This window comes from Paenibacillus sp. FSL L8-0502, assembly GCF_038593055.1.
Taxonomy (GTDB): domain Bacteria; phylum Bacillota; class Bacilli; order Paenibacillales; family Paenibacillaceae; genus Paenibacillus; species Paenibacillus polymyxa_D.
On record NZ_CP151958.1, the window covers coordinates 2294115 to 2409457 of the forward strand.

Here is a 115343-nt window from a genome sequence, read left to right on the forward strand (position 1 = left end):
GAAGAATTATGTATGACAGACCGAGGAGAAGTTCCAGAGGGCAGCTTAACCTTTTCTATTCAATAATTACAGGTAATGAAAAATTCACAATAATAAAAGAACTAAAACTTAGATTCTACGCATCAAGCGTATCATTGGAGAGATTTCATTGACAGATAAACAACTGCCTATTATGCAAGTGATCCCCGAGCTTAAACATACACTGCAATCTCATTCGGCGGCGGTACTGATTGCACAGCCGGGAGCGGGGAAAACGACGGTAACACCGCTGGAGCTACTGCATGAGCCGTGGCTGGTAGGGCAAAAGATAATTATGCTGGAGCCGAGGCGTTTGGCAGCACGTGCAGCAGCAGCACAAATGGCAAAAACGCTGGGAGAGCCCACCGGAAAGACGGTGGGCTACCGGGTTCGCATGGATACAAAAGTAGGGCCAAACACGCGGATTGAGGTGGTTACGGAAGGCGTACTCACCCGGATGTTGCAACATGATCAGGCGTTGGAGGGAGTCGGGCTGATTATTTTTGATGAGTTTCATGAACGCAGCCTGCATGCAGACTTGGGATTGGCACTTGCTCTACAAAGCCAGGCGTTGCTGCGACCGGATTTGAAGATATTGATCATGTCTGCCACCCTGGAGGCAGAGCCTGTATGCAGACTATTAGGGGATGCGCCATTGCTGGAATGTCCAGGCACTGTATTTCCGGTAGAAACCTTTCATATGTCCAAACCTTCGTCAACTTCATTAGAGTCCTTTACGGCTGAGACGGTAGAAAAGGCACTTCATACTCATGAAGGTGATCTGCTGGTGTTTTTACCAGGGGCTAGAGAAATTCACAGAACGGAACGAGAATTGGCTTCAAAGCATTTACCAGCACATGTCAAGGTCATTCCGCTGTATGGGAGCATGAAGCTGGAGCAGCAGGATGAGGCAATACGCCCGTCGGCTTCGGGCAGTCGAAAAGTGGTATTGGCCACCTCGATTGCCGAGTCTAGCTTGACCATAGCGGGGATCACGGTGGTGATCGATAGCGGACTGTCGCGGGAGTCGGTATTTTCCGCGCGGACCGGTATGAGCCGTTTGACCACCGTTAAGGTGTCCAAGGCCTCAGCCGACCAGCGGCGCGGACGGGCGGGGCGTCTCCAGCCGGGCGTATGCTACCGGCTGTGGAGCGCGCAGGAGCATGCAGCGCTCCCCGATGCCAGCCGCCCGGAAATCGCGGCAGCGGATCTGGCCCCGCTCGCGCTGGAGCTGGCGGCCTGGGGCGTGCGCGAGCCCGCCGAGCTGGCCTGGCTGGATGCCCCACTTGAGGCCGCGTACGGCCAGGCCACAGGTCTGCTGCACCAGCTCGGCTGTCTGGATGCAGCAGCCGATGGCACTACAGGCGGCATTACCGCGCATGGGCGCGAGGTGTCCGCCCTGGGCACGCACCCGCGCCTCGGGCACATGCTGTTGCGTGCTGCGGCACTCGGCCTGGCACCAACCGCCAGCCGTCTGGCTGCGCTGCTGCAAGAGCGGGACCCGTTCCGCGCCCATGGCGGAACGGATTTGCGCCCGCGGCTGGATGCCCTGCGCGAGGCGACCCATGCCCGCAGCACGCACAGCCTGCTGCGAACGGCAGACGATACGGTGATTCGCCGTATCGTGCAAGAGAGCCGGCAGTTGCTAGCCTCGCTGCCGACAGCAGCCGCAGCGCAGGACGAGCCTGACGGCTCCTCGGCCTGCGGGCTGCTGCTGGCCTTTGCGTATCCGGACCGGATTGCGCAGGGCCGGGGGGATGGCCGCTTTTTGCTTAGCGGCGGCCGAGGGACGCGACTCCGACAAGTGGAGTGGATGTCGCGTTCATCCTATCTCGTCGCCGCCGAAGTGGACGACGAGGGAGCAGATGGTGCCATTCAGTTGGCGGCACCGGTTGAACTGCAAGAGCTGACCCAGCATTGCAGCGATTTGTTGCTGGAACAAGCCAGCGTATACTGGGATAGCTCCGCCTCAGCAGTGAGAGCCCGCAAGGTACTGCGACTGGGCTCACTCGTCTTAAAGGAAACGTCCTATGAGCGACCTCCGGCAGAGGAAGTTGCTGCCGCCTTGATGCAGGGTGTCCGTGAACGCGGTCTGAAGCTGTTGTCATGGAATCGGCAAACCCTCCAGTTGCAGGCTCGTTTGATTTTTATGCACTTCTCAGCGCCTGAAGACTGGCCGGACTGCACGGAATTGGCATTGCTGGATTCACTGGAATCGTGGCTGTTGCCTTTTGCTCTAGGAGCCAAAAACGTATCCGATCTGCAACGGCTGGACAGTGCTGCATTGCTGCTTGGCAGGCTGGACTGGGAACAGCGGCAGCAGCTTGATCAGGAAGCGCCGACGCATATCCGTGTACCCAGCGGTTCCCGCATTCCTGTCGATTATTCGAATCCTGAGGCACCAGCGCTGGCCGTACGACTACAAGAATTGTTTGGTATGAGGGATACGCCTCGTATTGGACGCGGACGTGTGCCCATTGTATTGCATTTACTGTCACCTGCCCAGCGACCTGTCCAAGTGACATCCGACTTGTCTAGCTTCTGGAGGGAGGCTTATTTTGAAGTCAAAAAGGACCTGAAAGGCAGATATCCCAAGCATTATTGGCCGGATGATCCACTGGAAGCTGTGGCGACCAACAGAGCAAAGCCAAAGCGTTAAATAGAAGCTGTTTTATGCTAATCGACTTTTTGAATTTTTGTAAAATCGTTTAAACGTCATAATAGCGGGGTAATGAAAAACGAACCACTCAACACTAAAATATTGGGAGGCAACTATCATGGCTAATAACTTAAACGATTATAATGAAAAGAAGATTGTTGGTGTTTTTGATACAGAGCAGGAAGCATCTCGTGCGATAGGACAATTGCAGAGCAAAGGAATCCCAAGCAGTGAAATTTCTGTGATCACCCGTGACCGTGACGAGTTGAGGACGATTAGTGAAGAGACAGGCACCAAAGCACCGGAGGGTGTAGCGACCGGTGCGGCTACCGGCGGCGTTGTAGGCGGCGTTGCTGGGTTGCTGGCGGGCATCGGGGCCTTGGCTATTCCAGGTATCGGACCAATCCTCGCTGCTGGACCTATCGCGGCTACCCTTACCGGAGCAGCTGTCGGAGCGGGAGCAGGTGGCTTGGTCGGTGGACTGGTCGGGCTGGGTATTCCGGAAGATGATGCACGTCAATACGAGACTTACGTCGATCAGGGCAAGATTTTAGTGCTGGTGGACTCCGCTGACCATAACAGGGATGTTTATGATATTTTCCGCACCAACCGTTCGCTGAATGCGGATCGTTACAGAACGTATGATGATACGTTGGCAGACACGCCGCGTACAGATGCATACACAGATACGAGAAGGAACCTGTAAAAACCTAACGGCTAGTTGAGAACGTGATCTAACAGGCTTTCCTATCTCCTTTGTATATGGGTTGTTTCTACAGCAGCAGTCTCCCCGAGAGGGAGGACTGCTGTTTTTACATATTTGTGGATCATAGAATAAATCTGAGATAAATGATGCTAAGCTTGCCGTTGGCACGTTTAACCTTCTATATATTTTTACAGAATTGTCGTTATAATAGATTGAGGATTTTGAAAAAATCCTGGATTTATAAATTGCTAGATGTAACAGGAGAGTGGCATGAGTCAAAAAGAGAGAATTTCCGAAGTCGCTTTGCTGAGAGGGCTGGCTTTTGCGGCCGTTGTTCTTCAGCATTCCGTCGCACACTATGCGGTTGCGCAGGGGGCGCGCGTCCAGGACGGGGTATTGATGACACTTTTACTGCTGTGTTCCAAATTTGCAGTTCCTGTGTTTGTATTTATCACTGGAATGGTGCTATTTTACAATTATGATGGAGCCTTAAAGTACGGAACGTTTTTACGTAAAAGATTCCTGGACATCATCGTTCCTTATATCATATGGTCTCTTTTATACGAATTGGGAAATCAGCTTGCTCAAAGTGGAGGATATATTCACCCGCTGGATTTTTTCCAGAAGCTGTTGAACGGGAAAAGTAGCTATCATCTGTGGTACATCGTAATGATTATTCAATGTTATGTGTTATTTCCTGTGTTTCGTTATGCTGTCCGTCGTTTGTCTGCGCTACTGCCATCAACATGGCGACCCGCTGCATTGGCTGTATTCGGCGTGCTATATATTTTGCTCATGTTCGCCGTTGGACCCGTATACCAAGCGATGGATAAGCTCCAGCTTCCGGTCATTACCTCTTGGTTTACCCTGTACGCTGACCGGAATGTGATCTACTTTTTCTTTTATTTTGTGCTGGGAGCGGCAGCCGGGATGAACGTCAAGCGTTGGAATGCATGGGTAACCAAAGCACAAATGATATACTGGCCGTTGTTTATCGTAATTACTGGCTACTTGCTGTATGAGATGATCGGTCAGTTCCAGACACCGCAAGGTACAGTTCTTTCCTTTAACTATTTGTCTCTGCTGCGTCCGGTCATGGCTGTATATTGCGTCGCGTCTATTTTTGTAGCTTATCGGGTAGCGACGTGGATTGCTCATAAGGGGGGACGTGCGGCGAGTATGCTGACGGCCATCGGAACGTTGTCCTATGGAGCGTATCTCATGCATGCCTTTATGCTGCGTGTGACCTATTATTTTGACGAGACGTTGTTTGCAGACTGGAGCCACGTTCTTCGTATGCTGGCTTCATTCGTTCTCTGTATGATCTTTTCCGTTGCCGGAACATGGCTGCTGGCACGTTTGCCTCTGGGCAAATGGATCGTGGGGCTTCGGGTTCGTCCTCGCCCGACTGGGAGTCCGCCAGCCGTACAAAAGCAAGCTTGATTTGATAATCCAATCACATATGTTCACAAGAGTATCCCAAAGCCAAGAAATAAGGCCAAGGGATACTTTTTTAACTGATATTATATTATTTCAACATATGAAAAGTTCATAATAGTAAACCATAAACTCATTTCTCAGCACTTCGCACACTACTCTATATCGCCTCATTCTATATCTCTCGCCATCTTAAAACAGGTCACAAGGGATGGAGAGTTCTCATAAGCTCTCATATCATCAAAGGAAATAGTCTATGGACGCAGAGTGGTTTATAATGGAAGGTAAGGTGTATGAATAAGGTGTGGAGGAGGCTGTGAAATGGCGTTTATGATATCCCAGCGGGCTTTTATCAAAATTTATCTGATCACAATGGTGGAGAGGCATCGCGGTTATGGATATCAGATGCTCGAATCGATGAAGGATGAGTTTAGTGGGTTTGGATATGTTCCGCCTCAGAGCGAAGTTTACCGGGCGCTGCATGAGCTGGTACAGGAAGGCGTTTTTTACCGTACCAAGCGATTGAAAGGAACAGACCCGCGCGTGGATTTTCAGGAGATTGTACTCTATCACTTTACAGATGATGGGGAGGAGAAAGCACGATTGTACAAGAAGCAGGTCAAAGCTGATTTGGACCGTTGCTTAGGTATGCTGCACAAAGCGGAACAAGACAACTATTCCTAACCACGAAAGGATGAGAATGATGGGTAGAAAGCTGAAATGGGGAATTTTAGGCACTGCGGAGATCGCCCAAATCGCTGTAATTCCTGCGATTCAGCAATCCGAACGCGGAGAAGTGCTTGGGATTGCTAGTCGTAATGCGGATAAAGCCGCTGAGGCCGCCCGGGAGTTCGATATTCCAAAAAGTTATGGAAGCTATGATGAACTGTTGGCTGATCCCGAAATCGGAGCGGTGTACATTCCGTTGCCAAACCATCTGCATGAGGAGTGGACCATTCGGGCGGCGGAGGCTGGGAAGCACGTTTTGTGTGAAAAACCATCTTCTCTTAGCTCGGCCGGTACAAGCCGCATGATTGAAGCATGTCAACGTGCAGGAGTGATCTTTGCAGAGGCTTTTATGTATCGCTATCATCCCAAACATCGAAGAATTAAGGAAATTATCAATAGTGGGGAAATTGGTGACATTCGCGGCATCCATTGCACGTTTACGTTTAACAATACCGATCAGGCAGATAATGTGCGCTTTAATAAAAACATGGGCGGCGGCTCGCTATATGATGTGGGTGTCTATCCGATATCAGCCGCTCGTATGTATTTGGATCGGGAGCCGGAGGCAGTGACGGTACATGCCTTATTTTCCCCGGAGCATGACAACGTCGATATGATGGCTTCCGGCTTGCTGGAATTTCCGGGTGGAATCAATCTTACTTTCGATTGTGGCATGTGGGCAGCCAATCGTTCCAACATGGAGATTCTCGGTAGCAAGGGTACGATTGCGATGCCCAAAATGTTCGGCTGGGAAAGAACGTCTGTGGTACCGCAAATTTTCGTCCACGTCGGTTCGGTTACGCGTGAGGAACGTCTGAAAGGTTTTAATTCCTTTGAACTACAAGCGGATGCTTTTGCTAAAGCGGTGCTTGACGGTGTCCCGTTGCCGTATGAGCCAGAAGATGCGGTGAGCAATATGAAAGTGATCGATGCTTGTATTGAGTCAGCTCGCAGTCGGAAACGGATAGAAATTGGATAAGCGGTGTACCGTATTCCTAGAAGATCTAAAAAAGCAGCCTTGTCAAAAGGACAAGCTGCTTTTTTAGATGACAAATACATAGGTATTTTCAATGAGTCTTTGGACATTCGAGCATCACATATTTTCATCATAATCTGTGACATCACGCTTGGCGGCAGTTGCAGGCGAATTCGATGTACCGTATTTTTCCACGGCGTCCCATGCGCCCGCATCGTCAAATCGTCCTGCATTCCGTTGGCGAACCTCACCTGCACCCTTGGGCGGCGGAGTCATGACCTGTTCCTCTATCGGACGGTCATTCGATAATTCTCGAGTTGGCGTGTGCTCGACGGTATAGGCTGTATATGGAATGGCTTGTAACCGTTCAAAAGGAATTTCTTCCCCGCTCTCCACACAAATTCCATACGTCCCATCCTTTATCCGCTGAAGGGCTGCATTGACTTGCTCCAGCTCGTTTTGCAGCGAATCATTAATCGCCAGATCACGGGACCGTTCAAAGGTTTCTGTCCCTATATCAGCAGGGTGATTGTCATAGGACGAGAGCTCACCTGTGGAATCTGTCAGTGTTTCTCCCAATTGAGCGTTTGCATGACCATTTTGTTCAAAATGCTTTTCTAAATCCTTTTTCTGCTCCAACAACATATGTTTCAGCTCTGCAAGCTGCGAATCGTTCAAATGATTCATGATCATCTCTCCCCTTCGTGGTCTGTATAAGTGACACGTATGCTCTTTTATACCCGTTCATAGGGCCAGGCAATCAGCAGAGACTTTTATTCCCAGCCTAGAATGTGATATAAAAAGAATAGTGTGTTAAGGAGGGAATAACCGATGGATGAACATATGAAGCGTCGTCTGGAAAAGCAAAAGCAGTTGTTTAAGCAACTGGGCATTCAGCTGGACGCGCTCTCCATTCATGAGAAACAGTTTAAGAATAAAATGCGCGGCTATGATCCGGACGAGGTGGATGCCTTTCTGGATGAAGTGATCAAGGATTACGAACGCTTTTATGCGAATATAGCCGACCTGATGGATAAGTGGCAGGAGCAGCAGGCAACCATACGTGATTTGAAAAATGCACCCAAGCCTGCCGCCGACCTTAATGGACTTGACCGTCGTCAACTGGAGGATATCGTTAAGCAGTTGGAATATAGTGTACGCCAATTAAAAGTGCGAGTACGTCCTGAAAATGACTATTTTCCGGAGTAAGGTGCAGTAAGCACTGTGTTGGTGCCTCTATTGTGGTATGATGGAAACATGCATTTTACCAAACATTTAATGAGGCACACACATAAAGGTGGTTAACATGAGTACCCATTTTTCCGTTAGTATCCATTGTCTGCTTCTTCTGGCTGAAGGGGCACCGGAGCGAATGACATCGTCACTTATTGCTTCCAGCATCAATACAAACCCGGTAGTTGTGAGAAGGATTATGAGCCGACTCAAGCAAGCGGGTTTGGTGGATTCGTCGCCTGGAGCACGCGGCTTTCGTCTAAGCATGTCCAGTTCAAACATCAATCTGAAAATGATCTATGAGGCGACCAAGGATGAAGGTCCGTTGTTCGCCATCCATACCGATAGCAATCATAATTGTGAGGTAGGCAGGAACATAGACGCATTGTTGGATGGTTTATATACCGTGGCAGAGCAGAAAATACAGGCGTTTTTCGAGACCGTTACGCTGCGAGATCTGGAGCAGGCACTTCAGCAGCGCGTGGGGCAACAAAGTTCATCTGTGTAAAGACGCTGGTAAGGAGAAATTGATATGAAAATCATCGTACTTTCAGACACTCATATGCCGCATAGAAGCAAAACGTTGCCTAGTCGGCTTGTACAGGAGTTAAAAGGCAGTGACCTTATTCTCCATGCCGGAGACTGGACGGATTGGTTCGTATATGAACGTCTAGCTGAGTTTGCGCCTGTGCAAGGCATTGCCGGAAACAATGATGGAATGGACATCGTGGAGCGTTTAGGCTATCAGCGAATCGTTGAAGCCCAAGGCAAGCGGATCGGTATGGTTCACGGTCACGGCTGGCGAGGAACGACAGAAAATATCGCATTGAATACGTTTAAGGGAGAAACGCTGGATTGTCTGATTTATGGACATTCGCATATTCCGGTGGTCAAAACGATTGACGGTCAGCTTGTCCTTAATCCGGGGTCTCCGACGGACAAACGTGGCGAAGACGAATATTCATTTATCGTGCTGACGATTGAAGCTGATCAGATGGAAGCACAGCTTGTTCTTTATCCAGATAAACATTGATTTAAAACCAACAACTGTTGATTAAAGGGGAAGCTATGGCTATTTTTGAATTAGAACCAATGAAGCATCATGTGTTGATCTGCAATGGAGGCACATGTATGCGACATGAGGGTGAAGAAGTTACACAGGCAATTCGGGATGAAATTCGTAAACAAAATGCAGAAGCATATATTCACACGACCAGAACTCGCTGTAATGGGCGTTGTCATGATGCTGCGGTTGTGATCGTATATCCTCAAGGGGACTGGTATGGTCAAATGACCCCCGACTCGGGGACTCAACTGGTGCAGAAGCTCGTAACGGGAGAGAAGCTGGAACCTCATCTTTTTCATGAGTGTACAGGTCAATCCAGTTCGGAATAATTCAATCAACCATCTATAAGTACATGAGTAGAGAAAATCTTTGCAGAGATTTTCTCTTTTTTGCGTTTAATCCCCGATGTGAAAGGTAAAAGTATACTGTGGACACCAATCCGATAGGGAGGGAAGTAAAATGGCCCCATTTGAAGATAACCTGTACGATCAGAATCAGCAGAAAGGACAGACGGGGAAAGGAACAACGGAGTCTAAACATCAGAAACAGTCGATCAATCGAGATCATGCAGAGCAGTATCCGACAGAGCAGGAAAGCTTGTTCGACCGTTTTGAGATCGAGCAGACGGTAGACGCCATTCCTGTAGAGGATTTGAAGATGGAAAGACAGGAGGAGAGAGACAAGGATGCAACCAAGCACACCTCTTCCAGTGAGAAAAAATATAATAGTGGCGTATAATTATCAACTAACTGGTAATATTTAAAAAGAAAACTCTTGACTTTAAGATATATGTAATGTATATTAAGTTACGAAAAGTAATTAATTTTTCTCAGGAGGTAACAAAATGGCTAAAGACTTCTTCACAGCTCTGAAAGACAGACGCTCCTATTATGGTATTAGCAAAGAACAGGTCATTTCTGACCAACGGATTCAAGAGATTGTAGAGGAAGCTGTTAAGTACACACCTACCTCGTTCAACTCCCAAACTTCACGTGCTGTAGTGTTGCTCGGAGAGCATCATGATAAACTGTGGAATATTACAGAAGATATTTTACGTGAGGTTGTAGGCAATGAGGAGCAATTCAAGTCTACTGCCGAGAAAATGAACGGTTTCCGCAGCGGATACGGAACAGTCTTGTTCTTTGAAGACAATAACGTGGTGGCTGGTCTGCAACAACAATTTGAAGCCTATGCGGACAATTTCCCAATCTGGTCCAACCAATCTAATGGTATGTTGCAATTGGTAGTATGGACGGCTCTGGAGCAAGAAGGACTGGGGGCATCCCTTCAGCATTACAACCCATTGATTGATGAAAAAGTGAAAAACGAATGGAACATTCCTGAGCATTGGAAACTGATTGCTGAAATGCCATTTGGTAAACCGACATTCCAACCAGGTGAAAAAGAATTCCAGCCTGTTGAAGAACGCGTAAAAACATTTAAATAATTATAATTTTCACGATAAAATGACGATTCAGGCTCGACCTGGTAAAGCACTGTGGGTATCCACAGTGCTTTTTGTCATTCCATTTTTAAGGCATATAAGCTTTGATATGTACGGACACAGGGGTTAATTCATCCGTTAGTGGGTGATATTATGTTTAAAATTGGATGAGAAGTTTACATAGGTGTTATTGCGATTTTATGCAGATGTCTAGGATAACGCGCATTCAAAGGAGGAAAAGTTATGAACTATGATTGCATTATTGTTGGTGGGGGAATTGCCGGATTGCAAGCAGCGATTCAATTGGGGAGATACAGCAGTCATCGAGTTCTAGTGATAGATTCGGGCTATGGTCGATCTACGCTATGCCACCAGTATCATAATATTTTGGGCTTTCCTGACGGAATTTCTGGTGAAGAGCTGCGACGGCTTGGACGTAATGAAGCTACAAAACTAGGTACTGAGTTTATTGTAGGGAAGGTGGTAAAAGCCGCCAAAAGGGATGAGCTTTTTGACATTCAAGTGGAGGAAGGCTCCGTGTATTCGTCAAAGACGCTGCTGTTGGCGACAGGGCTAACGGACCGTTTTCCAAAACTGGATGGGTTACAAGCCTGCTTGGGCAACGGTGTATATGTGTGCCCGGATTGTGACGGTTATGAGGTTCAGGATCGCAGTACGGTCGTCATGGGGGCAGGCAAAGCAGGAGCTTCCATGGCTCTGATTTTATCAGCGCGCACCGATCAACTTGTATATGTCAATCATGAGCGTTCAGAGGTGCCGGACGAGCTGAGCGAAAAGCTGCGGGAAAAAGGGATTGGCTATAAGGAAGCCGCTATTTCTGAGATTATAACCGGAGAACCGGGCTGTTTTGAAGGAGTGCGGCTGGCCGATGGACAAGTAGTTCGAGCAGAGCGGGGCTTTTTAGCTTTTGGCAGCAATCATGTTCATTCAGAGCTGGCAGAGCAACTGGGTGTACATCTGCTGCATAATAAGCACATTGAAACTCATCCTCGCAGCAAAATGACAAATGTGGAAAATGTATGGGTAGCCGGGGACTTAGGGGCTCATGCCGAACAAGCGACTGTAGCGATGGGAGAAGGAGCTATGTCAGCGATTTGGATACACAAGGTATTAACGGGTATGAAAACAAAAGTACCGCAGCTCTGAGAGCTGCGGTTTAGAACGATGGGCGTGTACTCGTTGGGAGATGAAGTTCGAAGCGTTTTAATTGATCGCTCATGCCGTACTTACGTAAAATTTCTGTCTGTTTGTTGCCGATAAGATCAAAATGCGGATAGGGCTGACGTTGATGAATATATTGGGGGTCCAATCCGTTATGGTTGCACCATAAGCGCAGCTTGTCCAAATTAGAACATCCCACCTTGGTGACGGTTGTAATGCCTGGAAAGCGATCATCCACCCAGTAATGTGTCAGAAAAGCAATTTCACCACGACTGACCTCTCTTTTCCAGGCCATAAGCTCCTGCCGGGTAATGCCAAATGCCATCGTTCTCTTCCCTCCTTGGCTCAGACTGAAATCATGAGCTGCTGCGTGGTTGTTCCATTATTTTCGTACTGTAGTCTGTATTATGATCCACATGGGGTAACACAATAACAGGAGAACATGTGTGACGATCTCCTGTTAGAAGTTAAAGCCATCTCTCGGCCCAGCTCTCCACACCATTCAATGCATCACCTAGCTCTTTACCCTTGCGTGTCAGCGAATACTCGGTACGCACAGGCCGCTCTGTGATGACATTGCGAAGGATCAGGCCGGAAAGCTCTAGTTCCTTGATGCGTTCGTTCAGCATGCGTTTGCTAAGATCGGGTATGGAGACGTGAATTTCACTAAATCGTTTGGGATGTTCCATCAAAGTATGAATGATGAGAGCGGTCCATTTTTTGCTGATGATCTGAAAGGACTGTTCCACCTTACCGCACAAAAGCTTAGGCTGCCTGTCGTCGCTCATCTGAATCCCCTCAATTTCATTGTTGTTTTAAACAGTATACTAAAAGTAACTCTGTATACCAATAGTAACTATAACGCTTTGTGTCAACTGTGACAAATTTAACATTTTTTTCTCTTTCCTTTCGTCAATCATACCACAGAAAACGTTATCATTACAGGATATATCGAATGTTCACGATTTCGCTAAAATTTGATTGACTTGCCCCTTATTTTGGGTGTATTATGGGTTACGTTAATTCCTCAGGTAACTTTTAATAACCTCATCTTTATAATGGGAAGAAGGAATAATTCATGGATTCAATGACATTTGTCTTATTTGGAGCGACAGGGGATTTGGCTAAACGTAAAATTTACCCTGCCTTGTATAATTTGTTTGTAGAAGGTAAAATTCCGGCTTCCTTTTCTGTAATTGGGATGGGGCGTCGTGAAGTGGCAGACGAGCAATTTCAAAGTAATGTAGAGCAATCCATTAAGGATTTTTCCAGACACGTGAATGAAGACCGTGCACAGATGGATCAGTTCTTAAGTGCTTTCCGTTACAGCGCATTGAACGTCAACCACCCGGAAGATTATAAAAAGCTGCTACAGCTTGCTGAGCAACGTGAAAATGACTTGGGAATTCCGGGGAACCGCATGTTTTACTTATCGGTGGCACCGGAATTTTTTGATGTGATTGCCCTCAATATTCGGGAGAGTGGTTTAGCTGAAACAAAGGGTTGGAAACGGCTCATTATCGAAAAACCATTTGGTCACGATCTGGAATCCGCACGTGAGTTGAATGATCGTCTGAGCAGAACCTTTGCTGAGGATGAGATTTATCGTATTGACCATTACTTAGGCAAGCCCATGGTTCAAAACCTTGAAGCCTTAAAATTCGCTAATCCGTTGCTTCAAGGAATATGGAACAATCAGTACATCGCCAATGTGCAAATTACCGCTTCTGAGACTGTAGGAGTAGAGGAGCGAGCAGGATACTATGATCACTCCGGCGCTATTCGTGATATGGTACAAAATCACATGCTGCAGGTATTGATGATGGCGGCTATGAACAAGCCGGGACATGTCACGGCTGACCAGGTGCGTGACGAAAAAAGCAAGGTTATGGACGCGCTTCGTGCACTTGATCCTTCTGATATTGCTTCCAGCGTGGTTAGAGGCCAATATACCAACGGTGAGATCAACGGAAAAGCAGTTCCTTCCTATAAAGAAGAGCCGAATATCGGACCTGATTCGCAAAATGATACTTTCATTTCAGCTCGCCTATGGATTGACAACGAACAATGGTCGGGTGTGCCGTTCTATATTCGTACCGGCAAACGCATGAAAGAAAAATCTACTCGTATCGTCGTGGAATTCAAAAAGGACAGCACAGATCCTTATGCCGCTCAAGGGCAACCGACTGACCCGAACCTGCTGATCATCCATGTTAACCCGGATGAAAAGGTAACGCTGCGTCTGAACAGCAGAGATCCGCTGAACAATGGTCAACTGGAGACGGTTCTGATGAATTATCATTCCGAGGCCAAGGATGTACCAGAAGCCTATGAACGCCTCATCTTTGATGCACTGCGCGGAGATTCCACCTTTTTTGCTCATTGGAACGAAGTTGAGCTTTCATGGGTGTGGGTTCAACCTGTACTGGAAGCTTTTGCTCGTGGTGAGGTTCCACTACACACGTATGCAGCAGGCTCTTACGGTCCAGAAGCTTCAGATCAAATGTTAGAGGAGCAAGGCTTTACATGGTGGCTGGATGAAAAAACCGAAAGCTCTGAGAAAGCAGTCGTTCGTTCTTAACAGTAACAAGAAAGTATATACAAAATATGTTTGCTACGGCAGGAGGCCTTTACTATGCAAGTAGGATTAATTGGTTTGGGAAAAATGGGTTTGAATCTCGGGAAAAATTTGATTGATCATAAGCATGAACTTGTCGCTTACGACGTTAATGCAGCCGCAATCCAAGAAATGAAGGATTATGGAGCTAAAGGTGCTTCTACATTGGAAGAGCTTGTACAGGCAACTCAATCCCCTAGAGTATTATGGATCATGGTTCCTCACCAAATTGTTGATTCTGTGCTGGATCAGCTTCAACCGATGTTGTCCAAAGGGGACATCATTATTGAAGGTGGTAATTCTCATTACAAAGAGTCTATTGCTCGTCATGCCCGTCTAAAAGAACATGGAATCAGCTTCATGGATGCTGGAACTTCAGGCGGGATGGAAGGCGCACGCAATGGCGCTTGTTATATGATCGGTGGCGATCCGGAAGCTTGGGCGGTTGTTGAGACTGTTTTCCGCGACACAGCAGTGGAAAATGGATATTTGTACGCAGGTAAATCCGGAAGCGGACATTTTCTGAAAATGGTTCATAACGGTGTGGAATACGGCATGATGGCTTCCATCGGTGAAGGATTTGAAGTGCTGGAAAAAAGCAACTTTGACTTTGATTATGAACAAGTAGCGCGTGTGTGGAACAACGGTTCTGTTATCCGCTCTTGGTTGATGGGCTTAACTGAACGTGCATTCTCCAAAGATGCAAACCTGGACGAAATCCGTGGGGTTATGCACTCTTCTGGTGAAGGAAAATGGACGGTTGAAGAAGCGTTGGACATTCAGGCTGCTACACCAGTTATTGCCTTGTCCCTGCTGATGCGCTACCGGTCTCTTGATGCGGACACGTTCAACGGGAAAGTGGTTGCTGCACTGCGTAATGAATTTGGCGGTCACGCGGTAGAAAAGAAGTAATAACAATATAAGTTAGTATCTATCCCCGTAGCTTCACAACTGCGGGGATATTGCTATATGTTTTGGCGTTTATTGGATTTTTGCATAACCTGCATATGCATATTTTTCCTTGTATATCCGCACAATAGGTGAAAAAGGCGGAAGGATGAATAGCAAATGTGCAAAAGGTTTTCGTTATCGGCTGATGTAGATGAGGTGAGGGATCACTTTGGTATACAACGGGTGATGTATTATTACAAAACACGCTATAACATGAGTCCTACTCAGCATGTTCCAATTGTGCTGCATCAGGATGGAGAGCGGGTACTTGATGAATTTCGTTGGGGATTTATTCCCTACTGGGGCAAGGATTGTGTCAATGCAGACTTAAATACGGTTCGGGTAAATCCGAGTTATCGCAAGATGGCGGAAACCCGACGCTGTATCATTCCATGCAATGGATTTTATTATTGGCGAAAAGTAGGCAAACGCATGTGTGCTGTAAGGGTGGTACTGCCGGAACAGAAGATGTTTGCGGTCGCGGGGCTATATGAAGTATGGCATGATAGTCGTAAGGAGCCTTTACGCACCTGTACGATGATGACAGTTCATGCTAATACGGATATACGTGAATTCGATACCCGCATGCCAGCTATTTTGGAAGCTGATCATATAGATTCATGGCTGGATCCGTCTGTCCAGAACATAGATGAGCTGCTGCCTCTATTGCGCACGTATGAGCAAGGCGACATGAACATCTATCCAGTGACCCCGCTGGTGGCCAATGATGAACATGATAACCGTGAATGTATTCAGGAAATGGATTTGCAGTGGTCCTGGATTAAACCTTAAACGTATGGAGATTTTCATCCATTATTGATCATAAGCTTCCCGCCACCTGCATAGGTATGTATTGGGGAACAAGCGTCATGATCCGGGGAGAGGGGAAACGGCCGAAGGAGTATCTCATATGGGATGGAGGCGATTGGAATGAGTAACGATACACTCATCCAGCTGCTGGTGCTCATGGTGACGATCATCGGTCTGGTCCAAAACCGGTAAGTGGCAGGTTCCAGAAGGCGGGAGAATTGCCGTAGGCAATCTTCCGTTTTTTTCTGTGTTAAAAAGCTCGCAGATTAAGGAAGCTTACGGTACAATAGATGCTAGGCTACAGGTGACAAGACACCTGAATATACGTCTACATACGATATATTTTTAAGGGAGAGCGAATCATGAGTGACTTAACTTCATTACCACCAGCCAAAAAAAGAAAATTGCTGTTCAGTGCAGGGCTTAGCTGGCTGTTTGATGCTATGGATGTAGGGCTGCTTTCATTTATAGTCGCAGCGTTGGCAAAGGAGTGGCATCTGGGATCTGAGCAAATTGGACTGCTGACTGCAATGAATTCGATAGGAATGGTGTTCGGAGCCGCTTTGGCGGGGATTTTGGCTGATCGTTACGGCAGACGCGCCATATTAGTGTGGACATTGTTGATCTTTTCTATTGCCAGCGGCTTATCAGCTTTGGCGACAGGCCTCGGAATGCTGCTGGTGCTGCGTTTTATTGCTGGTGCAGGCTTGGGCGGGGAATTGCCGGTTGCTTCGACGCTGGTGTCAGAATCAGTGCCTGTGAAAGAACGAGGGAGAGCGGTTGTGCTGCTGGAAAGCTTCTGGGCGGCAGGCTGGATCCTTTCGGCTCTTATTGCTTATTTTGTTATTCCAAAGTATGGTTGGCAAATGGCATTTATTCTCGGCGCAGTACCTGCGCTGTACGCTCTTTATCTGCGTAGAGCTATTGATGATTCACCGCGTTACAAGCTGCAAAGCGTTAAACTTCCGCTGCGTGCACGATTGGCTTCGATTTGGTCGGGACCTAATCGCAAGTCTACGCTGATGCTGTGGATTTTATGGTTCACAGTTGTATTTTCATACTACGGCATGTTCCTGTGGCTGCCTAGCATTATGTTTATGAAAGGCTTCGAACTGGTTAAAAGCTTTGAGTATGTGCTGATCATGACGCTTGCCCAACTCCCAGGTTACTTTACCGCCGCCTATCTAATTGAAAAGCTGGGCCGCAAATTCGTACTGATCATCTACTTGCTGCTCACAGCCGTGTCTGCCATTTGGTTTGGCACCTCGGAAACGGCGGGAATGCTGCTAGCTGCTGGTATCTGCTTGTCCTTTTTTAATCTCGGTGCATGGGGAGCCATGTACGCCTATACACCAGAATTGTACCCGACATCCGTCCGTTCAACCGGTGTGGGTATGGCGGCTGCGTTTGGTCGTATTGGAGGCGTTATCGGGCCTTTTGCAGTCGGTATACTCGTAGGACAGGGCGTAGCGTTACCATCTATCTTTGTGATTTTCTTCGTAGCTATCTTGATCGGAGCAGCGGCTGTATGGTTGCTGGGTACGGAAACCAAAAATCAAGAGATTGACTAACCTTTACATTCACCTGTGTGAAGATTCATAATATAAGAGAGAGGAGTGACCTGAAATGGAGCATACCTTTCTGCTCAAGGCAGACTGGAACGGGGGGCGCAACAGTGACGGTCGTATTGAGGCTGGACAGTTGCGGACAGCAATTTCGATCCCGGCCGAGATGGGAGGCCCTGGTGTGGGCACCAATCCAGATGAAATGCTGCTCGGTGCCGCCGCTACCTGCTATTTGATTACTTTGGCGGCGATGATGGAGCGCGCGAGTCTCCCGGTGGCGTCACTGGCGCTGAAATCCGAAGGGATTGTCGATGTAACGAACAATATTTTTACATATCGCCGAATTGTGCATCGTCCGCAGGTTCAATTGGCCGCCGATGCGACAGAATCGCAGATCGAACAAGCATTGCGACTGGCAGAGCAGGCAGAAACCTCATGCATGATCTCGCGTGCTGTAGCGGGAAATGTGACGTTGTCCACAGAGCCCGTGGTGGAGCGCGCCTCTTAATATCTGTAACAGGAGCAATCATTCTAATTGCCCATCATTTTTTTAATCCAAGGAGGACACAACCATGACAGCGCAACAAAAATTGCTCGTATTCGCAGGCTCTTACGCCGAATTGGAAGGTAACGGAGTTTATTCGTATACTTTTAATGAACAGACAGGAGCACTTACACTACAGGATGAGTTCTCCGGCTTGAAAAATCCTACATTCCTGAATGTGGACGTCAAAAATCGGAAGCTGTATTCCATTGGGGAGACGACTTCTGCTGCAGGAGCAAAAGTAGGCGAAGCTTCTGCTTTCGAAATTGATCCAGTTAAAGGAACATTTACATTGCTGAATCGTGCGGAAAACGTGGGTGCAACAACTTGCCACATTCAGCGTGATCCATCTGATCGTTACCTTATTGTAGTCAGCTACCACGGAGGTATGGTGGGACTGGTGTCTCTGACTGAGGACGGACGTATTGGTGAGTTGCTGGATGTTAAACAGCACGAGGGCAAAGGAGCGCACCCTGAACGTCAGGATCGTCCACATCCACATTCCAGTTTCTTTAGTCCAGATGGTCGCTTCCTGTTCGTACAAGATCTCGGTCTGGATCTGATCCGTGTTTATACCATTGATGACAGCAAAGGACAACTGGTGCTCCATGGTGAAACGAAAACCCATGCAGGTGCAGGTCCACGTCATTTGACGTTCCACCCAAATGGTAAATTTGCTTTTGTCATTAACGAAGTGGATTCTTCCATTACTTCTTTTGCATATGATGCAGAGGCTGGTAAGCTCACTGAGCTTGAGAGCGTACCGACATTGCCGTCTGACTTTACAGGTGAAAACACAACTGCTGAAGTTGCAATTTCGGAGGATGGAGCTTATCTGTACGGTTCCAACCGTGGGCATGACAGCATTGTGGTATACGCTGTAGACGGAGCAACTGGCAAGCTGAGCTTGGTGGAGCATGTATCTGCCGAAGGAGAGCATCCACGCCATTTTGCGTTGACTCCAAATGGTAACCATATGCTCGTGGCCAACCGCGACACCAATAACATCGTTACGTTCAAAGTGGACAAGGCAAGTGGACGCTTGACCTACACCGGGCAACAAGTAACCGTGTCCAAGCCAGTATGCGTACAGCCTTTTTACTTTTCTGTATAAAAATTAGGAAAACATTAGGGGGAACTAAGTAACGGTATGCGACTTGTGACCACTACGAGAACGGATCATTCTTCCGATCGCTGTTGCCCCCAGATTTCTTGTTTGTATGTTCAAGGGTAGAAATCCAGGGGCAAAGGCGAACGCTCCGCTGCTTTAATGCTTTGACAGCCATTGAATATGTATATGTTGATGGCACTAATAGATTAACCAAGCATAGAAAAATTGTTAGTGAAAACGGCTCGTAGGATAACCTACAGCCGTTTTTATTTTAGGGCTTAGTCATTTCTAAAGAAGTCACTAACTACGAAAATAAACTAAAATTTTAAGGTTACAAATAAGATACGAATAATATCGGTAGGAAAAGGGTACATATGTTATAAGCGGGACAAGAAGCCCTCAAGCACTCCGATAATGTAAATCTAGGACAAGCATTGTGAGTTCCATATAAGAGGTAGAGGCTTTAAATAAAAGTATTATATTTGACCTACCATCTGTTCGCGTAGTGGGCCACACAAATCGACAGCGTTGGATTGCATGTATTTCTACAGGAGGAGGAATTCTCATGAAAATTATCATTACACAAAAGGAAGCCGTCGACAAAGGAATATGGACAGAGATCATGGGGATGTTTGCTGTAACCAAAGAGGACGAAGTATGGCAAAATGAGGAGTTTATTCTCACCGAAGAACAGGCACGTCAGGTCGGGTTATTAAGATAGCAAAGATAAATAGGACATGTTATCAAGTTTTAAGACCAAGTCTTAAAAAATCGTAACTTCTTTTTTATGTATCTGATACACTTTTTAACCGTGCAACGTTTATGATAAGTACACAAGGGTAATGAAGCTTACAGACACCGTGTACATACCCAAACGGCAAGGAGAGATCAGACATGATGAAACTAGCTTCGAAATGGACCGTATTGGCTTTAATGATGATGCTGATTACGACGGCAGGAGCAACAGCGCAAGGCTACACGCCTGTCGCAGCTGCTGAAAATCAGGAGACCGTATATATAAACCAAATGGAGATTCGTGACGGACAAATTTATTTGTCGGCAGACCCGATTGAATGGTATGAAGGCGCGGCGGCAGACAAAGCATTTGTGGAGCATGAAGGAAATACAGGATTGGATGGAGCGCCGGATGGCTACTACATCGTAAACAATTCCGTGCAAAATGACGTGTATCAGGTTGCACCAGATGCTTCGGTAGAGGTGCAGATTTATGATCACACGGGTAACATAGAAGATACAGACGTACAATGGAACGAATCGATTCCGCTGACACAGTTTGAGAAGGATTTTGCAAAAAAGGACGTTCTGGACCTCAGTCAATTTCCATACCATGTTACGCTTCGTGACGGTAAAGTTGTAAAAATCGTGCAGCAATTCATTCCTTAAAATAGAAGTAATCGTAATCTCATATCACAAACACGTGCTTCACTTGATTACAGATCAGGGTAGCACGTGTTTTTATATTTTATAACAAAAAAGAGGATATCCAGCCCATATAGGGCGCGGATATCCTCTTCCCTTCATAATATATGATTAGAACGATTTTGCTGTGTTTACTGCACGTTGTACAGCAGAAGCAACGATTTCTTGTGCTTGATCTGGAGCTTGGTTATGTCCTTCCAGTACAACCTTCACGATGTCTTTCACGCCGAAGAAGGTTAAAATGTTACTCATGAAGTTCAAGGACATTTCAGCTGCAGCAGCTGGTCCTTCGGAATAAACGCCGCCTCTTGCATTCAACAGGGCTACTTTAGTTTCAGTTACAAGACCCACAGGACCCTCAGCAGTGTATTTGAATGTTTTACCAGCTTGGTTCAGGTAGTCAATGTACGTATGCAGTACAGCTGGAATCGTCATGTTCCAGAGCGGGAAAGCAAATACGACTTTGTCTGCTGCCAGGAATTGATCCAGGTAGCCATTAGCGATGTTTGCCAGGCGAGCTTCTTCTGCGTTCAGCTCCATGCCTCTAGCGGATTTGAACGTGCCGTTGATCATGTTAGCGTTCAAATAAGGAAGCTCGACGGAGAACAGGTCCAGCTCAGTGATTTCATCAGATGGGTGGGAAGATTTGTAGCTTTCCACGAATGCGTTATACAATTTAACTGTTGCAGATTCTTCAGCTGTACGATCATTAGCTTTGACAAATAATACTTTAGACATAATTTATTTCCCCCTAAGTAAGTTGAATAAGTAAGTTAAGTTAGTAAGTTACCATGTAATATTACAATATAAAGATAATATCTGTCAACGCTTTTATATTAAATTTACTTTGAAAAGCTACTTTATTTTTTACACTGTAAAATTCAAGTGTTTCTTTTGCAAAATATCAGTTTTGCGGTAAAATTTAAATGTAAAGTCTAATGAAGAGAATAGTTTAAGTAGGCGAAGAAGGAAATGAACATGGTGCCAGCAAGATTTGGCACCATAGTTGAATGAAAAAAGGTGAGTAGCTTGAAGATAGGTTTTTTTGATTCAGGATTGGGTGGAATTACAGTATTGTCCGAGGCACTAAGACGTTTGCCAAACGAAAATTTTGTATACATGGCGGATACCCTTCATGTGCCTTACGGGACGAAAACTCCCCAAGAGGTGCTTGGTTATGTCAAGGCTTCAGTGCAAACGATTCTAAAAGAAGATGTTAAGGCACTGGTGATTGCCTGCAATACGGCTACAAGTATCGCGGTTGCGGAGCTAAGGAAGGAATATCCTATTCCGATTATTGGTATGGAGCCAGCTGTGAAGCCAGCGGTCGAGATGAACCGGGCTAATGGTAAAAGAGTTCTGGTGTTAGCCACACCATTGACGTTGAAACAATCTTGTTATGCAGCACTCGTATCCAGAGTTGACGATCATGGGAGCGTGGACTCACTACCTCTGCCGGAGCTAGTACATTATTGCGAACAGTTGAATTTTGACCGGGCAGAAATGTCCGCATATTTTAACCGTGAGTTGTCTTCGTTCAATCTCGACATATATGGTACGGTGGTATTGGGATGTACTCATTATCCTTTTTATAAGGAAATTCTAAGGGAACTACTGCCTTCTCATATTCAGTTAATTGACGGGAGCCAGGGAACAGTTAGACGGTTGAAACAGGTGTTGTCTGAGCATAATTTGCTGGAACCTTCCCCAAAATCCAGTCCATCGCAGGCGGGACACATTACATTTCTATGTTCTAGTCAGGATGAGGCCTATGTGCGTAAGATGGAGCGGGCGCTTGAAATCTATACGGAGCATGAAAAGATTTATTTTTAAAAGAAGAGCGGCTGGCGAACGTGTGGGATTATCTTAATGAAATTATCCAAAAAATCGCCAGCCGCATTGTGGATCAGACGCACGGAGGGAGGCGTGAAATGGACGTTCAACTAATCCTGAATGAGCTTTATGCAGCAGGCGTGCTTGAAGGCCATATGCAAAATCTCAAACCGCTGACCGGCGGTACTTCGAGCGAAGTGGTTGTTGTCATGGATGGTACCAGGCCTCGATATGTGATTAAGCAAAATGATCATGTGATTGTAAAAGCCGAGGCGGAGTTTTTACATACCTATGTACAGATTGAGAAACTATCGCGTTTGGTTTATGTAGATCCGTTGCACCGTTATTTGGTATACACGTTCAGGTCAGGGCTCACACAGTATCATGGACGAAACAAAAGCAATTTGTTGCTTCATCTGTCGACGGAGGTGATCTCGCACTATAAGCCTTTTGGTGAGGAACGTCATTATGGTTATCCAGACCACCCGTTTGTGGAATGGAAAGATTTTCTGCTGCACAGAACGAAGGAATCTGGAAAGATCATACAAGACATTTTACCCCGTGAGGATCATCGTTTCGTTCATACCCTTGTGGCTGGATCGCCGCAACGGAATATTAAATATTTGCTTCATGGCGACTGTGGAGTACATAATTTTGTGTTTAACGAAAATGGCACATTGACGGGTATTATTGATCCTGATCCCGTGGTGGGAGAACCCCTATATGATCTGATATACGCCTTTTGTTCTTCACCGGATAGGCTGACCATCGATACCATTTTGCCTTCCTTAGAGAAGCTTGAGCCGGAGATGACAGGGGAATACGAGCTAAACAGGGAAGTGTTACTGGGACTATATTTTCGTATAGCCACCTGCATTCGTCATCATCCGGAAGATCTCGATCAATATACAGAAGCGTGGGCCTATTGGCTGAACAGGATTCGCTGTAAGGAAGAGGGATAAAAGCATACAAGGAAGGATCATATTTTCTTTTCGGTACATCAAAAAACTTGATTTTTAACCCAATGCAGATAGATGCAAGCACAGAAATAATACTCCACTCCAGGTAATCAGGTGTGTTCCCATCTGTGATAGAAACCATCCGCCTAAGGTGGTGCCAATCGTGACACCTAAATTTGCAAAGGAGACAAACAAGCTATTAGCAAATTCAGGTGCTTCTGAGGCCTCCGAAGTTAACCAAGTTTGACTTACAATCAGGCCGCCGGTAAAAAAAGCCCCCCATATAATTATTATTATAATCATGGGAATGTAGTAAGCTCTTTTGGGAAAAACTTTGCAAGAGAACGTTTCCATTATTCAGCGTCGGAGCTGACAAAATCCATCCTAGCCGGTGAAGCACTTCCAGCAACCGCGTAGGAACATGCAAAGATTAGGATACCCCATGTTTTACACTGCTGTCCCGAATTTCTAACTGATGCGATATGGACCAGTGGACAGCCGCCAATTCCTCTCCTTTAATAAGCTTAATGAGATTGCGGGCGGCGACCATGCCCAGTTCGGATGCTGAATATCGGACAGTTGACAATTTAGGCCGGATTATTGTAGCCATATCAATGTCGTCAAATCCCAAGAAAGAGACCTGTTCAGGTATTTTCACCCCATTCTCGGTCAGAAAGTTCATAGCGCCTATGGCAATTCGGTCCGTCGCGCAGAACACCGCACTGGGCAATGGGCCTGAATGATAAAGTTTTCTCATAGAGGTTACGCCGTCTTCAACTGAAAAGCCGCTTTCCAACACACGTTCAGGACGTACTGGCAGGTGAGCGGCCTTCAATGCCTGTTCATAGCCCAAAAAACGCTGACTGCCCACTGAAATATCTCCCGCAGCTCCCCGCAGCATCGCGATATCCTGATGTCCCTGCTGAATTAGATAAGTTACCGCTTCAAAAGCAGCCGTTATGTTGTCAACATGTACGGAAGGAATGGATTTGTCTCGAAAATCCCGTCCGACAAGGATGCAGGGAATTCCCGCCGCTTCAATGAGCGCGTATAGCGCATCCCGGATTCCGTCTACCGATATGATAATTCCGCTCGCCTGCATTTCACGGAACATATTGTAATAGTGTATTTCAGAGTCCGCGTCCCCCCCTGACAAGGCGATTATGACATCGAAGCCGTATAGATGCGCTACTTGATTGATGCCTTCAACCATGTTATCAAAGACATTGTTTTTAATCTCGGGCAGAAGTACTCCAATCAGAGATGTATTATTCTTTACCAGTGTCCGCGCTATGGCATTTGGACGGAATTGAGTGGCTTCAAGGACATCTAGAACTCGTTTGCGTATTTCACTGTTCACCGTCTGGCTGTTATTGATCACTCTGGAAACCGTTGAAATGGAGACGTTGGCCATTCGAGCCACATCTTTTATAGTCATTTTCATTGTACACACCGACTTTCAAGCAAGTATTTATTTAGAAAAAGGTTCTCAAAGTCAATTGAATTTATTATATCAGTTTATTGAGTTTAACAAAGATTCCAGAGCAAAGAAAGCGCTTGACCTTGGTTTATAGGGGGAGTATAATCAACTCCGGAAAACGTTTTCTAGTATTTTCTGGAGATAAATGATTGTTTTTACCAAATAACTAGCTGAATTCAAGGTATTTCGGCTTGTTTTTTTGATTATCAAGAAAACGTTTTCCTTATGGCTTGGGATTGTAGAGAATAACAAGGGAAAAGGAGCATGAGCATGAGAAGTTCGAGCGATATTGTTGTAATGGGAAATGAGGCTTCAAAGCAAACCGATTCAAATATTACGCTGAAAGAAAAGATGGGTTATGGATTCGGTGATTTTGCCAGCCAGTTGCTGTTTGCCGCCGCAATGACTTTTCTGTCCTACTTTTACACAGATGTAATCGGGATCAGCGCCGGGGTCATTGGTACTTTAATGCTAGTTGCGCGTGTACTGGATGCGTTTATTGATGTCGCGATTGGGGCTTTGATCGATAAAACGAAGAGCAGACACGGGAAAGCCCGTCCTTGGTTACTGTGGATGTCCGGGCCATTTGCGTTGTCTGGAATTCTCTTGTTCACGGTTCCAAGTGGAAATATGACGATCACTATTCTATACATTTACGTTACCTATCTGCTGATGAACATTATCTATTCCAGCATTAATGTCCCTTATGGTGTGCTTAATTCCATGATAACGCAGGATTCTTACCAGCGCTCTCTTCTTAATATTTTTCGTATGTCTCTGGCGAATATTGGTGCCTTGTTAATTAATTATTTCACCCTTCCGTTAGTGAAGTCGTTCGGCGGCGGTCAAAAGGGGTGGATTTTCACCTTTATTCTGTTTGGTTTGCTCGGAACCTTCTTATTTCTCGTTACCTTCTTCAGTACCAAAGAAAGGGTTACTCCATCTGTTGTACAGAAGCCAATTCCGTTTGGACGTGCTTTTGGAGCGCTGATGCGTAATAAGTATTGGAAATTGATTCTTGGGTTTGCTGTGGTCTATTTCATAAATAACTCACTGGGCACAGGTATGAATATTTACTACGCACGTTATGTGTTAAAAGACGCCAATCTGATTGGGGTGCTCGGCATATCCTTACTCCTTCCTTCCCTGCTTGGTTATCTGTTATTGCCACCCGTCGTCAAGCGGATCGGGAAACGAAATTCATCCATTATCGGAAGTATCCTCCTGATTGTGGGATCGCTTGTTATTGCCGTCAGTCCCGCAAGTCTTATGGCGGTCTGCCTGGGACTCGTTATTAAAGCGCTTGGACATGCCGCTATTCTCGGAACCTTCTTTGCCATGTTGTCAGATACCATTGAGTATGGCGAATGGAAGACAGGGATGCGCACCGAAGGACTGGTGTACAGTGCGGGTAGTTTCGGCACAAAAGCGGGAGGCGGTTTCGGAGCGGCACTCATCGGTTGGGGACTGGCATTGGGAGGATATGCTGGTGGACAAGCTACAATCAGTGCCACAGCGCTAGCGTCTATTCATTTCATGTTTATCTACGTTCCAATTATCTTGGCTGCCCTGCAAATTGTATTGCTGGCATTTTACAACCTAGATAAATTATTTCCCGGTATTGTCAAAGAGCTTGAATTCTTAAAAAACGCTAAATAAGGAGAGGAAAGCAAATGGAGAAGAAATGGTGGAAAGAAGCCGTATTCAAACCATTATCCACTAAAATTTTTCCTGAATTCTTTGCTTCCTTTTCAGTTTCTATTCTTTGAATCTCATATTTATCAGAACTACAAGGTAGGTCAACTAAGTTTATGAAGCTCATTGTCTGAGAAGCCCATACTTTAGGCTTAGGAAACGTTAGCTGAATTAAAGAGCGGTAGTCTAGAATTTAACTATGAAAACCAAGATGTTTTTTTCTTGACCAGTTTTAAAAAAAGGACTATAACATCAATCTTGATGATGTTATAGTCTTTTTTTGATAAGAAATTATTATTTTAACGAGGTCTACCTGAACGAAAACCACAAGAAGGATGTTCTGCAATGGACAATCGAATCATGTTGAATACCACGCTTATCAAGCTGAGAACTTTTAATGTCATCATTTTGCCCGGACGAGAACGGAATGAACAGGACAAAAGGCCAGTCTATTTTACAGATCCAGACGGACATAAGTATGAATTCCACACAGGACAATTGCGGGACCGCCTGGAATATTATAAAATGAAAAAGCATATGACTTTTTTTGAATGAGTAATTGTTATCGATATAAATGATATAAGTAATAAGTAAGTAATGATTGGGTTCGCATTTAGGAGGAATACGAAAGGATGTCACTGTCTCAGGAAAACGCTTCCAAGCAAGCGCAAGTCGTTAAAACGATGACGGTTTTTGCAATCACTTGGCCGATCTTTATAGAGATGTTGTTTCACATTTTGATGGGTAGCGTGGATACGTTCATGCTAAGCCATGTTTCTGATGAGGTTGTATCGGCTGTGGGTGTGTCCAGACAGTTGATTGAATTTACGATTATACTTTTCAATCTGCTTGGTCTTGGTGTAGGTGTGATCATTGCTCAGCTATTGGGGGCGCAAAAGCATGTGGATGCAAGCCGTGTTACGGCTTCGGCACTAACCTTTAATCTGGTGTTTGGTCTGGCATTGAGCTTGATGTTTATTGTCAGTCGGGATTTTTTGCTATCCTTTTACCATATTACTCCGACGATTAAGGAAAATGCAGAGATTTATATGATGCTGGCAGGGGGTTCGCTGTTTCTGGAAGCGCTCATGCTAACCGCGGGTCCGGTTATTCGATCGCATGGTTTTACTAAAGATACGATGATCGTGGGCATTGGTATGAATATTTTACATATTACAGGAAATGCATTGCTCATTTATGGCTGGTTTGGTCTGCCGCAGATGGGAGTGGCGGGAGCAGCGATTTCAACGGTTATTAGCCGTGTTGTAGCATGTGTCTGGATTTTTCTACTGCTGTACAAGCGTGTAAGTGCGCCGATTCGCATCCGGTATTATGTACAGCTACAATGGAGTAAGCTGGTAGCCATTCTGAAGATTGGTATTCCTGCCGGGCTGGAATGGTTGTCTTATCAGCTTAGCCAAATGATGGTGACCCGGTTTGTCAGCTTTATGGGTACAACGGCAATCGCAACCCATTTTTATTCGAATACAATTGTGTACTTTTTTATGGTATTTGGAATGGCTGTAGGGGAGGGGACGGAAATTATTGTTGCCCGCCTGATTGGAGCAGGAGACAAGGAAAAGGCCTATCATCAACTTTTACGGAGCCTGAAATGGTCTTTGATCATTACGATTGCTGTAATCGTGGTAGTATCCTTTTTCCGATATGAAGTGATGGCGATCTTTACAGATGAGCCGGCGATCATTCAATTAGGGGCAGCGATTTTGCTTTTCTGTATATTGCTGGAGCCGGGCCGAGTGTTTAATCATGTTGTCATTAACTCCTTGCGAGCAGCGGGAGATGTTCAGTTCCCGTTAATGATGGCCATAATTTCAATGTGGGGGATTAAAATCCCGTTAGCATATGTGCTGGGCATTCATATGGGATATGGAGTGCTGGGTGTGTGGATTGCACATGCCTGCGATGAGTGGGTACGAGGCATTTTCCACTATTTACGCTGGAAGGGCCGGAAATGGCAGCACAAATCGCTGTTATCCAAGGCTGAACTTCAGGCGGAATCCGTCTAAGGCTGATAGAGAACCTACAACAGACATTCTCCAAGCGAATTGGGGGATGTCTGTTTTTTTACAAAAATAAGCAAAATGGGGATGTTCAAAGTTTTCAAAAATTGCTAGAATATAGTAACCTCGAATGTAGTAGAGGTTTTCAAAGTTTCATAGTTTCAAAGACGGGTGGTTTCCGATTGAATCCATGAAGGAGGGAATAGGATGGAACGTAAAGTGCATATCATTCCTTACCAAGTGATCAAGCAGGAGCAACAAGTGAATGAAATACCGCGAGGTGTAGAGCTGATTCAGGCTCCTGCGGTATGGAACCAGACTCGAGGCCAAGGCGTGAAGGTGGCGGTGCTGGACACGGGCTGTGATTCGGACCATCCTGATTTGAAGGCGCGCATTATTGGCGGACGGAATTTCACGGATGATGATCAAGGTGATCCGGAAATTTTCAAGGATTATAACGGTCATGGCACGCATGTGGCAGGAACCATTGCGGCAGCAGAAAATGCGGATGGTGTCGTGGGTGTTGCTCCAGAGGCAGACCTGCTCATCATCAAAGTGCTAAACAAGCAGGGCTCCGGTCAATATGACTGGATTATTCAAGGCATCTATTATGCGATTGAGCAAAAGGCAGATATCATATCGATGTCACTTGGCGGTCCTGAAGATGTGCCAGAGCTGCATGAAGCAGTAAAAAAGGCTGTAGCTAGCCAAATCTTGGTCATCTGTGCAGCTGGAAATGAGGGAGACGGTGACGACAGAACGGACGAGCTCGGCTACCCCGGCTGCTATAATGAAGTGATTAGCGTAGGCGCTATCAATTTTGACAGGCACGCCTCAGAATTCAGTAATTCTAATAATGAGGTGGATTTGGTTGCACCCGGAGAAGATATTTTGTCCACCGTTCCGGGCGGCAAATATGCGACTTTTAGCGGAACTTCGATGGCTACTCCGCACGTAGCAGGTGCATTGGCGTTGATTAAGCAGCTGGTAAGTGCGAGCTTTGAGCGTGATCTCACCGAACCGGAATTATATGCACAACTCATCAAACGCACGATTCCACTTGGCAATTCTCCTAAGCTGGAAGGCAACGGTCTATTGTACTTGACGGCAGTAGAGGAGCTCTCGCGTATTTTCGACGCACAGCGTGTAGCAGGAATACTAACTGCAGGATCATTGAAGGTTAAATAAACCGTAACTTCGGATATATAGCGGCTCTCCTGTAAGGAGAGTCGTTTTTTTGGATTTTAAATCTTAGGAAAAACTCCATTTACATTGCATTCAAATGTCGGGTAACATATATCTCAAAGATAGGCATGAGTCAGAAGTGGAGGATTAATATGAACGATATCATGGCGCAAGCTGGCGAGCTTAGACGAACAGGGCAAGCAGAGGAAGCACGAAAGCTTCTTTTGAAGGCATTAGAACAGCAGCAAAATGATGCAGAATTGTGGTATCAGACCGCTTGGACACATGATTCATTGGGCTTAGAGAGGGAAGCAGTACCCTATTATGAAAAAAGCCTGGGTATGGCATTATCCGCAGAATCAAGGAAAGGAGCCATCCTGGGATTAAGCAGTACATATCGTTTATTGGGGGATTATGCCAAGGCGAAAGCATGGTTGGACACAGGAATGGACGAATTTCCGGATTACAGACCGTTTCGGGTATTTTACGCGATGGTATTATATAATCTGGGGGAATTCGGGAAAGCCATGCAGGAGCTGCTAATGGAGGTGGCTGAGACGACCTCGGATTTATCTACACAGGAGTACTCACGTGCCATTCAATATTATGCAGATAAACTGGATCAGATCGAGACATAGGTGGACCGGAGTGAGAGCATAAGCAGTAACGTATATATACGCTCGTACATAAAAAGATCACAGTCAGAGAGCAGTAATTCTCTTTCCTGACTGTGATCTTTTGCTGTTTATTGTTTGGCTATAGGGTCTGTAAATTGATGAGTTAAATAGCTGCGATTACTGCGCACCTTCAGTAACGGCGATTTCCTTCTCCAGGTTTTCTCTGGACAGGTTGGCCTTCAAGTAATCCGGGGTATCGGGCAGGACCAGGTGCAGATTGGATTTTTGACAAATGCGGATGGTGCACTTTTCGACGATAAAATCAAAGACATGCCCACCCCCAGTGCGTTCATCGTTAATAAAATGCAGATGAAATCCGGCTACCCCAATACCTTGAGCATAGGCAGGTGTCCAAAAACCTGTAATCACCCCAGAAGCGTCGTTAAAAGAGAACGTAGGCTGAGATTTGGTCGCTTCGATAAAAGGTTTGTAAGGCTTCACCTGGTGAGGGACGGTACGTGTCTTTACTTCACGAAAAGTGCCATCCATACGGAAGGCATAGAACAGATTACGGCTTGGAAACAACTTTAACAGCAGAGCTTCCAGCTCTTCACGATGCATGGGGCGGTCAATAGTATATGTGAAATCTTCATGGAAAAAGGTGACGGTGGAAAAAGGTGTGGTTTCTTCCGGTTTTACGCGATGGGCCGTACCGTCTGGAAGCAAGTGATAGAATTCACCATCGAACGCGATCATCTCGCCATTCAGTTGATCAAAGGTACCAATCCCAAAATCCCCGTGCTTTTGCAACTCCTCAAAGGCAACAACTCCGTCATAAAGACCATCTAATAGAGCGAGCATAGTGGACGTTTGGTAAATATCATGGTCAGTTTCTTGCTTGGTTTCCAGTCCTGCAACGGTCATGGTAATACACTTCCTTTTGTAATTGTATGCATTTATTTTCTTTCTTTTTCAATAATAAACGTAAATTTTCAGTAAATAACGAGAATAACTCAAAAAAATCATAGAAAATAACGTTTTGCTCCATAATTGTCACGAAAACGTCACGAGTAAGTCTTGGTAAAGGTTAGTTTAATTGATTTGGCAGCAGTTTACGTCCCAACTGGATATTATCTTGATAATTAATCGGGATATCAACAACCACAGGACCATCCGTATGAAGTGCCTGCTGCAATACACTTTCCAGTTCTTCAGGAGAGTGCACGCGTAATCCGGTGGCCCCGAAGCTTTCAGCATATTTCACTACATCAACATCTCCAAATTTTACACCGGAAGTTCTGCCATATTTAATCTGTTGTTGAAATGCGACCATGTCATAGGTACCATCTCTCCATACGATATGCACTAGCGGAGAGTTAAGACGTACAGCGGTTTCGAGCTCCATGGATGAAAACAGAAATCCTCCGTCTCCAGAAATAGAAACGACTTTTTGACCGGGGTTGACGAGTGTGGCAGCAATCCCCCAAGGCAGTGCTACGCCCAACGTCTGCATTCCGTTGCTGAATAGAAGGCGCCGCGGTTCATACGAACGGAAATATCGTGCCATCCAAATGTAGTGTGAACCAACATCACAGGTGACAGTGACATTATCGTCGATCAGGCTGCGCAGTGTACGAATAAATTGTAATGGATGAATCAGATAATCGTGACTGTGTACAGGAACAGCTTCTTGCTCGTTTAGATCATGACGAAGACGATTTAATTGGTCGCAGGAGGCTTTAGGTAGCTTTAAGGTAGGCAATTCTTCTGCAAGGCCACTCACAATCAGGGCTATATTCCCGATAAGCTCATGATCAGGTTGATAATCATGATCAATATCTGCTTGATGATCATCCAGATGAATAAGGGTTCGGTTCGCAGGAATATTCCAGTTTTTTGGATCATATTCAATAGGATCATAGCCAATCGTCAGTACCAGATCTGCCGCTCCAAGAAGCATGTCACCCGGCTGATTATGGAACAGACCGACTCTCCCAAAATAGTGGCTTTCCAGCTCCCGGGAAATGGCTCCAGCGGCCTGAAAGGTTTCAACCACAGGCAAATCCGTGTTTCGAATCAGTGCACGGATGGCTGCTGTAGCTTCGGGTGTGCTGGCTTTCATACCGAGAAGGAGTACGGGCAGCTTGGCTTTTTTGATTTGGCCTGCAACTTGTTTGATGAGCTCGGCGGGTGCGGTTCCAAGCTGGGGAAGGGAAACCTTCTCAATGGCGGTTACTTCGGATGACGAAGTCAACACGTCCTGCGGCAGACTGACAAATGTGGCTCCAGGCTGGGCTGAGGTCGCAATCCGAAATGCATTAGTAATTGCTTCCGGTACACTATCAGGATGTTCTACTTCTACACTGTACTTGGTGATGGGTTCGAAAAGTCCGGCGTTATCCATAGATTGATGCGTGCGTTTCAGGCGTTCTGATCTTGGGACTGCACCAGCAATGGCGACGACAGGATCACTCTCTGCATTAGCGGTGACAAGTCCTGTCGCCAAGTTAGACGCGCCTGGACCGGAAGTAACAATGCATACGCCCGGTTTACCTGTTAAACGACCGACCGCTGCTGCCATAAAGGCGGCATTTTGTTCATGACGGCATATGATCAATTCTGGACCCCGATCTTGAAGAACATCAAAAACAGAATCGATCTTGGCACCTGGAATGCCAAAAATATGCGTAACCCCTTGCTTGATCAAACAATCGACAACAAGGTCGGCTCCTTTTGTATCGGATTTGGTTTTAGTTTTAGTTTGAACAGCTTGAACTTTAGTACTCAATGCTACCACCTCTTCTTTTCATCTTTGAAATAAACCAATGAAATACTTTCAATGTAAAACAATGGATGTATATTACAATTATAATGCAATAACTGGTATTTTCAAGAAAGAAATTTTCTGAAAAAAAGAGAAAAACACATAAAACGTTTTCAAAGTTTGATTTATCGGGGAAAATTAAAAATTGTAGAATTTTCTTTTGGTATCAGCTATCGGGAAAATATAGAACAGATCTGCTCCAAATGGCAGTAGGCCATTTTTTTTATTCGCTCACATGATAAAAATCACTTTCGTCTACAAAGGATAGCGGTTACAATGTAATTGTTGTTAACGTAAACATTAAATTTAAAGTGAAGTAATCCGGCTTGAAATGATGTGCAGGTATCGTATTACAGCTATATCATCTTGCCTAATCACGAGATCTGCTATGTGGTGGAGAATGCTATTATTGAAAACGAGTACAGTACAAGCATTTTTGTTAACGTTAACAATTTGTTGAGAAACACGATTATAGAAGGGATGAGAAAGTAATGACTAAAGCGTTTTTAGACGAAAACTTTTTGTTGAGCAATCCAACGGCTGAAATCTTGTATCATCAGTACGCCAAGGATATGCCGATTATTGACTATCATTGTCATTTAAGTCCACAAGAAATTTATGAAAATAAAGCGTTCAAGAATATTACGGAAGCTTGGTTGTACGGAGACCATTACAAGTGGAGACTTATGCGGGCCAATGGGGTTGAGGAACGCCTGATTACGGGGGATGGCGAAGATTATGACAAGTTTATGGCTTGGGCCAAAACCGTACCTACACTAATCGGCAATCCGCTGTACCATTGGACGCATTTGGAGCTTCAACGCTTTTTTGGTGTCTTTGAGCTGCTGAATGAACAGAACGCACCAGTGATCTGGGAAAAGGTAAACCAAAAGCTGCAGGGAAAAGGCTTTGGCGCACGTGATCTGATTGTGAACTCGAAGGTAACTGTGGTGTGCACCACGGATGATCCGACAGACCATCTCGAATACCACAAACAAATCAGCAAGCTGACCGATTTCCCAGTCGCAGTGTTGCCAAGCTTTCGTCCCGACAAGGCTTTGGAGATAAATCGCGAAACTTTCCGGCCTTGGGTGGCTCGGTTGGGTGAAGTCAGCGGACTGGATGTTTCTGGCCTGGAAGGATTTTTGAATGCGCTGGCGAGCCGGGTGCGCCATTTCCATGCTGCCGGAGGCCGAGTATCTGATCATGCGCTGGATACTGTAGTCTATGAAGAAACGACACGGGAGGAAGCTGCAGCCATATTCAATAAGGCGCTGGAGGAAGGCCATGTGACTCCTTTAGAGGAGGCGAAATATAAATCGTACGTTCTGGTTTTCCTTGGCAAACAGTATGCAGAACATGGCTGGGCTATGCAATACCATATCCACGCACTGCGTAATAACAACACTACTATGTTCCGTCAATTGGGACCGGATACAGGCTACGATGCCGTAAATGATGGCTCTATCGCTCGTCCATTGGCGGCATTGCTGGACGCACAGGAGCTGGGAGGAGGATTACCTAGAACCATTTTGTATTCGCTTAATTCGGTTGATTATCCAGTACTGGCAAGTCTCGCGGGTTGTTTCCAATCCGGTGGAAATGTGGGGAAAATCCAGTTTGGCACGGCATGGTGGTATAACGACCATATCGAAGGTATGCAGGAGCAGATGAAGTTGCTGGCTAACTACGGGGTGCTGTCCCGCTTTATTGGTATGCTGACGGATTCCCGCAGCTTCCTCTCCTACACACGCCATGAATATTTCCGCCGTATACTCTGTGACTTAATTGGAACGTGGGTTCAGGAGGGTAAGGCGCCTGAGGATCTGGAGCTGCTCGGAGCCATGGTACAAAACATTTGCTACAACAACGCCGAGCAATATTTTAATTTCCCAACGGTTGTTCATAGTAAGTGAAACTACGCCCTAAGGCGAGGACTCACTAACTTCATAAGAAAGGGCTCTTACCGGGAGCTTGTTTCAAAACTCCCGGTAAGAGCAATTAAAAATAAAATAGTTATCAACTGAGGATTTTGCAAAATCCAGAACTAATTTTGTGAAATTAATTACAAACAAAGAGGAGTGTGTAGGTATGGGAGTGCCTATCGTGCAGGAGAACGTCCAAACTGACAACAAGACAGGCGAGCATATTAGCCTGAAAGAAAAGATTTCGTATGGTATGGGTGACTTTGGAAACGGATTCATGTTTGATTTGGGGCAGTTGTATTTGCTGAAATTTTTTACAGATGTAGCAGGGGTTTCTGCAGGAGCCGCCGCAGGCATTTTCTTGGTCAGCAAGCTATTTGCCGCCGTCTGTGATCCCATTGTCGGGTCCTTTGTTGATTATCGCAAACATATCGGTACACGTGGAAAATTTAGACCTTTTCTTATTGTTGGAAGCGTTATCCTTGCAATTCTTACGGTTCTAACCTTTATATCGCCGAATATTTCACCCACAGGAAAACTCATTTACGCCTATGCGTCCTATATGATCTGGGGGATCGGCTACTCTATTGTAAACATTCCATACGGCTCGCTAGGTGCCGCTATTACACAGGATACTCATCAGCGTGCTTCATTGTCATCTTTCCGTCAGGCGGGATCGCTGGGCGCATTATTCGTCACCAGTGTCGTTGTCATGCCGCTTATTTTACTATTTCCTAACCACCATGTTGGCTATCCGGTTGTGATGGGGATTATGTCACTCATTGGTGTGATCGCTTTCATCATATGTTACCGAGGAACGAAAGAACGTATTATTAGCCAGTCCGGGCCAAAAGAGAAGCTATCTATAGGCGTTATTGTGCATACTTTTACGAATAACAAGCCTTTGCTGGTGCTCGTTTTGATGACGATTTTCACTATATCCGCGTACAATATTAAGTCCGCTCTGCTGATCTATTTTGCCGAATATAACTTGGGGCATGTAGAGTTAATGGCTTATATGAATTTTATTATTATCGGTTCGTCGCTACTGGGTGTATTGTTCCTGCCCAAGCTGGTACGGCGTTTCGGTAAACGAAAAACAGCCATACTGGGGATGCTGGTTAGTGTCATTGCCGACTCCATTAACTTTTTTATGCCTTCAAATGTATACATTTTCACAATCCTGGCCAGTATTTCGTTCATTGGTATTAGTATTCCTAACGGGGTGACCTGGGCATTCGTGTCCGATATTATTGATTATGGCGAATGGTCATCCGGGGAGCGTAAGGAAGGGATTACTTACTCGTTATTTAACTTTTCACGTAAGTTGGCTCAATCCTTGTCTGGCTTTCTATCGGGTATTGGACTAGCGCTCATCGGGTATGTTCCGAATGTGGTTCAGTCCTCTGGAACCCTGCTTGGGATCAAAGCATTACTTTGTCTCTATCCGGCTGTTGCCCTGGCTTTGGCCATGCTGGTCATCGGTAAAATGTACAAGCTGACGGACAGCAGACATGCAGAAATGGTTCAAGAATTACAGCGTCGACATGCGGACAACCGCGTATAATTTGTGAAAGTCTTCTTTTCCGGGCGGCTCCTGTGGTATGGTGGGTATATAATTTTTTTAGAGCCTCACTAAGGAAAGGATACGTATATGGCAGCTACCATTAAAGACATTGCCAAATTGGCTAATGTTTCCCATACAACCGTCTCCCGGGCGCTCAATAACAGCCCGCTGATTAAAGAAGATACGAAACGCAAAATTATGGAGTTGGCAGAGCAACTCAATTACATTCCAAATTTTAATGCCAAAAGCCTAGTTCTCCAGCGCTCGCATACGATTGGCTTGTTTTTCACCAGTATTTCAGAAGGCACAAGCTCCAGTTTTTTTGCCGATACCATCCGCGGTGTTAATCATGTCATTGGGGTAGATTACAATCTGTTTGTGCGAGGAATTGACGATTACGCTGATTTTTCGGCCATACACCGCAAGCGTTTTGATGGTATCATTCTGATGAGCCAGAGCGAGGCGGACAACCCTTTTATTTATCATGTGCTCGGTCAAGGCATTCCGCTTGTTGTTCTGAATCGGCAGGTGTCCGGGGCGGGGATTGTAAACGTGATTTCTAATGATAAAGAAGGGTCCTATGAAGCGGTCTCCTTTCTCGTTGAAAGTGGGCATGAACGCATTGCGATCATCGAAGGGGTAGAAGGCTTCAAGTCTACCCAGCAACGCCGCGAGGGTTTTATGAATGCGTTGATTGATAGTGGTAAGCCCATTCGACATGAATATATCGTGCAAGGTCATTATGATACTGAAAGTGGTAGCCAGGCAATGAAGCAATTGCTTTCCTTGCAGGAGCCGCCGACAGCGGTATTTTGCTCTAACGATGATATGGCTATTGGGGCAATGAATGCGGTATTCGAAAACGGCTTGAAGGTACCAGAGGATATCTCTGTCATTGGTTTTGACGATATCGGGTTCTCAATGTATACGACTCCACCGTTAACAACAGTCAAAAGACCGATTGAACAGATTAGCGAGCGCGGAGCCGCCTGCATTCTGGAACGAATTCAGTCACCGTCCAATGAGGGCGAGCTTATATTTATGGAGACCGCGCTCATGAAGCGGAAATCAACGGCAGGCAGACCACACTAAGTTTCGTTTGATTAACAGGCAGGCCAAAGGGGCAGAAACCATGCGAGACTTATGGTTTCTGCCCCTTTTAGGCTGAAATGCGTTCTGCTTCGTCTATATTTAACGAAAGAGATTGGTTTTAGCCAGTTCTACAATCTCGTCACCACGTCCGTTTAGCATCGCTTTCATCATCCACAGTGTAAATCCTTCTGCTTGTTTAAGATTAATTTTGGGTGGCATGGATAGCTCCTGGCGGTTCACCACCACGTCTACCACAACAGGGCCATCATGAGCCAATGCTTGCTGAATGGCATCTTCCAGCATGGTCGGATCTTCAACCCGGATGCCCTTGAGTCCCATGGCTTGCGCTACAGCACCAAAATCAGGATTCACCAGTTCAGTACCGTTTTCCAGAAATCCGGCCGCTTTCATTTCCAGCTCGACAAAACCGAGAGCGCCATTATTGAAAACAATGACTTTGATAGGCAGATGATGCTGCTTCAGGGTGAGCAGGTCGCCCATCAGCATCGTGAGTCCGCCATCGCCTGAGAGGGCAATCACTTGTCGGTCAGGCTCAGTGGCCTGTGCTCCAATCGCTTGTGGTAACGCATTTGCCATCGTACCATGGTTGAACGATCCGAGAAGCCGGCGCTGACCGTTCATCTGCAAATAACGCGCCGCCCATACAGTGGGAGTACCGACATCACAGGTGAAAATAGCATTTTCCTGCGCGGCGTCACTGATGACCTTGGCGAGATATTGCGGATGGATCGGCGTATGACCTGGTTTACCGACAGCAAGGTCATCCAACTCCTGGCGTACCTTGGTATAGTGGGAGACGGTTTTCTCTAGATGCTTGGAATCATGCTCTGATGTTAAATGCGGTAGCAGCATTTCCAACGTGGCTTTTACATCCCCACATAAACCATACGTTAACGGAGTACGTCTGCCAAGATGGGCTGGCTCTATATCTACCTGTAGGACAATCGCATCTTCAGGGTAAAATTGTCTGTAAGGGAAGTCTGTTCCGAGCATAAGTAGGACGTCACAATCCATCATCGCATGGTACCCGGAAGAATACCCGATCAGTCCCGTTAATCCAGCATAATAAGGGTTGTCATACTCCAGATATTCCTTGCCTCGCAGAGCGGATACCATGGGGGATTTTAACTTGTCACATAGCTGCATGAGCAATTCATGAGATTGTGAACAGCCGGCGCCGCATAGTAGCGTAATTCGTTTGCCTTGATTCAAATATTCGGCCAGTCGGGAAATTTCGGAAGCTGACGGATGCACTACAGGTGTAGTGGGATGGTAGACATGTTCAGGGACGGGTACCTTTTCCGCCCCCAATGCTGCTACATCACCGGGAAGAACAATGACGGAGACACCTGAACGTGAAACTGCCTGTTGAATGGCCATGGTCACCGTTCTGGGAATTTGACGCGGTGTCGTAATAACTTCACAGAAGTGACTGCATTCTCCGAAAAGATGTTCAGGATGCGTCGCTTGAAAATATTCACTTCCGATTTCGTCGCTTGGAATGTGAGCGGCAATAGCCAGTACAGGCACACGATTGCGGTGACAATCATATAAACCATTAATCAGATGCAAATTTCCGGGACCACTGCTTCCGGCACATACAGCAATGCTGCCACTAAGGTCAGCATCCGCTCCGGCTGCAAAGGCAGCCACTTCTTCGTGCCTTACATGAATCCATTCGATTTGACCATTGCTGCGAATGGAATCCACCATATTATTTAGAGAATCTCCAACAATGCCATAAATCCGCTTGACCCCTGCATTGACCAAAACTTGTACAATAGTATCTGCAATTGTCTTCATAGATGTTCCTCCTGCCTAGTAAGTAGTGTTATCCTGCCCGTGCTTTCTTGCGTCTATTCTCCTGAAAAGTATATAAGGACAAGGTCTCGGATAGGGTGATAGTTAGCCTTAACCGTCTTGGCTCAGCAGCGAAACAACAGAAAGAGGTCCATATACTTGCCGGTTGTTATGCAAAACTCTTATGTTAACGTGTTCATATTATTGTCATTATTATTTTTATAAAGTAAAAATGTTGAGAAAACTATTTTGTTAACGTGTGCATTATGCTAAAATAACGTTGAAATCATTATGGTAATAGTGGGAGGATACTCCGGATGAAAAAAGTAGATGCATTAGATCAATTAAACAGAAAAAGCTTTATCGTTACAGACCCGCATCCTGTGAGGGTGATGCAATTCGGGGAAGGGAACTTTCTGCGTGCTTTTGTAGACTGGCAATTTGACAAAATGAATAAGCTGGCAGAATGGAATACGGGAGTTGTGATTGTACAACCGCAGCCAGGAGGCCTCGTGGAGAAGCTTAACGAGCAGGATGACCTGTATACGGTTATTCTTGAAGGGATTAAGGATGGGAAGGCCATGAAGGAGCATACCGTTGTGGAGTGCGTCTCTCGTGGGATTAATCCGTACGGCTCGGACTTTTTGGAGTATGAAGCACTATCCCAAAAGCCGGAGCTGCGTTTTGTTGTGTCGAATACGACGGAAGCGGGGATCGCTTATGCCCCAGACGATCAGCTAGAAGATCGTCCGCAAAAGAGCTTCCCGGGCAAACTGGCTGCCTTTCTGTATAAGCGCTTTCAATTTTTTGGGGGCGATCAGAGCAAGGGATTGGTCATCATTCCATGCGAGCTCATCGACCGTAATGGAGACGCTCTCAAGGAAATCGTACTGAAATATGCGGACCAATGGAAGCTTGGAGCTGAGTTTATTGCATGGATAGAGGAAGCAAATACGTTCTGCAACAGTTTGGTGGATCGAATTGTACCTGGTTATCCCAAAGACCGAATTCATGAAATCCAAGCGGAATTGGGTTACAAGGACGATTTGGTTGTTGTGGGCGAACAGTATCATTTATGGGTTATTGAAGGGCCACAGTGGCTTAAAGAGGAATTACCTGCTCATTTGGCCGGATTGAATGTCCTGATTGTCGACGATATGGCGCCATATCGTACACGGAAAGTGCGTATTTTGAATGGAGCACATACGGCGCTTACACCTGTAGCTTATTTATATGACCTGGACACAGTGGGGCAGGCGGTTGAGCATGATATTATGAGCAGTTTTATCCAGTCGCTGATTCGAGAAGAAATTATTCCGACGCTGGACTCACCAGAAGCGGAATTGAATGTATATGCCGACGATGTTATTGAGCGGTTCCGTAATCCATATGTAAGTCATTATGTTATGAGTATTGCGTTGAATTCGGTGTCAAAGTTCAAGACACGGAACTTGCCATCCTTGCTCCAGTATGTAGAACAACGTAAGGAGCTGCCTGCCAAAATCGTGTTTTCACTGGCGTCCTTACTCGTATTTTACCGGGGTGATAGAAATGGCGAGTCGATTGCGTTGGCAGACGAAGCTGAAGTGTTGAGCACGTTTGGTGAACTGTGGAGTAAATATGACGGTACTCTCGCCGGGGCGAAGCAATTGACTGAGCGGGTACTCGGCAAGCAAACATGGTGGGGTCAAGATTTGAACCAGATCGAAGGGCTGGCTGAACAAACGGCACAGCACGTGTTTGAAATTACAAGCAGAGGAATGAAGGAGACGCTCGATTCTCTAACCGGGAACAGCGTGCCCAGAGCATAAGCAAGGAGGAGACCGGAATGCTGGAATTCATTCAAATTCATAATCAAGATAACGTGGCTGTCGCCTTGCGTGATTACAAGCAGGGAGAAACACTGGCATGGGGAGCACAAGAAGAACAACGGGTGGAGCTAGCCGAGGATGTAGCACGTGGGCATAAAATCGCCTTGCAGGATGTACCTGTAGGTGGGCATGTTCTGAAATACGGATATCCCATCGGTCATGCCATTCAGCCCATTCAGGCAGGTCAGCATGTGCATACGCATAATACGAAGACGAACCTGACAGGCGTAGAAGAGTACACTTATAAGCCTAAGCCAGCTCCTCATTTATATGAACAGGAGAGTCGTACGTTTCAAGGTTTTCGGCGAAAGGACGGTCGTGTGGGGATTCGCAATGAGTTGTGGATTGTGCCGACGGTCGGCTGTGTGAACGGGATCGCTGAACTTATTTTAAACCGTTTCAAGCAGGAAGTGGGAGATATTTCACCTTTTGAAAATGCACTTGTGCTCAAGCATAACTATGGTTGTTCTCAGTTGGGTGACGATCATGCACATACGCGCACGATTTTGATCGATGCCGTGAAACATGCGAACGCAGGTGGCGTACTTGTACTGGGTTTGGGCTGTGAAAACAATGAAATGAAAGAATTTAAGGAAGCCATCGGGGAATATGATTCGGAGCGGGTAAAGTTTTTGCTTTCCCAAGATGTGTCGGATGAAGTAGAGGAAGGGGTAAGGTTGCTTCATGAAATTTTTGCGGCCGTGCAAGAAGATCGGCGGGAACCTGTACCATTGTCTGAGCTGAACATCGGCTTGAAATGCGGTGGATCTGATGGCTTATCGGGTATTACTGCCAACCCACTACTCGGACGATTGTCGGATTATATGGCAGCGCAAGGTGGAACAACGGTATTGACAGAAGTACCTGAAATGTTCGGCGCGGAAACGATTTTAATGGAGCGCGCTGCCGATGAGCAAGTATTTGGTAAGATCGTACATCTGATTAACGATTTCAAACAATATTTTCTGGATTACAAGCAGCCAGTATACGAAAATCCGTCACCGGGCAATAAAGCAGGGGGCATTACGACGCTGGAGGATAAATCACTGGGCTGTACGCAAAAATCCGGGTCTTCCACGGTCACTGATGTCATTCAGTACGGGGAACGTCTCAAGACCAAGGGACTCAACCTGCTCAGCGCGCCGGGCAACGATCTAGTGGCATCTTCAGCTCTCGCCGCAGCGGGCTGCCAACTCGTCATTTTCACAACTGGACGCGGTACGCCGTTTGGCTCCTTTGTTCCGACGATGAAGGTATCAACCAACTCGCCGTTATATAAGGCTAAACCTCATTGGATCGACTATAACGCCGGTTCATTGGTGGAGGATGTCAGTATGGAAGATGCGCTCCGCAACTTTGTCGATTACATCGTCGATGTAGCCAGCGGAACATGGGTGAACAATGAGAAAAACAATTTCAGGGAGCTCGCTATTTTTAAAAACGGTGTTACGTTGTAAAAGGCTGTAGTCTAAGGGAGGCGGAATTACTCCGCTTCCTTTTTTGTGTTTGTATGCTTCTAAATAGGCATGTTAGACTTACTGCAAAACATGCAATATCGATATTTAAATAAGGGGGAAGTACCGTGCAAAATGAAATTGTTGCTTATCGGGAAGAAAATCATGATCAACTCGTTGATATTTGGCAGCGGGCTGTACGCCGGACGCACACATTTTTGGCGGAAGAGGACATTCAATTTTATCATCATATCGTACGCAATGGTGTTTTAAGAGAACTTGAAGTTTGGATGGAATGGAATACAAGTCAAGAACCAACAGGTTTTATCGGGCTGGACGGATTAAAAATAGAGATGCTGTTTGTGGACCCTGAACACCATGGGCAGGGCATAGGCAGCCGACTCATCCAGCATGCTGAAAAAATAAAAGGGAAACACCTCAAAGTGGACGTGAATGAGCAGAACGAGAAAGCGTATGCTTTCTACAGACATTACGGCTTTGTACAAACGGCGCGTTCTGCACTGGATGGATCAGGTAGGGCATTTCCTTTGCTTCACATGGAATTGAACAAGTGAACGATCTACTTTCGTTGGTATTTTAAAAATGGAATATATTATCATAATGCACTTGTCATATGTTTGAATTCATGGTATAACTTAATTACGTAATAAATACGTAATTAAGTTATTTTTAGTTAGGGTTTAGAGCTTGCTTTTGTTTGGTGAATATAAAAAGTCAGACAAGGAGGCGGGAATAGTGGATGATCTTGTTCACTCCGACATCACAGATCTAGACACACTTGTCAACATGATTAAGCTGTCTTTTTCATTTGCGGACGGTGCCAATATGATTGCTTTATGCGACCGGCTGTATAGCCATGTCAACCAAAAGTATCAGGAATTGCAGCTCTACAAAGCGCGCAAGAAACCTATACAACCCATACATACCAAACGGCCGCTAGTCTACTACTACGGCTACAGTCATCTCATGAAAGGCATGGCTTTCCAAAAACAGGGCAAGTATGAGGCCGCTCGCGATTGCATCGAAAAATATGCAGAATTGGGCTGGTTTAATGGTCTTGATCAATATGGGGAAGCAGAGGTGGAATATTACCGCTATGCTGCCAGAGCTAATTTGTATGCCCTTGATATTTTGTCAGGCCATGCCGAAGTGTTGCAGGAATATATCCAATTTCTTCGTAACAATCCGGAAGAGCTGTTACCGGGGCTTCTTTCCATCGTTGAGGGAGCGTCGAGATACGACTATTCTTTAGAGGCTGTGCTGGAATCATTTGCCGAACAAATTGAAGGTTTTAAATATTTTGAAGAGCCTGTGAATGTATCTTATTATTTTCGCTTCTGCTATCAACTGGCTCTTTACTATATCAAGCAACAACAGTTTACGGTTGCGTTGGGCTATATCCTGCAATCTCTCATGCTGTCCGATACCCTGGGTATGGAACATGAACATGAGTTTAGGAAATGTACCGCTGTATTTGAAATTTTCAGATCCCAAGCTACAGCAACACAGCAAGACCAATATATAACTATTTTAAAAGGAGTGTTAAAGGATGAAAAAATTGATTTCACGCCCTCTGTCGCTCAGTCTGTTTAGTTTGCTAGTGTTTGTTACAAGTCATGATCTCATCACGGTGTTTTATCATGGAGCCAATCATTAAGAAGGCAGAAGTACAGTAGAAAATTAGTTGTTTTAACAGGTAGGTAGTTGATTGGAAAATATGATGTGGAAGTACACCCAATAGCAAGTAAGCTCATTAAGGTCAGGGCTTACTTGCTATTTGGCGTATGATGAAGACCGATCATACCGTATATATAACGCGGTACATGTCCCAACAATATTTAAGCTGTCGTAGGTTTATGTAGTAAACCCTGTTCTGATGGATGCAATGAAATCCTTGTCTGTTGGTAAACCGGGAATGGTTCTTCCGTACTGTATGATCTGCTTTTTAACGCTGCATCCAGTGCCCGTAGCAAGGAACCTATAAATTGCTCTGGAGAAAAGAAAATGCTTTTTCCGACCATATGAATGTGAAGCTCGTTATGGTCACGGTTGCTTACGGACAGCAATATACCTTGACCTTGAAAACCCGTACCGATGGCGCGTATTTTGTTTATACCCGAGAGTAACATTTCCGTCTTCACCGCACGCCCCTGTTCCTCCACAAATACAGAAATCAGGCGTTTGTCTGTAACGATAACAATTTGGTTACCCCGAAATGTATGACTCAGGTGTAGAAAATCTTTATATACACCAATAGTCTGCTCATGCGGAGAAACAATCCCCATCCGTACAAACTCCTCCAGCTCAGTGACATCGGGTTCCTGATGATTTTTAATTCGTTTTTTGATACTGAACTGAATAGTCAGGATACCCAAGATAGCAATGAGAAAAGCACTAAGTCGGACGTTAAATATAAAGAACATCAGGACAATAAGGCCGCCTACTAACCACTGTCCCCAAGTTAGATAGCGCAGCTTTTGTTGTACCGTACGGCGATAATAACCGTAGCCCTTTCCCGGTTGATACTCTTTAGTAAACTTCGTCATACCACGCATCATGGTTAACCCATAGATTGATAAGACTGTCATCCCGAGTGACAGGAGCGTCATAAGCCATTCCTGAGCTGCAATGCCAACTAAAGTACACAGACCAAACATGATGAGCCCCGCCCAGCAAGCAAACTTTTTAATTCGAACCTGTTTCTGAATCGAACGAACCAATTCTTCCATTCTTAATCCTCCTGATCTAGGTATATAGGTAATGATTGGAATCACATATAGTCTTATCGTACCATCTGATAGTCTTTTTCGTAAATTAATAGATATGAAAATCCAAAGTATGGAAGAAAATTCTCGCCTATAGTCAGATCCCCACCTGAACTTTAGATACCAAAATCAAAAAATCCAGTACTACTCATACGAAGCAGAAGCCTTTAAAATAATAAATGTAAGTGCTTACATTACAAAGAAAGGAGGTCTTCGTATGAGTACAGGAGGGAAGAATCCGCAGCCACAGCCGCCGGTTCGATCGGGAAGAGGAGCATCACTAGCGCGCAAATGGGTTCAACAAAGACATTTGCAGACTATGGCGCTGCTTGGGGTGGTATGGATGATTATTTTCCATTACATTCCGATGTACGGTATTTTAATTGCGTTCAAACATTTTGACATCATTGGAACCATATCAAGCGCACCTTGGGCGGGATTAGAGCATTTTCGGGCCTTTTTGGAGGATGATAACTTTTGGTACATTGTCAAAAACACACTGGGTATTAGCCTGCTCAAGCTGGCGATCGGGTTTCCGTTACCTATTGTATTTGCTCTGTTTCTGAATGAGATTCGGTCTACACGGTTCAAAAAATCTATACAGACCATTTCGTACCTTCCGCACTTTTTATCTTGGGTCATTCTTGGCGGGATCTTAACGACGTGGCTGGCAGATACCGGGATGATCAATCAACTGTTGCTAGCCTGGGGGTGGATTGACCAGCCGATCAGTTATTTGGCAGAGCCGAGCTATTTTTGGGCTATCGTCGTTAGCTCGGATATCTGGAAAGAGCTTGGATGGTCAGCTATTATCTATTTGGCAGCCATGGCGGGGGTATCTACGGACATGTACGAAGCGGCCACCATTGACGGGGCCGGACGGTTTCAGAAAATGTGGTACGTCACACTTCCCGCTATCAAGGGGACCATATCCATTTTGTTTATTTTGGCGGTCAGCGGCATATTGAACTCCAACTTCGATCAAATTCTCGTCCTGCGTAACTCGCTGAATGAAAGTGCAAGTAATGTAGTTGATATTTATGTATATCAGGTGGGCATTCAGCAGGGCCGTTTCTCGTATTCTACCGCGGTGGGTTTGCTGAAATCGGTTCTTGCTCTCATTTTGCTGCTAATTGCCAATTCGGTGACCAAACGGGTGAATAATACATCCCTATTTTGAAGGAGGACGGGTGCATGCAGCTATTGCAACGTAGAACAGCAGGCGAAGCGATATTCGATTTCATGAACAACGTCTTCATGCTGATTATTTGTTTTGTGACATTGTATCCCGTGTGGTATGTGCTGGTGAACTCCTTTAACGAAGGAGCAGACGCTATGCGGGGTGGCATTTACTGGTGGCCGAGAGTCTTCAGTCTGGGCAGCTATCAGGCCGTATTTGCTAACAACGGTATTATGACTGCGATGGGAGTGACTATTGCCAAGACGCTTATCGGCACGATTGTTCATGTGTTTTTTACCGCTATGATTGCATATGCATATTCCCGTAAGGAGCTGATCGGGCGCAAACTGTATATGCTGATTGGTACCATTACCCTGTTTTTCGGTGGGGGATTGATTCCAACGTATTTGCTGATTCGTGATCTCGGACTGCTGGACAGCTTTTGGGTGTACATCATTCCTGCGATGTTCAGCTTTTTTGATCTTATTATTTTTATGGCTTTTTTCCGAGAACTGCCGGATGCACTGGAAGAGGCGGCGAAAATAGACGGTGCGAATGATTTCGGTATCTTCTGCCGAATCGTGCTCCCTGTATCCATGCCGGTAGTAGCGACGATTGCGTTGTTTCATGGGGTATACCAGTGGAACGATTATTTTACCGGAATGATCTATATTAATAATACGGATCTTCAGCCGATTCAGACGTATTTGTACCGGGTTGTTGCCCAATCCAGCTCTAATCAAATGATGGCTGCTGCACCGGGGGGCGTTGCCCAGTCCGTCACTTCGCAATCGATCAAGCTGGCGACGATGGTCGTGACGACACTGCCCATTGTACTGGTATATCCTTTTCTGCAGAAGTATTTTGTCAAGGGTCTGATGATCGGATCGATCAAGGGTTAGCACATCATCCAAGGGGGAGATTTATGATGAACATTCGCAAATGGCAGAAAGGGCTGTTGGCCGTCGTGCTGCTGATAGGACCGCTCGCGGGGTGTACGTCCGGTGGAAGTGGCGCTGTCACGGAATTGAAGGACGAGAAAACTAAGGCTTCGGCAGATACGCCAGGCTGGAAGGCGGATACAGAGCCGATTACGTTTGACTGGTATTTGAATTTTTCCTGGTTCCCGAACAAGTGGGGAACGGATATGACCTCGAAGTATGTGACGCAAAAGACTGGGGTCAGCGTTAATTTTATCGTACCCGCAGGGAATGAAAATGAAAAACTGAATACCATGCTCGCCTCGGGCAAACTGCCTGATTTTGTCACGCTCAGTTGGGGGGAAGATGCGATCAAAAAAATGATCGAGGGCAAGATGGTGCTCCCACTTAACAAGTTGGCTGAGAAATATGATCCATATCTGATTAAAGTGGCAGACCCAGCTAAAATGTCATGGTATCGTCAAACGGACGGGAATGTATATGGGTATCCTAACGCGTCCTCTTCACCACAGGATTACCAAAAATACGGCCAAAATTTTGTCTCCAATCAAACGTTTATGGTTCGGAAGGATATGTACGAGGCGATTGGCAAGCCGGATATGAGAACACCAGAGGGATTCCTGAAAGCGCTTCAAAAAGCAAAGGAGAAATTCCCGGAGATAAACGGTCAACCGCTGATCCCGATAGGGTTCCACGAATTTACGGATAACGGAAATTATTCTTTTGAAGACTATTTACTTAATTTTTTAGCCGTTCCACATGAGAAGGACGGAAAGCTGTACGACCGTCGATCGGACGAAGAGTACATTCGCTGGCTCAAAACATTCCGTCAAGCCAATGAGCAGGGTCTGATCGCCAAGGACGTATTTATCGACAAACGTCCGCAAATGGAGGAGAAGGTGGCACAGGGACGGTATTTTGCCATGCTATATCAGCGCTCTGATTTTGCTACACAACAGGTGACGTTGCATGCGAAAGATCCCAACTCCGTCTACATTGCGGTGGATGGACCTTCCAACAGTAAGCTGGACCCGCCGACGCTGGCCGGGCCGGGCATTTCCGGGTGGACGGTGACGCTTATTTCGAAGGATGTCAAAGACAAGGAGCGGGCTATTGAATTTCTGACTTATCTGATTAGCGAGGAAGGGAATCGTGATCTGTATCTAGGGGAGCAGGGAAAGCTGTGGGACACAGTTAACGGTAAGCCAGCCTTCAAGCCGGAGGTACTGGAGCTGCTGAACAAGGATCGGTCTGCATTTGACAAAAAGTATGGCGCCTCCTTCACTTTCTGGATGCTGATGGATACAAATATGAATTTGCAGTGGGCGCCGCCCAGTGTCGAGCCGTATAAGCAGCCTGAAGATTGGACGAAAGGCAAGACCCACAGCTTCTCTCAATATGAGAATATCAAACCGACCGGAACCTCGGCAGAAGGCATTGCGTCAGGCCAGATAGACAAAATTTGGGGCAAGGCATTACCGAAACTGTTGCTGGCTTCCTCGGATGAGGAGTTCGATCGGCTGTTTGCCCGCTTTTTGGAAGACCGCAGAAAAGCAGGCTATGACAAGGTATTGGCTTATCAGCAAAAAGCCTATGAGGAAAACCTTAAGAAAATTGAACAGTTCACCAAATGATTTAATTCAATAACTTAATCTATTGAACCCCTAAGGATGTGATTACATGCCAGGCCGTGCACGTTCACAGATGAAGAGCCTGCTGCGCCGCACGATATGGCAGTGGATGACGGGAACGACCGATCGGCTTGGCGGTTGTTCCCTTCAAGTTAAGCTCATTGTCGCGTATATCGGCGTCATTTTAATCCCGGTGGTATTGTTCTCGCTATATACCTTTCACCAACTGTACGAGAATACAATGAAAGACATTACCGTACAAAATCAGTATGTGTTGGATACAGAGCTGGCCCATATTCATAGCAATATGGAAATTATGGAGCGAACCGCACAGCTTGCGATCTCAGATCGCAACGTGCTTCATTATCTAACCGAGGAACGTGAAATAAGCAGCGATGAGCTAGTCCAATTCAACTTGAATGTGTTTCCAAATTTACAGCACTTGCTGTACAGTAATCCCAATGTAGAGAACATTCGACTGTATACCAATAATCCCCAGACGCATGAAATATGGCCGATGATTTTCAAAGAATCACGATTGCCTAAGGCTTCCTGGCTGAAAGCGGCTCAACTCCGACAAGGGAAAATATGGTGGGATATGTACAAGGGGCCGAAAAGCTTACTTGGGGGACAATCCCGCCAGGAAAGTGAGACAGTGCAGTATATGGCACTGCTACGTGAAATTCAGTCTACTGGAGGAAGACACGCGGGGTTGGTAGAAACAAATATGAGGCTGGAGCTATTTTCACCTAGGGTATTTGGAATCCCGCAACGTAATCGCGCATGGCAAATGTTCATTCTGGACGGCGACGATTACAGCTCAAGGAACGCTGACAAACCAATGTATTCTACCGAAATAGCTACAGCTTCCTCTCTATCAGATTCAATTTCGATCCCTCTGTCCCATGTGCACCATCTGTTACAGTCCCGCGTTCAGGGACAGGGTGGTGTTTTTGACTTTACCTATGGGAATAAGCCTTATCTTGGTTTGTACCGTTATATAGAAGGGTTGGACGCCTACCTGCTAAATGTGGTGGCGCTGGACGGTCCGCTAGGTGATCTCCGTCAGAAACGCAATGCCATGCTGCTCATTATTAGTATGCTGATTTTGTTTATGTCCGTCATTTCCTATACCTTGCATGCCTTCATTCTCAAGCAGCTACATACCCTGCGTGAATCCATGAAAAAAGTAGAGCAGGAGGGTGACTTTCAGCTTAAGATTCCAGTATATGGACGGGGAGAAGTGGCTGAGCTGGCTTTATATTTTCGCAGTCTGCTGAGTCGAATTAACGGGCTCATTGCCGAGGCAGTACACAAGCAGGCCACTGCTCAAGAAGCTGAACTGCTAGCGCTCAAGCATCAGATTGATTCCCACTTTCTCTATAATACATTGGAAAATTTAAAAATGATGGCGGAGATAGAACGGCAGTATCCGCTGTCGGATGCCCTTACCTCCCTTGGCTCGATGATGCGTTATAATCTCCAATGGTCCGGGTCGTGTGTTGCGTTGCGGGATGAAATCCGACATATCCAGCATTACGTGGCCATCATGAACATTCGCCACGATAACCAAATTGGATTGGAAATTCATCTATCGTCGGCGTTTATGGAACTGGAGATGCTGAAAATGTCGCTGCAGCCTGTAGTCGAAAATGCTATCAAGCACGGGTGGAGTACATTGCAAAGCCCATTCAGCATCACGATTGAGGCCTGCTCTAAGCAGGATATCATAGAATTGCGTATACAGGATAACGGAGTGGGGATATCTGAAGAAAGAAGAAACGCCATCATGGCTGGTCTAGCGCGAACGAATATGGATTTCCACGAGCCCGGGATGAATGGGGGAATCGGTTTGTATAATGTGCATCGCCGTTTAAGTATGCAGTATGGCGAAGAGTATGGCATAAGACTGGACAGCATCCACGGACAATCGACGACAGTGACCCTGATTTTGCCTAGACGTTACATGATGAGGGGGACGGACCATGACGACCAAGCTGTTGATTGCGGATGACGAGAAAAATATTCGAATGGGACTTCAAGCTATGATCGAACGGGAATTTTCCGGTCTCTATGAATGTGTACTGGTCAAGGACGGAAGGGAAGCCTGGCAGCATGTGAAGCAGTTTTTGCCCGAGTTGGTGATAACGGATATCCGTATGCCTATTATGGATGGCATTATGCTGATGCAGCATATTCGTGAGCTGGAGCCGGAACGCAGGCCTTCGGTGATCATTCTCAGTGGATATGACGAGTTCCAGTATGCGCGCGAAGCGATTCGCTGTGGGGCACGGGAGTATTTACTCAAGCCGATTGTAAGGGAGGAACTGTTCGGTGCACTGGCAGTTTTGAATGAGGAATTGAAGCAGAGGAACCCCCTCACATACGATAGTGTTGTCGGCGTAGAGAAAGATAGACTAGCTGGCGCGAGTGCCAACGTCGATAGAAGTGGTAGTATGACACGTGCTATCCAATATATCCACGCTCATTACAGCGAGGATTTGAATATGGCAGTAGTATCCAACTCAGTATCCTTGAATTATACGTATTTTAGTCAGGCGTTCAAAGCCTATACAGGCCTCAGCTTTGTTCAATATGTAAAAAGGCTGCGCATTACAGAAGCCAAAAAGCTGCTGGAGTGTCAAGGGGGCAGGATCTATGAAATTGCGGCTAACGTGGGCTTTGACAATGCAAAGCACTTTAACAAAGTGTTTCGTGAGCTGGAGGGGATGAGCCCGCAGCAGTTTCGAGTGCAGAATCAAAGGGGTAATTAGATATAAAGAGGGGGAAAACTCCACTGCCTTTTTACCCTTATCCTGATATAATAAACGTATGCATAACCATGACCTTCAATCAGAGAGTTTGTACACAATCACACGAATCGCCGAACGGAAGGGGAGAGCATATGGTTATTTATGAAACGGACCAAGCTTATATCATGACGACGCAGCATGACCATGCCCATATTTCAGGTGAGTTGGCTTTACAATGGGAAGAGAGTGCCTTCAAGAATAGACGTCATAAGCAGGATTTTGTATATGCAGCAAGGGAGCATGATCGGGGTTGGATACAGTTAGACGCTGCTCCTTTCTGGAATGATCATATGTCAGCACCTTATACATTTATTGATTTTCCACTCAGTCCACGTTTTGTTTTCTATCGTCTTGGGATTGATGAAGTCGAACAAGGAAACACGTATGCTGCGTTGCTGTGTAGCTTGATGTACAAGGAGCTAGTCGGGCGGACCGAGCATCAAAATGCTCAGGACAAGCAGATTACGCATGCTTATCAGGAAGCGGAGGAACAGCGTCGTCTGAGGCTCAAACAGGAGCTGGCATGTGGCGTAACCTTCGACCATCAAGTGCGGACGGATGTACGGAGAATGTTGTTTTGCGACGAATTGAGTCTGTTTTTGTGCAGTCGAGAGCCGGGTACGCCTACAGTAGAATATGAATGGTTTGCTGAAGGTTTGAGCTTCCCGGCTGTTCGTCATGAAAGCGGGCGAGTTTGGGCCGAGTGGCTATCGGATCAGACTGTAGGTCTCTCCTTTTTTCCTTTCAAGGGCAAGGTAGGGATTACTCATACCTTTAAAAAGGTGGACAAGGAGAAAATTCGTACCTTCGGTCTCCTAGAGGCTTACCGTTCTTCCGAATGGACGCATCGAACCTTTACCGTTGAACATATCATGGAAGTAGAAGAACATAAGGAGAATGCCTGACCGTCTACGGATACAGCCTCGAACAATAATTTGTTTGTAGACGCAGAGAAAAGCCTCCCTGAACCATGATTCAGAGAGGCTCGCTTTTTTCTAGCTTTAACATTTTACGATTTTGCAGAGGTTTTCGCACGATTGACAATAGTCTGTACCTTATTCAATACCTTATCGCGTGCCCCTTTATTTTTCATCAGATACGTCACACCCATTCCCAATGCTGCTACCACCCATTTCTTATTCTTCATAAAGTACGCCTCCTTATGATCATGTTGTCATACCCAAATGCTTAAAAGCATCCAAAATGTGAAAAGATGAACGGGATTTTACGATTTAGTGATTCCTTGCACTCGTTCCGCATAACTATGATTTACCCTTCTCCATCACATCTTACCCGTTCTTTCGCCAATGAAACGATTACGACTGTCTTTTCATGTTTAATGGATATTATCAAATATCCCGCCACAATGGCTTCAGACGCACATGACAGGGAGGTCTTTGTTATGAGAAAGAAGGAAGTGGTTGCCATGCTGCTCGCCGGCGGACAAGGCAAAAGACTCAAAGGACTTACCCGTACACTAGCCAAACCGGCAGTATTTTTTGGGGGAACTTACCGCATTATTGATTTCCCTCTCAGCAATTGCACTCATTCTGGTATAGACACCGTAGGCGTATTGACCCAATACGAGCCGTTGGTGCTTCATTCCTATATCGGCGTAGGCAGCGACTGGGATTTGGATCGTCTGGATGGAGGAGTGTTCGTTTTACCTCCGCACGAGAAAGAAGATGGAAACAACTGGTACAGGGGCACGGCGGATGCAATTTATCGAAACCTGCATTTCTTGGATCAGTATGACCCGGAGCATGTACTCATTCTGTCAGGGGATCACATTTATAAAATGGACTACAGTCGAATGCTCCACTATCACAAGGAGAAGGAAGCAGACTGCACCATTTCTGTTATCAATGTCACGATTCAGGAAGCTAAACGATTTGGAATCCTGAACGCTGACGATGATCTGAAAATATATGACTTTGAGGAGAAGCCTGAACAGCCGAAAAGTACATTGGCCTCCATGGGTATTTATTTGTTCAAATGGGAGGTGTTGCGTCGCTATTTACTGGAAAGCGCAAGCGATTCTGAATCCTCACATGATTTTGGCAAGGATATCATTCCATTGTTGCTTCAGCATGGCCGGTCGCTGTATGCGTACCCGTTTGCTGGGTACTGGAAGGATGTAGGTACCATTCAGAGCTTGTGGGAGTCCAACATGGATCTTCTGGTTCAGGATCCGCCTTTGGATCTGAACGATCCTTTCTGGCGCATCTATACTCGCAGCCCCAATCAACCGGCCCAGTATATAACCCAACGGGCGATCCTCAAAAACAGCATTGTAAATGAAGGTTGCATGGTGGATGGAGAAGTAAGGCATTCTGTACTATTTTATGGGGTCGAAGTAGGTGAAGGGAGCGTCATTACCGATTCTGTCATCATGCCGAACGTAAAAATTGGGCGCAATGTACGTATTCACCGGGCTATCGTGAATGAGAACATCGTTATTGAAGACAACGCGTTTATTGGACCTGAAGATAGTTCTGATGAGATTATTTTGTTCGATCAGGAAAGCCAGCTTCATGCACGAATTTAACCTGGATAAGGACGGTGTCTGCTATGAGTCGACTCATTGGAGTTATCAACCTGGATCACGAACTGGATCAGTTGAAGGAGTTGACCTATTTCCGGTGCGGGGCCGCAGTCCCCTTTGCTAGTCGATATCGGCTCATTGATTTTACCTTATCCAATATGATGCATGCAGGGGTGCATGATATTGCACTGTTTATCCGCCGCAAATACCGCTCGCTGCTGGATCATCTGGGCGAAGGTCGGCCTTGGGATTTAGACCGCAGACGGGGCGGGTTGTTTATTTTGCCACCGGACTGGAATGATCCGACGGATGCATCGCGTGGAGATTTGCAGCATGTGCACAACAATCTGGACTTTTTCCATCGCTCATCGGGGCAAACCATTATTCACGCAGGAACTCAGCATGTCAATAAGGTGGATATCGAGGATGTATACCGTTATCATCAGGAGAAAAATGCAGATGTTACCCTTGTATATAAACCCATAGACCAGCTAGAATCTGAGCATGATCCTTGTGCACGACTGGAGATTGATGAGAACGGACGAGTGACGGGTATTCATCAGGAGCAGGATCATCATAACATTTATCTGGAGATGTTTGTGATGGACAAAGACTTGTATCTGGATCAGGTGAAGCATTGCATTGCCCATCAGGATAATCATTTCTTTCGTGATGCCATCCAGAAAAACCCAAGTGGACTGCGTATTTATGCGTATCGTTATGAAGGTTATCATGCGGTTATTAATTCTATTGAGAGCTACTATAAAAATAGCATGAAGCTGTTGGATCAGCAGCAGTATCAAGCCCTGTTTCAGAATCAGCCGGTGCACACCAAAATCAAGTATGAAGCCCCGACCCGCTATACGCACAGCGCCGAGGTGGATCATTCACTTGTTGCCAATGGCTGCACCATTGGAGGCAAGGTCGAGAATAGTATTCTTTTCCGTGGAGTGCGGGTGGAGGAGGGTGCGCGGGTAAGCAACTCGATTATTATGCAAAAATGTGTCATCCGTAAAGGGGCAGTTGTGGAGAATGTGGTTTTAGATAAAGATGTACAGCTTTCACCAGATCGAACTCTGATTGGAGACATTAGAGTTCCCTATGTCATTGCCAAGAATAGCGTAATTTAAAGGATATACTTAGCCATTAAAACGGAAATAACAGGAGGTACAACTTTGTTCAGCAATAAAGAAGCATTTAAGCAGGCTTTTCGAGAGCAACTGGTCGGAAGGCTGGGCAAACCGATGCAGGAGGCTCAGTCGGAAGACGTATATAAGGTTTTGGGTGGCATGATTCGTGAACAAGTCGGCAAGAATTGGGCAGAAACGAACCAAGCCTATAAAGAAGGACAAGAGAAGCAGATTTATTATTTTTCCCTGGAATTTTTGATAGGTCGTCTACTGGGCAGTAATCTGCTGAATTTGGGCGTCCTGGATATGGTTCGGCAGGCATTGGGTGAACTGGGCTGGGATCTGGAGGAAATTGAAGAACAGGAGGCGGACGCGGGGCTAGGCAATGGGGGTCTCGGCCGTCTGGCGGCTTGCTTCATGGACTCGCTGGCATCCCTTGGCTATGCAGGACATGGGTGCGGCATCCGGTATAAATATGGTCTGTTTGAACAGCGTATTGTGGACGGCAATCAGGTTGAACTGCCGGATTACTGGCTACAGAAAGGGAATGTCTGGGAGGAACGTCGTCCTGATAAAAAGGTCGAGGTTCATTTTTGGGGAAGAGTGGAAACCCATGAACAGGAGGGACATCTTGTATTCGAGACAAAGGATGCTGAAACGGTCTGGGCTGTCCCTTACGATATTCCGCTGGTAGGCTATGGTCATACACAGGTGAATACGCTGCGGATTTGGAGTGCGGAATCAGCGCTTGATCCCGTTCGAGGACCGATTCGAGGCGAAGGCGGTTATTACCGCTTTCTCGACTACAATCGATCGGTGGAATCTATCTCCGCATTTCTATATCCGGACGACTCCAATTATGAGGGAAAGCTGCTTCGCTTGAAGCAGCAGTATTTCCTGTGCTCGGCCGGATTACAAAGTATTTTGCGTACGTTTGAGAAGCTTCGTTTACCTTATAGCCATTTGCCCGATAAAATAGCACTGCACATTAACGATACACATCCGACCCTAGTTATTCCGGAACTGATGCGTATTCTGATGGACGTGAAGGGCTTGGGCTGGGACGAAGCATGGGATATTACGACGCGAACCGTTTCATATACGAATCATACGATATTAAGTGAGGCGTTGGAACAATGGCCTGTTAATATGGTACGGGAGCTGCTTCCTCGTATTTCTTTAATCATTGAAGAAATTAACAAACGTTATTGCGCTATGCTACTGGAGCGTTACCCAGGCCAGGACATCAAAATTGGTGAAATGGCGATTATTCACGGTGAACAAATCCGTATGGCCCACTTGGCAATCGTCGGTAGCTACAGCGTTAATGGGGTGGCTGCGCTGCATACGCAAATATTAAAGGAACGAGAGATGAAGTCGTTTCACGAGCTGTACCCTGACCGTTTTAACAATAAAACAAACGGGATTGCCCATCGCCGCTGGCTGATGCACGCCAACCCGGAGCTGGCAAGCTTGTACGATGAGACGATCGGCACACGCTGGAGGACCCGTCCAAGGGAGCTCATCGACCTGCTTCGTTACAGTGGGGACGAGACGTTCAAAGAACGGATACAGGCGATTAAGCGAAATAATAAAGTCAGGCTTGCTGAGTATGTTTTTGCAAAACAGGGCGTGCGATTGGATACGTTCTCCATTTTTGATGTACAGGTCAAACGGTTGCATGGTTATAAGCGACAGCTGCTCAATATTTTGCATGTGATGCATCTATACAGCCAGCTTAAAAGTAATCCGGGCCTGGATGTGACGCCACGCACATTTATTTTTGGAGCCAAAGCCGCCCCCGGTTATTTTCTCGCCAAACAGACGATCAAGCTCATTAATAACGTGGCGGACACGATCAATCGAGATGTGGAAGTCAAGGACAAGCTGAAAGTCGTTTTCCTTGAAAATTATTCGGTCTCACTGGCGGAGCTGATTATTCCTGCGGCGGATGTCAGTGAGCAGATTTCCACGGCAGGCAAAGAAGCTTCAGGCACAGGCAATATGAAATTTATGATGAACGGTGCGCTCACAATAGGTACATTGGACGGAGCCAATGTTGAAATGCATGAAATGGTAGGCGATGCCAACATGTTTATTTTTGGATTGAAGGTGGATCAGATCGAGGCATATTACCGGTACGGCCAGTATTCGGCGCGCAAAACAGCCAACAGTGACGAAAGACTGCGTGAAGTGCTGGATCAACTCGTGAACGATGCTCCTTTTACGCGGCATGAACGGGAATTTGAGGCCATTTATCAATCCCTGATTGATCATAATGATGAATACTTTGTGCTCAAGGACTTCGCAGCCTATGTGGATACGCAGGTTCATATTGAACAGGTGTATCGGAATCCCTCGGAGTGGGCTCGGCGTGCTATTGTCAATATGGCACACTCCGGTAAATTTTCTAGTGATTGTACGATTCAGCAATACGCGGCTGAGATTTGGGACATTGTACCTCTCCAGAACGATGTCTACAAGCGAATTCTGTCCTAAAACGGCGAAACAGGCGGAATAGCATTGCTTTTCGAACGCTGAGGGTTATAATGACAGTATAGACATAAGTAAGGATGGGAGCTGTAAATACTCATTCCTGAACTTGAATTGTACTGTTGAAGGAGTCCTCCTATTGATAAAGCTCAATCCGAAAAGGCTCAAACCTCATAAATCGAAGAAGAACTATAATATGTTTCAAAATATAGGGCGTGCGATTCGGCTGAATTTCATCAAGCTGTTGCGCGCCCCTGGAGGAGTTAAAAAGATCTCCTTGGGCTTCGCCATTGGCTTTGCGCTGGAGATGATTGTGATTTCCACGGCTTCTCTGGTATACCTTGTTTTTTATCCGATTGTTCGTCTGTCTGGCGGCTCGCTGCCTGCGGCCATTGTGGGTAACGTTGTAGGTAAGCTGACCTTTTTGCCAATTGTACTAATGCCATTCGCCAAGCAAGTGGGGGCTTGGATTTATCCATCTCATTATCCGGTACATGTCAGGGGCGGACGACTTCACGAGCATTCTTTTATGGAGCTGTTTCACGGCAACTGGTCTGTATTCAGAGACTTGTTGCACGGAGGCTTGCACATCCTGATCGGCATGTCGATTTTCGGTGTGGTGCTGGGCATTATCTCGTATTTTGTCATTCAGATTCTGTATAATCGTTCGCTGCACAAACGGTTGGAGAAGCGGAAGTTGCGTCATGGCGCAGCATTTTCGGCGGCCAGACTGCTGAAGAATGGATAACTATGTATAAGAAAGAAGCTCTTCGAGCCTATTTATTAGGTCTGAAGGGCTTCTTTGAGTTGGGGCAAGAAAAAGCCTATGATCTCTATAAGACCCATACGCTTTTGGCATATTTTGTAACAGGATTGGCTTCATTCGCTCGAATCGTTTACAATACGTGTGCATACAACCATGGACGACAGGTTAATGTACATACAAGGAGTGATGAAGTTGCGGAAGATATGGCAAATCTACTTAACAGACTGGAGAAATGTATTCAAAGTATCGACCGGGACTTTATTAGTCATTGGCATCATTCTTTTGCCTTCCGTCTATGCATGGGTGAATTTGAAAGCGATGTGGGATCCGTATGCGAATACATCTGGGATTAAAATTGCAGTAACCAGCCAAGATCAGGGTGCAGAAGTGAATGGTAAAAAGATTAATATCGGCGATGAGGTTTTGCATAACCTTCAAAATAACAAGAAGCTGGGTTGGACTTTTGTCAATGAAGCGGAAGCACGGAAAGGTGTGTTGGATGGTGATTATTATGCCAGCCTGCTGATCCCGAAAGACTTTTCAGAGAAAATTACGAGTGTGCTGACGGAAAATCCGCAAAAGCCGGAAATTGATTACGCCGTAAATGAAAAAATTAATGCAGTAGCTCCGAAAATTACATCTTCGGGGGCAACCTCTCTGACGAACCAGATTAGCCAAAACTTTATTGAAACTGCTAGCCAGGCGGTATTGACGAAGTTGAAGGAAGCTGGAGTAAAGTTGGAGGAGGAACTCCCGACAATTCGTAACATTGAAAACCGGGTGTTGGAGCTAAATAATCGACTACCGGATATCGATAGGTTGGGCAAACAGGCCTTGGAGCTGGAGCAAAATTTGCCGAAAATTAAGGCGCAGGGACAAAAGATTATTGCATTGAAGGAGAAAATTCCTGAAATTAACCACGCCGGTGACCTGGTGCTCAAAATTGACAAAAACATGCCTGAGCTGGACAAGGTAGCCGCTGTTATTTTAGATATCCAAAAAAGACTACCTGATATTCAAAAGGCTGGTGATCGAATTGTTGAACTGGATCAAAATTTTAGCAAGGTAGAAAGCGCACTGACCACCGCCCTGGAGGATACGCAAACGGCTCTTAAAGTTATTAATGCTGCCCAGAAGGCACTGCCAGAAGTACAGCAGATAGCGGACACAGGCAAGGACTTTACAACCGGTTTACTTGAATTTCTGGACCAAAATGAGGGTGCGCTTGATTCGATAGGTACACTAGTTAAAGAAGATTTACAACTGGTACAACAAATTGCGAATGAGGTTTCTCAGATTACAGACATCATTCGTGGTGTGGATTTTGATCCTAAAGCAGCACAAGCTGCGGTGAATCGTGTCAGCGGTAGGCTGACAACTGCCGTGGGGGTGCTGGATCATATTTCTCAATTGCTGAACCGTGTGAACGGATACTTGCCAAGTCAACCTCTGGATCCACTTATTTCCCGTGTGAGCGGGGTGGAGGATCGTTTCCGCCGTCTGAATAGCACAGTAACTAGTATCGGGAATGCCATCCAGCGCGGTGAAAAGCCTGCGCAAAATCTGCTGGATGACACTGATCGCCTTGCTGGAGAAATCAGTAGCGGAATTGACAACATTTTGGGCAATTATGATACGGAGTATGCACCCGCCATTCAAAAGGCGCTAGATCAGATCAAATCCGTAGCCCGCAATTCTGCCAATGTGCTGACTACAGCTCAAGAGCAGCTACCGAATATTGAAAAGCTATTAAATGACGCACAGGCTGCAGCAGAATTCGGCCAGCAAGAGCTAACACGTCTCCAGCAGGATCTGCCACAATACCGTCAGAAACTGCATGAAGCGGCGACAACGATTCAGGGACGTATGGGCGAGTTTACGAATGCTGTGAACAAAGCAGCAGACTTCGTAAATAACGATTTGCCGACGGTTAAAAGTAAAATTCATCAGGCGGCAGATTTTGTGCGTAATGATTTGCCCAAAGCGGAACAACAGTTTGTCAAAATGGCTGACTTAATTGAAAATAAATTTCCTGAAGCGGAAAAAGCGGTGCACCAAGTAGCCAATTTTGTAAGGAGCGATCTTCCAGCTGCCGAGGATTCCATACGTCAGGCTGCAGATACCATTCGCAAGCTTAAGGGCGAAAATGCACTCGGACGCGCTATTGCATTGCTCAAGGGGGATGTGAAAAAGGAAAGTGAGTTTCTCGGCAGTCCGGTATCGTTGAAGCAGGAACGGATATATCCAATCCCTAACTATGGTTCTGCGATGTCACCTTTTTACACTACATTGTCGATTTGGGTAGGTGCGATGCTACTGGTATCAATGTTCAGGGTAGATGTGGATGACCCGGAAGGACAATTTAAAAGCTACCAAGTGTATTTCGGACGGCTGATGACATTCTCCACAATTGGTATTTTTCAGGCGCTGAGCGTATCTCTCGGTGACTTGTTCCTGCTCGGGGCGTATGTGGATGCCAAAGTAGCCTTTGTACTGTCCTCTATGCTGATCAGTCTGGTGTTTACGGCGATGACCTATACACTAGTTTCTGTGTTCGGCAATATCGGCAAGGGACTGGCGGTCATCCTGCTGGTGCTTCAATTCTCCAGTTCAGGAGGGACGTTCCCGATTGCGACGAGTACACCATTCTTTCAGGCGCTGAATCCATTTGTACCATTTACCTATGCGGTTAGTCTGTTACGAGAGACAGTAGGAGGGATGTTGGCTTCAACGGTGATACGGGATGTGGTGATGCTGTTTGTATTTATCGGTGTTTGCTTCCTGTTTGGATTGGTGTTGAAGAAGCCGCTCAGCAAGCATACGAAAAAAATGGCTGAGCGAGCGAAAGAAACGAAATTAATTCCTTGATTGTTAAATAGAGAGTGAGTTACGGTGGATAAACGCGCTCCGCGAAGGATTTGATCTTACGATCGCTGTTGCCACGGGATTCTTTGGATTAGATAGACATGAAAAGGTAAGAATCCCGTGGCAAAGGCGAACGCGCCGCTTCTCCAGATTCAAATCCTCCGCTCTGCTGGCATCCGCCGTAAAGTCACCTTCTTTTAATATTCGGCGGGTAGTACGGGGAGGTGGCCTCCGCATGTTATGCTTCGGCATGGTGCGGAGGCCTTTTTGCATGCGCTCTCCAAACTTTAAATTGCATTTGGGGGTGTTTCAATGCGGTTTGTTCTGGTGAATAAACGGAGTATGGTCTTTTTTGGCATGTAATTTTGCGGAATTTTAAAATCCTTAAGCAAAGGCGGGAGGTAGTATGGAGTATTCATACTTAGGAAAGTCAGGCTTAAAGGTTAGTCGGTTATGTCTGGGGACGATGAATTTCGGACCAGAAACCGAAGAAAAGGATGCGTTTAAAATTATGGATGCCGCACTGGATGCGGGCATTAACTTTTTTGATACGGCTAATGTATATGGCCATGACCGTAAAGGTTGGACAGAGGAAATTATCGGACGTTGGTTCCAGCAGGGCGGCGGAAGACGCGAGAAGGTCGTGTTGGCAACGAAGGTATACGGAGATATGAAAAATGAACATGACGGACCCAATGCAGGATCAGGCTTGTCTGCTTACAAAATTCGCCGCCATTTGGATGCGTCTCTGAAACGTCTGCAGACCGACCATGTAGAGCTATACCAAATGCATCACATTGACCGAAACGTGTCATGGGATGAGCTGTGGGGCGTATTCGAGTCCGTGGTGGATCGGGGACAAGTTGGTTATATCGGTTCCAGTAATTTTGCGGGCTGGCATATTGCGGTGGCGCAGGCCGAAGCGAAGGCACGGCGTTTTTTGGGGCTTGTATCCGAGCAGCATTTGTACAACTTGAACGAACGTTCCGCCGAGCTTGAAGTATTACCGGCAGCTCAGGAGCTGGGGCTGGGTGTGATCCCATGGAGCCCGTTGGCGGGCGGACTGCTGGGACGGAATGCGTTAGCTGGTACAGGTTCCCGCAGCGCACGCGCCAAGGAAAAGGTGGAGCAGAATCGTATGAAGCTGGAGCAATTTGCAGCATTGTCCCGCGAGCTGGGTGAAAAGGAAGACGTGATTGCACTGGCTTGGGTACTTTCCCATCCGGCTGTAACGGCTCCAATTATCGGACCACGGACCTTAGAACAGTTAGAGGATGCTCTACGGGTACCTGAGGTCAAATTGAGCGAGGAAGTGCTTGCCAAGCTGAATGAGATTTTCCCGGGTCCGGGAAAACCTGCGCCAGAAGCCTACGCTTGGTAATAATACTTTGTACTCGTCATAAAGCATCATTCTTTGTTAGAAATCATCGGCAAAAAGCAGCAGATCGGGAATAGTCTCCTTGATCTGCTGTTTTTATACTAGTGTCCTATCCTAAATCGTGGTTGGCAAAACGGTTATAGTCAAGGGTTCATATTAAAGCTAATCGGAAAAGCTAACAACTATTCGCTAATCTTTCGTACTATTCGTACATACTCCCGGGGGAGAAAGGGAATGCTTATTAGAACAGGTTCAGCAAAATTGGCTGATCGGAATTTGTAACTTTCATTTGCTGATAACTTTTGGTTGCTCTTAACTGCTTTTTCATGAATATTATATTCAAGTCTCCAACCCCATACAAGCAACAGGATAAAGAGACTGGTGCAGATCATCACTTTGCGCATCAACATGTGAACCACTCCTTTGTATGAATATTCTCCATTTATACTAGGTGCTATACGCAAAAGGATTTACCTTTACAATCTCCCCGGTAAACTATATAATTAAAGCTAATTGTATATTGGTTTACCCGGAGGAGCCTGCCAACAGCGGGCTCTTTTTGTGTTTTTTTCGTAAATTGGAAACAGGAGGCAGAGAAAATGATGGCGGAGATGAACAATGAGAGCATTATGGTGTGTGCCCATTATGGTCCGCACGGACAGCGGTTAATTCAAAGAGGCAGCGAGTTGTCCCGGTTACTCGGGGCTCCTTTATATGTGCTTACAGTGGATGCAACCACAGATCATGAATACAACCAAAACAAGGAACAATACCTCTCGGGATGGGAAGAGCAGACTAAAGATGCTGGAGGAGCGTTTCTGATTCGTAAATGCAATGGGAAAAAGACAGCTGAGGTGATTGTGGAGACAGCCCAGGAAAAAAAGGTTACTCAAATCATCATCGGCCAGTCCAGTCAAACGCTATGGCAAGAGATTACCCGTGGTAATTTTGTCAACGATTTGATTGAACAACTGGGTCCTATTGATCTTCATATTGTGGCTGTACAGCGTTATCCCGAGCTTTTAGAGCACTCACATGAGAAGGGATTTTCCGCTTATTTGGTGAAGCAGGATGGAAGTTATGTACTGAGTGAAGAGCCTGGTGGAGAAGATACGATCAAAGGGATATTTTTTCGTGAGCTGGATACTGATTTCAACAGCGGTCTATTCAAAATCGTTAGAAATGGCGAAGCCCAGTATTTGAGAATTCTACAAAGTGAATGGGTAAAGCCGCATTCCTAGAAGTTCATATACAAAAAAATAAGTTTATATAGGGGGAGTGCTCGACTGTGTTGCATGCTGCAATTTTGATTCCATTTCTGCTGGCTGTTCTAATCCCGTTGACCAAGGGCATTTCGCGCTTTCATACAGGTTGGACAGTCTTGCCCGTACCCACAGCTCTTTTCCTGTATTTCCTGACAAGGATATCGAACATTCAGGCTGGAAATGATACGATGTCAACTATATCTTGGATGCCTTCGCTTGGGATTGATATTACGTTGCATCTGGATGGACTCAGCCTGCTGTTTGCTCTGTTGATTACGGGGATGGGTGCGCTGGTGATCTTGTATTCCATTTATTATCTTAATAAGCGGACGGAAGCGATTCGCCATTTCTACATCTATTTGCTCATGTTTATGGGAGCAATGCTTGGTGTCGTTTTGTCCGACAATTTGATGGTTCTATATGGATTCTGGGAGTTAACCAGTATTACTTCATTCCTGCTGATCGCCTTTTGGCACCGACGGGAAAGATCCCGTTATGGAGCGCTGAAGTCGATGCTAATCACTGTCTTTGGCGGGCTGGCGATGTTCGCGGGGTTCAATCTGCTCTACGTAATGAGTGGAACGTACAGCATTCGGGAGATTATAGCCCAAGTCGGCTTATTGACCGAGTCCCCGTTGTTTATTCCGGCGATGCTGCTGATTCTGCTGGGGGCATTCACTAAGTCCGCACAATTTCCTTTTCACATCTGGCTGCCCGATGCCATGGAGGCACCGACACCTGTCAGTGCTTATCTGCATTCAGCTACAATGGTTAAGGCGGGGTTATACCTTGTGGCGCGTCTTAGCCCCGTATTCGCTGGTCAGTCCGAATGGTTCTGGTTGGTCTCACTTTCCGGTCTGGTTACGCTTTTTTATGGATCGTTTAAAGCGATTAAACAAACAGATCTTAAAGCTCTGCTTGCCTATTCCACCATTAGTCAGCTCGGTCTGATTATGTGTTTGCTCGGGCTGGGATCGGCTTCTGCCTTTTTTTCTGGTACAGAGGAGTCGTTATTCTATACGACGGCTACTGCGGCGGCCATCTTTCATCTGATCAACCATGCCGTCTTTAAAGGCTCTCTATTTATGGTGGTTGGTATTGTCGACCACGAGGTGAACACTCGGGATCTGCGCAAGCTCGGCGGTTTAATGTCCTTAATGCCAGTCACCTTTTCTGTGGCGTTGATGGGGGCTTTCTCCATGGCAGGGTTACCACCATTCAGCGGTTTTCTGAGTAAAGAAATGTTCTTTACCGCTGTGTTGAATATTCGGGAGTTGGATGTTCTGAATACACAGTCGTGGATGATTCTAATTCCGGTGATTGCATGGATTGCCAGTGTATTCACTTTTGTTTACAGTATGATTCTGGTCTTTAATACTTTTACTGGTAATATCCAGCCGGAGAAGCTCGATAAAATACCGCATGAAGCACCGCTGGGTCTGTTGATTTCCCCAGTCCTGCTGGTTTCACTCGCTGTGGTATTCGGCTTATTTCCTGATCTCTTGTCTTATTCTCTGATTGAGCCGGCTATGGGCTCGATCTATAACGAGCTATTGTCGCCAGTGGAAACCTTCGGTGTCTCCATACATTTCTGGCATGGTTGGACACCTGAGATATTCATGACACTGGGTGTTATCGCTGCCGGGACACTTCTCTATAGAAGATACACCCGACTGCGGATTCTGGATCGGGAATGGAACGGTAGCAATTTTCTTAATCTCTTGTATGATGGATCTCTTCAAGTGCTGGAGCGTGGATCGAACCGCTTCACAAATCTCTATATGACGGGATCAAACAGACACTATTTGCTTTATATATTTGGCTTTTTCGTCATTGCCTTGGGAAGTGTGATGCTTGGGACGCAAGGGATATCGCTGGGTATGGGCCACTATGCTCCGTTGGCCTTTTATGAGGCTGTCATTGTTGTTGTAATGCTTCTAGCAGCGTTTGCCGTACCCTTTGCCAAGTCGCGGGTCAACGCGATTTTGTTCACCGGTGCAGTCGGGTACATGGTGACCCTGCTGTTTGTTATCTTCCGCGCACCGGATCTTGCGTTAACACAAATGATCGTGGAGACAGTATCCGTCATTCTGTTCCTTCTGTGCTTTAAGTATCTTCCAAAGTTAAAGAAGGAGAAGGAGCGTCTGAGCTTTAGATTGCCGAATTTGATTATCGCTGTAGGTGTAGGAATTACGATGACCCTCATTGCGCTGGCAGCCATGGGCAGTAGTCCATTCGCTCCCATTTCGGAGTTTTTCCTTAAAGAAAGCTATTCCTTGGCCGGAGGGAAAAACGTAGTCAATGTCATTCTCGTTGACTTCCGGGGATTCGATACTTTATTCGAAATTATGGTTCTCGCTATTGCATCCCTCGGCATTTATGCCTTGATTAACTTGAAAATGGAGCCTGGTATTTCACCCGCCAACAAAAATAAGAAGGGGGGGGGAATTGCCTTTCCGCTCCGGAGTAATGATGTAATCCTGCGAACCCTGTCCAAGGTTATCATAATCGTGATTCTCACCTTCTCAATGTATTTGTTCTTTGCCGGACACAATAATCCGGGAGGTGGCTTCATCGGAGCGCTGATGACTTCAGCTGCGCTTATTTTGATGGCGATCTCCTTCGGAATGGACACGGTTCGTAAAGTCCTTCCGGTGAATTACCGCATGATCACGGCGGTGGGGCTGCTCATTGCAATTCTGACTGCGACTGGCTCGTTTGTTTTCGGGGCCCCTTTTCTCAGCCATGCCTTTGGCCATTTCGATCTGCCTATTATGGGTGATACCGAGCTGGCTACAGCAGTCCTCTTTGATCTGGGGGTATACCTGGCTGTAGTAGGTGTGACCATGAGTATTATTTTTAACATAGGGGGGGATGAGTGAAATGGAACTGATTATGGCTGTAGCAGTCGGTATTTTATTTACAATTGGAGTGTACCTGATTCTATCTAAGAGTCTTCTGCGTATTGTTTTGGGTACTTCCTTGCTAACACATGGCGTCCATCTGCTGCTACTGACGATGGCCGGACTAAAGACGGGAGCTGCTCCAGTATTAGGAGGTAAAGCGGAAACTTATGTGGACCCTTTACCGCAGGCGTTAATTCTGACCTCTATCGTTATCAGTTTTGGAGTCACTGCCTTTTTCTTCGTGCTTGCTTACCGCTCATACCAGACGTTGGGCACCGATGAAATCGACAGTGTTAAGGGGGAAGAACAATGACCAATCTCTTGGCACTACCGATTTTAATTCCCTTGTGTACCGCCGTTATATTGATTTTTCTGAAGGAGAAGATTCTGCTTCAGCGGCTCATTAGTACAGTTAGCGCCATTTTGAATATTATAATTGCTCTTGTGCTGATTTACCGCATTCATAGCGGGGGTATACAAACTTTGCAAATGGGGGGATGGGTGCCGCCGTATGGCATTGTGTTCGTGGGGGACATGTTTGCGGCTCTGCTTGTGCTGACCGCTTCAGTGGTAAGCTTGGGTATTCTCCTCTACTCCTTCCGCAGTATAGGGGCAGAACGGGAGCGTTTTTATTACTATACCTTTTTTCACTTCCTGCTTGTAGGTGTCTATGGATCATTTCTTACAGGAGATATGTTCAATTTGTTCGTTTTCTTCGAGGTTATGCTGATTTCCTCCTATGCCTTGATTTCACTGGGGGGAACGAAGCTCCAGCTTCGGGAAACGTCCAAATATTTGCTTATTAACATTGTGTCTTCCACACTCTTTGTGGCGGCAGTTGCTTATCTATATGCGGCTGTAGGTACCCTGAATATGGCTCATTTGTCTCAGCGGGTTGCTGAAGCGGGGCAGGGCGGGGTACTCAATGTGATCGCTGTTCTGTTCCTGATTGTGTTCGCATTGAAGGCGGGGTTATTCCTCTTTTTCTGGCTGCCGGGTTCTTACAGTTCGCCGCCGTCTGCTATAAGAGCCTTGTTCGGTGCGTTACTGACAAAAGTGGGACTGTATGCAATCATTCGGACTTTTACTCTTATTTTTGTGAATGATCCCGGACTCACGCATACGTGGATCGCCTGGATGGCGGCGGCTACGATGATTCTGGGAGGACTGGGAGCGGTAGCTTATAATGATATTCCCCGTATTTTTAATTACAACGTCATTATCAGTGTAGGTTTTGTGGCCTTCGGTCTGGCTGCAGCGACACCAGATGCATTGAATGGGGCGGTTTTCTATTTGCTGCACGATATGCTGGCGAAAGGATTAATGTTTATTCTTGGGGGCATCATTATCACTGCAGCGGGAACGGACCAATTAAAAGATATGGGGGGCCTCATCAAATGCTATCCCTTAATCGGCTGGATGTTCTTTACACTGGCCCTTGCACTTGTAGGTATTCCACCGCTCAGCGGGTTTGCCGGTAAAGTGTTGATCACTCGGGGCGGACTGGATGCCGGAATGCTGACATTATCCTTGATTGGGCTAGGCTCGAGTTTCCTTGTGCTGTATTCGCTGATCAAAGTATTCAGGCTTGCATTTTGGGGGAATGAACCCGAAGGCGACTTGCCGAGGATAGGGCTAAAAAGTGTGAATGCTGTGGCGGCCGGTTTGCTCGTCCTGGTTATATTGATGGGCATCGGGGCGGATTGGGTCTATTCCTATGTTGCACAAGCCGGGGATGTGCTGGCTCATCCCGCGCTATACATCGAAGCTGTAATAAAGGAGTAGATGAAGATGGTCTTTCAAATATTATTAAATCTGATGATTGCGTTGCTCTGGATGCTACTTAACAACGACTGGTCAGGGTCGCGGTTCACCATGGGCATTCTGCTAGGGATAGCCATATTGCTTGTTTTGCGTAAATTCCGTCCAGAACCTTTCTACCTGAAGCGTATATGGGCCATCCTAAAGCTGCTACTTCTGTTTATGCGGGAACTGATCGTTTCCAGCTTTGCGGTTATCCATCATATTCTCCGCCCGAAGCTGGCGATCCGCCCAGGCATTTTTGCCTATGAGACCGCCCTAAAGTCAGATTGGGAGATCACTATTTTATCGTGCCTCATTTGTCTGACACCAGGAACGCTCACTCTAGAAGTATCTGGAGAAGGTCAAATGCTGTATATTCATGCCATGGACATACAGGACGCGACACTGCTTTCTGAGCAAATTAGAGGGACATTTGAAAAAGCGATCATGGAGGTGACACAGTGATAGTTTCGGCACTTTTGACTGCATCACTGGCTATTCTCTCCTTAGCCATATTAGGTTGCTTGTACCGTTTGATTAAAGGACCGACACGTCCGGATAGGGTAGCAGCGCTGGACACGATAGGTATAAATCTGCTAGCTATGATTGCTGTGATCTGCATGCAGCTGAGGACACAGGATTTTATTGAGATTGTTCTTGTTATAGGAATACTGACGTTCATAGGAACAACGGCATTGGCGAGATATATAGAAAGAGACGCCGTCATAGATACTGGGGGTGATGAACTTGATCGGTGAGTTGCTTATTGCGATCCTTGTTTTACTCGGTGCTCTGTTCTGTGGATTGAGCGCGTTTGGATTGATGCGGCTGCCAGATGTTTATTTACGTTCTCACGCCGCAACCAAAAGTGCAACGCTTGGCGTGCTTTGCGTATTAACAGGAGCCTTTCTTTATTTTTTGTTTTATGTAGACGTGGTCAGTATCAAATTACTGCTTGCCATTGTATTTGTCTTTATCACTTCTCCCGTAGCCGGACATCTAAATGGAAGAGCTGCCTACCGTTCGGGAGTCCCTTTATGGGAAAACAGTGTTCAGGATGATCTGGCGTCGGTATTGGAACAAAATACATCTTTAAAACAACCAAAATGAAAGCAACCCATAGTGCAGGATTTGCGTCATGTCCGTCTGGATTGATAATAAATGTGGAGGGATCATGTGCACAATATTATTTCAGTCCAGCTGTATTACAAAGCGGAACGGATCGTAACTCCGTTAAAACAGGAAACAGTCATTCATCGTCGAGTTTTACACTTGTATACAACTAAAATTGTATCAGCGTACCGGGAGTTTTCTCTCAATGAGGTATATGATATATCGTTTAAAAGTATCGGGCAGGGTCATGGTGTTCTTTATTTGCATACGAAACAAGGTGTATTTCCTTATACTGTAGAATCAGATCCTAAAGACTTTATAATCGAATTCAAAAAAATTGTAGAAAAGTAAGATCGTTCGATTCAAGAAATTTAAAAAGACCGCATCTTTTTTGCGGTCTTTTTCTAATGCCTGAAGTTACATAAAGCTTTTAGCATGTGTTACATAACGCGCAGAATCATGCCGAGGATGACGATGAACATACCCATCCATGATAAAGGAGACGGCATGGGGATATCAAAAAAATAATTCTCCCATTAATGCATAAAGAACTTCCAGAGATTGTGTTGCTTCTACGGTCCCAGCTTTTGCATATTTCCACGAACCTGATCTGTAGCAAAGCTCCACTCAACCACGTTCCTGGTTGTTTCTTCATGACTTTCCAAAGAGGCTTAAGCTTTTGTTGGGTCATCACAATGACTACTAGAATAGGAACCATAAACAGATATCGCAACGAAGCAACCTTAGATTATTCATTTCAAGAGTTACTTCACAGTTGACAAGGCAAAAGGGATGCTGTATATTACTGAAAGTTGATTTTAATAGTAATTATTACGATTTAAAAAAGTGAAAATGAAAAGCCAATATTCAAGGGAGCGTACCAGCGATGAATAAGAAAGTAATACCGGTAACAGTGTTGAGCGGATATTTGGGCGCAGGAAAAACAACGATTTTGAATCATGTATTAAACAATCGGGACGGGATGAAAGTGGCAGTCATCGTCAATGACATGAGTGAAGTGAATCTAGATGCCGAGCTGGTTAAAAAAGAGGGGGGCTTGTCCAGAACAGAAGAAAAACTGGTCGAGTTGTCTAATGGTTGTATTTGCTGCACATTGCGTGAAGATTTATTGCTGGAGGTCAAGAAGCTGACGGAACAAGGCGAGTTTGATTATATTTTAATCGAATCTACAGGCATCAGTGAACCTGTGCCAATCGCTCAAACCTTTACGTACGCCGATGAAGGAACTGGCATTGATTTGGCATCGCTGGCAAAACTGGATTGCATGGTGACCGTAGTCGATGCGAACCGTTTCTGGCATGATTTTGAATCAGGAGAAACGTTACTGGATCGCAGGCAGGCTACTGGTGAAGACGACACGCGTGATATCTCGGACTTGCTCATAGACCAGATTGAAACCTGTGATGTATTGATTCTGAATAAGTGCGATCTGGTTCAGTCTGCTGAGCTGGATAAGCTGGAGGGTGTGCTGCGGAGATTACAGCCTGAAGCCCGAATCATTCGTACTTCCAAGGGAAAGGTCGCTCCTTCGGACATTTTGAATACAGGGCTGTTCAATTTTGACAAGGCTAGTCAATCCGCTGGATGGATTCGGGAGCTGGAGCTTGAAAGCCATACACCGGAAACGGACGAATATGGGATAAATTCCTTTGTATATCGTCGTAGAAGACCATTTCATCCTGCAAGATTGGCTGAATTTATGAACTATTGGCCGGAGGAGATCGTTCGCGCCAAAGGTTTGGCCTGGATTGCAACCCCGCAGGATTGGGCAGCGAGTATTAGTCAGGCAGGACCCTCTATTCAATTTGGCCCTGCGGGAAGCTGGCTTGCTGCATTATCCGAAGAAGAACGGCAGGAGATCGTTGCAGCTGACCCTGAGGCTCTGGACCAATGGGATGAACAATGGGGCGATCGCATGAACGAAATCGTCATGATCGGTATCGGAATGAATCGACCGGACTTGGAAGAAGAGCTAGATGAATGTCTGCTGAACGATAATGAAATGGATATGGACTGGTCCAGTTTTGAAAATCCGCTTCCTTGGCCGACATGATGAAGCTAGTTGATCCATTCATTAATAAAGTCCATACATTTTTTAGCTGCTGGAGAAACATTTTTTAAGGAAGCGGTAGCGATACCGATAGTACGGGAATGCCTCTCATCCAATGGACGAATAGAGATGTCGTAAGGAATGTGAGACAGGATCATTTCAGGAAGAATACTCACGCCTAGTCCATTCTGCACCATAGCCATAATCGCATGGTCATCTTCTAATTCATATTTGATTTTAGGTGACATATTATGCTGTGAAAAAATATTCCTTACATCGGTGTCACAGCCTGCAACAGGCATAATAAAAGGCTCATCTCTGAGCTGTTCTACTCGAATGGAGGCTTGCTTTCCCAAAATATGATCGGAAGGAAGTAGACAAAGCATGCTTTCTTCTTTTAAGGGCAACGCCTCTAATGTATCTAGCGTGGGGAGGTTCACAAAGCCGAAATCAGCCTCCCCACTGATTATCCAGCTCTCAATTTCATGGTAGTTCCCATCGAGCAGTTTTATTTCAATAAGAGGAAACTGCTCATTGAATTTTTTTAGAATACGGGGCAGCCAATGAATAGAGACGCTTGAAAATGTGCCGATCTTTACGGTTCCGATTTCCAATCCTTTAATTAGAGCTACCTCTTGGTAGAGCTTTTCGTCCATTTGTACGATCTCTCTAAATTGCTTCATCAATCTTTCTCCGTTATTGGTCAATCTGATGCCTGAACGACCTCGGATCAGAAGAGTCAACCCTAATTCATGTTCCAATCCAGAGATCGCATGGCTGATTGCCGATTGTGTAAGATTTAAAACTTCCCCGGCCTTTGTGAAACTTCCCATTTCAACTACGCAAAGAAAAATCTTATATTTAAACAAATTCGTGTTCACTCCTATTTTTAATGAAATATATTCATGTATCATATCAGATATATTCATTTTTTTTATTTAATATTTATGATTATAATCAAATGAAAGAAAGGTTATATATTTTTGTTTTAGGAGGAACATATGAACTCAATTGCTAAAACTCCTCGGCCACCCTATTATGCGGCTATCTTTACTTCTGAACGTACGGAAGGAGATGGCGGATACGGAGTGATGGGAGACAAAATGGTGGAACTGGCTGCCGAGCAGCCTGGTTTTCTAGGTGTGGAAAGTGTTCGTGATCACAATGGAGTAGGCATCACAGTTTCCTATTGGGAGTCTCTAGACGCTATAAAAAATTGGAAACATAACGAGCTGCACAAGGTAGCGCAGGAAAAAGGGAAATCCGAGTGGTATAAAACATTTGGTTTAAGAGTGAGCAAGGTAGAACGAGATTATTTTTTTACAGTGTAAATAGGTTCAATATCTTTCTATTCATATTCAGTTCATAAACGTGGGTTATCCTCGCTATAGAAACCGTATAGGGAGGATATGAATGTGGATTATACAGACAAAAAAGAGACCTTGGCCATTGAAGCAAGGGGACTCGTTAAAACTTTTGGTGATAAGCATGCGGTTGACGGTGTCGATTTGAATGTCCATGCTGGCACGATCTACGGTGTGCTCGGCCCTAATGGAGCAGGTAAGACGACTACCATCCGAATGCTGTCAACGTTATTGCGACCTGATGGTGGATCAGCGCGTATCTTCGGGCACGATGTAGTAAAGGAGCCGCAGGTTGTGCGTCAATTGATCGGGGTAACAGGCCAATACGCATCGGTCGATGAGTCGCTTAGCGCTACTGAGAACTTGATCATCTTCTCTAGACTGCTTGGACTGGGACGTGCCGAGGCGCGTCATAAGGCAGCGGAGCTGTTGGAGGAATTTGGCTTGGCCGAAGCAGCCAAGCGACCGTTAAAAAATTTTTCGGGAGGCATGCGCCGCCGACTGGACTTGGCCGCCAGTCTCATCGCTAAGCCGCCGCTGATCTTCCTGGATGAGCCGACTACCGGACTAGACCCGCGCACGCGTGTCAAGATGTGGGACACGATCCGGCGTCTGGTCAAGACCGGTTCCACCGTACTGCTCACTACCCAGTACCTCGACGAGGCGGATCAACTTGCTGACCGAATCGCGGTGATCGATCATGGCCGGGTAGTCGCTGAGGGTACGGTGGATGAACTGAAAGCGGCAGTGGGGGCGTCGACTCTGCAACTCAAAGTGCAAAATCAACAGGACATTGAGAGAGCTGTTCAGATCGTTGAACAGGTGCTTTCAGTCAAGTCCAGCGTGTCAGTGGAAGTTGGAAAGATTATTTCTCCGATGGCCAATGCAGATCGGGTAACGGACCTGCTGATTGCCCTCCGTACTGGAGAGATTCGTCTAGCAGAAATGAGTGTGCAAAAGCCGACGCTTGACGAGGTGTTTTTGTCCATCACTGGTCATGGGGCACAAGTAAACGAGCAGCAGACGTCCCAAGGAGCGCATGCTGGGGAGGGGGCGAGAGCATGAAGAGCACTACGGTTATGACAGGTTTTGATCGCACTTTGAAGAAGTCTGTGAGTTTCAGACAGGCGTTCTTCAATTCCATGACGATGGCCTACCGGGGCATTCTGAAGATCCGGCATACTCCCGAGCAATTGTTTGATGTCACGCTCCAGCCGATCATTTTCACACTTATGTTTACCTATATCTTTGGTGGCGCCATCTCAGGAGACGTGCAGCATTATTTGCCGGTTATTATTCCAGGCATCCTCGTGCAGACTGTGATCTCGACCTCCGTCGTTACCGGCGTCCAACTACGTGAGGATATGGACAAAGGAGTGTTCGACAGGTTCAAGTCACTCCCAATCGCACGTATTGCGCCTTTGGCTGGAGCTCTGCTGGCTGACAGTATCCGGTATACTATTGCGACTGTACTTACCTTCGCCATGGGGTATATTTTGGGGTATCGGCCAGAGGGAGGGCTGCTGAGTGTTGCTATCGCCGCGCTTTTGGTCATCGTGTGTTCCTGGGCAGTCAGCTGGATTTTCGCCTTCTTTGGCGTGATTGCCCGCACTGCTTCCAGTGTACAGGGCATCTCCATGATTGTTCTGTTTCCGCTCACTTTTGTTTCCAACGCATTTGTGCCTGTGGACACAATGCCTGGTTGGCTACAGTGGTTTGTGAACGTTAACCCGATTTCACATCTTGTGAACGCAGTCAGGGAGCTTGCAAATACGGGAACGATTGGCGGGGAACTGGCGATCTCCCTGCTTGGCGCTACAGTCATTGTGGCGATCTTCGCGCCGCTTACGGTGCGTGCATATATGCGTAAAGCATAAGATGGCAGTCTTCTTGACGAGGATGAGAGATTTAAGGCAGAACTAGTTAGGGGGGGGATTGAAATGGCGCGTGTATTGGTCGTTGATGATGATCCGCATATTCGCGAAATGGTCGGACACTTTTTGAGGATGGAAGGTCTGGATGTAGTCGAGGCGGTGGATGGATTGGACGCGATGCGCATTTTTGAGCAAATCAAGGTCGATTTACTTGTTCTTGATATCATGATGCCGGGAATGGATGGTTGGGAGTTGTGCCGTAAGCTGAGAGAGCAAACCGACCTGCCGCTGCTTATGCTTACAGCTAAAAGCGAGACGTCACAGATCGTGAAAGGTTTCGCGCTCGGAACGGACGACTATCTTGTCAAGCCATTCGACCCCATGGTGCTTGTTGCACGCGTGAAGGCTTTATTAAAACGCTATCGTATCATGGTTTCCAAATCAGTGACTGTCGGAGATCTTGTCCTGCGGAGTGATACATTTGAATGCCGGGCTGGGCAAGAGGAGTTTACCCTGCCGCGCAAGGAATTTGAGCTGCTCTTCAAGCTGGCCAGCTATCCTGGCAAAACCTTTACCCGCGACCAGTTGATCGAACAGATCTGGGGTTATGATTATGAGGGAGACGAAAGAACGGTTGATGTCCATATCAAACGCCTTCGGGAACGGTTTCTGGAGGCAAGCCACTCCTTCCGGATCAGTACGATCCGAGGATTGGGTTATCGGCTGGAGGTAAGGCAATGAAACGAGAACCGGGATTCCTCCATATCCTTGCGAGACTCATGCTGGTGTTATTGGTGCTGTATCTCAGCTGGACTGCCGCGTTCTTTATTATGGAGGCGATCTATTCGCACATGTCATGGGCTCCCCATGGTTTGTTCGTCTTTCTTATGAATACGACGCTAGGCTTTTTCTTCTTCGGTATTATCAGTATGACGGTAAGGCGCTTCTTCCAGCCTAGAGAACAGCACGCTTTTACCGAAATGATCGATGCTTTAAAACGTATTTCGCAAGGAGACTTTCACATTAATCTGGATTGGGATCTCGGCGGGAGGAACGGAAAACATCGGAGGCCGCATCCTTATGTACAGTTGGTGGACAGTATCAATGATATGGCTGCAAATCTGAAGGCTATGGAAAAGCTGCGGGAGGAGTTTATTTCAAACGTATCCCATGAAATCGGCTCACCGCTGACCTCGATAATCGGATTCGCCAAGGCGCTCAAGGACGAGAATCTGGATCGTGAGCAGCGAGACCGGTATTTGACGATCATCGAGACGGAGTGTATTCGTCTATCCAAGCTAAGCGATAATCTCATGAAGCTGGCGATTCTGGATTCGGAGCGGCATCCGTTTCGTCCGTCCCTTTATCGGCTGGACAAGCAGCTGATTTCGCTTATTCTCGCCTGCGAACCGCAATGGGAGGCTAAAAAAATCGAGATGACTGTTGAGGTGGATATCGTTGAGATTAACGCGGACGAGGATCTGATGGGCCAGGTTTGGGTAAATCTCCTTCACAATGCCATTAAATTTACACCACAGGGTGGAAGCATATCTGTTTCTCTTTCAAGTAACGGTGAACAGGCGGTTATCCGCATTGCGGACACGGGACAGGGCATCAACGAACAGAATCAGCAACGCATTTTTGAACGGTTTTATAAAGCAGACCAGTCACGGGCCCGAACTGCAGGAGGCAGCGGCTTGGGACTGTCCATTGCTTATAAAATAACAGAGATGCATACCGGCTCTATCTCTGTATCCAGCAAGGTGGGAGAAGGAACGGTATTTACGGTTATGCTGCCGCTGCGCCGGCAAGGAATGAAAGGCAGCAACAACTGTGAAATGTACACCGGCACAGTAATATAAAAAGGAGCGTCTTCAAAGCCATAAGCGGCTGAAGGACGCTCCTTTTTAACTCCCATGCTTATACTCTTATGTTATATACGTATAAGCTCAGGATTTAGATGAATTTACCGGCTGCATTTCCTGGATAGCTTCCTTCAAGTTGTGTGAGCATAGCTCATACAACTGTTTCCTTTGCTGTTCGCTGGAATTCGTAGCCAGTTTTTGCAGCTCGGTTGTACATTGCTGCAGCAGCGTCAGCACAGCTTGATTCGAATCCTGTGCCTTGGACATCTGTACATTATCACTGTATTGGTCAATATATAGCTCCCCTTGCGTGTCCACCTGCGCGAAAAACACATCTTTGACCGTCAGGCTCTTTTCCTTTAGCTTGGCATCCAGCCATTGTTGAGTAATCCCCATATATGCCATTTGTTGCTCCATAAGTTGTCCATCCATAATGACTGCTGTGGGTTCCTTCTCCGGTAGCTGAAACATATTCAAATCTTTAAGCGTTACAGGCTGCTTGTCTTTGGTTAACAGCACATTGACTTCGCCACTGGTTTCCATGAGAGCAAATTCTACATCAGATACTTTGAATACATTCTTGCTTCGTAGCTGCTCCATGAGTTCATCCAGGGTGAGCCGTTCCTTTCTCAGATTATCCTCTAAAATTTTGCCGTCTTTGATCAGGATTGTTGTCCTTCCATCTGTTATATCTCTGATTTTCTTGCTTTTAATTTGCAAATATTCAATGCCAAGTGTTGTCAGTACCCATACTGACAAGGCTATGAGGCCTAGATACCAGGTGGATTCACGCTCCATAGGAATGGTAGCAGCCAGGTTACCTATCGTGATTCCTGTTATATATTCGAACAAGGAAAGCTGGGATACCTGACGTTTTCCAAGAATTTTGGTGATTAAAAATAATATAGCGACAGCCATTAATGTGCGTATAGCAACCTCGGCCCAATCCTGCATTTACTCAACCCCATTTCATTTCGCCACAAGGGCGCTACTATTCCAAGGATATCCGCGTCAAGGCACATTTAAACTCCAATTCCCCTAAATTTAAATAACTGAGCTACCAATAAACCGATTAAATACGATATAAGATTAAAATTTTCTATCGTTGAATTAGCAATGTCTATTACACAAGCGATTGACGGAAAAGGGTCGGCAGGATACATTATAAATATAATCCTTATTTAATTCATCGGAATTATAAACATTAAGCTCACGGAGGTATGTATATGTCGTCCAAACCTAAAGTTGTATTGTGGAGCAAAACCGGCTGTCATTTTTGTGGAGAGATCAAATCGTACCTGGAATCCCAAAATCAGCCGTATGAAAATATCCAAGTGGACGGAAATGATGCGCTGCGTGACGTGCTGGAAACCAAATATGGTGTTCGTTATGTTCCTGTCGTCGAAGTAGGCGGGGATAACAAATATGAAGCCCTGCTCAACCCGGATCTGGAAGAGTTGGGTAAAGTGCTGGAAAGTTACAATCAAGTGGTATAACAATCATGTTCAAGAGAGGTGGAAGAGTTATGGCTAAGAATAAACAAATTAAATTTGGTGCGATTATTCACGGCGTTGGGGGAAGCATGACGACTTGGCGTCACCCTGAAGTACCTGCGGACGCGAGTGTTAACTTTGAATTTTATAAAACGCAGGCGCAAAAGGCAGAGGAAGGAAAGTTCGACCTCGTATTTATCGCAGATGGCCTGTTCATTAACGAAAAATCCATTCCTCACTTTCTGAACCGTTTTGAGCCAATTACGATTTTGTCTGCTTTGGCTGGAGTGACGAAGCATATCGGACTGGTTGGCACATTGTCGACTTCCTATAGCGAACCGTTCACGGTAGCACGCCAGTTTTCTTCCATTGATCATATTAGCGGAGGTCGTGCAGGCTGGAATGTGGTGACTTCCCCGCTGGAAGGCTCTGCCCTTAACTTTAGCAAAGGCGAGCACCCGTCGCATCCGCAGCGCTATAAAATTGCAGAGGAATATTTACAGGTTACGAAAGGACTGTGGGACTCGTGGGAAGCGGATGCGTTCGTTCGTGATAAGGAAGCTGGAGTATTTTTTGATCCTGAAAAGCTGCATACATTGAACCATAAAGGTGAGTTTTTCTCTGTGCAGGGTCCGCTGAACATTGGACGATCCAAGCAGGGACAGCCGGTTATTTTCCAGGCAGGTTCCTCCGAGGATGGCAAAAACCTGGCCGCTAAGGAAGCGGATGCTGTATTTACAGGACATGAAACGTTAGAGGAAGCGCAGCAGTTTTATCGTGATGTGAAAGAACGTGCGGTACGCTATGGTAGATCCGAAGAGGATATTGTCATTTTGCCGGGCATATCGCCGATTATTGGCAATACAACGGAGGAAGCGGAACGTAAGTATGAAGAGATCACTAATCTGGTGACGATTGAGGCTGCGCTAAAATATTTGGGACGTTTCTTCGATCATCATGATTTCTCACAATATCTGCTGGATGAGCCATTCCCTGAGCTTGATGGTATTGGCAGCAATGCGTTCCGCAGCGGTACAGATAAAATCAAACGAGTAGCCAAGGAACAAAACTTGACCTTACGCGAGGTTGCGTTGCGTTCAGCTACACCGAGAACCTCTTTTATCGGAACCGCTGAGCAGGTGGCGGATCGAGTGCAGGAGTGGTTTGATAGAAAAGGAGCAGACGGATTCATTATTGGTTCTGATGTACCATCGGGTCTGCATGACTTCATAAATCTGGTTGTGCCTATTTTGCAGGAACGCGGTGTGTACCGTCAGGATTATGAATTTAGCACACTGCGTGAAAACTTGGGCGTGCCTATACCTGAGAACCGCTACACAGCGGCCAGATCCAAAGTGAAGGTTGACGCATAACAGAAGGAGGAAAAAATATGTCCAAGGTTGTCATCCTATCAGGCAGTCCGTCTACACAATCCCGTTTATACGGCTTGATTCACTATACAACGGAGCAGTTGCAGCAGGCTGGAGCGGAGGTCACATTACTGAATGTGGTCGACTTGCCAGCGGAGGATCTAGTCACAGCTAACTTTAACAGCCCCGACATCACAGCATCACTTGCGCTGATTGCAGCAGCGGATGCCGTCATTGTGGCTTCTCCAGTCTATAAGGCGTCCTATTCAGGACTATTGAAAATCTTTCTGGATTTGGTTCCGCAGGAGGGACTAAGAGGGAAACCTGTCTTGCCTTTATTTATCGGAGGCACACTGGCTCACCTGCTGGTCATTGACTATGCATTGAAGCCGGTTATCAATGCACTGGGCGGAAGACATATTCTTGGCGGGGTGTATGCAGTGGATCAGTGGGTCGAACGTCTGCCAGATGGACTATACGGGTTGTCCGAAGAATTGGTTGCACGGTTGGAACGTTCTGTTAAAGAATTAAATGAGCTATTAAAATTATAGATATTTTTTTCAATATGTCCATTGACAGGTCGTTCAGTGAGTTTTATGATACAAAAAAACCGAGTTAACATATTGGATAAGTATATATAAAACTTACTGGGGGACTTGCGTATGAATATCGAGAATATGGAAGCCTTTGTATACGTGAATCATTATGGGAGCTTTAATAAGGCGGCAGAAGCCTTGTTCTTGTCCCAGCCCTCTGTTACAGCCCGGATTCAGACGCTAGAGCGCGAGCTAGAATGCAAGCTGTTCGACCGCCAAAGTAAGCAAACGGTTCTGACGGAGGATGGACGAAAGTTTCTTCCTTATGCGGAGCAGATGCTTCAGGTGCTGCAAAAAGGGAAGCAAAAGCTCCAACAGCGTAAGAAAGCCCCTCAGCAAATTCGAATTGGCTGCACGATATCGGTGTCGAACTATATCATTCCTGAAATATTAAAGCAGCTTCGTGCCCGTTATCCGGAGGTTAACTACAAAATTGTGACGGCTACGACGGATCAACTGTTACAAAAACTGTTGAACCGTGAGGTAGACATTAGTTTTGTCCGTAAAGTGATGCATCCGGCTATCCGTACGCTTGCTTTTTATGAAGATCCGATTTCTCTGTATGTATACGACGGTCATCCGTTTATGAAGACAGGAAGGGCCAGCATACAGGATATTCAACGTGAAACACTGGTGTTTTTCGAATGTGGATCACTAGATTGGATGAGAATTCATCGATCTTTTGAATCACTGGAGCAGCCACCGGACATTGCTTTTCAGGTAGACAATGTGGTCACGGCCAAAAAGCTGGTATTGGAAGAAGCGGGTATTGCCTTTTTGCCGGATGTCTGTGTGAACCGTGAAGTGAAAGATCAGAAACTGTTCCGTATCCATGTTCCAGAGGTGGCTGGGGTGTCGATGCAGATCAGCATAATTGCGACCAAAGAAGACTGTGCAGTGACTTCGGATTTTGCAGATGCACTGACAGAGGGTTTCCGGGGTGCTGTTTTGTTATAGAAAAGTTCTATAGCTTGGTGGATTGACGTGTAGGTTTCCAAGTGTTAAATTAATCACATCCTAAAACCGATTAAACTTATATGAATTATCAATTATTGAATGTTGTAGCTACCATGTATACTCGCAAACTGCTGATATACAAAGAGATGAGGGGGATTTATATGAAAAAGTGGTTTGCAATATTGTCTGTTATGGCAATCATCCTGGTGCTGGCAGGCTGCGGTTCCTCAGATAGCGCGTCTAGCGCATCAGGTTCGAGCGGAGACGTGAAGAAAATTATCGTAGGCACAGGTACTCAATTCAAAAATGTATGCTTTATTGACGAAAACGGAAATTTAACAGGTTTTGATGTGGAGCTGATTAAGGAGCTGGACAAGCGCCTGCCTCAATACGAATTTGAATTCAAAACGATGGACTTTGGAAATTTGCTACTAAGTCTCGATGCCGGCAAAATTGATCTGGTATCGCATCAAATGGAAAAAAACCCGGAGCGCGAAGCCAAGTATCTGTTCAACAAAAATCCGTATAGCATTTTTCTGAACAGAGTCGCTGTAGCGAAGGATAACAATACCATTCATTCCATTGATGATTTGAAAGGGAAAAAGGTACTCACCAGCCCAACCAGTAATGCGGCGTATGTGCTGAAAGAATATAACAAAACCCACGGAGATGCTCTAAATATCGTTTATACGAGTGGTGCAGCCAATGATACGGTGCAACAAATTACAAGCGGCCGTATAGATGCTACTGTTACGACAGACTTTGCGAACCGTTTTAACACCGATGAAAAAGGAGAAGTAGCTCTGAAAACCGTGGGTGATCCTTTGACTCAATCGGATGTACTGTATGTATTGAACAAAAATGAGCAAGGGTTGGCGGATGACTTGGACAAAGCCATTCAGGAAGTGAAGGACGATGGTACGCTGTCGAAGCTGAGCATTAAATGGCTTGGAGAGGATTTCACGAAGTCTCTAGAGGATGTGGAAAAGGAAGGTAGCAGCAGTAAAAAGTAAGGATAGATTTGGACATTTCAGCGGTCAGGGTACTCTATGTATTCTGACCGCTGATGTATAGAAAGGGGGCAGGCATATGAGCAGAGAGTTCAATATTGACTATGTTTTTAGCTTTATCCCGAAAATGCTGTCTTACTTACACATCACCTTGTTTATTGTGGCAAGCTCGCTTGTATTGGGGCTTATCATTGGTCTGTTGGTTGCGCTGCCTCGCATGTATAACATTCCATTTCTCAAACGTGTTTCTCAGGTGTATGTTTCCTTTTTTCGCGGAACACCTATTCTAATCCAATTGTTTCTGGTGTATTACGGCCTGCCAGAGCTACTAAAGCTGGTAGATATCAATTCCTCCAGATGGGATGTGCTGTGGTTTGCTGTAGCGACCTACGCACTCAATAGTGGAGCCTTTATTTCCGAAATTATCAGGTCAGGAGTAGAGGCAGTAGACCGAGGACAAATCGAGGCTGCACAGTCCGTCGGCATGTCAGGCTATCAGACCTGTACACGTATCATAATGCCGCAAGCGCTGGCTGTGGTGATTCCGGTATTTTCCAATCTGGTGATTGGCAATCTGAAGGATACCTCGCTGGCATTTACAATCGGAGCGATGGACATGACAGGGAAATCACAGACATTAGGGTCGGCTACCCAGCATTTTGTTGAAACCTACATCGCGTTATCCCTTATTTATCTGGTCATCAGTCTGATTTTACAAAAATTGTTCAGGGTGCTGGAAAATACGCTTCTCCGGCATGAGCATCGGGATGAAGTGCAGAAAGAACCCGAAAAACGAAAAAGTTTTGTGGTGCGCTACCTGAGAAGTCCTCGTCTGAGTAAAGGAGGTAAAGGCATATGAGTCTGGATTTTGGATTTATATATACTGCCTTTTTAGGGTTGTTCTCCGCGTTGCCCAACACCTTAATGATTACGGTGGTTTCTGTACTGGCAGGGTTGGTCATCGGTATAATAACGGCGCTGGCGCGAATCTATAAGGTTCCTGTGTTATCCCAGATTTCTCACGGTTACGTTACCTTTATCCGTGGCACACCGATGCTGATGCATTTGCTGCTTATTTATTTCAGTTTGCCTTTGTTAATTGATGCGGGAGCGAAGCATTTCGGCTGGCCGCTGCAATCCAAAGATGTTCCTTATATGGTATTTGCACTCATTTCGTTTTCCATTACCAGTGGCGCGTATATGTCTGAGGTCGTCCGTTCTGGAATTCAATCGGTCAACAAGGGGCAGATCGAGGCGGCTTATGCTGTCGGGATGACGACGTGGCAAGTGCTGAGACGGATTGTATTTCCGCAGGCATTCGTGGTGAGTTTGCCAAATCTGACGAATTCCGTTATTGGGATGCTTCATGGCTCTACCTTGGCTTTCACGGTTTCTGTCACAGAAATCCAGGCACAGGCTGAAATTCTGGCATCTACCAACTGGAAATATTTGGAGGTATATATCGCAGCTGCACTGCTATTTTGGGGATTGACAATATTGATTGAGCGAATATCTGGGTTGGTGGAGAAAAAAATCAATGTGTTTAATGGAGGTCGAGCATCATGATCCGTCTGCAAAATATTACGAAGTCGTTCGGCAAACATGAAGTGCTTAAAGGCATTGATTTGACCGTGAACAAAGGCGAGGTCGTCGTTATTTTAGGACCGAGCGGTTCAGGAAAAACGACTCTGCTACGCTGCATTAATTATCTGGAAAAGCCGAATGATGGGGAAGTCAGCATTGGCGATTTTACAGTGAACTGCAAGCGACCTGCAAAGAGGGATGTTTTGGCTCTACGTCAAAAGACGGCTATGGTTTTCCAGCAATACAATTTGTTCAAGCATAAAACAGCACTGGAAAATGTCATGGAGGGACTTGTCGTTGTTCGTAAGGTCAAGCAGGAGGAAGCGAAAAAAATCAGCATTGAAGTGCTGGAAAAGGTCGGTCTGGGTGAAAAGCTAAATCATTATCCAAGCCAGCTATCCGGCGGGCAGCAGCAGCGTGTAGGCATAGCGCGTGCTTTGGCGCTGAACCCGGAAGTGATTTTGTTCGATGAGCCGACTTCGGCGCTGGACCCTGAGTTGGTGGGTGAGGTGCTGTCGGTGATCCGCAAGATTGCGAAGGAAGGCATTACGATGATTGTCGTTACACATGAAATGGGCTTTGCGCGCGATGTTTCAAATCATGTGGTATTTATGGATGGCGGTCATATTATCGAGGAAGGCACACCGGAAGACATTTTTAACCACCCCAAAGAGGAACGTACCAAACAATTCCTGAAACGGATTACACCGGAATATAACTATTCAATTTAGACGGGAGAGGGAGACATGAGTACTAAAATCGGAGTATTGGATCAAAGCCCCATACACGAGGGGGAAACAGCAGCGCAGGCCCTTCGTAATACGATTAAGCTAGCACAGCGTGTAGAGGAATTGGGGTTTACACGCTTCTGGGTATCAGAGCACCACGATTCCGAGCAGGTTGCGGGCTCTTCGCCAGAGGTACTCATTTCCCACTTGCTGGCACGCACTGAGCGTATTAAAGTCGGTTCTGGTGGAGTGATGCTTCAGCATTACAGCCCTTATAAAGTAGCCGAAAACTTTAATGTGCTGTCCTCTCTTGCACCGGGTCGCGTAGATTTGGGAATCGGACGCGCACCGGGCGGGCTGCCGAAATCCACACAGGCGTTACAACGAAACGTTCATGATGCGCCTTCTCTCGAAGAAAAAATTGATGAAGTAAGTCGCTATATTCATAATATTCCGTCTGAAGAAGGACCGCTAGCCGGGTTACAGGCGAATCCGATTCCAGAAATACCAGCGGATATTTACGTTTTGGGTACAAGTACAGACAGTGCTGGAATTGCTGCGCGTTTGGGGTTGCCCTACGTTTTCTCGCAATTTATCAATAGTAATGAGCAGGTTGCATTGGACTCATTCCGTACGTATCGGGCGTCTTTCGATTATAGTTATGGACGTGAGCCGAAAGCTCTTTTTGCGCTTTCAGTCATCGTAGCGGACACTTCCGAGGAAGCTGCAGAGTTAGCAGGGGAGCACAAGCTGTACAAAATTCATCTGGCCAGTGGCAAGACGGCTACGGTGGGCACGTTGGAAAGTGCAGAAAAGTTTGGCAAGCAATCGGGTGAAGAATATACAATTGAAGCTACACAAGCGCAAATTAACAAAGGGAATAAAGACGAAATTTATGCTGTCCTGACGGAAATTCAAGCGAAGTATCAGGTCGATGAGCTGATCGTTACGACAGGAATAAGAGATATACACAAGCGCGTGCGCTCGTTCGAGTTGTTGCATGAAGCTTTTGCCGGATTGCCTGTGCAGTCCTAGAAATTGTTGGTCTGAGAGAATTGTAACTATTTTGGGTTCACGAAGGAGGAATAGGGATGAGTGGATCAACCGGAACGAAGGAGCAGGTTTTGGAGCAGAAGCTGGTGGACATTCGCCGCCATCTTCATCGAAATCCCGAGCTATCTAACGAGGAGGTTGAAACTACCGCCTTTATCCGTGGTCTGCTGGAAGAACAGAACATAACGATTCTGGATGTGCCGCTGCGTACCGGATTAGTAGCGGAAATTGGCGGACGGCAGGAGGGACCAACTGTCGCGCTTCGTGCAGACATTGATGCGTTACCTATTCAGGAGGAAACGGGATTGCCTTATGCTTCGATGCATCCCGGCAAGATGCATGCCTGTGGGCATGATTTTCATACCGCGTCCTTGTTAGGAGCAGCCATACTCCTGAAGCAGCGGGAGCAGGAGCTGAAAGGCACGGTTCGACTGGTGTTCCAGCCAGCTGAGGAAAAGGCCAAAGGCGCTGCCCAAGTGCTGGATAGCGGTGCGTTGGCAGGGGTGCACGCCATATTTGGCCTGCATAACAAGCCAGACCTGCCCGTAGGCACGGTCGGCATCAAAGAAGGTCCGCTAATGGCAGCGGCGGATGGTTTTTACATCGAGGTGGAGGGTCTGAGCACACATGCGGCAGTGCCGCATGCAGGGATTGACCCCATCGTGGTATCGTCACATATCATTACGGCGCTGCAATCTATTGTGAGTCGGAGCGTTAATCCGCTGGATAGCGCGGTCATTAGCGTCACGAAGCTGCACAGTGGCAACGCCTGGAACATCATTCCTGACCGCGCCCATTTGGACGGAACAATCCGCACATTTGACGAGAATGTTCGCGCTCAGGTGACTGAACGCTTCGAGCAGGTCGTAAAAGGTGTTGCCGATGCTTTCAGCACGAAAGCAACCATCCGCTGGATCGAGGGTCCGCCACCTGTTCTGAATGACGGTAAGTTGGCCGCTATCGCGGAAGAGGCGGCGGAAGCGGTCGGTCTGGATGTCGTTCGTCCCATACCATCCTCGGCGAGCGAAGATTTTGGGTTTTATCAGAAGAACATCCCAGGTGTATTTGTCTTTGTCGGCACTGAGGGAAGCCAGGAATGGCATCATCCTGCCTTTGATTTGGACGAACGTGCGTTGCCGGGAACAGCGAAGCTACTGGCTTCACTGGCTGAATCGGCATTGAAATCCATAGAGTAGAGCATGAGCCTAGGGGTGGTTTTCCTGTGCCAACTATTATGTGGGCCGGAAATTCTCCCAAAATAACAGAGTGGATACCTGGATGTCGCGTTATACCTGGAGCCGGGTTAAGAAGGATACCTCTCGTTTTCCTACCCGCTAAAAAATTACTAGAGTGGTGTGAAAAAGCTTATAAATAGAGCCGTTTATTCCAAAATCAAATTCTGTGATGGAATTGATTCAGTGAATAAACGGTTTTTTCATTTTGGCCTGAGACAGGTACACAATGGGTTCAATATGATTTTGATCAAGAGTATACGGTGTCTCAAACGGATGTCTATTGGTTCCAAGATGGCGCTGGCATTGATGTTCCAAAGTCTTACAAGATTAAGTATTGGAATGGTCGCAGCTGGTCTAACGTTAAGCAGGCTAATGGATTGGGTACTTCGGCAGACCAGTATAATACGACTACTTTTACGCCTGTAAAAACAACGAAATTAAGAATTGAAATGGTATCCAAAGGTTCAGCATCCACAGGAATTTTAGAGTGGAAAGTAGCAGCTAACAAACTTTAAACATTATACTATTTGACCCAAGGTTGTCTCCTGCGATATTTGTGGGAGACAACCTTTTTGAATTCATAGCTGAACAGTTAGAGTCTGATGAGATCAGGCTTTTTTTGTGCCTTGATTATGACGCTTATTACGTTCATATTTGTATCTGTGTTTTGCTAAACTCTCGTATGAAGGGACACTAAGAATGAACGGGTGTACGATAGTATGTATAATGGACATCAGACATGAAAGAAAAGAGGACAGAAAGCGATGAGTCATGACGTGAATGCTCCTTACGATGTACATGTAGCATATGGACCGGTGTTTGAGCTGCTCAGCAGCTTACACACCTTTATTTGCCGCAAGGCTTACAAGAAGACCGACTTATCAGCCGGGTGGGCGGAGCAAGTGAGTGGAACGCTGTCTCCAGGTTTGTCCGAATTGCTGGAGTCCATGGAAATCAATGCAGATTGGAAGGTTATTTATGGACTTGTCTATATGCTTTCTGATCAGGGGGGCGTTGAAGAGGTCGTAGACCGTTTGGAAAGCCAGACTTTACAGGAATTAAAACAACAGGCATCAGCCTATGGGATTCCGCTGCCTGACGACATGGAGAAGCTTCGCAAACTTGCTTTGCAACTGCTATCTGGCTGGGACGAAGAGTATTTTCGCCATGTGGATATAAGTATTCTAAGCGGTCTGGAACAGGAAGCTGAACGAAGAAATAAGGAGAAGGGCGTTTATAGCTCTATGGAGTGGGTGGATCGTACCACTAATGGCTTCCGGTTCGAGCCTTCCGAGGGACTGACGCGCGTGTTGCTGGTGCCTCAATACCATTTTCAGCCGATAAATATTATTTATCGATTTGGGTCGCTCCTGTTATGCCATTACTCGGCAGGAATTTATGTTCAGGAGGAAGATTTTTTATCCCCACAGGAATATCGAATGATCCGAAGCTTGGGGGAGAAGAGCAGGCTTAGGATTTTAAAATATTTGTATCAAAGCCAGTCTCCACGAACCTTTATTGAGATTGTCCGTCATCTCAAGCTGTCCAAGGGAATCACGCACGACCATATTTTTAAGCTTCGGGCCTCCGGCTTCATTCATGCACATTTTGATGGAGAAACATTACTCGGATATAGCGCACGGCTTTCGGCTGTGGATGAAATGCATCGGAGCATTTTTGGCTATATGGAGCGAAATTAGGCTGCACGCACCCGTCAGACTTTAACACTTTAAACAAATAGACGTCGATCATTTGGAATCCAGATGAGTTGACGTCTTTTTTTTACATAAAAAATGTAGTTCTCCCTTTACAGAACCCCAATAAATTCCTATAATGAGGTTTATCTTCTTAATCACAACTTGTTCTATCGGAATTTAATAATTTAACTCGGGGGGATTATGTTGAAAAAGAGTATTATTTTACTTAGCAGTCTACTTCTGGCGAGCTCTATTTTGCTGGCGGCTTGCTCTAACGGTGGACCGGACAGCTCCAACAATGCTACTGCCCAAAATAATGGGGACACACAGACAGCTACTACAACGCAGCCATTAACAAGTTTGGTAAAGGCTTCTGATATGTCCAAATTGCCGGAAGTGTCCAAAAAGAGAAGCGACACGATTATTGTGGGTCTGACTGACCCAGCCGGGGTGTTTACTCCGTATTTTAACCAAAGCGGCTATGACGGCAACGTGATTTCGCAATTGTGGACTCCGCTGGTCACAGTAGACGAGAAGGGGCTTCCGCTGCCCAATCTGGCTAAGAGCTGGGATATTTCTAAAGATAATCTAACGTATACATTTCATCTGGTTCCCGGTACTAAATTCAGTGATGGCTCCCCTTTGACAGCAGAAGATGTCGCTTTTACTTGGACGTTGATCTATGACAAAGCCTATCCTGGCGACAGTCAAATCCGAAAGCTGAACATTAAAGGCGGCAACGCCTATACGGAAGGCAAGGCAAAACAAATTGCAGGAATCAAGGTAATTGATGCGCAGACCATTTCTGCGACGTTGGAAAAACCTAACGCGTTGGCTCTGCCGATTCTGGGTGAATATGTACTGTCCAAAGCCTACTACGGCAAGGATTATAAGTTTGGACAGCTGGATTATTTTAAGAATCTACATAGTAGTCCTCTGGGGAATGGGGCTTATAAGCTGGAAAAATTTATTCCGGGGCAAGAAGTTCGTCTGGAGGCGAATGATCACTTTTTCAAAGGCAAGCCGAAAACACAGCATTTCATTTACAAAACAGCAGAAGGCGATGCTTGGCAGTTTATTGAAACGGGCGATACCGACTTTGCATCCTTCACCGCAACTCAGGAAAATATTGACAAACTGAAAGGGCTTGGCTTTTTAAACATTTTGCCGTATACCCCTAGCACTTACGGATATTTGCAAGTAAATCTAGAAAATGAAAAGCTTAAGGATAAAAAGGTTCGTCAAGCATTGACCTTTGGACTGGATCGGAAAAGTATTTATGTCGACGCAGCTCAGGGAGCAGGGGCGGTCGCAAACATTCCAGCTTCCCCAATATTCTGGTCTTACACGACCGATGGAATCAATCCATACAACTACGACCCGGAGCAAGCGAAAAAGCTGCTGGATGAAGCGGGTTGGGTAGAAGGTAGTGACGGTATCCGTGAGAAAAACGGTCAGAAGCTGACCATTCACCTGCTGACCTCTAAACGTCCAGAAACAGACACCTTTATTGCGCTTGCGGCTGAAAATTACAAAGCGATTGGTGTTGACCTTCAGCCGGAAATCTTTGCAGACTTTAATGCAATGGTAGCCAAAGTAGAAGGTAAAGATTATGATCTCGCCGCCTTCTCGACAGGCATGCTGACAGATCCATCGGATGGAATCGAGCAATTCGTCAATGGAGAAGTCAAGGGATATAACAATCCAAAGGTAAAAGAGCTATATGAAAAAGGCTTGTCTACGACGAATATGGAAGAACGCAAGAAAATATATAAAGAATTATATGTGCTGCTAAACGATGAACTGCCCGTTATTTTTACCAACTATAAGAAGACGGTGTATGCCTACAATGGTCGGATGGAACATGTAAAGGTCAGTCCGTTCATTGGCTTGTCTGGTAATTTGTTCGAATGGTCCCTTAAATAAGCCACATTTGCGGGCCCCTTGTGAAGAACATCAGGTTCGGATCAAGGGGCCTCCCAAATGGGGGAAACGTAATGAGTAGCCTGACCTTGAATTGAAAGGAGTCTGTCATGAGCTCGTTTTTAACGAAAAGACTGACGTATATGGTTATTATTTTGTTGGCCGCATCGATGATGATTTTTTTCCTGTATGCCATGACACCGGGAGATTTCATTAGCGGCAATCTGAAGCTGTCGCCAGAGAGAAAGGCGGAGCTGAGGGAAATTTACGGCCTCAATAAGCCTATTCTTGAACGCTATGGAAATTGGCTAGGCAATGCGCTGCATGGCAATTTTGGCTATTCGCTTGCCCAGCAGAAGCCGGTTCTGACCTTATTTAATGAATATATCTGGAACTCGTTTTTGCTGGCCGTTATATCGACCTTCCTGACCTGGTTTATCGCGGTCATTATTGGTGTGGTTGCTGCTTATAAGCAGTATTCATGGTTTGATACTTTGGTAATGATAGTGATTTTCGCTGCCATGTCTGTGCCCTCTTTTTTTATCGGGCTGTATCTGATTAAAATCGCAGCGGTTGACCTGAAGTGGTTGCCACCCGGTGGCATGCTCAATACGGGCAGTAACGCTACAGGTATGGAGTATGTGAAGGAGGTTCTCCAGCATATGACCTTGCCAGTGATCGTTATGACGCTGCTGGGACTGGGGTCGTTGACCCGCTACTTCCGTAGCAATATGATCGACGTGATCCAGCAGGATTATATACGCACAGCCCGTGCAAAGGGCTTAAAGGAAAGAAAGGTACTTTTTACGCACGCATTGAGAAATGCATTACTGCCTGCCATTACGCTCGTTGGCTTCGAATTACCTGCGCTGTTTGGCGGGTCCCTGATTATTGAAAAGATTTTTAATTGGCCGGGAATCGGTCAGTTGTACATGCAATCCTTTTCGCTCCGGGATTATCCGCTACTTATGGGCTTTACGATGCTAATTGCCATATTGAGCGTGATCGGGACACTATTGTCCGATATTTTATATCGCATCGCGGACCCGCGTGTGAAAGTGTAAGAAGGGGGCTAAGGAATGTCATCCGTGAGCAGTAATTTGAGCAAGAGCAACGGCAGACTGCAAGCAACTGTTAAATCTTCAATGTGGCAGCAAGCGCTCCGGCAGCTGTTCAGAAACAAGCTTGCTATGGCTGGTCTGCTCGTCGTGGTATTTATGTTTTTGCTCTGTTTTATCGGCCCGTTATTTTCTCCTTATTCCGATAATAAAACAAATATATTAATGATGAACAAGGCGCCAAATATCCATCACTGGTTAGGAACAGACAAGCTGGGACGGGATGTGCTGACACGTGTGATGCAGGCAGGTCAAATTTCTCTTACCGTGGGTTTGGCTTCCATGGTATTGTCAGTCTTTTTGGGGGCTACGCTGGGGGTCATATCCGCATATTTTCGCGGGATTGCAGATCAGATTATTATGCGCGTTGCTGATTTGCTGCTGACAATTCCCAGTTTGCCCCTGCTATTTATTATGGGCGCGCTGCTATCTGACTGGAAGGTTCCACCCGATCAACGGATGTATATTGTCATGCTGATGCTTAGTCTGGTCAACTGGCCGGGGATTGCACGGATGGTGAGGGGCCAGATGCTTAGTTTGCGGGAACGTGAATTTATGCAAGCCGCGACGGTACTGGGACTCTCGAATCGTCGAAAGCTGTTCAAGCATCTGCTGCCGAATATTTTACCATTGTTGATCGTTATCGCTACATTGAATATTGGCGGAGCTATCTTGAGTGAATCTGTACTCAGCTTCTTTGGCCTTGGCGTGCTACCCACGACACCAACTTGGGGCAATATGATTGATGCCGCCAACAATGTGCTGGATTTTCAGCAACGACCTTGGTTGTGGATACCGCCAGGCCTGTCTATTTTTGCTACAGTCATCGCTATTAATATTTTTGGTGACGGACTGCGGGATGTACTTGACCCGAAACATAAGAGGTAGGTGATCATACACCATGGACAATTTACTTTCCATTGAACATTTAAGCACTCATTTTTATACAGAAGAAGGAACGGTTAAAGCGGTGGATGATATCAGCTTCCGTGTGAAGCCGGGAGAAACGGTATGCATTGTCGGTGAATCGGGCTGCGGTAAAAGTATTACTGCGATGTCGATCATGGGTCTTATCCAGAGTCCTGGTGGTAAAGTAGCAGGCGGCAACATCCGTTTTGAGGAAACCGATCTGCTAGAGCTTAGCAGAAATGAGATGCGCACGATTCGCGGGCATGAAATATCCATGATCTTTCAGGAGCCGATGTCTTCATTGAATCCAGTCATGACCATTGGTGAACAGCTATCCGAACCACTGATTGAGCATTTGAAAATAGGCCGTAAGGAAGCTCGTAAGCGAGCACTGGAGCTGATCGAACAGGTCGGTATATCCCGACCGGAGCAGATATTAAAAAGCTATCCGCATGAACTGAGCGGAGGAATGCTGCAGCGCATTATGATTGCCATTGCTGTTTCTTGCAGTCCCAAGCTGCTTATCGCGGATGAGCCAACCACGGCGCTGGATGTAACGATTCAGGCGCAGATTCTCGATATGCTGCGTGAATTTAAAGCCCAATCCAATATGTCGCTCATGCTAATCACTCATGATCTGGGTGTTGTCGCCGAAATGGCTGATTACGTCATAGTGATGTATGCAGGCAAGATCGTCGAGGAAGGCGAGGTGGTACAGCTGTTCAATCATCCCAAGCATCCTTATACACAGGGGTTACTAAAGTCCAAACCGGTGCTTAATCAGCGCCAAGAGGAACTGTATTCCATCCCCGGGCAGGTACCTAATCCGCTGGAGCTGACGACTTCCTGTTATTTTCACGACCGCTGTGGGTATTGCATGGACATTTGCCGTATAAAAGAGCCTACATTAAAAGAAGTTTCAGCTCAGCAGAAAGCATCCTGCTGGCTATATGAGGAGGCGGTTGTTCATGGCTGAGCCATTGTTGGAAATAGACCGCTTAAAAACATACTTTCCCGTGAAGTCCGGGTTTATGAACCGTACTTCAGGACATGTGCGGGCGGTAGACGATATCAGCTTTACAATCCGTCAGGGTGAAACCTTCGGGTTGGTAGGGGAATCGGGGAGCGGTAAAAGCACGGTGGGCCGCACGATTGTTAGATTGACGGATAAAACGGACGGTACCGTAAAATACAAAGGGGTGGATCTGCACAGCTTGTCTGCCAAAGGGATGCAGGAGCTTCGTCCTAAAATTCAGCTGATCTTTCAAGACCCGTATAGCTCGCTGAATCCCCGTGTACGGATTGGTGATGCCATTGGTGAGGCGCTACTGGATCACGGTATAGCTACCAAAGAGGAGGTCCGGCAGATTGTGCTGGACGTGCTCAAGCTATGTGGATTGTCCGAATATCATATCGACCGTTTCCCCCATGAATTTTCGGGAGGTCAACGTCAACGGATCGGCATTGCCCGAGCGTTGGCGCTTCAGCCGGATCTAATTATCGCTGATGAGCCGGTATCAGCGCTGGATGTGTCCATACAGGCGCAGATTATTAACCTATTCGCCAAATTGCAGGCCGAACGGGGTTTGACATATTTGTTCATCTCGCATGATTTGAGCGTGGTGGAACATTTGTGTTCCCGTATTGGCGTGATGTATCTAGGCTCTATGGTCGAAACAGCTTCGCGTGACGAGTTATTCGGCAATCCGCTGCATCCGTATACGAAGGCGTTGCTGTCGGCTGTGCCTATTCCGGTGCCGAAGTTGAAAAGAGAACGAATTTTGCTCAAGGGGGATATTCCTAGTCCGGTTAATCCGCCTTCGGGCTGCAAATTCCATACTCGCTGCCCCTTTGCCATCGGGCGTTGTTCTAAAGAGATTCCACTCTATCGTGAGGCACGTCCAGATCACTGGGTAGCTTGCCATTTGGCTGAATGAACAGAGCTAGTCAACAAATTTTAAAGCCGTTGAAACGGCAGACCGATCACAAGAGTGAAAGGGGTCTACTGTTTCAACGGCTTTTTAATGTTGTTGTGATTCAAACCGCTTGGGTTGACAACACGCTTGGAGCAGCGTTATATTAAATAGTAATCGTAATTATTACTATTTATGGTGTGAAATCATGTTCATATCCGTGTTCATCAATCTCGTGGTAGTGATGGTGAACCTTCATGATTGGCATATAACACAAGGAGGAGCTTTACATGGCCAAGAAGTCAAAAGTCGTAAAAGAGAAGAAACGCCAGGAAATTGTAGCTAAATATGCGGACCTGAGACGTGAATTGAAAGCAAAAGGGGACTACGAAGCTTTGCAAAAGCTTCCGCGTGACTCATCTCCAACACGCCTGAAAAGCCGTTGTGAGCTGACAGGAAGACCCAGAGGATACTTGCGCAAATTCAAGCTGTCTCGTATAGCGTTCCGCGAGTTGGCACATCAAGGCCAAATTCCAGGCATTACGAAATCAAGCTGGTAAACAGGCACTTATGTTGATCGCCAGCGCATGTAGATTATCTGTGTTGTTAACTTGAGGGTATGTCTGATAGAAGGCTGTAACGGGAATGCTTCATGTCGTAGGGTGACATGGGGCATTCCTTTTCCATGGAAAATATTATCGTTTGTATTGATTCTCCTCAGCTGGTTAGGTAGAATATGGACGGGTTAAAAATAATACATAACAAACGATGATATAACAGATTATGTATACCTCAGGAGGAGCTACAAGATGGAAGTGAAACAGAAAGAGGACTCCTTTTGGAGTATGGTCAAAAAAGGAAACAAATCTTCGGGCTCGGCGGCGTTAGGTAATACTGGCATTGCCTTGATTAAGGGGATTGCTTTTGCCTTGACAGGTAGTGGTTCTATGTTTGCTACGATGATGCATTCCATTGCGGATGCAGTGAATCAAATGTTTGTGTTCGCGGGCAGTGTACTAGCAGAGAAAAAACCGACAAAACGCTTTCCTACCGGCTTTGGACGGGTGATTAACCTGTTCTGTATGGTTGCTGTTATTGTCGTAACGATCATGGCCTATGAAACCGCATTGGAAGGCATTCATTTGCTTCAGCATCCGGCTGAATCTACACATGGATTTTGGATTAATGTAGTAGTGCTGATTTTGTCACTAGTGGTGGACGGATTTGTATGGAGCAAAGCGATGAAAGAAGTGCTGCATGAATCCAGAGTAGAAGCGAAGGGGCTAAGCATTTTCACCACTGCGTTCCGCCACGTGGGGCGTGCTGCACCGCCAACCCGTCTGGTATTTTATGAAGATTTGGTAGCAACAACGGGGGGAGTACTCGCCCTGCTAGCAGTGGTGGTCACATCGCTGACCGATTTTAAACTGTTGGACGGTATTTCAAGTATTCTCATCGGTTGTCTGATGGTCGGTGTTGCTTTCCGGGTCGGTTACGACAACATGGTAGGTTTGATCGGTGTATCTGCTCCTCCTGATATCGAAGAACGTGTGGCTTCCATTATTCTAGCAGACACACATGTTACGGATATTTATCAAATGCGTATTTTGCAGGAAGGACGCTACTATCACGTGGAAGGGTTGATTGAGCTTACACCGGGCATGACGCTGGCAGATGCTGACGATATTAAATTTAGAGTCGAGGACGCTTTGCTACGTGATCCTAATATCTCAGATGCAGCACTGGGTATTCTGGAGGATGACGGAATTAAAAACTGGAAACCAGAAAAGCCAAAGGTCTAGAAACGATAAATCCAGGCCAATCTGGACTCAGTCTGGCAAAAGAGTAGAACAAGAACTTCCATGACTACAGCAACGTGGCGTGGAGGTTCTTTTGTGTTTTGCGGTATTGTTTTTCTACCCCTTTGAATTTAGGATGATTGTTAGATACAATGAAAGCGTTAACAAAAAAGAGGGTGAAACGAATGCTTCTCATGAGGAGGAAAGGCAAATGAGTCTTCTGAGGGAGGCTTGGCCTGCTTCGCGGCTCGTTAAGGCGCTGGCTGGTAGTATGCAGGATTCAGCAAGGCAACGGTTAAGGAGTAATTGGACAAAAAGGCTGCGGACGACTGTCTCTGAGCCGATATACGCCGAGTTTTGGAAGGATATTGAGCGTGCCTGTAAAGATAATCGGGAAACATCATGGCCTGAACTGCCGTTGTCTCTGTTTCGGGAATTTGCTAATACAGGGGAGCGCAAACCGTATGAGGATGTGTACTTTGGACGGCGTGGACGACTGGTTGCTATAGTGCTGGAAGCGGTTGTCAAGCCGGAGCCTCGAAAGATAAAAGCGGTGGAAAGCGGTCTGCTGGACATATGCAGCGAGTACACCTGGGCGCTTCCTGCACATGTCAATGAAGAGGACACAGTAACACCGCCTTGGCAGCAGGTGGATTTATTCACGTCCGAAACAGCACAAATGCTGGTTGAAATTTTATTGCTGCTAGGAGAACAACTGGCTAGCCATGTGGTCGCTCAGGTGCACGAAGAGATCGAACGTCGTGTACTGGAACCCGTTTTTTGGCAGCCTCGTCATTTTGGATGGGAAACCGCAGATCATAACTGGTCGGCAGTATGTGCTTCGGGTTGTGGAATTGCAGCATTGCTGCTGGTAGAAGATGACTTTTCCAGAGCGGTAGCCATCGAGAGCATGCTGGGCGCACTGGATTGTTTTTTGGCAGGCTACAGTGAGGACGGGGGATGCCCCGAAGGCGTAGGATACTGGGTGTACGGCTTTGGTTATTTCATTTATTTTGCCGATATGCTGCGTGAGTTTACCGAAGGAGCAGTGGATATTCTGAACTCGGAAAAGATTAGGCAAATCGCAGCCTTTGCAGAGCGGGTTCATCTGTCGGATGGCATTTTTGCTAATTATTCGGACAGTAGTGAAACGGAACGTTTGCCTTCCGGACTCATCTCTCATTTGAATTCATTGCAAGAACGACCATCTACACTCCCTTTCTGCGTACCTGGTCTGTTGGAAGACCCCTGTCGCCGCTGGGCTCATGTATTGCGTAATCTGGTCTGGACGAATCCTTTGGCATTTGGGAGCGGTGAGACCGTTGCCAATTATTTGCCGCAACTTGGTTGGCTGATGTGCCGCAGCCGCAGTTCCAGCCATAGTGGATATGGAAGCCAAAAGGGTGAATCAGGTATCATGCTTGCATTTTCAGCGAAGGCTGGGCATAACAATGAACCGCACAATCATAACGATCTTGGACACTTCATCCTTCATGGTGGTGGCGAAAATCTATTGTGTGATCTGGGAGCAGGCTTATACACGAAGGCCTATTTTTCACCGGGAAGAGAGTCGATTATCAATATCTCCTCCGGAGGTCACTCCGTGCCTGTCATCAATGGGACTATGCAGCAATCGGGCGCAAAGGCAAAGGCGGTTGTACTGGATATTGCTTTGGATGAGCAGGAGGAGGTACAGCCAGGCACAAGACTTAAGCTTGATTTGACATCTGCTTATCCCGTAGAAGAATTGGCAGTCTTCACCCGCTCCTTCACATGGACTGTGCTGGAGGGAAGCAAGGGAGCAAGGCTTACCGTCACAGATCATTTTGAGTTTGAAACGTCTGGCGTTAGCATGAAGTCATGGGATGTGGAGGAGCTTTTCATCAGCCGCATTCAGCCTAATCTGGGAGCAAACTTCGTGGAATGGAAGGGAACGAGCGCGGTCGTCAGGCTAGATTATGATGCCAGCGTGCTGCGGGCGGGGGTGGAGGCTGTGAAGCACATAGATCATGACGGAGTTCCCTTTGTGTTTTATAAAACATCGCTGCAGCTGGGCTCCAATCACTGGAACGGTTCTGCAAGCGTAGATTGCAATCTGTTTTTTACCATACATTAATTTTCATTTTGAATGGGAGGCAGACAGGATGAATAAGCTGCAGACAGGCAGCGCGTACCCTTGGCAGACGGAACTGGAGAGATTTATAGAACAGGTGGAAAGCGCACCGAACCAAGTGAATGACGGATGGACTCACCAACATAAGCTGACCGTGCTGGAAAAGCTGGTTCGCGCATATGCCCTGCATCAGGATGAATCTGGAGCTATCATTGACCTCCATTCTGAAAGTGAACGGTACTACTCCACCCCGTCCTATGCGTTCGCTGCGGCGGTATTGGTCAAAGAAGGCCGGCATGATTTACTGGAATCTGCTGCTGCGGCCTTGACGCATAGCATAGCTTGTGTAGTGGAGGAAAAAGCGCCCGATCACCACCCAGACTTTTTTCCAATTATGATGATGGGAGCGTATCGGCTCCTTAAAAATTTGCTGCCAGAACAAGCCACGGCATGGAAGCAACAACTGAGCAGAATTCAGCCGGAGCAGACCTACATTTTTACGATGAGCAAAATGAAAAACCCGAACCGGATGATCAACTGGAATGCAATTATGATTTCCGGCGAGTTTTTGCGTGCAGCGGAAGGAATTGCAGCCGATTCGGAATGGATGGAGAAGTATATCCGAAGCTACCATTTGCCTCGTTTTACCGGTTTGGGCCTGTATCAGGATGGACCGCTGGATCGGCCCAATAGCCCATTTGCCTACGATATCGTTACACGCTTCCATCTGGGCGTGATGCTGGAGAATGGATATGATGGCAGCTGCGCACTCGAACTGCGTGACCACCTTCGCAGGGGGGCGCTCAGCACATTACTGGCGCTATCCCCGCACGGGGAAATTCCGCCGCGTGGAAGAAGCGCGCAGCATCAGTGGAACGAAGCGGCTGCTGCCTTTGTCTTTACAACACATGCTCAGCAGGCTATTACGGCAGGAGAGCATGGGCTTGCAGGTGCGTTCCGACGGGCAGCAGATCTATGCTGGCAAGCAATTAGCCGTTGGCAGACCGATGACGGCAAGCTGCATATCGTCCGCAACCATTATTCGTCCGAGGCACGGCATGGCTTTGAGGTGTATTCAAATCATACCTGCTACAGTCTGTGGACGGCGGCTGTGCTGGCCCACACCCTTCTATATGGGGAGGAGATGGATCGCATTTCTCCAACCTTCATCCCGGCGGAAATCGGCAGCCGGGTGTTGGCAACGGATGGCTGGTTCCAGACTGTCATTGCAGCCGTAGAGGGGCAGCAAATGCTTGTGCAAACATCGGTCAACGACCCGTATAATGTTCCGGGCATCGTGCGTATTCAGCAGTCTGCGCTGCCGTCGCTGATCGGTCCGTCCTCAGCAGGTCATGCAGACCGCGGCTTTACAGGCTTCGCGGAGGGAGATATTTTCCCGCTGAGCTATACCCCGGCCTGGCAAACGGAGGACGGAAAGTGGCACAGCTTGTCGGAAGGTATTCCCGGTACGTTGGAGTTCGATCGGGATGGAGGGATTGACCCGCAGGATGGCGGAGGAACCGTACAGCTGGAACAAAGCTCAGCGTCTAACGGAGCAACGGATTTTACTCTCCTGTGGGAAGGTCCCTTCCCGGGAGTGAGGGAAATCCGAACGCATTATCGTCAGGTACCTGGCAAAATTGAAGTGGCGTATGAGATTCAAGGCAATATTCAGAATGTAGGGGCACTTATTCCCTTAATGGCGTATGACGGTCGGGAGCGCAGCGTAATTCATCATGTCATGTCAGCCGGGAAAGAAACGGAAAGCATTCGAGTAGAATACGCAGGCGCAAGCCTCGAAGTTATCCCGACGACGGAAGGAACGAACGTGGTATGGCCGGAAGAATTAGCTTCAGTAGCCTGTCGGAATGGTTTACTTAAGGGAGCGCGTCTGGAATATGAAGGCAACCGCATTTCCTTTATCATTCGGTTACCTGAATAGTTAGAGCTGGAGCCATGAATATGGTTTAACATGTGGAAAAAGGAGAGGGAAAAGAAATGACGAAAGCAGAAGCGTGGCTGGAGCAATCGTGGGAGCTGGCTTTGGATAAGACCCTTGCCTTAGCGGCAAGACTGGGGGACGCTTTTCCACATGTTGCTGAGGGTGGACGTTATGATAATCGTGAAGAAGCGTGGTGGACAGCAGGCTTTTATCCGGGGCTACTGTGGCTGACCAATCGGGCGCGTCCTGACAGTGTGGCTGCCGGGATTGCACAGCGGTGCGAGGGTCGTTTGGAAAAAATACTCTATAATAGCGAAGCTGTAGACCATGATCTTGGCTTTATTTGGCTGCTCAGCGGTGTAGCCGCCCATCGGCTGACCGGAGATTCAGAGTCCAGAAGACGCGGGGTGTTGGCTGCCAATCTGCTGGCTGCCCGTTTTAACGTGAATGGCCGTTTTATTCGCGCATGGAACTTCCCCTCGAAGGACATGGATACACGGGGCGTTGCGATTATAGATAGTATGATGAATCTACCCTTGCTTTATTGGGCTTCGGAGGTAAGCAGAGATCCGCGTTTTGCCGCTCTCGCTGTGCAGCATGCAGATACCATAGCACGTGAATTTGTCCGCTCGGACGGTTCTATCGCACATGTGGTCGAATTCGATCCGGAGATTGGAAAAAAGGTCGCCGAGCATGGTGGACAGGGATTTGCTCCCGGTTCTGCTTGGGCACGTGGCACGGCTTGGGCATTGTATGGTTTTACGCTTTCGTATGGGTACACGCGCGATTCGCGTTATTTGAAGGTGGCCGAGAACACGGCTGATTTTTTCCTGTCCCAACTGGGCGATGCTTGCCTGCCTGTGTGGGATTTTAGAGCAGAAGAAGAGCACCGAGGGGCATGGGATTCATCGGCTGCGGCGATTGCAGCCAGTGGTTTGCTAGAGCTGGCAAAATATTCGACACGTGCGGAGCATTTTACAGAAGCTGCAGAATCTATTCTCAAGGGCTTGCATCATACGTGTACGGCGTGGGGTGAGGAGCATGAGGGATTGCTGATGAACGGGACCGTACATTATCCTGAGCAAAAATACATCAACGTTCCCATTATCTATGGCGATTATTTCTTTGTCGAGGCATTGGCAAAGCTGCGCGGTGAAGAAGGTTTGTTTAGTGTTGAATGCAAAAAAATATAGTGAGTAAGATGGTCGGGAACAAGCTCATTCGAGCTGAGCTGTTGCTTGTCAAATCCACAGAGTAATAGTGAGGCAGCGTGTATGTAATCTCATTTACATATACGCTGTTTTTTTATGCACAAAAAAAGACTTTATTTAATTCGATGCCAAAGTACTACTTATAGAGGGGGAAGAGATTGTAGCTGCGCTTATTTTGTACCCAATCAAAGAAAAATCATTGTATATAAAGCTCTTAATTCCTATAAAATTTTCATTTTGATGCATGGAAATAGGTCCTTTTACTTGTTTAAGAGTATTTATTCGTAAATTGACAATATAGGTAGGTAACCGTATGATATCATCTTGTGTAAAGGAATAAACTGGATTTTAAATATCGTTTCAAAAGGAGTTATACATATCATGACAGGAACAAGTGATACTGAAAGACGGATGTACGGAGGATTCTGGATAAGAACAGCCGCGTTTTTGATTGATTTGATCATCCTTACTGGCATAGTCCTTTTAGTAGGGGGAGCAATTAACATTATCCCAGATCTTCTGGGTATAAAGGAGACGGGTTTCATACAAGTGCTGCTTATGGTTTGGCCGCTGATCTTATGGCTCGTAGTACCATGGCTTTACTGTGTGTTATGGGAATCATCGAAGGTAAGAGCAACACCGGGTAAGCTTGTGTTCTCTTTAATTGTTGTAGACAAGGAAGGAAAGCGTCTTGGATTCTTGCATGCCTCAGGACGTTATTGGATTAAAGCCGTTTCTTTTGTGATTTTACGTCTTATATATATTGTGGTCGCTTTTACTGCGAAGAAACAGGGAGTCCACGATCTTTGTACCAATACCTTTGTTGTACATAAAAAAGAGTTGCAGCGATACAATCAGCAATCGTCTTTTCTGTAAGTACGGAGGAGATCACCGATTATTAAGGAAAGCTTAGTAGTCTTTGATTTTCAAAATAATGGGGGAACATGAATTCATGCGACAACGAAAATGGATATTTTGTTCAGTTGTAGTCCTGCTGCTGTTCGTAGTGGTTGCGGGTTGTACGAATAAAGGACATTCTGGAGAGATCAGCTCTGAAGATGCTAGAAAAGAGCAGCCTGGAAGCACTTATTTGGAGAACTTGCAGGCAGATCTGCCACAACCCACTGAGGCGCAATTTTCCACGCCCGAATTGGTGGTAGAAGCCTTTTTTGAAGCTGTAAATGATCATAACTTCGACAGTGCGTTAAAATGTTTTCCTATTGTGGAAAAGTATCGTGCGAATACAGTAGATAATCATTTCAATTTGCTCCATACCTATGAGCTTCAAGCAGGTGCTCCCATTCCTTCCTTTGAAAGCCATAACTTTTTAAAAAGCTTTATCGAATATGAACAGTATTGGGAGAAATTTTATATGTTACTGTTCCTAAACTCAAATCCGGATATGGTGGGCAAACGTATCGTTATGGGAGAAGCGAATGCTGCTATGGACCTAAAGAAAATCAAGGAAATGAAGGTGAGTAGCACGTACTCTAAGCCTCAAATAATATCGAGTCATAGTGAAAAGAACAAAAATGTTATAGAGCAGACTATGAATATACAAGAAATAAGGGTGCTTGAAGTTAAGCTTTATATAGATGGAGAAGAACAAAACCATGTATTAATAAGCGTGGGGAAAATTGGATCTAATTGGCGAATCTTAAACATGAGTTAAGGAGAACGAGCTTCTGCTTAATGCATATTCATCAATCAACAAGAAACCAGCTAATGCTTGTAATACATTAGCTGGTTTCTTTTATTTTGTCATGATAATTTTCTTCATTTACTATTACGGAAAAAACAGACATTTCTCAAAAAATTTCCATCGTAGATGTCTATGTAGCTTTCTTTATGAAATATTAATATAACGTAGCATCTCACCGAGACGAAAGTATACCCCTTTATTTTAAAGGGAATCTTATACCGACATAAAAAAAATATAAGCTGCTCTTACAGTTTTCATGTTCTTTTTAGCTTGTTTTGCGTTATAATGAAAGGATGCACATTATGAACGAATTGGAGGCACAGCCCGATTGACTACTTACCCTTTTGCCTTTGATCCGTCCAAGCCGTTTATTGAGCAGGCAAGTGACTGGATTGCGGATGTATTTTATGAAGTTTTGCCTGAAGTCGGCTTTGAGGTTCGGGATGAACAAATTTATATGGCATTCCAGCTAGAACGTGCCTATAAGGAAAAAAAGACCATTTTTGCAGAAGCAGGTGTGGGTACTGGTAAAACGCTGGTATACCTGCTGTACGCTATTGCATATGCCCGATACATGAGAAAACCGGCGATTATCGCCTGTGCAGATGAATCGTTAATTGAACAATTGGTAAAGCCGGAAGGGGATATCGCCAAGCTGGCACAGCATTTGAGTCTGACGATTGATGCCAGATTGGGGAAGTCGCCAGATCAGTATATTTGCCTGAATAAGCTGGATGAGGTGCGAAGCGGACTGGATGAGGACGCAGATGTTTTCCGTGATATCTATCAGGATCTACCGGATTTTGTTCATTTTCCAGATACGTTACAGTCCTTCACTCCTTACGGGAACCGAAAGGAATATCCTGAGCTAACAGATGGACAATGGAGCAGACTCGGATGGGATGTATTTCAAGACTGTCTCGTTTGCCATCAGCGGCATCGTTGTGGTCAGACGTTGTCTCGTGATCATTATCGCAAAGCGGCAGATCTGGTCATCTGCTCTCATGATTTTTATATGGAGCATGTATGGACCTACGAAGCGAGAAAGCGCGAGGGTCAGTTGCCGTTGCTGCCGGAGCACAGCTCTGTTGTTTTTGACGAAGGGCATTTACTGGAGACAGCGGCACAAAATGCGCTTACTTACAAGCTTAAGCACGCTCAGTTTGAGTCTATAATTACCCGACTGCTGGAGGGAGAAGTGCGAGAATCTCTGGCAATGACGATTGAAGATGCAATCTCCCAAAGTGAGGCTTTGTTCGCTGCACTAGATAAGAACAGTCAGCCTGTCCAGGGTTCTAATCGCAAGGAGTTCATCCTGAATGAGTCACTGACTCGAGAGGTAAACCGCTTTGGAGAACTGATCGGCATGATCGAGGAAGAGCTTGTATTTGAAAGCGGACTATTCTCTTTGGATGAGTATCAAGTCAAAATTGTGGAAGAACATTTGGAAATGATTCAAACCGCGTTGGCTTTGTTTAAGCGTCCTGAACTTCTCATTTCGTGGGTGATGGAGGATCAGGATGGATTAACGCTTGTGGTTATGCCGAAGATGGTAAAAGAGATTCTCAAAGAGCGAGTATTTGCGCAGCATATACCGATCGTATTCTCTTCAGCTACGCTTTCCGTAGAAAGCTCTTTTGACTATATGGCGCAGAGTCTCGGTATTGAAAATCCGCTAACGTTCTCTGTTGCTTCACCTTATGACTACAGCGATCAGATGCAAGCTGCACTGTACCCGTTGCAAGCGGGGGATGATCCAATCCAGAGAGCGCTGGCACTGCTGGAGAAATCGCAGGGAAGAGCGCTTATCCTGTTTCCTTCACAGGAGGAATTGGCTGCATTCCAGACGGGTCTCGTTGCTTACCCGGAGGCGTCTGCCTATCGTTTTCTGTACGAAGGTTCGGCTGAAATCAGCCATCTGATCTCAGCTTTTCAGAATGATGAGGAAAGTGTGTTGTGCGCTGTCACATTATGGGAAGGATTGGATATTCCTGGACCTTCTCTGTCGCACGTTATTATCTGGTCACTGCCATTTCCTCCGAATGATCCGGTTTTTACGGCTCTGCGCAAGGATGCAGCAGATCCGTTTATTCAGATAGATATGCCTCACATGGCACTTAGACTCAGACAAGGCATAGGGCGTTTAATTCGTTCGCGCAATGATCGGGGCTGGATATCCATCATGGGCCAGGATTTGAGTCGTCAAGAAGTACGTATACAAGTTGAACAACTACTGCCTGCAGGCGTAGAATGCACCGTAATTGAAGGAAACCCGGAGGGAATAAAAACATGTTGAACTTTACAGCGTACACCGTAGATCAGATTAAAGATGCTTTTGGTATTTTGACTGGACAGCGTTATGAATTTATCATTGATGTAGAGGTAGAGGAGGACGACGAGCTATACACTGAAAACGGACTGTATATCCGTTGTCTTTATTTAGTAGACGAAGAAAAGACAGGACTGCTGAAGTATGAATTAATTGAAAAAGTAACGAATCATTACATTGATCTTGAACTTGAAGAGGATGAGCTGCAAGCTGTTGAGAACTTCTGTAAAGAACATGTACAGGATGAAATAGTGAAGTAACAGTAAGACACTTAGCTAGTACAGCTGGTATATAGCTAACATATGATGAAGATATCAAGGAGTCCTGACATGATCAGGCTCCTTTTTTTTATGGTCAAATGAAGAGAACTTATCTGCTCTAGCGCAGTCTGTCCCACACATTCACCATAAACAGCATAGTCCCCCCTGCGAGTAACACCCACCCTGTGACGATCCAAACTTCAGTCTCTGGAACCTTGTAATTTTGACCTGTAAGCGCCAATATCAACACGGGCAGACCGATATTATGCATCCAAAAATGGGTATGTGCCAGAATAGTAACTGAAAGTGCGGGAAAGGCCACATAGATCAGACCTATGATTCCAAGCGTTGTCCAACCCAATAAATGGATATGAGACTGAATGTTGGACAGACTGTAATCACCCGACACGCCAATAATGGCACTAAGCAGCACACTGAGGGCAAAATATACGGCAGCTATCTTTAGAAATTGCTTTCCCATATATGAACTCCTCCTTATGTTGCACGGGGAATATTTTGTGACATCTTCTCTATCCTATCGAGCAAGCAGGCAGGGGGTGTGGGTATTGTGACTGGTCCATTTGACAAAAGCTTCAAATACACATAAAATCTTATTGCATCAATACTTACCGCATTACTATGTTTTCTTGGAGATGATAGCGAACTTCTCCGACAGTAGGCGTTAATTTTTGACCATTGGTTTATTTTGGATTCGCCATTAAAAGGAGCTTGAAATTATGAATGTATATCAAAATACCCTTGAACTCATCGGACGTACGCCATTAGTGGAGCTGAACAGCTATTCTCTACCGAGAGGAATTCGCCTGTTTGCGAAGCTGGAGTTTATGAATCCCGGCGGCAGCGTAAAGGATCGGGTGGGTAAGGCTCTTATTGAAAAAGCATTAAAAACAGGTCAGCTGAAGCCAGGTGGGACATTAATTGAAGCAACAGCAGGCAACGCAGGTATTGGTCTTGCGATGGCAGCACTTCATTATAATATCTCGGTTATTTTTGCTGTGCCTGAGAAGTTCAGCCAAGAGAAACAGGACCTGATGAAGGCATTGGGAGCACGCATCGTTCATACCCCGACGAGTAAGGGGATGAAAGGAGCTATCGAAAAAACAAAAGAATTGGCTGCTGAAATAAAAGATGCATACTTGCCGCGGCAATTCAGTAATCCGGATAATCCCGAGGCATACTATACGACAATGGGACCTGAAATATGGAACGATCTGGACGGCAAAGTGGACGTATTTGTGGCAGGTGCAGGCTCGGGGGGAACGTTTATGGGAACCTCACGTTATCTTAAGGAACAAAATGCAGCCCTTAAAACAGTCATCGTGGAGCCGGAAGGGTCCATTTTGAATGGCGGCGAGTCAGGTCCACATAAAACGGAAGGAATTGGCATGGAATTAATTCCTGAATTTGTGGATAAAGGATATTTTAATGCCATCCACACCATTAGTGATGTCGATGCTTTTGGCCGTGTCAAGGAACTGGCTGCACGTGAGGGTCTTCTCGTTGGCAGTTCTTCAGGGTCTGCTTTACATGCCGCTTTACTGGAAGCAGAAAATGCACCGGATGGTGCACATATTGTTACCATTTTCCCGGATAGCAGCGAACGTTATCTGAGTAAAAAAATATATGAAGGCGGGATATAAAATGAAACGCAAAACAAAACTGATTCACGGCGGGCTTCCTACCGATCCCCATACAGGCGCGGTTAACGTTCCTATTTATCAGGTAAGCACTTATGAGCAAGAGGAAATTGGCGTCCATAAGGGATACGAGTATTCGCGTACAGGCAATCCGACCCGGTTTGCTTTGGAGGAGCTGATCAAGGATCTGGAGGAAGGAAAGCGTGGTTTTGCTTTCGGTTCGGGTATGGCTGCAATTCATGCGGTATTTTCACTGTTTAATGCAGGGGATCATATTTTGCTGACCGATGATGTATACGGAGGCACCTATCGCATTGTAAGCAAAGTGCTCAGCCGTATCGGAATTGAGTCCACATTTGTGGATACGACTGACCTGGAAGCTATCTCCAAAGCAATTCGTCCGAATACGAAGGCATTGTATGTCGAAACGCCAACGAACCCGCTTTTGAAAGTTACTGATATCCGCGCTGTTTCGGAGCTTGTAAAAAAACATGATCTTTTACTGATCGTCGACAACACATTTGCTACCCCTTATTGGCAGACGCCAATTACACTCGGGGCTGATATTGTCATTCACTCTGCTACCAAATATTTGGGCGGCCACAGCGATGTTGTAGCTGGTCTGGCTGTTGTGAACAGCGACGAGCTGGGAGAACAACTCCATTTTCTGCAAAACGCCATTGGTGCTATTCTCGGCCCGCAGGATTCTTGGTTATTGATCCGCGGTATTAAAACATTGGGTCTGCGTATGGAAGCGATTGAGCAAAATGCGAAGGAAATTGCAGCCTTTTTGGAAAAACATCCGAAGGTTAGAAAAGTGTATTATCCTGGACTGGAAAGCCATGCGCAGCACGAACTGTCCAAAATCCAGGCTCAAGGCTTTGGCGGCATCATTTCCTTTGATGTAGGTAGCGACGCTAACGCGGTTGCACTTCTGAAAAAGGTGAAATATTTTACACTGGCTGAAAGCTTGGGAGCGGTTGAAAGTTTGATTAGCGTTCCTGCACGTATGACGCACGCCTCTATTCCGGTAGAACGTCGTGCAGAGTTAGGCATTACCGAAGGTTTGGTGAGGATTTCGGTTGGGATTGAAGATCTGGAAGATTTGATTGAAGACTTGCAGGCAGCATTGTAAGAAAATAAGTGTAATGTTCAAGAGAGGTGGCAGAAGCTGCCTCTTTTTTTGTTGTGAGAATAGCTTCTTTTTTGAAAAGCACAGAGGAGTACGTAGAGGTAATAACGAATAGTTTTATATAGTTCAATTGAATGTTAAACGGAATATAACCGCGACTACGTCTCTGAGGAAACAAAAACCTGGAGGGGGAATGTTATGAGGTTCACACATCTGGAAAAAGCAACTACTGTGCTGTCGGATCATCCGGTACGTCTGGCGTCTGCTTATGCAGTCGGTCCAGTCGAGCTTCCGGAAAATTGCGGTGTGGGCAGGGAATGGTCAAGTTATTTTGCCCATGAGGATTGGAATTTGGAAAAGGCTTGTGGTGAAGAAGGAGTAGAGCTTTCAGCCGGAGGAAAGGCAGCGTGCCGATTATTGACCGAGCTGGACCCTCGGACTGCGGAACTGAATCTAGGTGTTTTTCCGCCTTTGGCCGAACAAGAAAGGCTTTTGCTGGTTTCAAATCTTCGTTGTATGGCTGCACAGGAAGTGATTTTCAGACCCTTTGAAGGAACGGGACAAATATGGATAGATGGCACACTTGTATATGCGGAATCCGGTCCTTTTCGCTTGTATCTGGAGGAAGGCGATCACACGGTAGTTATCATTGCTGCGTTTATTCCCGAGGAGGCCCGCTCTATTCGTATCAGTGGAAATCAGGTATGCGACGAATCAGATGTGACAGAACTGCATCGAGAATTTGTAGAGCGTAATATACGTTTTCATATGGCATGGCTAGAGGTTGAAGAAAGTGCTGGCAGGGAGGGCGAAGACAGCCCGATCTTATTTTATTTACTGCGTAAGGATCGGATAGATCTTCCCTTAGATCAAACGTTATGGGTCGAGGTAACGGATGATGAGGGCATGAAGCTGGATCGCTTTCCAGCACATTGGGAGCAGGAGCAAAGCTATGACTGGGATGAGGAAAAGGCCAGGAATACGGGAATGCTGCACTTCACCGTTACATATCGGGATCATGAGGCTGTGGAGCATCATTTTGTGTATTCGGCACTTGTGCGGCCTTTGTCAGTCGTCGTGGAGGGTTTGCAGGAAGAGTATGACCGGTACATTCAAGCCCGCGCTATAGATATTCTTCACTTTGCGCAGAAAATACAAATAGAGGGCTTGCTTGAGGAATTAAAAAGGTTAACGGATTCTCCAGAAGATCCTTTTGAAATCTGGGATTACCGGATTGTGCGTGAATATATCAAGCTATTAAAACAGATCTTCACAAATGGACATACCGAGCAGTCACATTCCCCATCCTTACTTCAAGAAGAACACATCTTTTTGTGTAATGACGGAATTGGGGAAGGATTTTTTGTCTCCCGTTTGGACAATAGTTTGCAACGCTATACCATTCAGCTTCCCAGAAGCTATTCGGCTGACCGACAGTATCCTCTGATCGTTCTGATGCCAGGCAAGCGATATGAGCTGGGTTTGCCGGATTTTCAGAATCGAGGTTTTGGGCGAGGCTGGGAAGAGGAAGCTATATTCGTTACTTTTTCGTGCCGTGGTGTAACGTTGGGCAGTTATATTGGAGAAGCTGCTTTTTTGGAGGGGCTGGATGTCATACTGCAAGCGTATCGAGTGGACGAAGATCGGGTCTATCTGACGGGTTATTCGAACGGTGCATACGCTGCTTGGGCGATGGCACAGGCTTATCCTTCTCGTTTTGCGGCTATTGCGGTTATCTCTGGAGCGCCACATCCCAAGCATCTGATAAATCTGTTGAATATGCCAATATTGAATGTATGTGGAGATCAGGATTACTTATTTGCACAAGCATTTACAGCCCCTGTAACAGCGCTTCCATCTGATCATTTTAAAGGTGTCGTAGAACGTCATTCTAATCACTGGGACACGCATGAGCTGAGACTTCTGGACGGTGTACTGGGCTGGCTTATGCAATGGAAAAGAGATGTCGTACCTCAGCGTATTGCCTACCGGACGGAACGGGGCAGACATAACCGGGCTTACTGGCTGGAACTGACGCGAATGGATGTAAATGAGGAATATGCCGAGTTGTACGGTGAAATGAGTGCCACAGGTGAGTTGGATATCGAGGCAGTTCACGCCGAAGAATTTATCATTCATCTTTCTCAAGAGGTCATGCCCTTGGAATTGGCTCAAGTTCGTATCGGAGCCCGTATCTTCGTGTTGGATTTGCGGGAATACAGTCGCTTTCGCTTTGTTAAGACACAGTCACATAAACGTCCCTCCCCTGAATACCGTTTGATTGCCGAACGGGAGGAAGAAAGCAGTGGATGCTTTACAAAAGAATCGGATGCCAAAAAGAAAATTGTGGATTCGAAAAGCGTGGGAAGAAACGTTTTGAGCCATGGTATGGGTGTGCTTGATGTTTATATGGATCGTCTTCACATTGTCCTTCCGTCCAGCTACGCTACACCGGAGGAAGAACAGGCGGTGAGACGGACGGCGAACGCCTTGGCTAGTCCACGAACAGCGACTTGGAATCCGTATATCGGTGTTCATTATCCGGTGGTGTCTTCCACTGATATTACGGAGGAAGCACTGGCTGATAGCAACGTGATTTGTGTCACTTCGGGCTTGTCCAGACATGAGCTGCTTCACAAGCACCAAGCCGATCTGCAAATTACATGTACGGAGGAAGGTTATACATTGGGCGGCGATTTTACGGCAGGCGAGTATTGTCTGTCATATATTCAACCTAGCCCATGGTCTGCAACCCAGCAAATGCTTGTCGTAGCGACCAATTCTCCCCGTATGCTGGGTAAAAACCTATTTATGCGCAGACTGATTATGCCCGGATACTTTAATGGTCTACACCCGTATTTGAATAAAGAGATTATTGTGTATGATAGCCAGGGAGTGCGTGCTTTTAACTTTACTTCTATTAGACATACGCAGCAAAAACTGCAAGGCCAATAGCCAATAAAAAAGTAACAATGTTATAATAATCCATAATTTAAAAAACCGTCTGGAGGCACATTGGCGATCCTGACGGTTTTTTGCTGGTTCATTGCAGTGATTTGTGATCGGGATGACGTCATATAAAGAAGGGCATTATGGCAGCTTAGCTTTTATATTGCTCCATCAGGTACATGATCTTTACTTCATCGGCCAAATCTCCAAAGGGTTCTAACGGATTCTCTTGAATGATATGATATAAACGCTGAACTCGTTCCTTTGGCAGTTTGCGCACATATCTGGAAATGAAAGCGGCATGGGTGACTACGTAGCGCTTTTTACGGACAGCTGCACTGGCTACGCGGACGAGAATATCTTCGCCCCCTGCCAATTCCAGAATACGGCGCTCATAAAAGACTACGTATCGGAATGTCCGGTCCTTGATCAGCTCACGATTGAGTCTGGCAATCTCTCCGATATATCTGACCATAAGCGGCTCAAAGCTCTTGATCAGGAGAGGATCGAGCGTTAATTCCATGTCTTTGCGGAGAACAAAAGATTGCAGCAGAGCGACCTGCTGGAGCCTTATCCGATCATTGTGAAGGAGTACAGCCATCTCACGCAGCATTTCATAGGAGACACGCTCACTGAGCTGCCGCAGGGCAACCGCGTTTTTATGATTAACGTTTAGTCCTTCCTGGATCTGCCCTATACGACCTCTGAACAGACGTATAAGCTGCCTACGCTGTTCATAAGGATAAATACCCTGCTGTAGAAGCACCAAGGGCAGCAGAAGAAGCGCACCGACGATACCGCACAGAAGCATTTGCTGCGGCGAGTGGCCGAAAAAGACAGTAGCAGCCAGCAATATGACACTAACGGCAAGGTCTTTACGAAAATAACGTTTGGCTCTGAGTCTGGCATATTGCTCTACAGGGACTAGTGTATCCCGACCACATGATGTGCACTCTTCTTCCCAAAGGGCGGTAAATTGTCCACAACGCTTGCAGACTCTTAGCTTTTGGAAGGCGTACTCTGTGCGGGTAAATGGGCGAAATTGTACAGCTTGTTTGGAACTATTCATTGTGCTCACTTCTCCGGTTCAGCAGCGCTAGAAGCTCGGTGTCGATTTGTGTAATCGACGGGGCGCGTTTTTTATGTATATAGTAAATTAGTGATTTGATGGCGACAAAAAGAAACATAATCGCCAGACATCCGTATGAGATCATAGTGTATTTCCTCTTTCTACTTGGATTTTTACTTCAATATTTTACATGGGCGGGTTTCGCTATTGTTATTTTTGTCGTATAAAGGAGAAGGCTGGTGCCCGATTGCCCTTGTTGGGGTATAATTATATCATTACTGCAGGATATTGGTAAAATCTCGCGGTATAACAGGCTTTTGGGTTGGATTCAGACCATTCGGGCAGTATTTTCAGCTGGCGCTCATGTAAAACTCATTATAATTTAATAGTAGGGGAGTACAACTGTAATTTAGAATGAGAATTAACCGGCAAAGGGGTACAAGCGATGTTTAGTAGAGACAGAAAATGGTTTTTGGTCATCGGAATCATATGTACAATGATCATGACCTCGATTTTGGCATGGCAGCCACAGATGGCGAATGCCGCTTCACCCTCTGCTTCTAAGGTGGATGCGGTGCTGGTCGTCGATGTAAGTAATTCAATGAACACCAGTGATCCTGGGAAAATTGGCAATGAAGCTATGAAAATGTTCATTGATATGCTGTCGACGCAAAATGATAAGGTCGGGATTGTAGCGTATACGGATGTCGTACAGCGTGAGAAAGCCTTGCTTAATATTACATCCGAAGCGGATAAGCAGGAACTGAAGACATTTATTGACGGACTGAACCGGGGGGCGTATACTGACACCTCCGTGGGTGTCAAGGAAGCAATCCGCATTTTGCAAGATGGTAAAACAGCTGGACATGCGCCTATGATCGTCATGCTGGCCGACGGTAACAACGATTTTAATAAGACGACAGGCAGAACCGAAAGCCAATCCGATCAGGATATGGCACAGGCTGTAGCCGAGGCTAAAAATAGCGGCGTTCCGATCTACACCATCGGCTTGAATTCAGATGGGAAGTTGAACAAAAACAAGCTCGCCGACATAGCGCAGCAAACGGGCGGCAAGTCCTTTATTACAAGCTCAGCGGATGACCTGCCGAACATTTTGAGTGAAATTTTCGCCAGCAATTTGAAGTTGAAAGTGGTGCCTTTGCAGTCCATTACGGCAAACGGCGACTATCAGGACGTAACGGTAACCGTACCGAACGATAGTGTGCTGGAGGCTAACATTTCGATCATGTCCTCGAAACCGGTGGATGCGAGACTGTTAGACCCGTCGGGCAACACCAAGCCGATTCCTTCGAGCGATGTGCTGCTGTCCAAGTCCAAAAGCTACTCACTGATTAAACTGCTCAAGCCTGCGGCTGGTGACTGGAAGCTCCAAGTCAAGGGAGTCCAGCAGGATCAGATTGATATTAATCTGGTATTTAACTATGATCTGGAGCTGAAAATGGACGCACCGCCCGCCAAATCATACAAAAAAGGCGATGCAGTTCAAATTCGTTCCTACCTGACGAGCAATAGCCAGCATCTTCAGGATCAGGAATTGTATGCGAATATGAATGCTGTTCTGAAGGTCAAGGATCTGGATTCCGGTACAACGAATGAGGTGCCGTTAACCAACGCAGGGGATTCTTTTACCGGTTCCTATACGATTCCAGATGAGCATGACTACGAACTAACCGTTAGAGCAGAGGAGAAGAGCTTCTACCGTGAAACACAGCCTGTAACCATTAGTGCTAAAGCAGGGGCGACGAGCGGTACAAATACGGGCACGACTCAGCCAACAACACCTGCTGAAAAGTCCAAGCTAATGCCACTCATTCTTTTAGGGCTGGGACTGCTCGTTCTGCTGGTTGCCGCATATTTCATCTGGAAGGCTATGAAAAAGGCCAACCGTGGCTTTGTCGGTCAAATCGTACTGGAAATCCGGGATGAGAACACTGGCGAAAAAACGTATCCG

103 protein-coding genes and 5 pseudogenes (1 of these 108 only partly in view) are annotated in these 115343 nt (G+C 46.2%); 91 read left to right on the forward strand and 17 right to left on the reverse strand.

Going from position 1 to position 115343, the window contains the following annotated elements:
* Positions 1-148 precede the first annotated feature (148 nt).
* The 5 genes from hrpB to NSQ57_RS10450 all read left to right on the forward strand — a co-directional run bounded on the left by hrpB (position 149) and on the right by NSQ57_RS10450 (position 6528).
* Positions 149-2677 (forward strand): ATP-dependent helicase HrpB, encoded by a 2529-nt coding sequence (hrpB, locus tag NSQ57_RS10430; RefSeq protein ID WP_342425983.1) that lies wholly within the window; start codon positions 149-151, stop codon positions 2675-2677.
* A gap of 118 nt (positions 2678-2795) precedes the next feature.
* A complete protein-coding gene (locus NSQ57_RS10435) occupies positions 2796-3383 on the forward strand; it encodes a general stress protein (RefSeq protein ID WP_029519034.1) in 588 nt (195 codons plus the stop codon).
* A gap of 270 nt (positions 3384-3653) precedes the next feature.
* A complete protein-coding gene (locus NSQ57_RS10440; protein WP_029519036.1) occupies positions 3654-4826 on the forward strand; it encodes an acyltransferase in 1173 nt (390 codons plus the stop codon).
* Between the two features lie 315 nt (positions 4827-5141).
* The gene (locus NSQ57_RS10445) at positions 5142-5504 is read left to right on the forward strand and encodes a helix-turn-helix transcriptional regulator (RefSeq protein ID WP_013310011.1); all 363 of its coding nucleotides are present in this window, start codon (positions 5142-5144) and stop codon (positions 5502-5504) included.
* A 19-nt stretch (positions 5505-5523) separates the two neighbouring features.
* On the forward strand, positions 5524-6528 hold the full coding sequence (locus tag NSQ57_RS10450; protein ID WP_029519037.1) for a Gfo/Idh/MocA family oxidoreductase: 1005 nt from the start codon (positions 5524-5526) through the stop codon (positions 6526-6528).
* Between the two features lie 114 nt (positions 6529-6642).
* Here NSQ57_RS10450 and NSQ57_RS10455 read toward each other — a convergent pair whose 3' ends face one another.
* On the reverse strand, positions 6643-7212 hold the full coding sequence (locus NSQ57_RS10455) for a TraR/DksA C4-type zinc finger protein (protein ID WP_342425984.1): 570 nt from the start codon (positions 7210-7212) through the stop codon (positions 6643-6645).
* A 144-nt stretch (positions 7213-7356) separates the two neighbouring features.
* Here NSQ57_RS10455 and NSQ57_RS10460 point away from each other — a divergent pair, with 144 nt between their 5' ends.
* The 7 genes from NSQ57_RS10460 to NSQ57_RS10490 all read left to right on the forward strand — a co-directional run bounded on the left by NSQ57_RS10460 (position 7357) and on the right by NSQ57_RS10490 (position 11435).
* Positions 7357-7734 (forward strand): DivIVA domain-containing protein, encoded by a 378-nt coding sequence (locus NSQ57_RS10460; protein ID WP_071640627.1) that lies wholly within the window; start codon positions 7357-7359, stop codon positions 7732-7734.
* A gap of 97 nt (positions 7735-7831) precedes the next feature.
* Entirely contained in the window at positions 7832-8266 is a 435-nt protein-coding gene (locus tag NSQ57_RS10465) for an Rrf2 family transcriptional regulator (RefSeq protein WP_013310015.1), read from the forward strand.
* A 24-nt stretch (positions 8267-8290) separates the two neighbouring features.
* Positions 8291-8791 (forward strand): metallophosphoesterase family protein, encoded by a 501-nt coding sequence (locus NSQ57_RS10470; protein WP_103047811.1) that lies wholly within the window; start codon positions 8291-8293, stop codon positions 8789-8791.
* Between the two features lie 35 nt (positions 8792-8826).
* Positions 8827-9153 (forward strand): (2Fe-2S) ferredoxin domain-containing protein, encoded by a 327-nt coding sequence (locus NSQ57_RS10475; RefSeq protein ID WP_061830316.1) that lies wholly within the window; start codon positions 8827-8829, stop codon positions 9151-9153.
* A 130-nt stretch (positions 9154-9283) separates the two neighbouring features.
* Complete coding sequence (locus tag NSQ57_RS10480; RefSeq protein WP_165147420.1) at positions 9284-9562, forward strand: hypothetical protein; 279 nt, start codon at positions 9284-9286, stop codon at positions 9560-9562.
* Positions 9563-9668: 106 nt separating this feature from the next.
* Complete coding sequence (locus NSQ57_RS10485; RefSeq protein WP_025722870.1) at positions 9669-10271, forward strand: nitroreductase family protein; 603 nt, start codon at positions 9669-9671, stop codon at positions 10269-10271.
* A 240-nt stretch (positions 10272-10511) separates the two neighbouring features.
* On the forward strand, positions 10512-11435 hold the full coding sequence (locus NSQ57_RS10490) for an NAD(P)/FAD-dependent oxidoreductase (protein ID WP_342425985.1): 924 nt from the start codon (positions 10512-10514) through the stop codon (positions 11433-11435).
* 10 nt (positions 11436-11445) lie between these two features.
* Here the strand turns inward: NSQ57_RS10490 and NSQ57_RS10495 are convergent, their stop codons facing one another.
* Entirely contained in the window at positions 11446-11775 is a 330-nt protein-coding gene (locus tag NSQ57_RS10495; RefSeq protein WP_029519046.1) for a hypothetical protein, read from the reverse strand.
* Positions 11776-11917: 142 nt separating this feature from the next.
* Entirely contained in the window at positions 11918-12238 is a 321-nt protein-coding gene (locus NSQ57_RS10500; RefSeq protein WP_007430161.1) for a helix-turn-helix domain-containing protein, read from the reverse strand.
* Between the two features lie 290 nt (positions 12239-12528).
* On the opposite strand from NSQ57_RS10500, the gene zwf reads away from it, so the two are divergent.
* The 8 genes from zwf (at position 12529) to NSQ57_RS10540 (ending at position 20452) form a co-directional block, all read left to right on the forward strand.
* Entirely contained in the window at positions 12529-14031 is a 1503-nt protein-coding gene (zwf, locus tag NSQ57_RS10505) for a glucose-6-phosphate dehydrogenase (RefSeq protein WP_342425986.1), read from the forward strand.
* Positions 14032-14085: 54 nt separating this feature from the next.
* The gene (gene gnd / locus NSQ57_RS10510; protein ID WP_342425987.1) at positions 14086-14979 is read left to right on the forward strand and encodes a phosphogluconate dehydrogenase (NAD(+)-dependent, decarboxylating); all 894 of its coding nucleotides are present in this window, start codon (positions 14086-14088) and stop codon (positions 14977-14979) included.
* 156 nt (positions 14980-15135) lie between these two features.
* Positions 15136-15810, forward strand: a complete 675-nt coding sequence (locus NSQ57_RS10515) for an SOS response-associated peptidase (protein ID WP_342425988.1) — start codon at positions 15136-15138, stop codon at positions 15808-15810.
* A 380-nt stretch (positions 15811-16190) separates the two neighbouring features.
* Positions 16191-17399, forward strand: coding sequence for an MFS transporter (locus tag NSQ57_RS10520; RefSeq protein WP_165147410.1), 1209 nt, complete (start codon positions 16191-16193; stop codon positions 17397-17399).
* A 55-nt stretch (positions 17400-17454) separates the two neighbouring features.
* Entirely contained in the window at positions 17455-17901 is a 447-nt protein-coding gene (locus NSQ57_RS10525; RefSeq protein ID WP_069010234.1) for an OsmC family protein, read from the forward strand.
* A 64-nt stretch (positions 17902-17965) separates the two neighbouring features.
* Positions 17966-19051 carry a lactonase family protein gene (locus tag NSQ57_RS10530; protein ID WP_039273468.1) on the forward strand — a complete coding sequence of 362 codons (1086 nt, stop codon included), beginning with the start codon at positions 17966-17968 and terminating at the stop codon, positions 19049-19051.
* Positions 19052-19613: 562 nt separating this feature from the next.
* A complete protein-coding gene (locus NSQ57_RS10535) occupies positions 19614-19769 on the forward strand; it encodes a hypothetical protein (protein WP_023988309.1) in 156 nt (51 codons plus the stop codon).
* A gap of 173 nt (positions 19770-19942) precedes the next feature.
* Positions 19943-20452: a hypothetical protein gene (locus NSQ57_RS10540; protein ID WP_029519055.1), complete on the forward strand. Its 510-nt coding sequence runs from the start codon at positions 19943-19945 to the stop codon at positions 20450-20452.
* Positions 20453-20599: 147 nt separating this feature from the next.
* Here the strand turns inward: NSQ57_RS10540 and NSQ57_RS10545 are convergent, their stop codons facing one another.
* The gene (locus NSQ57_RS10545; protein WP_340932027.1) at positions 20600-21226 is read right to left on the reverse strand and encodes an FMN-dependent NADH-azoreductase; all 627 of its coding nucleotides are present in this window, start codon (positions 21224-21226) and stop codon (positions 20600-20602) included.
* Positions 21227-21517: 291 nt separating this feature from the next.
* On the opposite strand from NSQ57_RS10545, the gene murI reads away from it, so the two are divergent.
* Together murI and NSQ57_RS10555 are read left to right on the forward strand one after the other, a co-directional pair.
* Entirely contained in the window at positions 21518-22321 is an 804-nt protein-coding gene (gene murI / locus NSQ57_RS10550; protein ID WP_342425989.1) for a glutamate racemase, read from the forward strand.
* Between the two features lie 98 nt (positions 22322-22419).
* Positions 22420-23283, forward strand: coding sequence for an aminoglycoside phosphotransferase family protein (locus NSQ57_RS10555; RefSeq protein ID WP_342425990.1), 864 nt, complete (start codon positions 22420-22422; stop codon positions 23281-23283).
* 84 nt (positions 23284-23367) lie between these two features.
* On the opposite strand, the pseudogene NSQ57_RS10560 reads toward NSQ57_RS10555, so the two are convergent.
* Positions 23368-23598 (reverse strand): annotated as a pseudogene (locus NSQ57_RS10560) (MFS transporter); the annotation flags it as partial.
* Positions 23599-23710: 112 nt separating this feature from the next.
* Complete coding sequence (locus NSQ57_RS10565) at positions 23711-24724, reverse strand: LacI family DNA-binding transcriptional regulator (RefSeq protein WP_165147398.1); 1014 nt, start codon at positions 24722-24724, stop codon at positions 23711-23713.
* A 306-nt stretch (positions 24725-25030) separates the two neighbouring features.
* On the opposite strand from NSQ57_RS10565, the gene NSQ57_RS10570 reads away from it, so the two are divergent.
* From NSQ57_RS10570 to NSQ57_RS10590, 5 genes and pseudogenes are all read left to right on the forward strand, one after another.
* Positions 25031-26419: a glycoside-pentoside-hexuronide (GPH):cation symporter gene (locus NSQ57_RS10570; RefSeq protein WP_039273459.1), complete on the forward strand. Its 1389-nt coding sequence runs from the start codon at positions 25031-25033 to the stop codon at positions 26417-26419.
* Between the two features lie 417 nt (positions 26420-26836).
* Positions 26837-27010: pseudogene (locus tag NSQ57_RS10575) on the forward strand (metallothiol transferase FosB); the annotation flags it as partial.
* A gap of 77 nt (positions 27011-27087) precedes the next feature.
* Positions 27088-28482: an MATE family efflux transporter gene (locus NSQ57_RS10580; RefSeq protein WP_069010230.1), complete on the forward strand. Its 1395-nt coding sequence runs from the start codon at positions 27088-27090 to the stop codon at positions 28480-28482.
* 201 nt (positions 28483-28683) lie between these two features.
* Entirely contained in the window at positions 28684-29664 is a 981-nt protein-coding gene (locus tag NSQ57_RS10585) for a S8 family peptidase (protein ID WP_029519069.1), read from the forward strand.
* A gap of 149 nt (positions 29665-29813) precedes the next feature.
* Complete coding sequence (locus tag NSQ57_RS10590; RefSeq protein WP_342425991.1) at positions 29814-30299, forward strand: tetratricopeptide repeat protein; 486 nt, start codon at positions 29814-29816, stop codon at positions 30297-30299.
* 156 nt (positions 30300-30455) lie between these two features.
* Here the strand turns inward: NSQ57_RS10590 and budA are convergent, their stop codons facing one another.
* Together budA and alsS are read right to left on the reverse strand one after the other, a co-directional pair.
* Positions 30456-31202, reverse strand: coding sequence for an acetolactate decarboxylase (gene budA / locus NSQ57_RS10595; RefSeq protein ID WP_029519072.1), 747 nt, complete (start codon positions 31200-31202; stop codon positions 30456-30458).
* Positions 31203-31365: 163 nt separating this feature from the next.
* Positions 31366-33075 carry an acetolactate synthase AlsS gene (gene alsS / locus NSQ57_RS10600; RefSeq protein ID WP_029519073.1) on the reverse strand — a complete coding sequence of 570 codons (1710 nt, stop codon included), beginning with the start codon at positions 33073-33075 and terminating at the stop codon, positions 31366-31368.
* 518 nt (positions 33076-33593) lie between these two features.
* Between alsS and uxaC the strand changes: the two genes are divergently transcribed.
* The 3 genes from uxaC (at position 33594) to NSQ57_RS10615 (ending at position 37686) form a co-directional block, all read left to right on the forward strand.
* Positions 33594-35018: a glucuronate isomerase gene (uxaC, locus tag NSQ57_RS10605; protein ID WP_340885156.1), complete on the forward strand. Its 1425-nt coding sequence runs from the start codon at positions 33594-33596 to the stop codon at positions 35016-35018.
* A gap of 175 nt (positions 35019-35193) precedes the next feature.
* A complete protein-coding gene (locus tag NSQ57_RS10610) occupies positions 35194-36594 on the forward strand; it encodes an MFS transporter (RefSeq protein ID WP_029519077.1) in 1401 nt (466 codons plus the stop codon).
* A gap of 87 nt (positions 36595-36681) precedes the next feature.
* Positions 36682-37686, forward strand: a complete 1005-nt coding sequence (locus tag NSQ57_RS10615) for a LacI family DNA-binding transcriptional regulator (RefSeq protein ID WP_029519078.1) — start codon at positions 36682-36684, stop codon at positions 37684-37686.
* Between the two features lie 99 nt (positions 37687-37785).
* Here NSQ57_RS10615 and poxB read toward each other — a convergent pair whose 3' ends face one another.
* Positions 37786-39510: a ubiquinone-dependent pyruvate dehydrogenase gene (gene poxB, locus NSQ57_RS10620; protein WP_029519080.1), complete on the reverse strand. Its 1725-nt coding sequence runs from the start codon at positions 39508-39510 to the stop codon at positions 37786-37788.
* Between the two features lie 314 nt (positions 39511-39824).
* Here poxB and NSQ57_RS10625 point away from each other — a divergent pair, with 314 nt between their 5' ends.
* From NSQ57_RS10625 to NSQ57_RS10640, 4 genes are all read left to right on the forward strand, one after another.
* Positions 39825-41318: a tagaturonate reductase gene (locus NSQ57_RS10625; protein WP_342425992.1), complete on the forward strand. Its 1494-nt coding sequence runs from the start codon at positions 39825-39827 to the stop codon at positions 41316-41318.
* Between the two features lie 17 nt (positions 41319-41335).
* Positions 41336-42835, forward strand: a complete 1500-nt coding sequence (locus NSQ57_RS10630; RefSeq protein WP_029519082.1) for an altronate dehydratase family protein — start codon at positions 41336-41338, stop codon at positions 42833-42835.
* Positions 42836-42960: 125 nt separating this feature from the next.
* Positions 42961-43407 (forward strand): acetyltransferase, encoded by a 447-nt coding sequence (locus NSQ57_RS10635; RefSeq protein ID WP_029519084.1) that lies wholly within the window; start codon positions 42961-42963, stop codon positions 43405-43407.
* Positions 43408-43588: 181 nt separating this feature from the next.
* Complete coding sequence (locus NSQ57_RS10640) at positions 43589-44446, forward strand: DNA-binding protein (RefSeq protein WP_165147354.1); 858 nt, start codon at positions 43589-43591, stop codon at positions 44444-44446.
* 245 nt (positions 44447-44691) lie between these two features.
* Here the strand turns inward: NSQ57_RS10640 and NSQ57_RS10645 are convergent, their stop codons facing one another.
* Positions 44692-45582, reverse strand: a complete 891-nt coding sequence (locus tag NSQ57_RS10645; RefSeq protein WP_029519087.1) for a hypothetical protein — start codon at positions 45580-45582, stop codon at positions 44692-44694.
* Between the two features lie 253 nt (positions 45583-45835).
* Between NSQ57_RS10645 and NSQ57_RS10650 the strand changes: the two genes are divergently transcribed.
* From NSQ57_RS10650 to NSQ57_RS10675, 6 genes are all read left to right on the forward strand, one after another.
* Positions 45836-46798: an ABC transporter permease subunit gene (locus NSQ57_RS10650; protein ID WP_029519088.1), complete on the forward strand. Its 963-nt coding sequence runs from the start codon at positions 45836-45838 to the stop codon at positions 46796-46798.
* A gap of 14 nt (positions 46799-46812) precedes the next feature.
* Positions 46813-47700, forward strand: coding sequence for a carbohydrate ABC transporter permease (locus NSQ57_RS10655; protein ID WP_029519089.1), 888 nt, complete (start codon positions 46813-46815; stop codon positions 47698-47700).
* A 26-nt stretch (positions 47701-47726) separates the two neighbouring features.
* Positions 47727-49373, forward strand: coding sequence for an extracellular solute-binding protein (locus NSQ57_RS10660; RefSeq protein ID WP_029519090.1), 1647 nt, complete (start codon positions 47727-47729; stop codon positions 49371-49373).
* A 46-nt stretch (positions 49374-49419) separates the two neighbouring features.
* A complete protein-coding gene (locus NSQ57_RS10665; protein WP_165147351.1) occupies positions 49420-51384 on the forward strand; it encodes a sensor histidine kinase in 1965 nt (654 codons plus the stop codon).
* Positions 51356-52144, forward strand: a complete 789-nt coding sequence (locus NSQ57_RS10670) for a response regulator (protein WP_069010223.1) — start codon at positions 51356-51358, stop codon at positions 52142-52144. The genes NSQ57_RS10665 and NSQ57_RS10670 overlap by 29 nt, the downstream gene beginning before the upstream one ends.
* Before the next feature lie 131 nt (positions 52145-52275).
* On the forward strand, positions 52276-53088 hold the full coding sequence (locus NSQ57_RS10675) for a DUF3891 family protein (protein WP_069010222.1): 813 nt from the start codon (positions 52276-52278) through the stop codon (positions 53086-53088).
* 104 nt (positions 53089-53192) lie between these two features.
* Here NSQ57_RS10675 and NSQ57_RS10680 read toward each other — a convergent pair whose 3' ends face one another.
* Entirely contained in the window at positions 53193-53330 is a 138-nt protein-coding gene (locus tag NSQ57_RS10680) for a hypothetical protein (protein ID WP_023988334.1), read from the reverse strand.
* A 255-nt stretch (positions 53331-53585) separates the two neighbouring features.
* On the opposite strand from NSQ57_RS10680, the gene NSQ57_RS10685 reads away from it, so the two are divergent.
* The 14 genes from NSQ57_RS10685 to NSQ57_RS10750 all read left to right on the forward strand — a co-directional run bounded on the left by NSQ57_RS10685 (position 53586) and on the right by NSQ57_RS10750 (position 70798).
* Positions 53586-54731 (forward strand): glucose-1-phosphate adenylyltransferase, encoded by a 1146-nt coding sequence (locus NSQ57_RS10685; RefSeq protein WP_029519096.1) that lies wholly within the window; start codon positions 53586-53588, stop codon positions 54729-54731.
* A gap of 23 nt (positions 54732-54754) precedes the next feature.
* Complete coding sequence (glgD, locus tag NSQ57_RS10690; protein WP_029519097.1) at positions 54755-55858, forward strand: glucose-1-phosphate adenylyltransferase subunit GlgD; 1104 nt, start codon at positions 54755-54757, stop codon at positions 55856-55858.
* A 45-nt stretch (positions 55859-55903) separates the two neighbouring features.
* Positions 55904-58357, forward strand: coding sequence for a glycogen/starch/alpha-glucan phosphorylase (locus NSQ57_RS10695; RefSeq protein ID WP_342425993.1), 2454 nt, complete (start codon positions 55904-55906; stop codon positions 58355-58357).
* 190 nt (positions 58358-58547) lie between these two features.
* Positions 58548-59099, forward strand: a complete 552-nt coding sequence (locus tag NSQ57_RS10700) for a DUF2062 domain-containing protein (protein WP_342425994.1) — start codon at positions 58548-58550, stop codon at positions 59097-59099.
* A 210-nt stretch (positions 59100-59309) separates the two neighbouring features.
* Complete coding sequence (locus NSQ57_RS10705; protein ID WP_342425995.1) at positions 59310-61985, forward strand: YhgE/Pip domain-containing protein; 2676 nt, start codon at positions 59310-59312, stop codon at positions 61983-61985.
* Positions 61986-62388: 403 nt separating this feature from the next.
* The gene (locus NSQ57_RS10710; RefSeq protein WP_029519103.1) at positions 62389-63363 is read left to right on the forward strand and encodes an aldo/keto reductase; all 975 of its coding nucleotides are present in this window, start codon (positions 62389-62391) and stop codon (positions 63361-63363) included.
* Positions 63364-63959: 596 nt separating this feature from the next.
* Positions 63960-64601 (forward strand): universal stress protein, encoded by a 642-nt coding sequence (locus tag NSQ57_RS10715; protein ID WP_342425996.1) that lies wholly within the window; start codon positions 63960-63962, stop codon positions 64599-64601.
* Positions 64602-64648: 47 nt separating this feature from the next.
* Positions 64649-67507, forward strand: coding sequence for a Na+/H+ antiporter subunit A (locus NSQ57_RS10720; protein ID WP_342425997.1), 2859 nt, complete (start codon positions 64649-64651; stop codon positions 67505-67507).
* A 1-nt stretch (position 67508) separates the two neighbouring features.
* Positions 67509-67844, forward strand: coding sequence for a Na(+)/H(+) antiporter subunit C (locus tag NSQ57_RS10725; RefSeq protein ID WP_134902158.1), 336 nt, complete (start codon positions 67509-67511; stop codon positions 67842-67844).
* Positions 67841-69316, forward strand: a complete 1476-nt coding sequence (locus tag NSQ57_RS10730; RefSeq protein ID WP_342425998.1) for a Na+/H+ antiporter subunit D — start codon at positions 67841-67843, stop codon at positions 69314-69316. The genes NSQ57_RS10725 and NSQ57_RS10730 overlap by 4 nt, the downstream gene beginning before the upstream one ends.
* Positions 69317-69322: 6 nt before the next feature.
* Entirely contained in the window at positions 69323-69799 is a 477-nt protein-coding gene (locus NSQ57_RS10735) for a Na+/H+ antiporter subunit E (protein ID WP_340955301.1), read from the forward strand.
* Positions 69799-70092 (forward strand): Na(+)/H(+) antiporter subunit F1, encoded by a 294-nt coding sequence (locus NSQ57_RS10740; RefSeq protein WP_340887085.1) that lies wholly within the window; start codon positions 69799-69801, stop codon positions 70090-70092. Before NSQ57_RS10735 ends, NSQ57_RS10740 begins: the two co-directional genes overlap by 1 nt.
* On the forward strand, positions 70076-70444 hold the full coding sequence (gene mnhG, locus NSQ57_RS10745; protein ID WP_342425999.1) for a monovalent cation/H(+) antiporter subunit G: 369 nt from the start codon (positions 70076-70078) through the stop codon (positions 70442-70444). The genes NSQ57_RS10740 and mnhG overlap by 17 nt, the downstream gene beginning before the upstream one ends.
* A 66-nt stretch (positions 70445-70510) precedes the next feature.
* Complete coding sequence (locus tag NSQ57_RS10750; protein WP_342426000.1) at positions 70511-70798, forward strand: hypothetical protein; 288 nt, start codon at positions 70511-70513, stop codon at positions 70796-70798.
* A 66-nt stretch (positions 70799-70864) separates the two neighbouring features.
* Here the strand turns inward: NSQ57_RS10750 and NSQ57_RS10755 are convergent.
* Positions 70865-71064, reverse strand: a pseudogene (locus NSQ57_RS10755) (multidrug resistance efflux transporter family protein); the annotation flags it as partial.
* 269 nt (positions 71065-71333) lie between these two features.
* On the opposite strand from NSQ57_RS10755, the gene NSQ57_RS10760 reads away from it, so the two are divergent.
* Positions 71334-72521, forward strand: a complete 1188-nt coding sequence (locus NSQ57_RS10760; protein ID WP_342426001.1) for a GTP-binding protein — start codon at positions 71334-71336, stop codon at positions 72519-72521.
* Positions 72522-72526: 5 nt separating this feature from the next.
* Here the strand turns inward: NSQ57_RS10760 and NSQ57_RS10765 are convergent, their stop codons facing one another.
* Positions 72527-73432, reverse strand: coding sequence for a LysR substrate-binding domain-containing protein (locus NSQ57_RS10765; RefSeq protein ID WP_340955303.1), 906 nt, complete (start codon positions 73430-73432; stop codon positions 72527-72529).
* 87 nt (positions 73433-73519) lie between these two features.
* Here NSQ57_RS10765 and NSQ57_RS10770 point away from each other — a divergent pair, with 87 nt between their 5' ends.
* The 5 genes from NSQ57_RS10770 to NSQ57_RS10790 all read left to right on the forward strand — a co-directional run bounded on the left by NSQ57_RS10770 (position 73520) and on the right by NSQ57_RS10790 (position 77618).
* The gene (locus NSQ57_RS10770) at positions 73520-73849 is read left to right on the forward strand and encodes an antibiotic biosynthesis monooxygenase (RefSeq protein WP_013310063.1); all 330 of its coding nucleotides are present in this window, start codon (positions 73520-73522) and stop codon (positions 73847-73849) included.
* A 78-nt stretch (positions 73850-73927) separates the two neighbouring features.
* Positions 73928-74947: an ATP-binding cassette domain-containing protein gene (locus NSQ57_RS10775; RefSeq protein ID WP_165147309.1), complete on the forward strand. Its 1020-nt coding sequence runs from the start codon at positions 73928-73930 to the stop codon at positions 74945-74947.
* Positions 74944-75759 (forward strand): ABC transporter permease, encoded by an 816-nt coding sequence (locus NSQ57_RS10780; RefSeq protein WP_029519108.1) that lies wholly within the window; start codon positions 74944-74946, stop codon positions 75757-75759. Before NSQ57_RS10775 ends, NSQ57_RS10780 begins: the two co-directional genes overlap by 4 nt.
* A 63-nt stretch (positions 75760-75822) precedes the next feature.
* Entirely contained in the window at positions 75823-76497 is a 675-nt protein-coding gene (locus NSQ57_RS10785; protein WP_341039293.1) for a response regulator transcription factor, read from the forward strand.
* Complete coding sequence (locus NSQ57_RS10790) at positions 76494-77618, forward strand: HAMP domain-containing sensor histidine kinase (protein WP_342426002.1); 1125 nt, start codon at positions 76494-76496, stop codon at positions 77616-77618. Before NSQ57_RS10785 ends, NSQ57_RS10790 begins: the two co-directional genes overlap by 4 nt.
* A gap of 87 nt (positions 77619-77705) precedes the next feature.
* On the opposite strand, the gene NSQ57_RS10795 is transcribed toward NSQ57_RS10790, so the two are convergent.
* The gene (locus NSQ57_RS10795) at positions 77706-78575 is read right to left on the reverse strand and encodes a DUF421 domain-containing protein (RefSeq protein ID WP_029519112.1); all 870 of its coding nucleotides are present in this window, start codon (positions 78573-78575) and stop codon (positions 77706-77708) included.
* A 272-nt stretch (positions 78576-78847) separates the two neighbouring features.
* On the opposite strand from NSQ57_RS10795, the gene NSQ57_RS10800 reads away from it, so the two are divergent.
* From NSQ57_RS10800 to NSQ57_RS10930, 27 genes and pseudogenes are all read left to right on the forward strand, one after another.
* Positions 78848-79117, forward strand: a complete 270-nt coding sequence (locus NSQ57_RS10800; RefSeq protein ID WP_029519113.1) for a glutaredoxin family protein — start codon at positions 78848-78850, stop codon at positions 79115-79117.
* 29 nt (positions 79118-79146) lie between these two features.
* Positions 79147-80487 (forward strand): LLM class flavin-dependent oxidoreductase, encoded by a 1341-nt coding sequence (locus NSQ57_RS10805; protein ID WP_069010216.1) that lies wholly within the window; start codon positions 79147-79149, stop codon positions 80485-80487.
* 17 nt (positions 80488-80504) lie between these two features.
* Positions 80505-81035, forward strand: a complete 531-nt coding sequence (ssuE, locus tag NSQ57_RS10810; RefSeq protein WP_341039294.1) for an NADPH-dependent FMN reductase — start codon at positions 80505-80507, stop codon at positions 81033-81035.
* Between the two features lie 111 nt (positions 81036-81146).
* Positions 81147-82037 carry a LysR family transcriptional regulator gene (locus tag NSQ57_RS10815; protein ID WP_342426003.1) on the forward strand — a complete coding sequence of 297 codons (891 nt, stop codon included), beginning with the start codon at positions 81147-81149 and terminating at the stop codon, positions 82035-82037.
* 161 nt (positions 82038-82198) lie between these two features.
* Positions 82199-83050, forward strand: coding sequence for a transporter substrate-binding domain-containing protein (locus NSQ57_RS10820; protein WP_342426004.1), 852 nt, complete (start codon positions 82199-82201; stop codon positions 83048-83050).
* Positions 83051-83126: 76 nt separating this feature from the next.
* The gene (locus NSQ57_RS10825) at positions 83127-83906 is read left to right on the forward strand and encodes an amino acid ABC transporter permease (protein WP_342426005.1); all 780 of its coding nucleotides are present in this window, start codon (positions 83127-83129) and stop codon (positions 83904-83906) included.
* Positions 83903-84613, forward strand: a complete 711-nt coding sequence (locus NSQ57_RS10830) for an amino acid ABC transporter permease (protein WP_342426006.1) — start codon at positions 83903-83905, stop codon at positions 84611-84613. Before NSQ57_RS10825 ends, NSQ57_RS10830 begins: the two co-directional genes overlap by 4 nt.
* On the forward strand, positions 84610-85362 hold the full coding sequence (locus tag NSQ57_RS10835) for an amino acid ABC transporter ATP-binding protein (RefSeq protein WP_250244878.1): 753 nt from the start codon (positions 84610-84612) through the stop codon (positions 85360-85362). The genes NSQ57_RS10830 and NSQ57_RS10835 overlap by 4 nt, the downstream gene beginning before the upstream one ends.
* Before the next feature lie 15 nt (positions 85363-85377).
* Entirely contained in the window at positions 85378-86394 is a 1017-nt protein-coding gene (locus tag NSQ57_RS10840; RefSeq protein ID WP_342426007.1) for an LLM class flavin-dependent oxidoreductase, read from the forward strand.
* Positions 86395-86450: 56 nt separating this feature from the next.
* Complete coding sequence (locus tag NSQ57_RS10845; protein ID WP_342426008.1) at positions 86451-87608, forward strand: amidohydrolase; 1158 nt, start codon at positions 86451-86453, stop codon at positions 87606-87608.
* Positions 87608-87750 (forward strand): annotated as a pseudogene (locus tag NSQ57_RS10850) (dockerin); the annotation flags it as partial. The gene NSQ57_RS10845 and the pseudogene NSQ57_RS10850, both read left to right, overlap by 1 nt.
* 112 nt (positions 87751-87862) lie before the next feature.
* Positions 87863-88162: pseudogene (locus NSQ57_RS10855) on the forward strand (discoidin domain-containing protein); the annotation flags it as partial.
* 249 nt (positions 88163-88411) lie between these two features.
* The gene (locus NSQ57_RS10860) at positions 88412-89347 is read left to right on the forward strand and encodes an ArsR family transcriptional regulator (RefSeq protein WP_029519125.1); all 936 of its coding nucleotides are present in this window, start codon (positions 88412-88414) and stop codon (positions 89345-89347) included.
* 198 nt (positions 89348-89545) lie between these two features.
* Positions 89546-91270: an ABC transporter substrate-binding protein gene (locus tag NSQ57_RS10865; protein ID WP_342426009.1), complete on the forward strand. Its 1725-nt coding sequence runs from the start codon at positions 89546-89548 to the stop codon at positions 91268-91270.
* A gap of 107 nt (positions 91271-91377) precedes the next feature.
* Entirely contained in the window at positions 91378-92331 is a 954-nt protein-coding gene (locus tag NSQ57_RS10870) for an ABC transporter permease (protein WP_165147273.1), read from the forward strand.
* A gap of 15 nt (positions 92332-92346) precedes the next feature.
* On the forward strand, positions 92347-93273 hold the full coding sequence (opp4C, locus tag NSQ57_RS10875) for an oligopeptide ABC transporter permease (RefSeq protein ID WP_029519128.1): 927 nt from the start codon (positions 92347-92349) through the stop codon (positions 93271-93273).
* A gap of 13 nt (positions 93274-93286) precedes the next feature.
* Complete coding sequence (locus NSQ57_RS10880) at positions 93287-94270, forward strand: ABC transporter ATP-binding protein (protein ID WP_340932056.1); 984 nt, start codon at positions 93287-93289, stop codon at positions 94268-94270.
* On the forward strand, positions 94263-95231 hold the full coding sequence (locus NSQ57_RS10885) for an ABC transporter ATP-binding protein (protein WP_029519130.1): 969 nt from the start codon (positions 94263-94265) through the stop codon (positions 95229-95231). Before NSQ57_RS10880 ends, NSQ57_RS10885 begins: the two co-directional genes overlap by 8 nt.
* Positions 95232-95497: 266 nt before the next feature.
* Entirely contained in the window at positions 95498-95767 is a 270-nt protein-coding gene (rpsN, locus tag NSQ57_RS10890) for a 30S ribosomal protein S14 (RefSeq protein WP_029519131.1), read from the forward strand.
* A 249-nt stretch (positions 95768-96016) separates the two neighbouring features.
* Complete coding sequence (locus tag NSQ57_RS10895; protein ID WP_029519132.1) at positions 96017-97009, forward strand: cation diffusion facilitator family transporter; 993 nt, start codon at positions 96017-96019, stop codon at positions 97007-97009.
* A 208-nt stretch (positions 97010-97217) separates the two neighbouring features.
* Complete coding sequence (locus NSQ57_RS10900; protein ID WP_029519133.1) at positions 97218-99122, forward strand: heparinase II/III family protein; 1905 nt, start codon at positions 97218-97220, stop codon at positions 99120-99122.
* Positions 99123-99150: 28 nt separating this feature from the next.
* A complete protein-coding gene (locus NSQ57_RS10905; RefSeq protein WP_342426010.1) occupies positions 99151-101061 on the forward strand; it encodes a glycosyl hydrolase in 1911 nt (636 codons plus the stop codon).
* A gap of 56 nt (positions 101062-101117) precedes the next feature.
* Positions 101118-102254, forward strand: coding sequence for a glycosyl hydrolase (locus NSQ57_RS10910; protein WP_342426011.1), 1137 nt, complete (start codon positions 101118-101120; stop codon positions 102252-102254).
* Between the two features lie 399 nt (positions 102255-102653).
* Positions 102654-103148 carry an RDD family protein gene (locus NSQ57_RS10915; RefSeq protein ID WP_029519136.1) on the forward strand — a complete coding sequence of 165 codons (495 nt, stop codon included), beginning with the start codon at positions 102654-102656 and terminating at the stop codon, positions 103146-103148.
* A 76-nt stretch (positions 103149-103224) separates the two neighbouring features.
* Positions 103225-103944: a hypothetical protein gene (locus tag NSQ57_RS10920; RefSeq protein ID WP_029519137.1), complete on the forward strand. Its 720-nt coding sequence runs from the start codon at positions 103225-103227 to the stop codon at positions 103942-103944.
* A gap of 358 nt (positions 103945-104302) precedes the next feature.
* Positions 104303-106270: an ATP-dependent DNA helicase gene (locus NSQ57_RS10925; RefSeq protein ID WP_029519138.1), complete on the forward strand. Its 1968-nt coding sequence runs from the start codon at positions 104303-104305 to the stop codon at positions 106268-106270.
* Positions 106264-106563, forward strand: a complete 300-nt coding sequence (locus NSQ57_RS10930; protein ID WP_029519139.1) for a DUF6509 family protein — start codon at positions 106264-106266, stop codon at positions 106561-106563. The genes NSQ57_RS10925 and NSQ57_RS10930 overlap by 7 nt, the downstream gene beginning before the upstream one ends.
* 118 nt (positions 106564-106681) lie before the next feature.
* Here the strand turns inward: NSQ57_RS10930 and NSQ57_RS10935 are convergent, their stop codons facing one another.
* Positions 106682-107044 (reverse strand): hypothetical protein, encoded by a 363-nt coding sequence (locus tag NSQ57_RS10935; protein ID WP_029519140.1) that lies wholly within the window; start codon positions 107042-107044, stop codon positions 106682-106684.
* A gap of 256 nt (positions 107045-107300) precedes the next feature.
* On the opposite strand from NSQ57_RS10935, the gene NSQ57_RS10940 reads away from it, so the two are divergent.
* From NSQ57_RS10940 to NSQ57_RS10950, 3 genes are all read left to right on the forward strand, one after another.
* Positions 107301-108224, forward strand: a complete 924-nt coding sequence (locus NSQ57_RS10940; protein WP_029519141.1) for a cysteine synthase family protein — start codon at positions 107301-107303, stop codon at positions 108222-108224.
* 1 nt (position 108225) lies between these two features.
* Entirely contained in the window at positions 108226-109356 is a 1131-nt protein-coding gene (locus NSQ57_RS10945; RefSeq protein WP_029519142.1) for a bifunctional cystathionine gamma-lyase/homocysteine desulfhydrase, read from the forward strand.
* A gap of 195 nt (positions 109357-109551) precedes the next feature.
* A complete protein-coding gene (locus NSQ57_RS10950) occupies positions 109552-112308 on the forward strand; it encodes a PHB depolymerase family esterase (RefSeq protein ID WP_342426012.1) in 2757 nt (918 codons plus the stop codon).
* 145 nt (positions 112309-112453) lie between these two features.
* Here NSQ57_RS10950 and NSQ57_RS10955 read toward each other — a convergent pair whose 3' ends face one another.
* Positions 112454-113371, reverse strand: a complete 918-nt coding sequence (locus tag NSQ57_RS10955; RefSeq protein WP_342426013.1) for a hypothetical protein — start codon at positions 113369-113371, stop codon at positions 112454-112456.
* A complete protein-coding gene (locus NSQ57_RS10960; RefSeq protein WP_165147246.1) occupies positions 113364-113516 on the reverse strand; it encodes a hypothetical protein in 153 nt (50 codons plus the stop codon). The genes NSQ57_RS10955 and NSQ57_RS10960 overlap by 8 nt, the downstream gene beginning before the upstream one ends.
* A gap of 300 nt (positions 113517-113816) precedes the next feature.
* On the opposite strand from NSQ57_RS10960, the gene NSQ57_RS10965 reads away from it, so the two are divergent.
* Positions 113817-115343: the 5' portion of a vWA domain-containing protein gene (locus tag NSQ57_RS10965; protein WP_342426014.1), read on the forward strand. Its footprint extends 276 nt past the window's final position; only the first 1527 of its 1803 coding nucleotides appear in the window; its start codon is at positions 113817-113819; its stop codon lies off the right edge, out of view.

Excerpts from the sequence above, each read along its gene's own strand:
- NSQ57_RS10435 (WP_029519034.1), top strand. The coding sequence starts at position 2,796 with ATGGCTAATAACTTAAACGATTATAATGAAAAGAAGATTGTTGGTGTT.
- NSQ57_RS10440 (WP_029519036.1), top strand. The coding sequence starts at position 3,654 with ATGAGTCAAAAAGAGAGAATTTCCGAAGTCGCTTTGCTGAGAGGGCTG.
- NSQ57_RS10445 (WP_013310011.1), top strand. The coding sequence starts at position 5,142 with ATGGCGTTTATGATATCCCAGCGGGCTTTTATCAAAATTTATCTGATC.
- NSQ57_RS10450 (WP_029519037.1), top strand. The coding sequence starts at position 5,524 with ATGGGTAGAAAGCTGAAATGGGGAATTTTAGGCACTGCGGAGATCGCC.
- NSQ57_RS10455 (WP_342425984.1), bottom strand. The coding sequence starts at position 7,212 with ATGAATCATTTGAACGATTCGCAGCTTGCAGAGCTGAAACATATGTTG.
- NSQ57_RS10460 (WP_071640627.1), top strand. The coding sequence starts at position 7,357 with ATGGATGAACATATGAAGCGTCGTCTGGAAAAGCAAAAGCAGTTGTTT.
- NSQ57_RS10465 (WP_013310015.1), top strand. The coding sequence starts at position 7,832 with ATGAGTACCCATTTTTCCGTTAGTATCCATTGTCTGCTTCTTCTGGCT.
- NSQ57_RS10470 (WP_103047811.1), top strand. The coding sequence starts at position 8,291 with ATGAAAATCATCGTACTTTCAGACACTCATATGCCGCATAGAAGCAAA.
- NSQ57_RS10475 (WP_061830316.1), top strand. The coding sequence starts at position 8,827 with ATGGCTATTTTTGAATTAGAACCAATGAAGCATCATGTGTTGATCTGC.
- NSQ57_RS10480 (WP_165147420.1), top strand. The coding sequence starts at position 9,284 with ATGGCCCCATTTGAAGATAACCTGTACGATCAGAATCAGCAGAAAGGA.
- NSQ57_RS10485 (WP_025722870.1), top strand. The coding sequence starts at position 9,669 with ATGGCTAAAGACTTCTTCACAGCTCTGAAAGACAGACGCTCCTATTAT.
- NSQ57_RS10490 (WP_342425985.1), top strand. The coding sequence starts at position 10,512 with ATGAACTATGATTGCATTATTGTTGGTGGGGGAATTGCCGGATTGCAA.
- NSQ57_RS10495 (WP_029519046.1), bottom strand. The coding sequence starts at position 11,775 with ATGGCATTTGGCATTACCCGGCAGGAGCTTATGGCCTGGAAAAGAGAG.
- NSQ57_RS10500 (WP_007430161.1), bottom strand. The coding sequence starts at position 12,238 with ATGAGCGACGACAGGCAGCCTAAGCTTTTGTGCGGTAAGGTGGAACAG.
- zwf (WP_342425986.1), top strand. The coding sequence starts at position 12,529 with ATGGATTCAATGACATTTGTCTTATTTGGAGCGACAGGGGATTTGGCT.
- gnd (WP_342425987.1), top strand. The coding sequence starts at position 14,086 with ATGCAAGTAGGATTAATTGGTTTGGGAAAAATGGGTTTGAATCTCGGG.
- NSQ57_RS10515 (WP_342425988.1), top strand. The coding sequence starts at position 15,136 with ATGTGCAAAAGGTTTTCGTTATCGGCTGATGTAGATGAGGTGAGGGAT.
- NSQ57_RS10520 (WP_165147410.1), top strand. The coding sequence starts at position 16,191 with ATGAGTGACTTAACTTCATTACCACCAGCCAAAAAAAGAAAATTGCTG.
- NSQ57_RS10525 (WP_069010234.1), top strand. The coding sequence starts at position 17,455 with ATGGAGCATACCTTTCTGCTCAAGGCAGACTGGAACGGGGGGCGCAAC.
- NSQ57_RS10530 (WP_039273468.1), top strand. The coding sequence starts at position 17,966 with ATGACAGCGCAACAAAAATTGCTCGTATTCGCAGGCTCTTACGCCGAA.
- NSQ57_RS10535 (WP_023988309.1), top strand. The coding sequence starts at position 19,614 with ATGAAAATTATCATTACACAAAAGGAAGCCGTCGACAAAGGAATATGG.
- NSQ57_RS10540 (WP_029519055.1), top strand. The coding sequence starts at position 19,943 with ATGATGAAACTAGCTTCGAAATGGACCGTATTGGCTTTAATGATGATG.
- NSQ57_RS10545 (WP_340932027.1), bottom strand. The coding sequence starts at position 21,226 with ATGTCTAAAGTATTATTTGTCAAAGCTAATGATCGTACAGCTGAAGAA.
- NSQ57_RS10555 (WP_342425990.1), top strand. The coding sequence starts at position 22,420 with ATGGACGTTCAACTAATCCTGAATGAGCTTTATGCAGCAGGCGTGCTT.
- NSQ57_RS10565 (WP_165147398.1), bottom strand. The coding sequence starts at position 24,724 with ATGAAAATGACTATAAAAGATGTGGCTCGAATGGCCAACGTCTCCATT.
- NSQ57_RS10570 (WP_039273459.1), top strand. The coding sequence starts at position 25,031 with ATGAGAAGTTCGAGCGATATTGTTGTAATGGGAAATGAGGCTTCAAAG.
- NSQ57_RS10580 (WP_069010230.1), top strand. The coding sequence starts at position 27,088 with ATGTCACTGTCTCAGGAAAACGCTTCCAAGCAAGCGCAAGTCGTTAAA.
- NSQ57_RS10585 (WP_029519069.1), top strand. The coding sequence starts at position 28,684 with ATGGAACGTAAAGTGCATATCATTCCTTACCAAGTGATCAAGCAGGAG.
- NSQ57_RS10590 (WP_342425991.1), top strand. The coding sequence starts at position 29,814 with ATGAACGATATCATGGCGCAAGCTGGCGAGCTTAGACGAACAGGGCAA.
- budA (WP_029519072.1), bottom strand. The coding sequence starts at position 31,202 with ATGACCGTTGCAGGACTGGAAACCAAGCAAGAAACTGACCATGATATT.
- uxaC (WP_340885156.1), top strand. The coding sequence starts at position 33,594 with ATGACTAAAGCGTTTTTAGACGAAAACTTTTTGTTGAGCAATCCAACG.
- NSQ57_RS10610 (WP_029519077.1), top strand. The coding sequence starts at position 35,194 with ATGGGAGTGCCTATCGTGCAGGAGAACGTCCAAACTGACAACAAGACA.
- NSQ57_RS10615 (WP_029519078.1), top strand. The coding sequence starts at position 36,682 with ATGGCAGCTACCATTAAAGACATTGCCAAATTGGCTAATGTTTCCCAT.
- poxB (WP_029519080.1), bottom strand. The coding sequence starts at position 39,510 with ATGAAGACAATTGCAGATACTATTGTACAAGTTTTGGTCAATGCAGGG.
- NSQ57_RS10625 (WP_342425992.1), top strand. The coding sequence starts at position 39,825 with ATGAAAAAAGTAGATGCATTAGATCAATTAAACAGAAAAAGCTTTATC.
- NSQ57_RS10630 (WP_029519082.1), top strand. The coding sequence starts at position 41,336 with ATGCTGGAATTCATTCAAATTCATAATCAAGATAACGTGGCTGTCGCC.
- NSQ57_RS10645 (WP_029519087.1), bottom strand. The coding sequence starts at position 45,582 with ATGGAAGAATTGGTTCGTTCGATTCAGAAACAGGTTCGAATTAAAAAG.
- NSQ57_RS10650 (WP_029519088.1), top strand. The coding sequence starts at position 45,836 with ATGAGTACAGGAGGGAAGAATCCGCAGCCACAGCCGCCGGTTCGATCG.
- NSQ57_RS10655 (WP_029519089.1), top strand. The coding sequence starts at position 46,813 with ATGCAGCTATTGCAACGTAGAACAGCAGGCGAAGCGATATTCGATTTC.
- NSQ57_RS10660 (WP_029519090.1), top strand. The coding sequence starts at position 47,727 with ATGAACATTCGCAAATGGCAGAAAGGGCTGTTGGCCGTCGTGCTGCTG.
- NSQ57_RS10665 (WP_165147351.1), top strand. The coding sequence starts at position 49,420 with ATGCCAGGCCGTGCACGTTCACAGATGAAGAGCCTGCTGCGCCGCACG.
- NSQ57_RS10670 (WP_069010223.1), top strand. The coding sequence starts at position 51,356 with ATGACGACCAAGCTGTTGATTGCGGATGACGAGAAAAATATTCGAATG.
- NSQ57_RS10675 (WP_069010222.1), top strand. The coding sequence starts at position 52,276 with ATGGTTATTTATGAAACGGACCAAGCTTATATCATGACGACGCAGCAT.
- NSQ57_RS10680 (WP_023988334.1), bottom strand. The coding sequence starts at position 53,330 with ATGAAGAATAAGAAATGGGTGGTAGCAGCATTGGGAATGGGTGTGACG.
- NSQ57_RS10685 (WP_029519096.1), top strand. The coding sequence starts at position 53,586 with ATGAGAAAGAAGGAAGTGGTTGCCATGCTGCTCGCCGGCGGACAAGGC.
- glgD (WP_029519097.1), top strand. The coding sequence starts at position 54,755 with ATGAGTCGACTCATTGGAGTTATCAACCTGGATCACGAACTGGATCAG.
- NSQ57_RS10700 (WP_342425994.1), top strand. The coding sequence starts at position 58,548 with ATGTTTCAAAATATAGGGCGTGCGATTCGGCTGAATTTCATCAAGCTG.
- NSQ57_RS10710 (WP_029519103.1), top strand. The coding sequence starts at position 62,389 with ATGGAGTATTCATACTTAGGAAAGTCAGGCTTAAAGGTTAGTCGGTTA.
- NSQ57_RS10715 (WP_342425996.1), top strand. The coding sequence starts at position 63,960 with ATGATGGCGGAGATGAACAATGAGAGCATTATGGTGTGTGCCCATTAT.
- NSQ57_RS10725 (WP_134902158.1), top strand. The coding sequence starts at position 67,509 with ATGGAACTGATTATGGCTGTAGCAGTCGGTATTTTATTTACAATTGGA.
- NSQ57_RS10730 (WP_342425998.1), top strand. The coding sequence starts at position 67,841 with ATGACCAATCTCTTGGCACTACCGATTTTAATTCCCTTGTGTACCGCC.
- NSQ57_RS10735 (WP_340955301.1), top strand. The coding sequence starts at position 69,323 with ATGGTCTTTCAAATATTATTAAATCTGATGATTGCGTTGCTCTGGATG.
- mnhG (WP_342425999.1), top strand. The coding sequence starts at position 70,076 with ATGAACTTGATCGGTGAGTTGCTTATTGCGATCCTTGTTTTACTCGGT.
- NSQ57_RS10760 (WP_342426001.1), top strand. The coding sequence starts at position 71,334 with ATGAATAAGAAAGTAATACCGGTAACAGTGTTGAGCGGATATTTGGGC.
- NSQ57_RS10765 (WP_340955303.1), bottom strand. The coding sequence starts at position 73,432 with ATGATACATGAATATATTTCATTAAAAATAGGAGTGAACACGAATTTG.
- NSQ57_RS10770 (WP_013310063.1), top strand. The coding sequence starts at position 73,520 with ATGAACTCAATTGCTAAAACTCCTCGGCCACCCTATTATGCGGCTATC.
- NSQ57_RS10775 (WP_165147309.1), top strand. The coding sequence starts at position 73,928 with ATGAATGTGGATTATACAGACAAAAAAGAGACCTTGGCCATTGAAGCA.
- NSQ57_RS10780 (WP_029519108.1), top strand. The coding sequence starts at position 74,944 with ATGAAGAGCACTACGGTTATGACAGGTTTTGATCGCACTTTGAAGAAG.
- NSQ57_RS10785 (WP_341039293.1), top strand. The coding sequence starts at position 75,823 with ATGGCGCGTGTATTGGTCGTTGATGATGATCCGCATATTCGCGAAATG.
- NSQ57_RS10790 (WP_342426002.1), top strand. The coding sequence starts at position 76,494 with ATGAAACGAGAACCGGGATTCCTCCATATCCTTGCGAGACTCATGCTG.
- NSQ57_RS10795 (WP_029519112.1), bottom strand. The coding sequence starts at position 78,575 with ATGCAGGATTGGGCCGAGGTTGCTATACGCACATTAATGGCTGTCGCT.
- NSQ57_RS10800 (WP_029519113.1), top strand. The coding sequence starts at position 78,848 with ATGTCGTCCAAACCTAAAGTTGTATTGTGGAGCAAAACCGGCTGTCAT.
- NSQ57_RS10805 (WP_069010216.1), top strand. The coding sequence starts at position 79,147 with ATGGCTAAGAATAAACAAATTAAATTTGGTGCGATTATTCACGGCGTT.
- ssuE (WP_341039294.1), top strand. The coding sequence starts at position 80,505 with ATGTCCAAGGTTGTCATCCTATCAGGCAGTCCGTCTACACAATCCCGT.
- NSQ57_RS10815 (WP_342426003.1), top strand. The coding sequence starts at position 81,147 with ATGAATATCGAGAATATGGAAGCCTTTGTATACGTGAATCATTATGGG.
- NSQ57_RS10820 (WP_342426004.1), top strand. The coding sequence starts at position 82,199 with ATGAAAAAGTGGTTTGCAATATTGTCTGTTATGGCAATCATCCTGGTG.
- NSQ57_RS10825 (WP_342426005.1), top strand. The coding sequence starts at position 83,127 with ATGAGCAGAGAGTTCAATATTGACTATGTTTTTAGCTTTATCCCGAAA.
- NSQ57_RS10830 (WP_342426006.1), top strand. The coding sequence starts at position 83,903 with ATGAGTCTGGATTTTGGATTTATATATACTGCCTTTTTAGGGTTGTTC.
- NSQ57_RS10835 (WP_250244878.1), top strand. The coding sequence starts at position 84,610 with ATGATCCGTCTGCAAAATATTACGAAGTCGTTCGGCAAACATGAAGTG.
- NSQ57_RS10840 (WP_342426007.1), top strand. The coding sequence starts at position 85,378 with ATGAGTACTAAAATCGGAGTATTGGATCAAAGCCCCATACACGAGGGG.
- NSQ57_RS10845 (WP_342426008.1), top strand. The coding sequence starts at position 86,451 with ATGAGTGGATCAACCGGAACGAAGGAGCAGGTTTTGGAGCAGAAGCTG.
- NSQ57_RS10860 (WP_029519125.1), top strand. The coding sequence starts at position 88,412 with ATGAGTCATGACGTGAATGCTCCTTACGATGTACATGTAGCATATGGA.
- NSQ57_RS10865 (WP_342426009.1), top strand. The coding sequence starts at position 89,546 with ATGTTGAAAAAGAGTATTATTTTACTTAGCAGTCTACTTCTGGCGAGC.
- NSQ57_RS10870 (WP_165147273.1), top strand. The coding sequence starts at position 91,378 with ATGAGCTCGTTTTTAACGAAAAGACTGACGTATATGGTTATTATTTTG.
- opp4C (WP_029519128.1), top strand. The coding sequence starts at position 92,347 with ATGTCATCCGTGAGCAGTAATTTGAGCAAGAGCAACGGCAGACTGCAA.
- NSQ57_RS10880 (WP_340932056.1), top strand. The coding sequence starts at position 93,287 with ATGGACAATTTACTTTCCATTGAACATTTAAGCACTCATTTTTATACA.
- NSQ57_RS10885 (WP_029519130.1), top strand. The coding sequence starts at position 94,263 with ATGGCTGAGCCATTGTTGGAAATAGACCGCTTAAAAACATACTTTCCC.
- rpsN (WP_029519131.1), top strand. The coding sequence starts at position 95,498 with ATGGCCAAGAAGTCAAAAGTCGTAAAAGAGAAGAAACGCCAGGAAATT.
- NSQ57_RS10895 (WP_029519132.1), top strand. The coding sequence starts at position 96,017 with ATGGAAGTGAAACAGAAAGAGGACTCCTTTTGGAGTATGGTCAAAAAA.
- NSQ57_RS10900 (WP_029519133.1), top strand. The coding sequence starts at position 97,218 with ATGAGTCTTCTGAGGGAGGCTTGGCCTGCTTCGCGGCTCGTTAAGGCG.
- NSQ57_RS10905 (WP_342426010.1), top strand. The coding sequence starts at position 99,151 with ATGAATAAGCTGCAGACAGGCAGCGCGTACCCTTGGCAGACGGAACTG.
- NSQ57_RS10910 (WP_342426011.1), top strand. The coding sequence starts at position 101,118 with ATGACGAAAGCAGAAGCGTGGCTGGAGCAATCGTGGGAGCTGGCTTTG.
- NSQ57_RS10915 (WP_029519136.1), top strand. The coding sequence starts at position 102,654 with ATGACAGGAACAAGTGATACTGAAAGACGGATGTACGGAGGATTCTGG.
- NSQ57_RS10920 (WP_029519137.1), top strand. The coding sequence starts at position 103,225 with ATGCGACAACGAAAATGGATATTTTGTTCAGTTGTAGTCCTGCTGCTG.
- NSQ57_RS10930 (WP_029519139.1), top strand. The coding sequence starts at position 106,264 with ATGTTGAACTTTACAGCGTACACCGTAGATCAGATTAAAGATGCTTTT.
- NSQ57_RS10935 (WP_029519140.1), bottom strand. The coding sequence starts at position 107,044 with ATGGGAAAGCAATTTCTAAAGATAGCTGCCGTATATTTTGCCCTCAGT.
- NSQ57_RS10940 (WP_029519141.1), top strand. The coding sequence starts at position 107,301 with ATGAATGTATATCAAAATACCCTTGAACTCATCGGACGTACGCCATTA.
- NSQ57_RS10945 (WP_029519142.1), top strand. The coding sequence starts at position 108,226 with ATGAAACGCAAAACAAAACTGATTCACGGCGGGCTTCCTACCGATCCC.
- NSQ57_RS10950 (WP_342426012.1), top strand. The coding sequence starts at position 109,552 with ATGAGGTTCACACATCTGGAAAAAGCAACTACTGTGCTGTCGGATCAT.
- NSQ57_RS10955 (WP_342426013.1), bottom strand. The coding sequence starts at position 113,371 with ATGAATAGTTCCAAACAAGCTGTACAATTTCGCCCATTTACCCGCACA.
- NSQ57_RS10960 (WP_165147246.1), bottom strand. The coding sequence starts at position 113,516 with ATGATCTCATACGGATGTCTGGCGATTATGTTTCTTTTTGTCGCCATC.